Annotated in this window: 106 protein-coding genes, 1 tRNA gene and 1 pseudogene (1 of these 108 only partly in view); 53 read left to right on the top strand and 55 right to left on the bottom strand. The window is 63.8% G+C overall.

Annotated elements, in window-relative coordinates:
- The 3 genes from QCE88_RS36490 to oxlT all read left to right on the top strand — a co-directional run.
- Positions 1-206 carry the 3' portion of an oligopeptide/dipeptide ABC transporter ATP-binding protein gene (locus QCE88_RS36490; protein ID WP_309910455.1) on the top strand. 778 nt of this gene lie to the left of the window's left edge, so the window shows 206 of its 984 coding nt (coding positions 779-984); its start codon lies beyond the left edge, outside the window; the stop codon is at positions 204-206.
- A 228-nt stretch (positions 207-434) separates the two neighbouring features.
- Positions 435-1,835: an OprD family outer membrane porin gene (locus QCE88_RS36485; protein ID WP_309910454.1), complete on the top strand. Its 1,401-nt coding sequence runs from the start codon at positions 435-437 to the stop codon at positions 1,833-1,835.
- 355 nt (positions 1,836-2,190) lie between these two features.
- Complete coding sequence (gene oxlT / locus QCE88_RS36480; RefSeq protein WP_309910453.1) at positions 2,191-3,507, top strand: oxalate/formate MFS antiporter; 1,317 nt, start codon at positions 2,191-2,193, stop codon at positions 3,505-3,507.
- A 150-nt stretch (positions 3,508-3,657) separates the two neighbouring features.
- Here oxlT and QCE88_RS36475 read toward each other — a convergent pair whose 3' ends face one another.
- From QCE88_RS36475 to hmpA, 4 genes are all read right to left on the bottom strand, one after another.
- Entirely contained in the window at positions 3,658-3,792 is a 135-nt protein-coding gene (locus QCE88_RS36475; protein WP_309910452.1) for a hypothetical protein, read from the bottom strand.
- A gap of 128 nt (positions 3,793-3,920) precedes the next feature.
- Positions 3,921-4,061 carry a hypothetical protein gene (locus QCE88_RS36470; RefSeq protein WP_309839394.1) on the bottom strand — a complete coding sequence of 47 codons (141 nt, stop codon included), beginning with the start codon at positions 4,059-4,061 and terminating at the stop codon, positions 3,921-3,923.
- Between the two features lie 90 nt (positions 4,062-4,151).
- Positions 4,152-4,589, bottom strand: coding sequence for a carboxymuconolactone decarboxylase family protein (locus tag QCE88_RS36465; RefSeq protein WP_309910451.1), 438 nt, complete (start codon positions 4,587-4,589; stop codon positions 4,152-4,154).
- Positions 4,590-4,759: 170 nt separating this feature from the next.
- Complete coding sequence (hmpA, locus tag QCE88_RS36460; RefSeq protein WP_309910450.1) at positions 4,760-5,941, bottom strand: NO-inducible flavohemoprotein; 1,182 nt, start codon at positions 5,939-5,941, stop codon at positions 4,760-4,762.
- Between the two features lie 112 nt (positions 5,942-6,053).
- On the opposite strand from hmpA, the gene norR reads away from it, so the two are divergent.
- From norR to QCE88_RS36425, 7 genes are all read left to right on the top strand, one after another.
- Positions 6,054-7,646 (top strand): nitric oxide reductase transcriptional regulator NorR, encoded by a 1,593-nt coding sequence (gene norR / locus QCE88_RS36455; protein WP_309910448.1) that lies wholly within the window; start codon positions 6,054-6,056, stop codon positions 7,644-7,646.
- A gap of 409 nt (positions 7,647-8,055) precedes the next feature.
- Positions 8,056-8,667 (top strand): c-type cytochrome, encoded by a 612-nt coding sequence (locus tag QCE88_RS36450; protein ID WP_309911034.1) that lies wholly within the window; start codon positions 8,056-8,058, stop codon positions 8,665-8,667.
- Between the two features lie 13 nt (positions 8,668-8,680).
- On the top strand, positions 8,681-9,952 hold the full coding sequence (locus tag QCE88_RS36445; protein ID WP_309910447.1) for a cytochrome c: 1,272 nt from the start codon (positions 8,681-8,683) through the stop codon (positions 9,950-9,952).
- A gap of 13 nt (positions 9,953-9,965) precedes the next feature.
- The gene (locus tag QCE88_RS36440; RefSeq protein WP_309910446.1) at positions 9,966-10,130 is read left to right on the top strand and encodes a hypothetical protein; all 165 of its coding nucleotides are present in this window, start codon (positions 9,966-9,968) and stop codon (positions 10,128-10,130) included.
- An 18-nt stretch (positions 10,131-10,148) separates the two neighbouring features.
- The gene (locus QCE88_RS36435) at positions 10,149-10,715 is read left to right on the top strand and encodes a cytochrome C oxidase subunit II (RefSeq protein ID WP_309910445.1); all 567 of its coding nucleotides are present in this window, start codon (positions 10,149-10,151) and stop codon (positions 10,713-10,715) included.
- Positions 10,705-12,330, top strand: a complete 1,626-nt coding sequence (locus QCE88_RS36430) for a b(o/a)3-type cytochrome-c oxidase subunit 1 (protein ID WP_309910444.1) — start codon at positions 10,705-10,707, stop codon at positions 12,328-12,330. The genes QCE88_RS36435 and QCE88_RS36430 overlap by 11 nt, the downstream gene beginning before the upstream one ends.
- Positions 12,327-13,145: a c-type cytochrome gene (locus QCE88_RS36425; protein ID WP_309910442.1), complete on the top strand. Its 819-nt coding sequence runs from the start codon at positions 12,327-12,329 to the stop codon at positions 13,143-13,145. Before QCE88_RS36430 ends, QCE88_RS36425 begins: the two co-directional genes overlap by 4 nt.
- On the opposite strand, the gene QCE88_RS36420 is transcribed toward QCE88_RS36425, so the two are convergent.
- Positions 13,129-14,910, bottom strand: coding sequence for a ShlB/FhaC/HecB family hemolysin secretion/activation protein (locus QCE88_RS36420; RefSeq protein ID WP_309910440.1), 1,782 nt, complete (start codon positions 14,908-14,910; stop codon positions 13,129-13,131). The two genes, QCE88_RS36425 and QCE88_RS36420, sit on opposite strands and share 17 nt — an antisense overlap.
- Positions 14,911-15,096: 186 nt before the next feature.
- On the opposite strand from QCE88_RS36420, the pseudogene QCE88_RS36415 reads away from it, so the two are divergent.
- Positions 15,097-15,308 (top strand): annotated as a pseudogene (locus QCE88_RS36415) (IS256 family transposase); the annotation flags it as partial.
- A 510-nt stretch (positions 15,309-15,818) separates the two neighbouring features.
- Here QCE88_RS36415 and QCE88_RS36410 read toward each other — a convergent pair.
- The 3 genes from QCE88_RS36410 to QCE88_RS36400 all read right to left on the bottom strand — a co-directional run bounded on the left by QCE88_RS36410 (position 15,819) and on the right by QCE88_RS36400 (position 25,377).
- Positions 15,819-16,172: a hypothetical protein gene (locus tag QCE88_RS36410; protein WP_309910439.1), complete on the bottom strand. Its 354-nt coding sequence runs from the start codon at positions 16,170-16,172 to the stop codon at positions 15,819-15,821.
- Positions 16,173-16,493: 321 nt separating this feature from the next.
- A complete protein-coding gene (locus QCE88_RS36405; RefSeq protein WP_309910437.1) occupies positions 16,494-16,889 on the bottom strand; it encodes a hypothetical protein in 396 nt (131 codons plus the stop codon).
- A 19-nt stretch (positions 16,890-16,908) separates the two neighbouring features.
- Entirely contained in the window at positions 16,909-25,377 is an 8,469-nt protein-coding gene (locus tag QCE88_RS36400; protein ID WP_309910435.1) for a hemagglutinin repeat-containing protein, read from the bottom strand.
- Positions 25,378-25,643: 266 nt separating this feature from the next.
- Here QCE88_RS36400 and QCE88_RS36395 point away from each other — a divergent pair, with 266 nt between their 5' ends.
- Both QCE88_RS36395 and QCE88_RS36390 read left to right on the top strand, forming a co-directional pair.
- The gene (locus QCE88_RS36395; protein ID WP_309910433.1) at positions 25,644-26,699 is read left to right on the top strand and encodes an NAD(P)/FAD-dependent oxidoreductase; all 1,056 of its coding nucleotides are present in this window, start codon (positions 25,644-25,646) and stop codon (positions 26,697-26,699) included.
- A 7-nt stretch (positions 26,700-26,706) separates the two neighbouring features.
- Entirely contained in the window at positions 26,707-27,417 is a 711-nt protein-coding gene (locus tag QCE88_RS36390) for an extensin family protein (protein ID WP_309910431.1), read from the top strand.
- A 9-nt stretch (positions 27,418-27,426) separates the two neighbouring features.
- Here the strand turns inward: QCE88_RS36390 and QCE88_RS36385 are convergent, their stop codons facing one another.
- Positions 27,427-28,116 (bottom strand): HD domain-containing protein, encoded by a 690-nt coding sequence (locus QCE88_RS36385; RefSeq protein WP_309910429.1) that lies wholly within the window; start codon positions 28,114-28,116, stop codon positions 27,427-27,429.
- 231 nt (positions 28,117-28,347) lie between these two features.
- Between QCE88_RS36385 and QCE88_RS36380 the strand changes: the two genes are divergently transcribed.
- Positions 28,348-29,316: a DJ-1/PfpI family protein gene (locus QCE88_RS36380; protein WP_309910427.1), complete on the top strand. Its 969-nt coding sequence runs from the start codon at positions 28,348-28,350 to the stop codon at positions 29,314-29,316.
- 130 nt (positions 29,317-29,446) lie between these two features.
- Positions 29,447-29,929, top strand: a complete 483-nt coding sequence (locus tag QCE88_RS36375; protein WP_309910425.1) for a hypothetical protein — start codon at positions 29,447-29,449, stop codon at positions 29,927-29,929.
- A 21-nt stretch (positions 29,930-29,950) separates the two neighbouring features.
- On the opposite strand, the gene QCE88_RS36370 is transcribed toward QCE88_RS36375, so the two are convergent.
- The gene (locus QCE88_RS36370) at positions 29,951-30,232 is read right to left on the bottom strand and encodes a hypothetical protein (RefSeq protein ID WP_309910423.1); all 282 of its coding nucleotides are present in this window, start codon (positions 30,230-30,232) and stop codon (positions 29,951-29,953) included.
- A gap of 263 nt (positions 30,233-30,495) precedes the next feature.
- Here QCE88_RS36370 and QCE88_RS36365 point away from each other — a divergent pair, with 263 nt between their 5' ends.
- Positions 30,496-31,089, top strand: coding sequence for an OmpW family outer membrane protein (locus tag QCE88_RS36365; RefSeq protein WP_309911032.1), 594 nt, complete (start codon positions 30,496-30,498; stop codon positions 31,087-31,089).
- Positions 31,090-31,311: 222 nt separating this feature from the next.
- Positions 31,312-31,872, top strand: a complete 561-nt coding sequence (locus QCE88_RS36360) for a hypothetical protein (protein ID WP_309910421.1) — start codon at positions 31,312-31,314, stop codon at positions 31,870-31,872.
- Positions 31,873-32,504: 632 nt separating this feature from the next.
- Here QCE88_RS36360 and QCE88_RS36355 read toward each other — a convergent pair.
- Entirely contained in the window at positions 32,505-34,256 is a 1,752-nt protein-coding gene (locus QCE88_RS36355) for a pyrrolo-quinoline quinone (protein ID WP_409018306.1), read from the bottom strand.
- A gap of 375 nt (positions 34,257-34,631) precedes the next feature.
- Between QCE88_RS36355 and QCE88_RS36350 the strand changes: the two genes are divergently transcribed.
- Positions 34,632-36,014: a hypothetical protein gene (locus QCE88_RS36350; RefSeq protein WP_309910419.1), complete on the top strand. Its 1,383-nt coding sequence runs from the start codon at positions 34,632-34,634 to the stop codon at positions 36,012-36,014.
- 183 nt (positions 36,015-36,197) lie between these two features.
- Here the strand turns inward: QCE88_RS36350 and QCE88_RS36345 are convergent, their stop codons facing one another.
- Positions 36,198-37,208 carry a zinc-binding alcohol dehydrogenase family protein gene (locus QCE88_RS36345; protein WP_309910417.1) on the bottom strand — a complete coding sequence of 337 codons (1,011 nt, stop codon included), beginning with the start codon at positions 37,206-37,208 and terminating at the stop codon, positions 36,198-36,200.
- 145 nt (positions 37,209-37,353) lie between these two features.
- On the opposite strand from QCE88_RS36345, the gene QCE88_RS36340 reads away from it, so the two are divergent.
- Positions 37,354-38,223, top strand: coding sequence for an NAD-dependent protein deacetylase (locus tag QCE88_RS36340; protein WP_409018305.1), 870 nt, complete (start codon positions 37,354-37,356; stop codon positions 38,221-38,223).
- Between the two features lie 476 nt (positions 38,224-38,699).
- On the opposite strand, the gene QCE88_RS36335 is transcribed toward QCE88_RS36340, so the two are convergent.
- On the bottom strand, positions 38,700-39,953 hold the full coding sequence (locus QCE88_RS36335) for an aminotransferase class V-fold PLP-dependent enzyme (RefSeq protein WP_309910412.1): 1,254 nt from the start codon (positions 39,951-39,953) through the stop codon (positions 38,700-38,702).
- A 253-nt stretch (positions 39,954-40,206) separates the two neighbouring features.
- Here QCE88_RS36335 and QCE88_RS36330 point away from each other — a divergent pair, with 253 nt between their 5' ends.
- Positions 40,207-41,904 (top strand): methyl-accepting chemotaxis protein, encoded by a 1,698-nt coding sequence (locus tag QCE88_RS36330; RefSeq protein WP_309910409.1) that lies wholly within the window; start codon positions 40,207-40,209, stop codon positions 41,902-41,904.
- 199 nt (positions 41,905-42,103) lie between these two features.
- On the opposite strand, the gene QCE88_RS36325 is transcribed toward QCE88_RS36330, so the two are convergent.
- The 9 genes from QCE88_RS36325 to QCE88_RS36285 all read right to left on the bottom strand — a co-directional run bounded on the left by QCE88_RS36325 (position 42,104) and on the right by QCE88_RS36285 (position 49,500).
- Positions 42,104-42,484, bottom strand: coding sequence for a hypothetical protein (locus QCE88_RS36325; RefSeq protein WP_309910408.1), 381 nt, complete (start codon positions 42,482-42,484; stop codon positions 42,104-42,106).
- A gap of 25 nt (positions 42,485-42,509) precedes the next feature.
- Positions 42,510-43,502 carry an MDR family oxidoreductase gene (locus tag QCE88_RS36320; protein WP_309910406.1) on the bottom strand — a complete coding sequence of 331 codons (993 nt, stop codon included), beginning with the start codon at positions 43,500-43,502 and terminating at the stop codon, positions 42,510-42,512.
- Positions 43,503-43,569: 67 nt separating this feature from the next.
- Positions 43,570-44,007 (bottom strand): PRC-barrel domain-containing protein, encoded by a 438-nt coding sequence (locus QCE88_RS36315; RefSeq protein ID WP_309820298.1) that lies wholly within the window; start codon positions 44,005-44,007, stop codon positions 43,570-43,572.
- Between the two features lie 168 nt (positions 44,008-44,175).
- Positions 44,176-44,391 carry a DUF2945 domain-containing protein gene (locus QCE88_RS36310; protein WP_309910404.1) on the bottom strand — a complete coding sequence of 72 codons (216 nt, stop codon included), beginning with the start codon at positions 44,389-44,391 and terminating at the stop codon, positions 44,176-44,178.
- Positions 44,392-44,458: 67 nt separating this feature from the next.
- Positions 44,459-44,878, bottom strand: coding sequence for a DUF1810 domain-containing protein (locus tag QCE88_RS36305; protein ID WP_309910402.1), 420 nt, complete (start codon positions 44,876-44,878; stop codon positions 44,459-44,461).
- 10 nt (positions 44,879-44,888) lie between these two features.
- Positions 44,889-45,800, bottom strand: coding sequence for an aldo/keto reductase (locus QCE88_RS36300; RefSeq protein WP_309910400.1), 912 nt, complete (start codon positions 45,798-45,800; stop codon positions 44,889-44,891).
- Between the two features lie 298 nt (positions 45,801-46,098).
- Positions 46,099-47,880, bottom strand: a complete 1,782-nt coding sequence (locus QCE88_RS36295; RefSeq protein ID WP_309910398.1) for a chloride channel protein — start codon at positions 47,878-47,880, stop codon at positions 46,099-46,101.
- Positions 47,881-47,907: 27 nt separating this feature from the next.
- A complete protein-coding gene (locus QCE88_RS36290) occupies positions 47,908-48,318 on the bottom strand; it encodes a MarR family transcriptional regulator (RefSeq protein ID WP_309910396.1) in 411 nt (136 codons plus the stop codon).
- 27 nt (positions 48,319-48,345) lie between these two features.
- Positions 48,346-49,500 carry an HPP family protein gene (locus tag QCE88_RS36285; protein WP_309910395.1) on the bottom strand — a complete coding sequence of 385 codons (1,155 nt, stop codon included), beginning with the start codon at positions 49,498-49,500 and terminating at the stop codon, positions 48,346-48,348.
- Between the two features lie 166 nt (positions 49,501-49,666).
- Here QCE88_RS36285 and QCE88_RS36280 point away from each other — a divergent pair, with 166 nt between their 5' ends.
- Positions 49,667-50,116 carry a hypothetical protein gene (locus QCE88_RS36280; RefSeq protein ID WP_309910394.1) on the top strand — a complete coding sequence of 150 codons (450 nt, stop codon included), beginning with the start codon at positions 49,667-49,669 and terminating at the stop codon, positions 50,114-50,116.
- Positions 50,117-50,209: 93 nt separating this feature from the next.
- Here the strand turns inward: QCE88_RS36280 and QCE88_RS36275 are convergent, their stop codons facing one another.
- On the bottom strand, positions 50,210-52,162 hold the full coding sequence (locus QCE88_RS36275; RefSeq protein WP_409018278.1) for an SUMF1/EgtB/PvdO family nonheme iron enzyme: 1,953 nt from the start codon (positions 52,160-52,162) through the stop codon (positions 50,210-50,212).
- A 373-nt stretch (positions 52,163-52,535) separates the two neighbouring features.
- Between QCE88_RS36275 and QCE88_RS36270 the strand changes: the two genes are divergently transcribed.
- The 11 genes from QCE88_RS36270 (at position 52,536) to QCE88_RS36220 (ending at position 65,801) form a co-directional block, all read left to right on the top strand.
- Positions 52,536-52,976 carry a DUF4399 domain-containing protein gene (locus QCE88_RS36270; protein ID WP_309820281.1) on the top strand — a complete coding sequence of 147 codons (441 nt, stop codon included), beginning with the start codon at positions 52,536-52,538 and terminating at the stop codon, positions 52,974-52,976.
- A 21-nt stretch (positions 52,977-52,997) separates the two neighbouring features.
- Complete coding sequence (locus QCE88_RS36265; protein ID WP_309910390.1) at positions 52,998-53,459, top strand: DUF4399 domain-containing protein; 462 nt, start codon at positions 52,998-53,000, stop codon at positions 53,457-53,459.
- A gap of 315 nt (positions 53,460-53,774) precedes the next feature.
- Positions 53,775-54,077 (top strand): hypothetical protein, encoded by a 303-nt coding sequence (locus QCE88_RS36260; RefSeq protein ID WP_309910389.1) that lies wholly within the window; start codon positions 53,775-53,777, stop codon positions 54,075-54,077.
- Positions 54,078-54,365: 288 nt separating this feature from the next.
- Positions 54,366-55,814 (top strand): efflux transporter outer membrane subunit, encoded by a 1,449-nt coding sequence (locus tag QCE88_RS36255; protein WP_309910388.1) that lies wholly within the window; start codon positions 54,366-54,368, stop codon positions 55,812-55,814.
- A gap of 255 nt (positions 55,815-56,069) precedes the next feature.
- Entirely contained in the window at positions 56,070-58,631 is a 2,562-nt protein-coding gene (locus tag QCE88_RS36250; protein WP_309911029.1) for an FHA domain-containing protein, read from the top strand.
- On the top strand, positions 58,609-59,982 hold the full coding sequence (locus QCE88_RS36245; protein ID WP_309910387.1) for an HlyD family efflux transporter periplasmic adaptor subunit: 1,374 nt from the start codon (positions 58,609-58,611) through the stop codon (positions 59,980-59,982). The genes QCE88_RS36250 and QCE88_RS36245 overlap by 23 nt, the downstream gene beginning before the upstream one ends.
- Before the next feature lie 52 nt (positions 59,983-60,034).
- Positions 60,035-60,787, top strand: a complete 753-nt coding sequence (locus QCE88_RS36240; RefSeq protein WP_309910386.1) for a peptidylprolyl isomerase — start codon at positions 60,035-60,037, stop codon at positions 60,785-60,787.
- Positions 60,788-60,831: 44 nt separating this feature from the next.
- The gene (locus tag QCE88_RS36235) at positions 60,832-63,891 is read left to right on the top strand and encodes a peptidase domain-containing ABC transporter (protein ID WP_309910384.1); all 3,060 of its coding nucleotides are present in this window, start codon (positions 60,832-60,834) and stop codon (positions 63,889-63,891) included.
- On the top strand, positions 63,888-65,198 hold the full coding sequence (locus QCE88_RS36230; RefSeq protein WP_309910383.1) for a sigma-54 dependent transcriptional regulator: 1,311 nt from the start codon (positions 63,888-63,890) through the stop codon (positions 65,196-65,198). The genes QCE88_RS36235 and QCE88_RS36230 overlap by 4 nt, the downstream gene beginning before the upstream one ends.
- An 89-nt stretch (positions 65,199-65,287) precedes the next feature.
- On the top strand, positions 65,288-65,566 hold the full coding sequence (locus tag QCE88_RS36225) for a BrnT family toxin (protein WP_309910382.1): 279 nt from the start codon (positions 65,288-65,290) through the stop codon (positions 65,564-65,566).
- The gene (locus tag QCE88_RS36220; protein ID WP_309820262.1) at positions 65,544-65,801 is read left to right on the top strand and encodes a BrnA antitoxin family protein; all 258 of its coding nucleotides are present in this window, start codon (positions 65,544-65,546) and stop codon (positions 65,799-65,801) included. The genes QCE88_RS36225 and QCE88_RS36220 overlap by 23 nt, the downstream gene beginning before the upstream one ends.
- Positions 65,802-65,807: 6 nt before the next feature.
- Here the strand turns inward: QCE88_RS36220 and QCE88_RS36215 are convergent, their stop codons facing one another.
- Together QCE88_RS36215 and QCE88_RS36210 are read right to left on the bottom strand one after the other, a co-directional pair.
- Positions 65,808-66,578 (bottom strand): protein phosphatase 2C domain-containing protein, encoded by a 771-nt coding sequence (locus QCE88_RS36215; RefSeq protein WP_309910380.1) that lies wholly within the window; start codon positions 66,576-66,578, stop codon positions 65,808-65,810.
- Positions 66,579-66,680: 102 nt separating this feature from the next.
- Positions 66,681-67,019, bottom strand: a complete 339-nt coding sequence (locus QCE88_RS36210; RefSeq protein ID WP_309910379.1) for a hypothetical protein — start codon at positions 67,017-67,019, stop codon at positions 66,681-66,683.
- A gap of 461 nt (positions 67,020-67,480) precedes the next feature.
- Between QCE88_RS36210 and QCE88_RS36205 the strand changes: the two genes are divergently transcribed.
- From QCE88_RS36205 to QCE88_RS36195, 3 genes are all read left to right on the top strand, one after another.
- Positions 67,481-67,972, top strand: a complete 492-nt coding sequence (locus tag QCE88_RS36205) for a lecithin retinol acyltransferase family protein (RefSeq protein WP_309910377.1) — start codon at positions 67,481-67,483, stop codon at positions 67,970-67,972.
- 57 nt (positions 67,973-68,029) lie between these two features.
- Complete coding sequence (locus tag QCE88_RS36200; RefSeq protein WP_309910376.1) at positions 68,030-68,278, top strand: hypothetical protein; 249 nt, start codon at positions 68,030-68,032, stop codon at positions 68,276-68,278.
- A gap of 204 nt (positions 68,279-68,482) precedes the next feature.
- Positions 68,483-69,577, top strand: a complete 1,095-nt coding sequence (locus QCE88_RS36195; protein ID WP_309910374.1) for a VOC family protein — start codon at positions 68,483-68,485, stop codon at positions 69,575-69,577.
- Positions 69,578-69,601: 24 nt separating this feature from the next.
- On the opposite strand, the gene QCE88_RS36190 is transcribed toward QCE88_RS36195, so the two are convergent.
- Together QCE88_RS36190 and QCE88_RS36185 are read right to left on the bottom strand one after the other, a co-directional pair.
- Positions 69,602-70,048 carry a cupredoxin family copper-binding protein gene (locus QCE88_RS36190; RefSeq protein WP_309910373.1) on the bottom strand — a complete coding sequence of 149 codons (447 nt, stop codon included), beginning with the start codon at positions 70,046-70,048 and terminating at the stop codon, positions 69,602-69,604.
- Positions 70,045-71,031, bottom strand: a complete 987-nt coding sequence (locus tag QCE88_RS36185) for a metallophosphoesterase (RefSeq protein WP_309910372.1) — start codon at positions 71,029-71,031, stop codon at positions 70,045-70,047. The genes QCE88_RS36190 and QCE88_RS36185 overlap by 4 nt, the downstream gene beginning before the upstream one ends.
- A gap of 321 nt (positions 71,032-71,352) precedes the next feature.
- On the opposite strand from QCE88_RS36185, the gene QCE88_RS36180 reads away from it, so the two are divergent.
- From QCE88_RS36180 to QCE88_RS36165, 4 genes are all read left to right on the top strand, one after another.
- Complete coding sequence (locus QCE88_RS36180; RefSeq protein ID WP_309838080.1) at positions 71,353-72,033, top strand: RNA polymerase sigma factor; 681 nt, start codon at positions 71,353-71,355, stop codon at positions 72,031-72,033.
- Positions 72,023-72,766, top strand: a complete 744-nt coding sequence (locus QCE88_RS36175; protein ID WP_309910371.1) for an anti-sigma factor — start codon at positions 72,023-72,025, stop codon at positions 72,764-72,766. The genes QCE88_RS36180 and QCE88_RS36175 overlap by 11 nt, the downstream gene beginning before the upstream one ends.
- Before the next feature lie 401 nt (positions 72,767-73,167).
- On the top strand, positions 73,168-75,540 hold the full coding sequence (locus QCE88_RS36170) for a filamentous hemagglutinin N-terminal domain-containing protein (RefSeq protein ID WP_309910370.1): 2,373 nt from the start codon (positions 73,168-73,170) through the stop codon (positions 75,538-75,540).
- A gap of 428 nt (positions 75,541-75,968) precedes the next feature.
- Positions 75,969-76,925: a LysR family transcriptional regulator gene (locus QCE88_RS36165; protein WP_309910368.1), complete on the top strand. Its 957-nt coding sequence runs from the start codon at positions 75,969-75,971 to the stop codon at positions 76,923-76,925.
- A gap of 132 nt (positions 76,926-77,057) precedes the next feature.
- Here QCE88_RS36165 and QCE88_RS36160 read toward each other — a convergent pair whose 3' ends face one another.
- The 5 genes from QCE88_RS36160 to QCE88_RS36140 all read right to left on the bottom strand — a co-directional run bounded on the left by QCE88_RS36160 (position 77,058) and on the right by QCE88_RS36140 (position 81,441).
- A complete protein-coding gene (locus tag QCE88_RS36160) occupies positions 77,058-78,227 on the bottom strand; it encodes an FAD-dependent oxidoreductase (RefSeq protein WP_309910367.1) in 1,170 nt (389 codons plus the stop codon).
- Positions 78,224-78,394, bottom strand: a complete 171-nt coding sequence (locus tag QCE88_RS36155) for a rubredoxin (RefSeq protein WP_309910365.1) — start codon at positions 78,392-78,394, stop codon at positions 78,224-78,226. The genes QCE88_RS36160 and QCE88_RS36155 overlap by 4 nt, the downstream gene beginning before the upstream one ends.
- Positions 78,395-78,415: 21 nt before the next feature.
- A complete protein-coding gene (locus tag QCE88_RS36150; RefSeq protein WP_309910364.1) occupies positions 78,416-79,471 on the bottom strand; it encodes an aromatic ring-hydroxylating dioxygenase subunit alpha in 1,056 nt (351 codons plus the stop codon).
- Positions 79,472-79,663: 192 nt separating this feature from the next.
- Positions 79,664-80,488 carry an amidohydrolase family protein gene (locus QCE88_RS36145; protein WP_309910362.1) on the bottom strand — a complete coding sequence of 275 codons (825 nt, stop codon included), beginning with the start codon at positions 80,486-80,488 and terminating at the stop codon, positions 79,664-79,666.
- 47 nt (positions 80,489-80,535) lie between these two features.
- Complete coding sequence (locus QCE88_RS36140) at positions 80,536-81,441, bottom strand: LysR family transcriptional regulator (RefSeq protein WP_309911027.1); 906 nt, start codon at positions 81,439-81,441, stop codon at positions 80,536-80,538.
- A gap of 137 nt (positions 81,442-81,578) precedes the next feature.
- On the opposite strand from QCE88_RS36140, the gene QCE88_RS36135 reads away from it, so the two are divergent.
- Entirely contained in the window at positions 81,579-82,412 is an 834-nt protein-coding gene (locus tag QCE88_RS36135; protein WP_309910360.1) for a ThiF family adenylyltransferase, read from the top strand.
- 23 nt (positions 82,413-82,435) lie between these two features.
- Positions 82,436-83,215 carry a sugar phosphate isomerase/epimerase family protein gene (locus tag QCE88_RS36130; RefSeq protein ID WP_309910358.1) on the top strand — a complete coding sequence of 260 codons (780 nt, stop codon included), beginning with the start codon at positions 82,436-82,438 and terminating at the stop codon, positions 83,213-83,215.
- A 76-nt stretch (positions 83,216-83,291) separates the two neighbouring features.
- Here the strand turns inward: QCE88_RS36130 and aroQ are convergent, their stop codons facing one another.
- The 8 genes from aroQ to QCE88_RS36090 all read right to left on the bottom strand — a co-directional run bounded on the left by aroQ (position 83,292) and on the right by QCE88_RS36090 (position 89,933).
- The gene (gene aroQ, locus QCE88_RS36125; protein WP_309911026.1) at positions 83,292-83,729 is read right to left on the bottom strand and encodes a type II 3-dehydroquinate dehydratase; all 438 of its coding nucleotides are present in this window, start codon (positions 83,727-83,729) and stop codon (positions 83,292-83,294) included.
- Between the two features lie 153 nt (positions 83,730-83,882).
- Positions 83,883-85,208 carry an MFS transporter gene (locus QCE88_RS36120; RefSeq protein ID WP_309910357.1) on the bottom strand — a complete coding sequence of 442 codons (1,326 nt, stop codon included), beginning with the start codon at positions 85,206-85,208 and terminating at the stop codon, positions 83,883-83,885.
- A 56-nt stretch (positions 85,209-85,264) separates the two neighbouring features.
- On the bottom strand, positions 85,265-86,053 hold the full coding sequence (locus tag QCE88_RS36115) for an enoyl-CoA hydratase-related protein (RefSeq protein ID WP_309910355.1): 789 nt from the start codon (positions 86,051-86,053) through the stop codon (positions 85,265-85,267).
- Between the two features lie 20 nt (positions 86,054-86,073).
- Positions 86,074-86,907, bottom strand: a complete 834-nt coding sequence (gene aroE, locus QCE88_RS36110) for a shikimate dehydrogenase (RefSeq protein WP_309910354.1) — start codon at positions 86,905-86,907, stop codon at positions 86,074-86,076.
- Entirely contained in the window at positions 86,907-88,127 is a 1,221-nt protein-coding gene (locus tag QCE88_RS36105) for a CoA transferase (protein ID WP_309910353.1), read from the bottom strand. The genes aroE and QCE88_RS36105 overlap by 1 nt, the downstream gene beginning before the upstream one ends.
- Entirely contained in the window at positions 88,127-88,591 is a 465-nt protein-coding gene (locus QCE88_RS36100; RefSeq protein WP_309910351.1) for a MaoC family dehydratase, read from the bottom strand. The genes QCE88_RS36105 and QCE88_RS36100 overlap by 1 nt, the downstream gene beginning before the upstream one ends.
- A gap of 2 nt (positions 88,592-88,593) precedes the next feature.
- Complete coding sequence (locus tag QCE88_RS36095) at positions 88,594-88,986, bottom strand: VOC family protein (protein ID WP_309910349.1); 393 nt, start codon at positions 88,984-88,986, stop codon at positions 88,594-88,596.
- A complete protein-coding gene (locus QCE88_RS36090) occupies positions 88,983-89,933 on the bottom strand; it encodes a ketopantoate reductase family protein (RefSeq protein WP_309910348.1) in 951 nt (316 codons plus the stop codon). The genes QCE88_RS36095 and QCE88_RS36090 overlap by 4 nt, the downstream gene beginning before the upstream one ends.
- Positions 89,934-90,178: 245 nt before the next feature.
- Here QCE88_RS36090 and QCE88_RS36085 point away from each other — a divergent pair.
- A tRNA-Val gene (locus QCE88_RS36085) sits at positions 90,179-90,255 on the top strand.
- 93 nt (positions 90,256-90,348) lie between these two features.
- On the opposite strand, the gene QCE88_RS36080 is transcribed toward QCE88_RS36085, so the two are convergent.
- From QCE88_RS36080 to QCE88_RS36065, 4 genes are all read right to left on the bottom strand, one after another.
- The gene (locus QCE88_RS36080) at positions 90,349-90,564 is read right to left on the bottom strand and encodes a hypothetical protein (RefSeq protein WP_309910346.1); all 216 of its coding nucleotides are present in this window, start codon (positions 90,562-90,564) and stop codon (positions 90,349-90,351) included.
- A gap of 93 nt (positions 90,565-90,657) precedes the next feature.
- On the bottom strand, positions 90,658-91,998 hold the full coding sequence (locus QCE88_RS36075; protein ID WP_309910343.1) for a DUF3100 domain-containing protein: 1,341 nt from the start codon (positions 91,996-91,998) through the stop codon (positions 90,658-90,660).
- 67 nt (positions 91,999-92,065) lie between these two features.
- A complete protein-coding gene (locus QCE88_RS36070) occupies positions 92,066-93,577 on the bottom strand; it encodes an aldehyde dehydrogenase family protein (protein WP_309910341.1) in 1,512 nt (503 codons plus the stop codon).
- 15 nt (positions 93,578-93,592) lie between these two features.
- A complete protein-coding gene (locus tag QCE88_RS36065) occupies positions 93,593-94,576 on the bottom strand; it encodes an NAD(P)-dependent oxidoreductase (protein WP_309910340.1) in 984 nt (327 codons plus the stop codon).
- Positions 94,577-94,647: 71 nt separating this feature from the next.
- On the opposite strand from QCE88_RS36065, the gene QCE88_RS36060 reads away from it, so the two are divergent.
- Together QCE88_RS36060 and QCE88_RS36055 are read left to right on the top strand one after the other, a co-directional pair.
- Entirely contained in the window at positions 94,648-95,556 is a 909-nt protein-coding gene (locus QCE88_RS36060; RefSeq protein ID WP_309910338.1) for a LysR family transcriptional regulator, read from the top strand.
- A gap of 31 nt (positions 95,557-95,587) precedes the next feature.
- Positions 95,588-96,079 carry a nucleoside deaminase gene (locus tag QCE88_RS36055; protein WP_309910337.1) on the top strand — a complete coding sequence of 164 codons (492 nt, stop codon included), beginning with the start codon at positions 95,588-95,590 and terminating at the stop codon, positions 96,077-96,079.
- Here QCE88_RS36055 and QCE88_RS36050 read toward each other — a convergent pair.
- The gene (locus QCE88_RS36050) at positions 96,070-96,792 is read right to left on the bottom strand and encodes a DUF429 domain-containing protein (protein ID WP_309910335.1); all 723 of its coding nucleotides are present in this window, start codon (positions 96,790-96,792) and stop codon (positions 96,070-96,072) included. The genes QCE88_RS36055 and QCE88_RS36050 overlap by 10 nt on opposite strands.
- Positions 96,793-96,906: 114 nt before the next feature.
- Here QCE88_RS36050 and hpaC point away from each other — a divergent pair, with 114 nt between their 5' ends.
- Positions 96,907-97,446, top strand: a complete 540-nt coding sequence (gene hpaC / locus QCE88_RS36045; protein WP_309910334.1) for a 4-hydroxyphenylacetate 3-monooxygenase, reductase component — start codon at positions 96,907-96,909, stop codon at positions 97,444-97,446.
- A 612-nt stretch (positions 97,447-98,058) separates the two neighbouring features.
- Positions 98,059-98,565, top strand: a complete 507-nt coding sequence (locus QCE88_RS36040) for an H-NS family nucleoid-associated regulatory protein (protein ID WP_309910333.1) — start codon at positions 98,059-98,061, stop codon at positions 98,563-98,565.
- Between the two features lie 141 nt (positions 98,566-98,706).
- On the opposite strand, the gene QCE88_RS36035 is transcribed toward QCE88_RS36040, so the two are convergent.
- The 6 genes from QCE88_RS36035 to QCE88_RS36010 form a co-directional block, all read right to left on the bottom strand.
- The gene (locus tag QCE88_RS36035; protein ID WP_309910331.1) at positions 98,707-99,144 is read right to left on the bottom strand and encodes a VOC family protein; all 438 of its coding nucleotides are present in this window, start codon (positions 99,142-99,144) and stop codon (positions 98,707-98,709) included.
- A gap of 117 nt (positions 99,145-99,261) precedes the next feature.
- The gene (locus QCE88_RS36030) at positions 99,262-99,687 is read right to left on the bottom strand and encodes an organic hydroperoxide resistance protein (RefSeq protein ID WP_309911025.1); all 426 of its coding nucleotides are present in this window, start codon (positions 99,685-99,687) and stop codon (positions 99,262-99,264) included.
- A gap of 198 nt (positions 99,688-99,885) precedes the next feature.
- Entirely contained in the window at positions 99,886-101,697 is a 1,812-nt protein-coding gene (locus tag QCE88_RS36025; RefSeq protein ID WP_309910330.1) for an alpha/beta fold hydrolase, read from the bottom strand.
- 660 nt (positions 101,698-102,357) lie between these two features.
- Positions 102,358-102,978, bottom strand: a complete 621-nt coding sequence (locus QCE88_RS36020; RefSeq protein WP_309910328.1) for a hypothetical protein — start codon at positions 102,976-102,978, stop codon at positions 102,358-102,360.
- A 628-nt stretch (positions 102,979-103,606) separates the two neighbouring features.
- A complete protein-coding gene (locus QCE88_RS36015; protein ID WP_309910326.1) occupies positions 103,607-105,124 on the bottom strand; it encodes a HAMP domain-containing sensor histidine kinase in 1,518 nt (505 codons plus the stop codon).
- Positions 105,121-105,852, bottom strand: coding sequence for a response regulator transcription factor (locus QCE88_RS36010; protein WP_309910325.1), 732 nt, complete (start codon positions 105,850-105,852; stop codon positions 105,121-105,123). The genes QCE88_RS36015 and QCE88_RS36010 overlap by 4 nt, the downstream gene beginning before the upstream one ends.
- Positions 105,853-106,030: 178 nt before the next feature.
- On the opposite strand from QCE88_RS36010, the gene msrB reads away from it, so the two are divergent.
- Genes msrB through msrA form a run of 3 tightly spaced genes read left to right on the top strand, consistent with a single transcriptional unit; the run spans position 106,031 to position 109,182 of the window.
- Positions 106,031-106,555 (top strand): peptide-methionine (R)-S-oxide reductase MsrB, encoded by a 525-nt coding sequence (gene msrB, locus QCE88_RS36005; protein WP_309910324.1) that lies wholly within the window; start codon positions 106,031-106,033, stop codon positions 106,553-106,555.
- A gap of 37 nt (positions 106,556-106,592) precedes the next feature.
- Positions 106,593-108,428 (top strand): cytochrome c biogenesis protein DipZ, encoded by a 1,836-nt coding sequence (locus tag QCE88_RS36000; protein ID WP_309910323.1) that lies wholly within the window; start codon positions 106,593-106,595, stop codon positions 108,426-108,428.
- A 43-nt stretch (positions 108,429-108,471) separates the two neighbouring features.
- The gene (gene msrA, locus QCE88_RS35995; RefSeq protein WP_309910322.1) at positions 108,472-109,182 is read left to right on the top strand and encodes a peptide-methionine (S)-S-oxide reductase MsrA; all 711 of its coding nucleotides are present in this window, start codon (positions 108,472-108,474) and stop codon (positions 109,180-109,182) included.
- Here the strand turns inward: msrA and QCE88_RS35990 are convergent.
- A complete protein-coding gene (locus QCE88_RS35990) occupies positions 109,146-110,273 on the bottom strand; it encodes an aminotransferase class I/II-fold pyridoxal phosphate-dependent enzyme (protein WP_309910321.1) in 1,128 nt (375 codons plus the stop codon). The two genes, msrA and QCE88_RS35990, sit on opposite strands and share 37 nt — an antisense overlap.
- A 96-nt stretch (positions 110,274-110,369) precedes the next feature.
- On the opposite strand from QCE88_RS35990, the gene QCE88_RS35985 reads away from it, so the two are divergent.
- On the top strand, positions 110,370-111,263 hold the full coding sequence (locus QCE88_RS35985; protein WP_309910320.1) for a LysR family transcriptional regulator ArgP: 894 nt from the start codon (positions 110,370-110,372) through the stop codon (positions 111,261-111,263).
- An 18-nt stretch (positions 111,264-111,281) separates the two neighbouring features.
- On the opposite strand, the gene QCE88_RS35980 is transcribed toward QCE88_RS35985, so the two are convergent.
- The 3 genes from QCE88_RS35980 to QCE88_RS35970 form a co-directional block, all read right to left on the bottom strand.
- Complete coding sequence (locus tag QCE88_RS35980; protein ID WP_309910318.1) at positions 111,282-111,659, bottom strand: DUF427 domain-containing protein; 378 nt, start codon at positions 111,657-111,659, stop codon at positions 111,282-111,284.
- A 146-nt stretch (positions 111,660-111,805) separates the two neighbouring features.
- Positions 111,806-112,141: a DUF4148 domain-containing protein gene (locus QCE88_RS35975; RefSeq protein ID WP_309910317.1), complete on the bottom strand. Its 336-nt coding sequence runs from the start codon at positions 112,139-112,141 to the stop codon at positions 111,806-111,808.
- A 91-nt stretch (positions 112,142-112,232) separates the two neighbouring features.
- Positions 112,233-113,126, bottom strand: a complete 894-nt coding sequence (locus QCE88_RS35970; RefSeq protein WP_309910316.1) for a ketopantoate reductase family protein — start codon at positions 113,124-113,126, stop codon at positions 112,233-112,235.
- Positions 113,127-113,307: 181 nt separating this feature from the next.
- Here QCE88_RS35970 and QCE88_RS35965 point away from each other — a divergent pair, with 181 nt between their 5' ends.
- The 3 genes from QCE88_RS35965 (at position 113,308) to QCE88_RS35955 (ending at position 115,016) form a co-directional block, all read left to right on the top strand.
- Positions 113,308-113,571: a hypothetical protein gene (locus tag QCE88_RS35965; RefSeq protein WP_309910315.1), complete on the top strand. Its 264-nt coding sequence runs from the start codon at positions 113,308-113,310 to the stop codon at positions 113,569-113,571.
- A gap of 30 nt (positions 113,572-113,601) precedes the next feature.
- Entirely contained in the window at positions 113,602-114,312 is a 711-nt protein-coding gene (locus QCE88_RS35960) for an FCD domain-containing protein (RefSeq protein ID WP_309910314.1), read from the top strand.
- A 230-nt stretch (positions 114,313-114,542) separates the two neighbouring features.
- Positions 114,543-115,016 carry a ferritin-like domain-containing protein gene (locus tag QCE88_RS35955; RefSeq protein ID WP_309910313.1) on the top strand — a complete coding sequence of 158 codons (474 nt, stop codon included), beginning with the start codon at positions 114,543-114,545 and terminating at the stop codon, positions 115,014-115,016.
- Positions 115,017-115,048 lie beyond the last annotated feature (32 nt).

Genomic DNA, 115,048 nt, shown 5'->3' with positions numbered 1-115,048 from the left:
TCTCCGCCGTGCCGGTGCCCGATCCGGCGATCCAGCGCGCCCGGACCGTGGAGATCCTGCCGGGCGATATCCCCAGTCCCATCGATCCGCCTTCAGGCTGCGTGTTCCGTACGCGCTGTCCGGTGGCGCAGGCGCGCTGCGCGCACGAGGTGCCCGCGCTGCGCCCGCTCGGCGGCGATGTCTCGGCGGCGTGTCTCTTCGCATGATGGCCGTGCGCTTCCCCTGCAACCCTTCGATAGCGAGGACGCGTCCGCCCGCATGAGTCGCCCGATCCCCGCCCGTTAGCGAAGGGCCGGCGTAGTCCATCTGGCCGGCCCGCCACATTCGACCCTGTCCGTACGCCCAGACCTTGCCGGTCTGCGGGCGGGGTCTTTTGCATCCTGATTTTTCTGTGCGCGCAGTCGAGCGTTGCATCAATCCGTGGAGATCTTTCTATGAAAAAACAAAAGCGATCAATCGCGCTGTCGATTCTGCTGTTCAGCGGCTTCATGGCCACCGCCGCCGCCTCCCATGCCGATGAAGCCGATGCCGACGCCTCGACGCGTCACACCGAGGCGCCGCCCGCATCGCCGCCGCATACGGAAGCCGATGCGCCGGTGAGCAGCCAGGCGAAGTCGAACGGCTTGATCGAGGACTCGCATTTCAACCTGCTGCTGCGGTCCTACACCGAACACGACGACTTGAAGGGCAGCGGCAAGAAGGATGCATCGGTGCTGGGCGCGCAGGCCGTGTTCGAGTCGGGCTATACGAAGGGGCTGATCGGACTGGGCGGCGACGTGTCGCTGTTCGGCGCATTCAAGCTCAACGGCGGGGAGGGCGCGGGCAACCGCGTGCACCTCGGCACGGACGGCGGCGGGTCGGGGCAACTGGCGTGGGCCTATCCGGGCGTGTGGGACGTGAAGGCGCGCATCTCGAACACGGTGGTCAAGTACGGTCAGCAACTCTTCGACAACCCGTTCCTCGTGCCGCACGACAATCGCTCATTGCCGCCGACGTATCGCGGCTTCTCGCTCGCGAGCGACGAGATCAAGGGCCTCACGCTCAAGGCCGGCACGGTGGACGCCGTGCTCGCGCGCGGCATGACGAGCGTCACCGGACTCACGACCGAATACGGCGGCACGCATATCTCGCGCTTCATCTACTTCGGCGGCGACTGGACCCACGACGCCGACACGGCCGTCTCGCTCTGGGGCGGCATTGCCAACGACGTGTGGCAGCAGTACTACCTGAGCGCGACGCAGAGTATCGGCGACCCCGCTTCGATACGCTGGACGGGCGCGCTGAACTACTACTACACGAGTTCGATCGGCGACCAGCGGCAGGGCGCGATCACCAACAATGCCTACTCGCTGGCGCTGTCGGGCACGCACGGCGCGCATACGGTGCAGGTGGCGTATCAGCAGATCGTCAGCGATCAGACCTTCGACTACATGGGACAATCGGCAGGCGATTACCTGTCGAACTCGCTGGATGTCGACTACAACCAGCCGCATGAAAAGTCCCTGAGCCTGACCTACACGCTCGACATGAAGCGCTACGGCGTGCCGGGTTTCAAGGTCTCGCTGTGGGGCGCGTATGGCTGGGATGCCGACGGCAGCGCGATGGCCAACGGCAACAGCGCACAGGCTGCGGCGTACCGCATCAACGGTCAGCCGATCCAGGGCACGCACTACCAAGTGGGCGTGATCCCGAGCTACACGGTGCCGGGCGGCAAGCTGAAGAACACGTCGATCAAGTTCTACTACATGCACCATCACAGCAACAGCCCGTACTATCCGGACGGCACCAGCGACGTTTATCGACTGATGGTGAATCTGCCGGTGAACGTGTTCTGACGGATGGGAAGATTGCCAAAGAGCAGCGCAGCGCGTAAACCCTACAACTATTTCCGTTTACATTACGTTTAACTTTCAATATAAAGAGAGGGCGTGCTGCGGATTGCCATGTCTCGCCACGCTCATCGCCCGGCAGGCCTGTCTCTGCCGGGCTTTTTTTTGCCTCCTGTTCCAGCTCCCCAAAAGCTTTCAAGCGCTTACGATGCCCGGTTTTCTCCGTGAAAACCCCGTCAATGCTTTCGCTTGACTTACTTGATATATCAAATACTGTGTATATGCGGCGACGCTGGACGTGGCCGCGAGAGGCGTCGTTCGACGCACGCATACACAAGGCATGATTGCCAAGGAGACAGGCATGGGAACGGACCAGATGGACCGCGAAGGCAGGGCCTCGCGTCTCGCTTCGCCGTGGGTGCAATTGGTTTTCGGCGTGATCTGCATGGCGATGATCGCCAACATGCAATACGGCTGGACGCTCTTCGTCAATCCGATCGATGAAAAGTATCACTGGGGCCGCGCCGCCATTCAGGTGGCGTTCACGATCTTCGTCGTGACCGAAACCTGGCTGGTTCCGGTGGAAGGCTATCTGGTCGACAAGTACGGTCCACGTCCGGTCGTCGTGGCCGGCGGTCTGCTCTGCGCGATTGCGTGGGCGATCAACTCGGTGGCGTCATCGCTGCCGCTGCTTTATATCGCGGCGGCCGTCGGCGGGGTGGGCGCGGGCGCGGTGTACGGCACCTGCGTCGGCAATGCGCTGAAGTGGTTTCCGGCGCGGCGCGGGCTGGCGGCGGGCATCACGGCGGCGGGCTTCGGCATGGGATCGGCGGCGACTGTGGTGCCCATCGCGCACATGATCAAGTCGAGCGGGTATGAAGCCACTTTCCTGTGGTTCGGGCTGGGGCAGGGGCTCGTGGTGTTTCTGCTCGGCATGGCACTCTACGCACCGCCGGCGCAACTGCTTGCCTCCATGAAAAGCGCGGTCAAGGCGGCCGTCTACAACGCAAGCCCGAAGCAGGTGCTGGCCTCGCCGATCTTCTGGGTCATGTACCTGATGTTCGTCATGATGGCGGCGGGCGGCCTGATGGCGACCGCGCAACTCGGTCCCATCGCGAAGGACTTCGGCCTGCATGACTCGCCCGTGTCGCTGCTCGGCCTGACGCTGCCCGCGCTCACGTTCGCGCTGACCATCGACCGCGTGCTCAACGGCCTCACGCGGCCGTTCTTCGGCTGGGTATCGGACCGTATCGGGCGCGAAAACACGATGTTCATCGCGTTCGCCATCGAGGCGGTGGGGATCGTCGCGCTGTCGCGCTATGGGCAGAATCCGGTGGCCTTCGTGGTGCTGACCGGCATCGTGTTCTTCGCCTGGGGCGAGATCTACAGCCTGTTCCCGGCGACCTGCGGCGACACCTTCGGTCCGAAGTTCGCGGCGACCAATGCAGGACTGCTCTATACGGCGAAGGGCACGGCCGCGCTGCTGGTGCCGTTTTCGAGCGTCATCACGTCGATGACCGGAAGCTGGCACGCGGTGTTCATGCTCGCGGCGGGGATGGCGGCGCTTTCGGCGCTGCTTGCGCTCTTCGTGCTGAAACCGATGCGTCAGGCGCATACGGTGCGGCATGCGCGGGCGGCGGGATTGGACCTGCCTTATACGCCTGCCATGAAAGACTGAAGGCGTGACCAGGACGGGCGACCCGGCGTGTCGCCCGTTTTATTGTTATCGAGCTCGCGCGTTTCGCGGCTTGCGACTGACGAAGCGGCCCGCAGGCCGATTGCGATTGCGCGTGATGTGTAGCCGCCGGCGGATGGTCTCCTCGCTCTCTTATCTCGTGGACCGGACGGTGGCCGTGATGCGCTGTGGCGCGCGCCGTTCGATCATGGCGATCCACGCCGGAAGGCTCAGTGCCGATGCCATTGAAGCGCAGGCGAAGAGTGCGAGTGCGAGGTGGGCGTCCATGACCTTCTCCAAACGGGTGGTTGGAGACAGTGTCGGCGGGAACGGCTTGCCGTAAAACCCCGCTCCCGTAGGGAGGACGCGCCGCGTCGAGGGGCGGGCGCAGACCCCGCCAAATGAGGGAGAAAAAATCAGAAGCGCGTACCGACGCTGCAACCGCCGAAGCCGCCGCCGTTGGTGGCCACGCCGCCGCAGCCGAACAGCCCGCAGCCGCTGAGCGCGAGTGACACGGTTACGGCAAGGATGGCGAAGCGAAGATAACGAAGATTCACGATGAGATAGCCCGGGCGCCACGTTCATGGAAGCTGACCGCCATCATAGTTACTTTGCGTCGCCCGGATTGTCAAAGTGGGCCGGGCGCGTCAGGCGGGCAGCTTGCGGAAGCTGATGGCAAAGCGGTTCCATGCGTTGATCGCCGACACGAGCAGCGTCAGGTCGACGATTTCCTCGTCGCTGAAATGCGGCTTCACGGCCTGCCAGACGGCATCGGGCACGTGATCGTGCGAGACCAGCGTCAGTGCTTCGGTCCATTCCAGCGCGGCGCGTTCGCGATCCGTGAAGAACGGCGTCTCACGCCACACCACGACGGTCGCGAGACGACGATCGGTTTCGCCGCCCTTGCGGGCATCGGTGGTGTGCATGTCGACGCAGAACGCGCAGCCGTTGATCTGCGAGGCGCGCAGGCGCACCAGATGGGTCAGGGACGTTTCGAGCGCGGACTTGCCGATGCGCTCTTCCACGCCGACGAGCGCCTTGATGGCGGCAGGGTTGGCCTTGTAGAAGTCGAGACGAGGTTCCATGGCGATGCTCCTTGCGGTGGGTTTGGACAGGTTCAGAATAGGCCTGAAGGTGGCCTATTCAAATAGCCGATTTTGTGAAATACGAGGTAACCAGTGGAAGGGTCATGCGCCGGACGCAAAAAAACCGCGGCAAGCTGCGTCGCGGTTTCGAACACCATGCGTCAACGCGTTCAGTCGAGCGCCGCAGCCGGGCCGAAGAACTCGTATCGGCTTTGCGATTCAGGCACGCCAAGCGCCTTCAGATGCTTCTTCACGGCCTTCATGAAGGGCTTGGGGCCGAGAAAATAGGCATCGAGGTCGCGGTCTGCGGGCAACCACTTACTGAGCAAGGCTTCGTCGACGAAACCGATGCCGTCCGCCGGATGATCGCCGTCGCGTGCGTGCTCGTAGCAGTAGAAGCGCTTCAACTGCGGATGGCGCGCCGCCAGCGCCTCGATGGTCTCGCGGAACGCATGCACGCCGCCGTGCCGCGCCGAGTGAATGAACGTGACCGGACGCTGCGTTGCGAGCGCGCCATGCAGCATGGCGAGCGTCGGCGTGATACCCACGCCGCCGCTGATCAGCACGACCGGCTTGTCGCCGGGTTCGAGCGCGAAGTGGCCGGCGGGCGGATAGAGTTCGAGCACATCGCCCGCGTGCTTGTGCTGGTGCAGGAAGCCGGACACCTTGCCGTTCGCCTCGCGCTTCACGCTGATGCGGTATTCACGGCCGTTCGGCGCGGCCGACAACGAATAGTTGCGACGCACTTCCTCGCCGTCGATCACCACGCGCAAGCCGATGTACTGGCCCGGACGGAAATCGAGCAGCGCGCCGCCGTCTTCGGGCGTCAGGTAGAACGACGTGATCTCGTCGCTTTCCTTTTCCTTGCGGGCAATGACGAAGCGCCGCGTGCCGCGCCAGCCGCCGGGCGCCTGTTCGCGTTCGCTGTAGATGCCTTCCTCGAGCCCGATCAGCAGGTCGGCGAGTTGCCCGTAAGCGGCGGCCCAGGCGTCGATGACGGCGTCGGTGGCGATTTCTGCGCCGAGCACGTCGCGGATCGATGCGAGCAGGCAGCGCCCGACGATCGGATAATGCTCGGGCTGGATATTCAGCGCGACGTGCTTGTTGATGATCTGGCCAACGAGTCCGCCAAGCTTCTCCAGTTCGTCGATATGGCGCGCGTACATCAGCACGCCATTCGCAAGCGCGCGCTGTTGTGCGCCGCTCGCCTGATGCGCCTGATTGAACATCGGCCGGACTTCGGGGTAGTCGGCAAGCAGCCGGGCGTAGAAATGCGTGGTAAGCGCTTCGCCGCCGCTTTCGAGCAGGGGAACGGTCGCCTTGACGATGGCACGGTGTTCGGCTGACAGCATGGTTCTTTCCTCGTGGGTGAAGATGCGTCTCGCATCGGAAGTCTATGCAAATTCCAATACACGTTCCGTGCCACGGTAGAATCGTCGCTAAATCAACGGTTTGAAGATTTATATGGTCGATTCGACTCTGGTCAAAAAGACTGCCGACGTAGTCGCAATGACTTCGCGCGTGCTGCTCGACGCACTGGTTCCGCTCATCGAGGATCTGTCGAGCGAGATGCCGGACACCGAGCGCTACCGGCGTCTGCTGCATACGTCCCGCGCCCTTTTCCCGAGCGACGCCACCGCGCTGCTGCGCCTCGACGGCGACACGCTCGTACCGCTCGCCATCGATGGGCTGTCGGGCGATACGCTAGGGCGACGCTTCCGGGTCAGCGAGCATCCGCGCTTCGCCCGCATCCTCGCCCACGAGGCGCCGACGCGCTTCTCCGCCAGCTCCGACCTGCCGGACCCTTATGACGGTCTCGTCAAGGGCGTCAGCGGCCATCTGGAGGTGCACGATTGCCTGGGGTGCCCGCTGTGGATCGATGGCCGCGCGTGGGGCCTGCTGACCCTCGACGCGCTCGATCCCGCCCGTTTCGACGGCATCGACATGGCCTCGCTGCAAGCGTTTCTGAGTCTCGCGGCGGCGACGGTGAGCGTCGCCGGGCGCATCGACAGGCTGGCGCGTTCGCGGGAGGCGGAGCGTCATCGCGCGGAGGCTTACCGGCAGGCCAGCGGCCCGAAGCGGCGCGAGATGATCGGCGGCAGCGACCGGCATCGGCGGATGCTGGAAGAGATCGCGATCGTCGCATCTAGTGATCTCACCGTGCTCGTGACAGGGGAAACCGGCGTCGGCAAGGAACTCGTCGCGAGCGAGATTCACGCGCTGTCGCCGCGCGCCGACAAGCCGCTCGTCAGCCTCAACTGCGCCGCGCTGCCGGATACGCTCGTCGAAAGCGAACTCTTCGGGCACGTGCGAGGGGCGTTTTCCGGGGCGTCGTCGGACCGGCGCGGCAAGTTCGAACTCGCCGACGGCGGCACGCTCTTTCTCGACGAAGTCGGCGAACTGCCGCTGCCCGTGCAGGCGAAACTGCTGCGGGTATTGCAGAACGGGCAGTTGCAGCGCATCGGCTCGGACAGCGAGCACAAGGTGGATGTGCGGCTGATTGCGGCGACCAATCGCGATCTCGCCGAGGAAGTGCGCGAAGGGCGGTTTCGCGCGGACCTGTATCACCGGCTGTCGGTGTATCCGCTCGTGGTGCCGGCGCTGCACGAGCGCGGCCGCGACGTGCTGCTGCTGGCCGGCTTCTTCCTCGAGGAAAACCGTTCGCGCCTCGGCCTGCTGAGCCTGCGCCTCGCCGCCGACGCCCAGGCCGCGCTGCTGGCCTATCGCTGGCCGGGGAACGTGCGTGAACTGGAGCATCTGATCGGCCGGAGCGCGTTGAAGGCGCTGGCTTCGCACCGCGAGCGTCCGCGCATCCTGACGCTCAGCGCCGCCGATCTCGCGCTCAACGGCGATGCCGCCCCGGCCCAGGCGTCCGCCGTGCCGCCGCCGCTAACGGCAAGCGGCGCGGATTTCCGCGCGGCGGTGAGCGCCTACGAACGCTCGCTGATCCTCGACACGCTCAGGCGTCATGAGCAGAACTGGGCGTCCGCGGCCCGCGAGCTGGGTCTGGACCGGGCCAATCTGAATCGCCTCGCGAAGCGCCTCGGGCTCAAGTAAGCGCGGCCGGCTTCGAAGCCCTCCATCGTTGCCTGTCTCGAAAATATTCAATTGATTGTTGAATATCAAGAAACGCGCTGGCGCCCGTCACGCGGCGCGCCCGCGCATTGAGACAATTCCGGTGCTGGGAAAAGCGGGCGCTGTCTTCTAGTATCAGAACAGCCTGACGCAACCCATCGACAGCATGTTCACCGCAGTGCCTTGAAGCAGCGTGCCGGATGCGGGCCTGTCCCGCACGGCGTATTGAGAACGGCATTTCGAACACGGCATTTCGACAACCGGGGGTTACGTGCAGAACGTGACAGACGTGGCGAAGCTCAGCACGTTCATCTTGTGCGCACTCTTGCTGTGTTTCGGCAGCGGGGCGTTCGCCGCGGACGCGCCGACCACGGAGCGTGCGCCGGACACCATGCAGGCCCGCGTGATGGGATGCGCCGCCTGCCACGGCGCGCACGGCGAGGGCACCGACAACGACTATTTCCCGCGCCTGGCCGGCAAGCCTGCCGGCTATCTGTACAACCAGTTGCTCGCGTTCCGCGACGGCCGGCGTAAATATCCGCCGATGAATTACCTGCTCGCCTATCTTCCGGATGCCTATCTGAAGGAGATTGCTGCGTATTTCGCGGGCGAGCGTCCGCCATTTCCGCCGCCGGGGCCCGTCAGTGTCGATGCAAAAACGCTCGACCGGGGCAAGTCGCTGGTCACGAAGGGCGATCCGGCGCGCAGCGTGCCCGCCTGCATCAGTTGCCATGGCGCGGCGATGACCGGCATGGAGCCCGCCATTCCGGGCCTGCTGGGCCTGCACGCCGATTATCTGAGCGCGCAACTGGGCGCATGGCGCTACGGCACCCGCACGACGGCAGCGCCCGATTGCATGGGCCAGATCGCGAAGCTGCTGTCCGACCGCGACATCACCGGGATTGCCACTTACTTGGCCTCGCTGCCTGCGCCGGCGGATCCGGCGCCGGTGGCGGCCGGCTCGCTCAAGATGCCGCTCGCTTGCGGCAGCGTTCCCCACTGACGAGGACCCCGACGTGCGCCGATTTCGACCCTCCGGAGCGCTGGCCGTCACGATTCTTCTGGCGGCCTGGGCGGTCTTGCTGCTGGCGCCGTCGACGCCGGTTCATGCGCAGGACCGCGCGGAGACGATCAAGCGTGGCGAGTATCTGGCGCGCGCGGGCGATTGCATCGCGTGCCATACGCTGCCTGCGGGCCGGACCTTTGGCGGCGGACGGCCGATGGACACGCCGTTCGGCACGCTCTTCACGCCCAACATTTCGTCGGACCGGGAGACGGGCATCGGTGGCTGGAGCGCCGACGAGTTCTACACGATGATGCACGACGGCAAGTCGCGCGACGGCTCGCTGCTCTATCCGGCGATGCCGTACACGTCCTACACGAAAGTCACGCGCGCCGACTCCGACGCGATCTATGCGTTCCTGATGTCGACGCCGCCCGTGCATCAGCCGAACCGGCCGCACGAACTGCGCTTTCCGTTCAACAAGCGGCAACTGCTGTTTGGCTGGCGCTCGCTGTTCTTCAGGGAGGGCGAGTATCGGCCGGACCCGAAGCAATCGGCGGAATGGAATCGCGGCGCGTATCTGGTCGAAGGACTCGGACACTGCTCGATGTGTCACACCGCGATCAACGCACTGGGCGGCAACGTGAGCTCGAAGGCGTTCGAGGGCGGACTGATCCCGATCCAGAACTGGTACGCGCCCTCGCTGACCTCGAACCGGGAGGCCGGTCTCGGCGAATGGAGCATGGACGACATCGTCGGTTTGCTGCATGCGGGCGTCAGTCATCGCGGCGCGGTGTACGGACCGATGGCCGAAGTGGTCTACGACAGCCTTCAGTATCTGAGCGAGGACGACGTGCGCGCGATGGCCGTCTACCTGAAGGCGCTGCCTGCGCGTTCCGGCGACAAGCCCGAGCCGCCCGGACAGGCGGTGAGGGAACAGCAGACGAGTCTCGCGCCGCTCGGCAAAAAAATCTACGACGCGCAATGTGCCGAGTGCCATGCCGCGCGGGGCGAGGGCAAGCCGCCGGATTTTCCGCCGCTCGCGAACAATCAGTCGATCGTGATGAACTCGGCCGTGAACCCGATCCGCATGGTGCTGAACGGCGGCTATCCGCCCGGCACGTTCAAGAACCCGAAGCCGTATGGCATGCCGCCGTTCGCGCAATCCCTGTCCGATGTGGAAGTCGCGGCCGTGGTGACCTATATCCGCACCGCATGGGGCAACCACGGCGCGCCGGTGACGGTGAAGGACGTGAACGAACTGCGCTCGGCGCCGCTTTACTAGAGATCCGACGACCATGAACGAAGACCCGAACGCGGACGAAGACGCCAGGCTCGACGAGATCGTGAAGCGCGGCCCGAGTGGCGCGATTGTGCTGGCCGGCATCTCGACTGCGCTCGTGATCGGCATGTGGTTCGTCTTTTACTTCGCCGTGTTCCTGCCGCGCGGCGTGATCCGGTGATTCATCCAGACTTCGCATATGGCCATCGATCCCAGCTCGCATGACATTGCCGAACGCGTGGAACGGCGCTGGGCGATCCTCGTCCTCGCGATTGCCGTGCTGCTGGTCGGGATGGTCGTCTACACCGGCCTGCACTGGGCGATGATGCCGCCGTCGCGCGTCGAGACCGTGCGGCCGGAGACGGTGGGCGTGTCGGGCGAATTCGTCGAGAGCAATCTGGGCAGCGCGCCGGAAGCGGATGGTTCGGTGACGGTGCGGATCGTCGCGCAGCAGTACTCGTTCACGCCGCAATGCCTGGTGGTGCCGGCGGGCGTGCCGGTGACGTTCCGTGCAACAGCGGCGGACGTCGTGCATGGATTCCTGATCACGGGAACCAACATCAATTCGATGCTCGCGCCGGGCTATGTCTCGACCTTCAAGACGACATTCGAGACGACCGGCGATCATCTGATGCCCTGCCACGAGTATTGCGGCACCGGGCATCAGAACATGTGGGCGCACGTGAAAGTGATCGATCGCGCCGAGTTCATGGAGAGGGCCGCCAGGCTGCCGGCCCGTTCGCGGAGAGTGTCCTGTGTTCAATAGCAAGCGGCTCGTCCTCGCGCATTTCTGGCTGGCATTCGGCGCCTTCGGCATCGCGCTCGTGCTCGGCGCATGGCAGATGCTCGTGCGCAGTCCGCTGCATCCGTGGCTGCAGAATCCGGAGCTGTACTACCGCTCGGTGACGGAGCACGGCACTGTGATGGGCTACGCCTTTCCGACGCTCGTGGCGATGGGCTTCGGCTATGCCGTCAGCGAACTGGCGCTGAAGCGACCGCTCGCGGGAATGCGCTGGGCGTGGCTGGGCTTCTGGATGGTTGCGGCGGGCGCGGTCACGGCGACCATACCGGTGGCCATGGGCCTCGCCTCGGTGCTCTACACCTTCTATCCGCCGATGATCGGCAACGTCTTCTATTACCTCGGCGTGGTGCTGGTCGTGGTGGGCTCGTGGGTGTGGGTCGCGCTGATGTCGGTGAACCTGGCCGTGTGGAAGCGCGAGAACCGCGGCAAGCCGGTGCCGCTCGCGATGTTCGCGACCGTCGCAGGCGCGTATCTGTGGGGCTGGACCGCGGTGGGCGCGGCGATCGAAGTGCTGTTCCTGATTCTGCCAGTGGCCTTTGGCTGGAAGACCACGATCGACGCCGGCCTCGCGCGCATCTTCTTCTCGTGGACTCTGCATGCCATCGTCTATTTCTGGCTGGTGCCGGCCTACGTGGCGTACTACACGATCATCCCGCGCGCGATCGGCGGCCGTCTGTACAGCGATGCGATGGCGCGCATCTCGTTCATTCTGTTCCTCGTGGTGTCGATGCCGATCGGGATCCATCACCTGTTCGCCGATCCGCAAGTGGGCTCGGGCTTCAAGTTCATGCATTCGGTGTTCACCGCGCTCGTCGCCGTGCCGACGCTGCTGACCGTGTTCACGATCTGCGCGTCGGTGGAGATCGCGGCGCGGCTGCGCGGCGGACGCGGCCCGCTGGGCTGGCTGAAGGCGCTGCCCTGGGACAATCCGATGATGCTCGCTGTCGCGTTCTCCTTCGTGATGCTCGGTTTTGGAGGCGCGGGCGGCCTCATCAACATGAGCTACCAGCTCGATTCGACGATCCACAACACGCAGTGGGTGACGGGGCATTTTCACCTGATCTTTGGCGGTGCGATCGTCATCATGTACTTCGTGATTGCCTACGATCTCTGGCCGCATCTGACCGGGCGGCCGCTGCTGCATCCGAAGCTGATGCGCTGGCAACTGTGGCTGTGGTTCATCGGCATGATCGTGCTGACGTTCCCGTGGCATTTTGTCGGCCTGCTGGGCATGCCGCGACGCATGGCCTTCTATGACTACAGCGACCCGGAGATCGCGGCGCAGGCGCTGTCCGTGGTGATATCGGTGGTGGGTGCGTTGATTTTGCTGGTGTCGGCGGTGCTGTTCTTCATCGTGCTGGTGAGGGCGCATCGCACGCCGCGCGCGGCTATCGAGCCGTTCCGCTTCAGCCGCGCCGTGCATGAGCCGCACAGCATTCCGGTGGCGCTGAACAGTTTTGCACTGTGGCTTGCACTGATGATCGGGCTCACGCTGATCAACTACGGCTATCCGATCGCGCAACTGCTCGCGCGCTCCGACACGGAAGTCCCCGCGGTGCCCATCGGAGCCGCGCGATGAGCGACGAACGCCTCTTCACCTTCCGCAATCGCTGGTTCACGGTCAGTGTACTGGGGACGATTGGAATTGCGATCGTTGCGGCGCTGATCGGCTTCGTATGGCTGCCTTCGGTGCAGCGCGATGCACAGTTCAGCGGCATCTGGAACGCCATCTGCAGCGCGGCGGGCGTGCCGCGAAGCTGGTACGCGGGAGGTGGCGTGGTGGTCGAGCCGGAGGTGAGGTTGTCGAGCGTCGAGATGACGCCGCAACTGCTGGCGAACGTGAGCGCGAATTCCATCGGGCGCGGCGCGACGCTGGCCTTGCGCTGCACGATGTGTCATGGCGATCGCGGCATGAGCGACGCGAACTCGCCGAATCTGGCGGGTCAGTATGCGGCGGTGATCTACAAGCAATTGATCGATTTTCAGAAGGGCGCGCGCAGCAACGCGGTGATGTCGCCGATGGCGATGAACCTGAGCGATCAGGACATGCGCGATCTCGCGGCGTATTACGCGAGCCTGCCGCGCCCGCCGGCGCAACGCAAAGTGAGCGATGCGCGCGCGCCGGCGATCGTCGCGCACGGTGCGCCGATGCGGAATGTGGTGCCCTGCGCGGTGTGTCATGGCGGCATAGACAGCAAGGCGGGGAGTCCCTGGCTCGATGGTTTGCCAGCGGCTTATACGAAGTCGCAGTTGCTTGCGTTCGCGAGCGGGACGCGGACCAACGACATCGATGGCGTCATGCGGAACGTGGCGCGCAACATGACCGCGGAGGAAATCGATGCGGCGTCGATGTATTACGCGCGGGAGCTGGAGAAGGTCAGAGCTGGGCGGTGAGCTGGAAGCCGATCGTCACGCGCGCGGTAGCGAGCGAGGCCGGCTTGATGAGCGGGGTGCCTGCGAACAGGTCGTACTTCAGGGCAGCGAGTGGGAGGGGAACGCCGCCTCGGATGCTGAGGACCGCGCCCAGTAACTGGGTGCCTGCGAGGAAGGCCGTGTTCGGGCCGAACACGCGCCCGTAGTCGATGCCTACGTAGATCGACTGACGCCACTGCCCGAGCGGCGCTTGCACCTCGTTGCGCCAGTAGAAACCGCTTTCGGCCGCCAGCATCTGCTCGCCGTCGAAGCCACGCACCGTGTAGCGGCTGCCGATTGTGAAATCGTCGACATAGAACAACCGATCCGGCGAATGCTGGCCGCGAAAGGTGGTCACGTAGCGAAGCGGCTGGTGCGCGAGGGCGAAAGGCACCGAGAGGTTGAAGTCTAGCGTGCCCATCCGGTAGCGGTAGGTCGGCCTGGCTTGCGATGTTGAAGAGCGCGTTTGGTCGGATGTTGGGCCTGGCGTTGAACCGAATCCGCCAATGCCTTGCCGGAACGCCAGCGCGGCATCGAGCTGCGAGTTGCCGATGTAGTGTCGGTCCGTCAAACCGGTTTCCAGGAACGTGTTGTTGCGATGCTGGATGTCGATTTCGGTGTCGTTGATGAAGCTCGCGTTGAAGCGGCGCGAGAGCTGGATGTAGGCGGCGAACACATCGTTTTGAGAGCGTCGCAACACGCGGGCAAGCTTGACGCCTGCTGTCTGCGACTCGCCGCTCGATGTGAAGGTCTGATTCGCGCCCGCGATTTGCTGACGGTAGCTGTTCGTGTAGCCGAAGAGCGTTGCGGTCCAGTATCCCCATGGGACCGAATACGTGCCGTTGAAGCCGTGCGAACCCATTGTCTTGTTGTCGAGTTTCAGGTCCTGGGTGGCGCCGAGCGTCAATACGTCGTTCAGGCCGAGCGGATTGTCGAGACCGAGGCCGAGGTTGCCCTGCGGCTTGCCTGTTGCGCGGGTGCCTGAGTTGTCGATCGAGGTGACGATGGACCATGATTTGGAACGCTTCAACGTCAGCAGGATATCGCTTTCGCCTGGTTGGTCGGTGGGCTCGATTTTCATGTCGAGGTCCTGGCTCGGGACGCGCTTCATCTGTTCGATACCTTGCTCGAGTGCGCGTACGTCAAGGAGGTCGTGCGGTCTTGCGGGGAAGGCAGAGCGCCATGAGGACCACGTTACAGGTTGGTCGAAGCGAATCTCGTGGATCACGCCAGGAATGAGCACGAATTGAAGCGTACCGTTTGTGAGGTCCTGCTCGGGGACCAGAACGCGGGTGGTGAGGTAACCGCGACTCAGGAGGTCTTGCTGAAGGGCCTTTGTGAGGATAGTGAGGCCGTCACGCCCGATGCAGCGCCCGCGATAGTGAGCCAGCCATTCGCGCGCGAAGAAGAATGGGTCAAGGGGAAGGGTAGAGGCGCCTTGTGTGCGTTGGGGTTCGGGTAGCGTGGTGGGGACGTTGAGAGTGAAGGATTCGATGCGGAAGCAAGGATGCTCTTCTTTCAGCTCGGGATAGGTCGCGATGTTTGGATCCGAGGAGCGTACAGATCGCGCGCTGATGGCGGTCTCGCGCTGTCGTGCTTCTTGTTGCTGTTGCACTTGCTGGGTTTGTTCAGCGTTGGCGCGGGCGGCTGCGGCTTGTTCTCTGAATGCGGGGACTTCTTGGGCATGGGCCGCAAGGGACAGTATTGCCGTAAGGGGCAGGGCTTTCAGGCGGGTGTTCAACTTCATAAGGCTTGCTCGGAGGACGGAAGCCTTACGCGAGGTCAGGCGGGGGGCCGAGGTTTCGTGATCCTCGGAACGCTTGACGACTAATCTAGCGAAATGAGGTTGCGCGGAGAACTAGCGAAGTCTGAAAATGGGGTTGTCGGATTGAGGCTGGACCGGGCCTGTCAGCCATTTCGTGTCGACGCATAACAGTCTGGCATTGGTCCAATGACGGTTGAAGCGATCAATTGCAACGCTGGCGCTGAAGAGGGCTCTGAGCGAGCGCGCTCTGGCGGCGAGATGAATCACCATCTGGGCTACCCGCCGGGTGAGGCCAAGACAACCAACGTCACGAATCAGCGAAACAGTCGGGGTGCCGGACGGTTCTTACTGAAGACGGCCCGATCCGGAGGGCAGCGCCGAACCCATTCTATGCAGCCAAGTCAAACGGTCGATGTGACGCCATCGCTGCAGCGTCGGCGTTCATCTGCCCGGAGATCTGATTGCCCCAATGGCCAAACGTGCCTGGAACGTCATCGAACGTCCACTTCACGCGATCGATCACGCTGCCAAGAACTCGGTGCCCATGCTGCCCCTGCCGTCAGCATTGCTCGAACTGCGATTGTAGAGGTCCGCGTTCGATGCCGTGGCCGCGCCTGCGCCACCGCCCACGAATGCGCCACCAACACCCGCCAACGCGTTTGCGGCCACATTGCCCGCGAGCATGGAACCGGTCTGTTCTCCGATTCCGTCCTCCAGTTGGTTTAGTTTGCCCCCGAACGCCGATGCGATACCTGCGCCCGCCGCACCGCCCGAAGCAGTAGCAATGCTGCCACCACCAAAGCCACGAATCAGACCGCCACCGATGATATGAAGCGCGACACGGTTGGAGCCGCCTTCATCCCAATGCGATACTAAAAGTGCGGTACGCCTTATCCTCGATGCGCCTCAAGCTGAATTTTTTTCAGTAGTCCGGTCTTCTCGTCAAAATAGAAATTGGCTGCCTTGTGTATGCCTATTGGCACGGAGGCAAATACAAAAACTACGTACGCACTCGATTTATACGAGTATGTCCAGACTTCCATCGACCCAGCGGTAATTTTTTTATCCGGCGGACCAAATTGGCCAACCACGTCATCTCGGGTGGTGACCTCTGGTTTGAACTGATCGATCAGTGACTCTTGTGTCGCGTCCTCAAGCTTCATATTCCCCGTTCTTTGAGCAGAATTGAAAGCGCAACCAGTCATTCCCGTAGCCAATACAGCGATTATAATAATTTTCTTCATAATATCATCCAATTAAAGAAATTAATCTGGATTAACCAAAAATCAATACGGCCGAAAATCCTAACTAATCCAGACCATTCCACCTGCGACAACTCACCAAAGACTGAAATGCCAACGAAAAATAATCGCCGCGCGTGATCAACCGGAACACTCTCTTACTCTTAGGCGGTCGTTTTCTTGATCTATCTACCAAATTCAGTAATTGCCGTGCCGATGAGAGGATTGCTGTTCAATCTGTTGCTTGGTGTACTTTCCGCCGCTCGTATCTGCAACGCCCTTCGCAAACTTCTTCTCCTGCGGATGCACTGCCGGTTGTAGAGATCAGAAGGGTCCTATATCAACTATTCGGATTTCGTTGCCGATGCGGCCTCTCTGGATGGCAACGTCAATTTGGTCGCCTTCGCTTATGCGGTCATATTTCCACGAAACCGGTAGGAATTGAAAAAAGCGATTTTCCACTTCTATTTCGAGCGCGTTCTGTGCGAGCACAGTGACAGATGCTTTACCTTGCCATTTTCGATGCTCGGGAACCACGTATTTCCGAATCACCCGGCCCGAAATTTTCACTTCTTTTTTTCCTGAGAAAATGATGAGGCGTCGAATCACCAGAGCAAACAAAAAAAATATCAAGCACTCTGCGGCGAGAATAATGGCGCCCGAAACTGCAGCAGCTCCTCCGTGACTAATCAGTTCCAGGGGGGTAGATAAGATGCTCATTGCATTGCCCCAAGGTTAGTCACTTCTTGCCTGCGTTCTCGATTGCCGTTTGAGTAGGACCCGAGAAAGTTTGAATGATATGGTTCGCGATATTTCCAGCCCATCCCTGCATGAGCGTTTGGGCGATCGTTCCAGCGCCATAAGATGTCGCTCCGGTTGCGGCATTCGCCGACGGATCGCCCGCAGGAATTGCGATTGCATTCCCCCCGAACGCAGCCGTCCCGCTTAAGACGCCGTTGTACGACCCGACAGCCACTTTGGCACCGAATCCGCTTCCGAGAGTATCGAGTGGCAAAAAGGCAGGACCCGCCAAGCCTGCAACAAAACCAACGGTGAGTGACTTCGATGTGTTCGGTGCGTCCCTGCTCAAACCCGATGCATACGCGAACGTGTCGCCGCCATAGTCATAAAGCGTGTTGACCGCCCAACCCGTCGCAACCGCTGGCGCGATTGTCCCAAGTGCCACCATAGCGAGCGCTCCGCCTGCGGCTATTCCGACCTGTAGATGAGCTTCGTGGCCCGGAAGGGCCTGTTGCTCCGGCGACAGCGAATGGTCAGCATTGCTATAGAGAAACGGACTGTTGTACTCAGTTGGCGTTGCGCGGAACATGCTCTCACCATTCTGGCTGATGAACGCCGTCGCGTACTTGTTTCCGTCCGGCGCCGGTCCAGCACTCGCTGTCGCATCCACCAACCGATAGCCGCTTGCCAGCAACATCTGCTGCGCCTGGTCGGCGGTTAGTGTTTGTCCGGTCTGATCCTTGAAGAACTGCGCGAACTTGCTTGCGTTGTCGTTCGCCCACTGGCGTTCATTCGGGTGAAGCTGTCGATTGTAGAGGTCAACGCTGGTTCCAGTTGCAACGCCCGTCGTGCCGCCAACCAGCGCACCACCCGCAGCCGCCGCAACGTTCGCGGCAAGGTTGCCCAGAAGGGTCGAGCTCGTCTCCGATGCGACGCCCTTTGAAAGGCTGTACAGTTGGTTCGCCATTTTGGAGGCAAGGCCCGCGCCCGCTGCGCCTCCCACCGCCGTAGAGACGCTACCGCCACCCAGCCCGCCAATAAGTGCGCCGCCCGCTGCCTGAAGGAGCGCGCGCGAGTGGCCCCCTTCATCCCAAGCATCCGCTGCCGCCTGATCATGATTGGCCTCGGCCATGTTGTGCTGCACATCCGCATACGCGCCAATACCTTGAGCCACCACTTGCCCCGCCGCCTGCGCCGCCTGCATCGTATCAGCCTGCTGGTTCAGGATCGCGTTCAGGTCGGGCGTGTTCGCTACTGTTCCGTTCGTGTTCGTCGTGTCGCGACTCAGGCTCGCGATGTCTTGCGCCTGAGGATCGCCGGCGGTGAGCGTGATCGTGCCCGGGCTGATCGCGCTACGTGTCGTCGTGTTCTGGTCGCTGTTCTCATGCTGGCCGATCATCGGCAGCAGTCCGCCCGAGCCCGGCACTGAAGCAGGACCGACCGCCTTGTCGGAGCTCGGACCCGGCGACAGGCCCACGGATCCGCCGATGCTGCTCGCCGAGTAATGCGAGTGGTTACCGACGTCTGCAAACGTCAGCGTACCCGTCGAGAGGTCGTTCTTCGCTGCGTCATCCGCCCCGGCAATGACCGCGCCTTTTAGCCCCGTATTGCCCTTGACCGACACATCGAAGCCGCCGTCCCCCGCAACCAGCCCCGCCTGTTCCTTGACCTGTGCATAGTTCCCGTCCGCATGGCCATTCTGTGCGCTGAAACTCGCACCGCCGCCGCCCTGACTGATCGTGAAGCCGCCGCCGTCGCTGCTCTGATGCGCCGCGCTGACGGTCGTATCCTGCACGCTCGCGATGTTCAGATTGCCGCCGACGTCCGCCGCGATCCGTCTTCCGGCGATCCGCGAGCCGATCACGTTCGTATCGCCGCCTGAGACGATCGCGACGCTATTCGCGCCCGTAACGTGCGAAGCGTTCTGAATTGCCGCGTCGCTGTTGGCATCGCCGTGCGCGTTCGCCATCGCCGCCGACATGCCGAAGCCGTTCGTGCCGACCGACACGCCGACGCTCGCGCTCTTGCTGCTGTTGGAGCTGCGCGTCGACGCCGTGTCGGTCGTGTTGATGACGTTCACCTGATTCTTTGCGGCGAGCAGCACGTCGCTTGCGCTGACGTTCGAGCCGGCGATGTTCAGGTTTTCCTCGGTCGCTCCGAACGCCGCCGCGCCGCCTGCGTTCACGGATGCGCCGCGATGGATGGTCTGCGTTTCGCTCGAATCGCTGCGGCTGCTGTTCGACCCGACGCTCGATTGAACGGCAATGCTCGGGTTCGGCATCAACGCGCCACCGATCGCGCCGGCGACGCCCATCGCCGCATTCCCCGCGGCCGCGATCGCGTGCAGCGTCGCCGCGCGATCGTTGCCCGTGCTCGCCGAGTGACTCGCGGCGTGGCTCTGCGTATAGGCGTTATTGATTGCATCGCCCACTGAACCCGACAGCCCGAGCGCCAGCCCGCTCGAATGCGAGGTTTCCGTCCGCGAGCGTTGCGCCGTATCCTTGGCCGCGTCGAGGGTGACGTTCGCGCCCATGCCGACGAGGTCTTTCGCCGCAATTAGATCACTGCCGGTCACATGCAGGGTATTGCCGGCCTGAATCGAGAGATTGCCCGCCAGCGAGCCGACCGTGCTCGCGTTGTTTGTGACACCCGAAGCGTGATCGGTCGTCGCGTGATTGTTGCTGCCATAGGTCACGGTGAGGCCGCTGGTACCGAGGCCGGAACGCTTCTCCTGACGGCTACTCGACGACGTCATCTTGTCCTGCGACGTGCCGATAGTCACGTCATGCGCCGCGCTCAATGCCACGTCGTTCGTGGCGACGATCGTACTGCCTTTGACGTTGATATCGCGGCCGCTGGCGATGGTCACAGCGTCCGCGGAAACCATGCTGCCTTGTGCAAGCGTCGCCGTGCTCCTGCGCGAACTGGCGACGTCCTTGCCGCTGACCGCATTCCTATGGCTGTGCTGCTCCTGCGTGTTCTCGACGTGCGTCTCCGTCGCAGCGGCAAGGTTGACGTTTCCGGTCGCCGCAAGCGCGGCTGTGCCATGGTCCAGATTGATCGCGCTACCGCTGACGATGATGTCCTTTCCCGATGCTACGACAAGCGAATTACCCGCGTTGAGCACGGTGGCCGTGAGCGTATCGTCGGAGCGGTGCAGCGATTCCGAGTAAGAGCCGTGACCATCGGCGCCTGAGCTGTTGCTGTCGACCGTCGAGGTCGCGCGCGCGGCTTGCAGGGTGACATTGCCATTCGCCGCGAGCACGCCGCCGCCGCTCAGGTCCATCAAGGCACCGGTCGCAGTGAGATCTCCGCCGACGCCGATCTGCGTCGCGCCGCCCACCTTGAGCGCGCTGCCGGTTGTCTGGCTGAGGTTGGTATTCGACAGCCCATTGGCGCGCTCGACCACCTTGTGTTCGCCGGTCTGCACCGCCCCGAGCTCATAGTTCCCGCCAATGAGCATCGCGAAATTGCCGCCGACGTCCAGCGTGCCGGCGTTCTGCTGAAGGTCGCCACCGGTCACGATTGCCGCGTCGCCTGCGACGTTCACGGTGGCGAGCGGCCCGAGCGTGCTCACGGTGCGCGTCGCGCCCGTCGCGCTGACCTGGTGGAGTGTATTGACGGCGGTACTGAGGAGAAGATCGCCGCCGGCGTTCACCGCCAGGCTGCCTGCATTGACCGTTGCGGATGTCAGATCGACGTCGCCTTGCGTCGTGAGGGACATCAGGCCGCCGCTACGAAGCGCGCCGAAGGCGTTGTCGATCTGCTTGCCTTGAATCGAAAGCGTGTTGCCCGCCTGTATCGTGCCGCTGTTGCTGAAGGTCTGTGCGTCCTTCAGATCGATATCGGTCGCGGCGATCAATGGCCCGTTCGTGTTCTGCTGGCTCGCCTTCGCAAGGTACACGACGGGCACGAGCACGGCCTGACCGTCGATGACGACCGTCTGCATGATGACGACGTTGCTCGTCAGCGCCGCAACCTGTTCCGGCGACAGACTCATGCCGAGCGGCAGATCGAGCGACTTCACGAGCCACGCGCCCGCGGTCAACAGCGCCTCATACATGGCTTGCGTGTCGGTGTACGGACCGAGCACGGCGCGTCCGGTCAACGTCGTGACCTGATTGCGCACGAGCTGTTGCTCGTACAGACCATCGCCCAGGCGTTTCTGTACCTTCTGCGGATCGAGGTCGAGCTGCCGCAAGAAGTAGTCGCTTGAAATGAAGCTCTTCTGGTTCGTGAAAGCCGGATTGCTCACGATGAGATACGTCGCATCCGGCGCGCTCGCGTGACTGAACAGACCGCCTGGCGGCACCGTGAGGTTCTGCAACACACTTTGCGCCGTCGCGCCCGCGATCACCGAATCGATCGTTCGCGAACCGGATCGCGCACCGAGGTCGCTGATAACGACGCCTGAGCGCGCCTGAGCCGGCGCAAGTCCGATGGACGGCAAGCCCGCGTTGGCCGCCGTGTTGTCGATGCTCACGCCCGAGCCCGAGAGCGAGCGTCCTGCGACGAAGCTCGATTCGTAGGCGGGCAGCGCGTAGGTGCGGATATCGGCGGGCGCAACCTGCGCATAACCACCCGGACGGCCGCCGACAAACGGCGCATCGCCGAACGGCAGCATCCAGTTGTGTTCCGAGTCGTCGTAATTGTTGTAGTGGTAGTAGCCCGAGTACGTCACTTGCACGACGGGTGCGCTTTGTCCGCGCCAGCTGTTCTGATCGAGGATCGACGGCGCCGCGATGTCGCTGGCCGCTGCGACCGCGCTCCAGAAGTTCTGCAACAGGCCGACATGCGACGCGTCGAGACTGCCGCCGGCGATGATCTGCGCCTTCGGGCTGATAGACGCGATCAGGTTGGCGAGCGCGACGCCCGTATAGGTCGTGTACTGATAGCCACTGTTCCACTGGCCGCCGTGCGGCGGTTCAACGTAAGCGCCGCCGATGGCGTTCGGATCCGGCGGCGAACCCCACGGCACGTTTTGCCCCGAGCAAGCCGCGGCGTAATAGGCGGTACAGCCCGACATGCTGATGCCGAGCTGCTCCATCAAGGCGGGATCGAGCGGCTGATTGAGGCCAGTCGTGGTCATCGAAGTGCGCGTGTTCGTCACCAGCGCCGCATAGAGCGCCATGTCGCCCGCCGACTCGATCAGTGCCGACTGATTGCGGATCAGGTGCGCGTTCGTATACTCGCCGTTGGCGTCCTTGCCGCCGGCGAGCACGACCTTGCCCAAGCCGTAGATCGCGGTGCTGGCCTGCGTAACGGTCGCGGTCATATCGTCGCGATTCTCGATATCGGCGGCGAGCGGTTCGAGTGTGCCGTTGGCATCGGTCGCGCCGATGAGCGCGGTCGGCCCGAGATTGCGGAGCGCGCCATTCGCATTGAGCAAGACACTGCCGCCGACGATCGCCCCGGTGTTGGTCAGCGTATTTGAGTGCGTGCTGAGCGTGCCGCCCGCCATCATCGTGCCGCTGTTGCGGACGTCGGCCGCGTTGACGTCGAGGTTGTTCGCCGCCTGGAGCAGCACGCCGTTGGTGAACGTGCCGGGCAGCGTAAAGGCCAGGTCGTGACCGCTGCTGAACCGGAAATCAGTGGTCGGCGCGAAGTCGCCCTGGACGATCACGGCCACGTCATGCGCCGCGCTGTAAGCGCCGCCGCCTGTGAGCGTCGCCGCGTTGATCGTAAGGTCATGGGTTGCGCCGATCTGGCCGTCCGTGTTCGTGATCGAACCGGAGGTCGTGATCGCCACGTCGCCATTCGAGCCGGCCACGCTGCCGATCCCGCCGCCGCTGTTGTCGACGGTGTCGGCCCGCACCGTAACATTGGCGCCGCTCAACTGCGCGCTTTGCGTATTGACGAGCGCGGCACTCTCGACCGCAATGCGGCCGTTGGCCGTCATCGTGCCGCCGCCGTTGACGATCCCGTTGCCGCCTTGCACGACCGCATCCCCCGTGCCGAGATTGCTGACGAGGCCGCCTGTGTTGTCGACGCTCGCCGCCTGAAGTTCGAGCGTACTCAGATCGACGTCTGCGCCCGTGCCGGCTTGAATCTGCCCGTTCGTGTTCGTCAGGCGGCCGCTGCTGGCGAGCGACAGTGATCCGAGCGCGCGAATCGCGCCCTGTGTGTTGTCGACGTCGCCGGCGAAGCGCGCCGAGAGTGCGCTTTGTGCGGCAAGCACGCCATTCGCGTTGTTCAGCCCCGAAGCCTGCACCGTGAACGTGCCCGCCGCGATGATCCGGCCGCCGACGTTCGAGAAATAGCCGGCGCCGTTGCCGGGCGCAATCGTCAGCGTGCCCGTGCCGGCATCGATGATCGAGCCGCCGTCGTTGATGATCGTGCCGGGAGCGAACGTCAGATCCGCGCTGTTGGTCTGAAAGATGCCGCCTTGGGAATTGTCGAACGTGCCGCTGACATGAAATCCCGTCGCCGATGCGCCGTATTGCGTGATCCGGCCTGCGCGATTGATGAGATCGGTCGCGCTGAAGTCGAGCGCGTTCGCCTCGATTCCGCCGCCACTGTTGTCAATTGTGCTGGTACTCGTCAACGTGAGAGTCGGCGCGACGATCGAGCCGCCGCTATTGGTCAGCCGCCCAGTCTGGATCGTCTCATTAGCGCCAGCACCAATCCTCCCGCGGTCGTTGTTCAATGCACCGCTAACGAGGTTCACGTCCGTGTTCGACAACAGTTTGCCGTCGGCATTGTCGAGCGCGCCGTCGGCCGTCACCGCAAGGCTGTCACGGGCCGTTATGGAGCCTGACGCGTTCACGACCGCACCGGCCGCTACAGCCACGCGCCCGTTGCTGGCGATCGAGCCGCCGCGGTTATCGAGCGTATTCGTTACGGCGAGCGCGGCCGTGCCGGTGCCCGTCTGTGCAATCGCGCCGCCGCGGTTCGTCACATAAGCCGCAGCCAGCGCGATCTGGCTTCCCGTGATCGAGCCTTTGCCGTTATCGATGCTGCCAGCGCGCACAAGCGCCGCGCCCGCGGCCTGCATCGTGCCGCCCTGATTCTGCAAATCACCTCGAACATCACCCGTCAATGCATCACTCGAAACGATCTTCCCATTGCGATTCGAGAGCGACGCCGCGTCCAACTGGATATCTGTCGCGCTGAGTTCACCATGGTCGTTGACGAGCGCATTCGCGGCGCTCGCCTTGACGCTGCCGCCCGCCGTGATGGTTGCGCCTGAGAAATCGGCATCGCCGCTGCGTGCGGTCAGTACCAATGCGCGATGAGCTGACAACGTGCTGCCGCCGAGATCGAGCGCGCTGCCGCTCAGGGCCGCACTGCCGCCGGCAAGATTGCGACCGGTCACCGTCACCGCACCGGCGGCGCTCACGTCGAGGTCACCCGAATGCGCCAACGAACCGTCGCCATTCACGCCCGCCGCCAGCGTGCCCGTCGAGGCAATGCTGTCCGCGCGCAGCCTTGTGTGACGCTGCGCCGCAAGCACTCCGCTATTCGCCAGCAGGCCGCCTGTCGCGACGACGAGATCTCCTTGCGCGTACGTCGTGCCGCGATTGTCGATGCCGTCGCGCGCGGAAATGTTGAGTGTGCCGCTGGCGTTGGATTGTCCCGCGAGCACAAGCTTGCCGTTCGACGTGAGCGTGAGGTCACCCGCCTGAGCGGCCAGCACGCCGCGCGTCGAGACGCCGACGCCAAACTCGTTGGACGCGAGAAAGATCCGATTGGCATACATGCCGCCGAGCGCGCTCACGTCGAGCGCGACGGCGGGCGCTGGACCGTTGCCCGCGACCGGCGTCGCGGCGAGCGTGTCGTGCTCGATGCCGTTCGCGCCGGTAATCGCAGTAAGCTGGTTCGCGTAGATGGCCGCGTTCACCTGAATCGCGCGTGCGAGCAGATCGACCTGATCGACGTTCGCGGCATTCAGGCCCGCGCCCTGCACGACGATGTTGCCGCCGTTGACGGTGAAACCCGAAAGCGACCCGTTCGGCTCGAAGTTCGGTGTGCCGGTGGTCAGAATGGCACGGCTCGTGTTGATGAAACCACCCCCGTCGACTATCAAACCGTTTGGATTGGCCACAACGACTTCGGCGCGCGGCCCGCCGACTTCGACGAACCCTCGAATCGCGGAGGGCGCATTGCTCACGACCTGATTGACGATCACACGCGCGGCGCCGCCCGGCGCAAGGTTGGCGTTGCCGTTGATCCAGCCGGCCTGCTGCGTCTGCGTGATCGCGGGCGAGTTATTGAGAATCGCGCCTTGCTTCGGAACGTCGAATTGCGAGTAGTGATTGAGCGACACACCCGCACCCGAGGGCTTGGCAATATTCACCTGTGCGAGCCCGTTTTGCGTCTGCACGACCTGCGCGCCGGCACCCGGAATAGCGATGATCTGCCCACTCGACGGTTCCGTCCCGGCGAGCGTGCCGACGCACAGCTTCGCTGCACCGACGAGCGTATGCCAGACGCGTTTGAACCTTGACCTGTAAAGACGCTTATTCATGCTCTCATCGGGAACGAGGCGGCTTGATCGTCCCGCGAGGCGTCGCGAAGGCAAGCAACTCAGGGAAGATTGTCAGCGCTCGCCATGGCCTGGCGTAAGGAGAAAGCTCCGAAAAGCGCGAGACGCCCGAGTCCTGCACATGCAGCAGTCCGCCCAATCGCCGCTCCGCGACAAGGGCCTTCATTGCTCCATCAGCGTGCTTTCTGTATCGTGGCCTGAACCCTGCTGCACCGGAACACGCAGCCGAAACAGGAACTCCCCGAAAAATGACCCCAAGCAGCGCAACCATCACCACCGACGTATTGATCATCGGCGCCGGCCCCGTCGGCCTGTTCGCCGCCTTCGAGGCCGGGGTGATCGGCCTGACATGCCAGATCGTCGATACGCTCGGTCGCATCGGCGGGCAATGCATCGAGCTCTATCCCGACAAGCCGATCTACGACATTCCCGCCATCCCGTCCTGCACCGCGCGCGAACTCGTGGACCGCCTGCTCGAGCAGATCCGCCCGTTCGATGTACCCATTCATCTCGACCAGCGCGTGCAGTCCGTCACCCAGCGCGACGCCGATCATCGCTGGACCGTGACCACCGAGAACGGCATGCGCTTCGATTGCGCGGCGATCCTGATCGCCGCGGGCAACGGCGCCTTCGTCCCGCAGCGCCTCCAGGTGCCCGAAGCGGCGGCGCTCGAAGGCACGGACGTGCATTACAGCGTGTCGCGCGCGGCGGACTTTGCGGACAAGAATGTCGTGATCGCCGGCGGCGGCGATTCGGCGCTCGACTGGGCGCTCGCACTGAAGGACATCGCCCAGTCGCTGACGCTGGTGCATCGGCGCAACGGCTTTTCGGCGGCAGCGAATTCGGTCGCGGCGATGAAACGCGCGGTCGAAGCCGGCGAGATGAGCTTCGTGGTCGGCATGATCGACTCGCTCGATGCCCCGCAAGGCCAGCTCGAGCACGTGCGCGTCAAGCAAATCGAAGGCGCGACCGAACTCGCGGCGGACAAGCTCGTGGCGCTGTATGGCCTCGTGTCGGAGCTCGGTCCTATCGCGACCTGGAATCTCGACGTGCGCGGCGGCCGCATCGAAGTGGATACGTCGAACTATGAATCGTCGCGGCCGGGCATCTTCGCGGTGGGCGATATCGCCAACTATCCGAACAAGCAGAAGCTCATTCTGTCCGGCTTCCACGAGGCCTCGCTGGCATTGCGCAAGGCCTACGCATACGCTTATCCCGAGAAGAAGCGCATGCACGTGCATTCGAGCTATGACGCGAAGCTCGCGGAACGCGTGAGCGCGGCGCACGCGGCCGATCATTCCTGAGCGACGCGTGGTGAGCCGGATCATCGGCTGGCTGCTGCTGGCGATGCTGGCCGGTGCGCTGGCGTTCGGCTATGGCGTGTATTCACGGCGCATCGCGCTGCCCGAACGCTACGATCCATTCGCGCCGCTCGACGTGCGCGCGCCGCCCGAACCGTTCACGCGTTTCAAGCTGTGGCGCGCGATGCACGACCCGCAGCGTTGTGACGCCGCGCTCGCGCAATCGGGGCTTGTCTATCGACGCATGGCGGACGCAACGGGGCAGGGCGGCTGTCCGCTGAAAGACGTGGTGCGCGTCACACAGGCAGAAGACGTTCGTTTCAGCGCGCCGTTTCTCGCGACCTGTCCGCTGGCGCTCGGCCTCGCGTATTTCGAGCATCAGTACTTGCAACCCGCCGCGCGCGAAACCTTCGGTGAAGGCGTGACGCGTATCGAGCACGTGGGCAGCTATGCGTGCCGCAATGTCAATCATCAGCAGGACACGGCGCTGAGCCAGCATGCGAGCGCGAACGCCATCGACCTGACCGGCTTCGTGCTCGACGATGGCCGCCGCATTACACTCGCCCGCTGGGATGATGCTGCTTCACCCGACGCGCTCTTCCTGCGCCGGGTTCACGCGGGCGCGTGCCGTTCGTTCGACACGACGCTCGGCCCCGACTACAACGCGCTCCACAAGACGCACTTTCACGTGGACATGGGGCCGTACAGCTTCTGCCGATGAAGCACCCACTCAACCGTGCGCGTGCGCCGGGTTGCGGCAGCTTGCGTGATCGTGCGGCTGATCGTTCCAGGCGGAGCCGAGAATGATGCTGCAGAAGTTCAGCCGCCGGTAGTTCGGGTCCTTGAGCGCGAGCACATCGGCCTTGACGTTGCCGAAGGTCGATTCCGGCTTGTTGATCGTGCCCTGCGTGAATGCGTCGATGATGCCTTCCTTGAAGTTCACCTCGCGCGGATGAGCGGCCACCACGAGGCGCCGCTGATCGTCGGTGAACTGGTCGTAGGCAAGACCGAGCACGTCCATTTCGACGCCCGCCGTGACCAGCGCCACCACCGGCTTCTTGTGCTGCGGAATGCCCGGCGTGGTGTGCAGCGCGATCGCGTCCCACACCTGCTCGATATCGCTTTCGCCGATGCCGTGCTGATGCAGGAACGTGCGCGCCGCATTCGCGCCATCGACTTCGAAGCGGTCATGCGGGCTGCTGTAGGCCGGCGTGAGGCCCATGTCGTGGAACATCGCGCCGATGTAGAGCAACTCGGCGTCGTACTTGAGCTGCTTGCGTTCGCCGGCCAATGCGCCGAACAGGAACACGCGGCGCGAGTGGTGATAGAGCAGGTCGGGCTCGGTGTCGCGCACGAGTTGCGTGGCTTCGCGCGCGAGGCGGCTATCGGGGATCTTGATGCCTGCGATGATTTCGTTCATGACAGAGACTCCTTGAAAGTGGACCCGGCGGCGTATTCGAAACAGGCGAAGCGTGAGGAACATGCAGCCTTGCATTGCTAGAATCGCAGCAGTCGCCGCCGGGCTGGATCAGTGCGTTGCGACAGTCATCAGTCTCGGCAAAACGCGCGTCGGTCTCAATCGAAACGATGCGCCGATGCCTGCCAAGCGCACGCTGTCTTCTGCCACGCGCGTCTCACGGACTCTTAGCCGATGCATACCGTTGCGATAGCAATCTTCCCAGGCGTGCAGGCGCTCGATGTAGCCGGTCCGCTCGATGTCTTCGCCGAAGCCAACGGCTTCGTGCCCGCCGCGGAGGGCTACGCGATCACGCTGGTGGGTCCGGAGGAGGGCGTGGTGCGGGCATCGAACGGTACGCGTCTGCTGGCCGATGTCGCCTTCGACGCCGCCGGCCAGCGTTACGGCACCGCGCTCGTCGCGGGCGGTCCTGAACTGCCGACGCAGCCGCCCATTCCCGCGCTGACACGCTGGCTGACCGAAGTCGCCGTACAAGGCGATCGCTTTGGCTCCATCTGCACCGGCGCGTTCGCGCTGGGTCATGCGGGCCTGCTCGACGAACACGACGTCACCACGCACTGGCAGGACGCACGCCGGCTCGCGGCTGCGTTTCCGCGGGCGCGCGTCGAGCTGGACCGGATCTACATGCGCGACGGCCGGCTCGTCACGTCGGCGGGCGTGACGGCGGGCATCGACGTGGCGCTCGCGCTGGTCGCGGAGGATCACGGCCCGCAGGTGGCGCTCGCGGTGGCCAAACGCCTCGTGGTGTTTGCACAGCGGCGCGGCGGGCAGTCGCAGTTCAGCCCGTATCTCAGCGCACCCGCCGACGACGCTTCGCCCGTTGCGAAGGTGCAGGCGTATGTGATGGAGCACATTGGCGCACGGCTTTCGGTGGCGCAACTCGCGAGCGTGGCCGGCATGAGTGAGCGCAACTTCGCGCGCGCCTTCGTGCAGCTCGCGCAGATGACGCCGCATGAGTTCGTCGAACGCGCGCGGGTCGATGCCGCGCGCAATGCGCTCGAAAGCAGCGACACGCCGCTCAAGACGGTCGCATATGAATGCGGCTTCGGCACGGCGGATCGAATGCGGCTCGTGTTCGCGCGGCGGCTGGGTGTGTCGCCGAACGACTATCGGGCGAGCTTTCGGGCACGCTTCGCGAAATGATCCGCACGGCTCGCCGACGCGTCACGAAGGGTTCGCTAGAATTCAGGTGAATGCGGCGCGGTCGAAAAAGGCGGGCACGGCACGTGCAGCGCAGGCCGCGACATCCACCCTCGACATATCGGAACAGCGAATGACGAAACATGAAACCGCCACGCAGGATCCCTACGAACGTCGCGCGTTGCTGCTGCATCTGGGCGACGTGCTGGAGGCGGTGTTCTGCGTGAGCCAATGCGCCGACGAATACGCCAGCATCGGCGATGCGCTCAAAGGCAATGACGCGCTGCCCGGCTTCACGCTGCTCGGCTTCATCGATCCTGGCATGGCGCCGCGCGAGTTCATCCGCCGCGCGTCCGGTGCGTTCTTTGTCTGGCCGAAGGCATTGCTCGACGAAACGCTCAATCGGCCGTTGCTCGCGAATACGGTCAAGCACGATCTGTTCGCCGGCCGCACGGAAGGCTGGAATGCCTACGTGGAGGAACGTCGCAAGGACGTGTCATGGTTCGGCGAGGATCTGCCTGACGAGGCGCACAGCGCCGCACCGGCGCACGAGGCCGCAACGGCCACGCCGGACCCGTCGCGCTATGCCACCTGGCCATGGCCTAACGAGTCCTGACGCTGGGGCAGCGCCGCTGTCCTATTGCTTTTTGCCCATGGTGCTGGAGCCGGCATCGAAGCCGAGTCCGTTGGGCCGTTTCGCCGATTCCGCCTTGCCCGCCGACGTCTTGCCGGGCCGCGTCTTCAGCGCATCGCTGGCATTCGCGGCGGCGGCCGCGGGCGGCGTCGTGTTGTGCTCCTGATATGCGGGCGTGCTGTCGTACTGAAGCTTGTTCGGCTGCTGCGCATTTGCGACGACCGCCAGCGTGCCGCCGAGCAGAATCCCCGCCATGCGTCCGAGTGCGTTGAGTGTGGGTTTCATCTGCGCCTCCCTTTGTTCTGCACTTTTCCCAAACGCAGCAAGACGCGGACCCGCCCGCACAACAGGGTTCGTGCCGATTGCTTGTCGATGCGCAAGCATCACGCGCGCAAAGCTCGCGACGCGCCTTCGGCTTGATGGTGGTCAAGGGCGCGGGTCTCATCCCTCGGGAAAATCCTCATTTTCAACGCGGGAAAGCGAAAATGAGAAAGGCATCAGGGGTGGTTGCGGGCGTGATCGCACTGTCGTGCGTCACGCTGTTTTCAATGCCGGCACGCGCAGGCGACGACACACCGGCAAACATGCCGAGCGGCGGGCTCCATGCGGGCGACGTGCTCGTGCGGTTGCGCGCGATCAGCATTCAGCCGGACGTGAAGGCGGGCGGCGCGCTGGGCACGCTCGACGCCGGCGTGAACAACGCGATCGTTCCCGAACTCGACTTCACCTACATGATTCGCGACCAGATCGGCGTGGAGTTGATCCTTGCGACGTCGCGGCATCAGGTGACGTCGAGCGTGGGCGGGCTGGGCGGTGTCGGCGTGCTGCCGCCCACCTTGCTCCTGCAGTATCACTTCAATCACGCGGGCCGCGTGCGTCCGTATGTGGGCGCGGGCGTGAACTACACCTACTTCTACAACGACAAGCTGAAGGCCGGCGCGACGCCCGTGTCGATCAAGCACAGCAGTTTCGGTCCGGCGCTGCAGGTGGGCGTCGACGTGCAGGTCGCGAAGAATCTCTTCGTCAATGCGGATCTGAAGAAGATCTGGATGCGCACGAGCGCGTCGGCGGACGGCGCGGACCTCGGTTCGCTGAAGATCGATCCGTGGGTGCTTGGCGTGGGCGTCGGCATGAAGTTCTGAGGCCTGACACTGCCTGGCGATGTTCGTCGCCGCACGGCTTGTCTGAAAAATGGCGGATGAAGCCGGTGCTTCTGGCGTGGACGGTTTTGCTCGCGCGGTATCCTTGACAGCAGGCCCGGCGCAGACGCGCGCCGTCCGGATGCCGGTGCGTGCGCGCCCGGACCGGCCGGCGGCAAGCCGTCTGCAACGACTAATAACACCGCATCGGGGAACGCAAGCCAAATGAGACTTTCCACTTACGCGGGAATCGCCTTGCTCGCAGCGTCAGGCGCCGCTGCCGCGCAACAACCGCTGGCCTTGCCCGGCCGCAGTCAGAGTTCGTGGCAGCAATCGGTCGATACCGCCGCCTGCTACGCCTACGCCAACCAGAACACCAAGGTGAACATGGCGCGCGAAGCGCAAACGCCGCCGCGCGATGCGCCTCGCGAACCGCGTCCGCTCTCGCCGCCGCGCGCGGTCGAGCCGCCGTTGCCGCCGGTCGCATCGAGCGCGCTGGCGGCCTCCGCTGCGTCGTCGGCGGTGGCGGCTTCGGGTGCGTCCGGTGCGTCCGGTGCGTCCGCTGTCACGGTGGCGGGCGCTTCAGGCGCGCATGCTGCTTCAGCGCCGCAAGGGGCATCGGCGGCGCTGCCGGCATCGGGCATTGCGACCGCGTCCGGCGCATCCGACGCCATCCTCAGCGGCGACATGAAGATGCCGCCCCTTCCTCCGCCCGAGCCGCCGATGGTGCGCTACTGGCGCGCTTATAGCGACTGCATGCAGAACCGCGGGTACTTTGTGCGCTGAGGTTCATGCGTTGAGATTCATGCGCTGCGATTGGCGCGCTGAGGTTCACGCGCTGCGATTCCTGCGCTGCGATTCATGCGCTGAGGTTCCTGTGCTGAGATTCCTGCGCTGCAATTCGTGCGCTGCAATTCGTGCGCTGCGATTCGTGTGCTGAGGTTCGTGTGCTGAGGTTCGTGTGCTGAGGTTCTTGTGCTGAGATTCGAGCGCTGAGGTTCATGTGCCGAGATTCGAGCGCTGAGGTTCATGTGCTGATATTCACGCGCTGCGATTCATGCGTTGAGATTCGTGTGCTGAGATTCGTGTGCTGAGATTCGTGTGCTGAGGTTCATGTACTGAGATTCGAGCGCTGAGGTTCATGCGCTGCGATTCATGCGTTGAGGTTCATGCACTGAGATTCATGCGCTGGGATTCACGCGCTGAGTTAATGCGCTGAGGTTCATGCGCTGAGGTTCTTGTGCTGAGATTCGTGCGCTGCAATTCGAGCGCTGCGATTCATGTGCTGAGATTCGTGCGCTAAGGTTCATGCGCTGATATTCACGCGCTGCGATTCATGCGTTTAGACTCACGCACTGACATTCAAACGCTGAAACTCGTGGGCCTCCATTGCCCGGACGCCCACGATCACAATCCCGCTATTGCAGCAGCCCGAACACCGCAACACCCGTTGTCGTGCCCACGAAGACCTTGCCGTTCGCGATCATCGGCGTGATGAACTTGTTGCCCGCGCCCCATTGATCACGCGCGCCCGCCTGATTGCTGTTGTACAGTTCGCGCCCGAGATTGGCCGCGTCGTACGCGTGCAGCGCACCCACCGCGCCGTTTTCGGCGGCCCACACGATGCCGTTCGCCGAGCCATTCGCCGAGATGGCGGGCGTCGTGCCGGGATAGGGAAAGGCCGTTGCGCTGCGCGATGCCGCATTGGTCGCGAGCATCGCATTGCTGATGGGCAGCGCCTTCAGGCTGTCGTTGAGCCCGCCGTAGTAGACCACGCCGTTGTAGTAAGCCGACGATCCCCAGATCCCCCCCGCAAGCGTGCCGACGAGCGTCTGCCAGTTGCCGTTCGCATTGGGGTTGTACTTGCCCATCGCGTCGCGGTCCACGACATAGATCTTGTTGTCCTTGCCCGCGCCCACCGCGAGGCGCTTCACGGTGCCGTCGTTCATCGTCTGGTCGGGCAGCAGCAGCGGCCCGCCGGAACCAAAGTCCTCGTCGTTGCCTGCCTGCTGCACGTTGTTCATCGTCGCGAAGTAATCGACGACCTTCAGGTCCGGCGCCAGCGACATCTTCATGAACGTGTTGGCCAGATTGCCGTCGACAGGAAAGCCTGCCGCGTTCAGCGTCGGCGTGAACGAGCCGTTGCCGGCGATGAGATACACGTAGCTGCCATCGGACGCCATGCCGGAGCCCGCCATCCAGATGGAACCCTGCGCGCCGTTCGCGGTGATGTTGATGACGCCGGTCTGCGCGAGCGTATCGGCGCTGTAGGCCATGACCCAGCCGGTGTACGGGCCGGACATGCAGTGCGCGGTCCAGCCCATGTAGACATTGCCGTTCACGAGCGTGAGCGCGACCCGTTCGGTGTGCAGCGCGGGATCGAAGGTGATGACGCCATTAACGCTGTTGCTGCCGGTGCCGGGATAGGTCGCCGCGATCTCACGCGGGCCGCCGGACAGTTCGGCGCCGGTCGCGAGGTCGACCGCATGCAGGCGATGATGCGCGCGGCCATTGCCGTCGGAACTCATCGCGACGGCATAGAGTACGCCGTTCGGCCCGCGCGAGCGGTCGATCACGGGTGTCGACGTAATGCCGATCTCCGGCGACAAATCCTGGCAGGCGGTGGTCGTCGGCGTTTCGCCCGCGCCCAGCAAGGAGATGTGCCAGAGCTGCGCGCCTGTGTCGGCGTCGAACGCATACAGGCTGCCGTGCTCCGTTGCCACGTAGACCACGTTGTGCGATGCACCGCCGATCGACAGGCCTGTCACGTGCAGCGGCTGGGCGTCGACGCGGCCGTCGGTGGCCAGCATGCGCAGCTTGCCGAAGGTCGACGCGTTGACGTTGGCGAGCGTGAGCCGGGTTTCCGCGAGCATCTGGCCGCTGCGGGAGAGGTCGTTGTGATGCATGAGGACATCGGTGGGGGACGAGCGGGCCGTGGTGGTTCCACTCCCGGTTCCTGTGTTGCCGCCTGAAGCCATGCCGTTTCCGGAGTTGGTCCCGGTACCCGATGGGGCGCCGCTCCCGGAGCTGCCAGCACTGCCGTTGCCGCTGCTGGTCCCCGACCCCGACCCGCCACTCGATGGCGAGCCGCTGGACGCTGTCGACGAGTCGCCTGAACCGCCTCCGCCTCCGCCGCATGCAGCAATTGTCACCGCGACCAGCACGTGCAGCGACCGCCTGAGCCAGCGAGCGCGGCGTGTGCGTGCCGTGAATGAATCGTGACCGGGCGAACGGGACTCGTCTTTCGGCTGCTGCGCGCGCATACGAACCTCACGTGGACGGTCCCGGGTGATCGTGCCGATCGTGCATTTCGCGCGCCGGGCCAGCGCGATGACGGCCTGCCGCTTGCCGTCGAGCGCCGCCTCGCGGGAAGGTCCGCATGGGGTTTGCAAGCGCCGCTGAACTCATGGTATCGAACGTGCAAGCGAGTCGAAAGACACTTTCAACGCCCAAAGCGCCAGCGGCGCGCGGGGCGTTTGGTCTGTTCATAAGGCGAAATCGAGATCAAACAGGCGCTTGATGGATTATTCCAACGACGAAACGCATTGCCGCGACATCCCGATCCGGGTCATTTTCCTTGTGAATGGCGCCATGCGTTTCGCGCGCGAATTGTTTTGCGCACGCGCTTTTCAAACACCCCTGGCGTCCAGTCGTCCGCAACGCATTTACAATTCGGCCGAATTGGCCGTTCGGAATTCCTTCTCCCCATTCGCTTTTCCTTAGGTCACAATCGACCCGCGCCGGAAACCGTCTTGCACGCGCGTGCGGTATTCAGCCGATTCCTGACTGCGCGACAACTAAAACTCCTTCATCCGTTTCGAAACAACTCTCCATCAGCGATGGAGAAAGGATGCATTGCTGAAACCAACGGCTCATCCACAAATTGCAACAAAATTCCTTACGTCTGCTTTGTAAGGAAGAAATGTCAAATGAAGTCAAAGAGAAAGTCATCCGAATCCAGTTGCCAAATCGACTCTATGATATCCAACCGTTTCGCCAAGCTTGGGCTTTATTGTTTTTTTACATTTCCTCTTTCGATGCTCGCTGCATGCGGCGGTGACAGCGGCGGAATTACGCCAGCAGCGGGTGCGTCTCCGGTGGTATCGTCCAAGGAAAGTCTCGTGGCAACGCCATTCGGTATGCAACCGACATCCAAGGTATTCGCGCTCAAGCCTGGCGAGAACCTCGGCCGTGATGGAGACACGGTCGTCAAGACTGACAAGGATGGCAATATTATCGAACGTATGGGCAGCATCGGCAATTTGCCGGACTCAACCAGTAAAATGGCCGCAGTTCAGAATTCACAGACGAGCATTTCCGGTGACGGATATCTGACTGAGTATGATGTTCCATCAAGCGACGTTATCGCTTCGTTTTCGACAGATTGGGTTGTTCCCAAGGACCCGGCTCAGGCCAACAAGATTCTGTTTCTATGGAACGGTCTGATTTCGTCCGACACAAAAACATTCATGCAGCCTGTCCTCGAATGGAATAATGGTGCCCCTGGCTGGCAAATACGCAACTGGGTCGAGATCAATAACATCTATTATCACGGAAACGCTGAGCCGGTTCAAGCAGGAGATCAGTTGACGGGTATAATGACGCTGCAGTCCGCGACTTCAGCGGGTTACACGTACAAAATATCCTTTGCCGGATATCCCGAACTTGATTATACGGCGACATTCGCTAGTCCGGCCAATCAATTGGCGGAGGAATGGGAAACTCGCACTGACTCTCAGACTGACTTCCCGCCACAGAATTATGCGAGAATGGGAAATATAAAATATCTCAAATATGGAAGCAAGGTAAATCAACCAGTCACCTGGTCAATATATTCCAATGGCGCGTTATCCACGCCCTCCGGTTTGAATACCGTGGTCAACAACAACGGGACAACGAATACCTCGGTGGATTTTTATTTTCAATGAGAAGGCCGAACCCGGACTGAGGAAGGGGAATCAGACGAAAGGAGCAGTAAGACGCCGGTACTGGCGTGCGATCCGCGACAAGGCGCTCGCACGCTTGCGTCATCTGTCGATGCGCGAATACCAGACATCCTGTCTGCAAATCAGTCCGGCCTCACCCTGTGCGCAGTGCTGCGCGACAACCGCTCAGCACTCGACGATCGCCTTCACCACGCCCGCCTGCGGATCGAGCAGCGACGAAAAGCGTTCGGGCACGTCGTGCAGCGCCAGCCGGTGCGTGTTGAGCGCGTCGGTGGGCACGTCGCCGCGGCGCATCGCGGCGATCACGGTTTCGAAGTCTTCCGGCGTAGCGTTGCGGCTCGAGAGCAGCGTCGCCTCGCGTTTGTGAAACTCGGGATCGGCGAACGAGAGCCGGTCCGGCACGATCGACACCAGCACGTACTTGCCGCCATGCGCGATGAACTCGAATCCGCGTTCCATCGCGCGAGGGTTGCCGGTGGCGTCGAACACCACATCGAAGAATTCGCCGCTCGTGAGCGTCGACAATTCGTCCTTGTCGTTCGCGCCGATCTGCACGGTGGCGTCCACTTTCAGCTCGCGCTTGCAGAACGCGAGGCGGTCGGCGCGCGTATCGAGTGCGGTGACATTGGCGCCGCGCAGCCGCGCGAAGGTGAGCGCAGCCATGCCGATCGGCCCCGTGCCGACCACCAGCACGCGCTGGCCCGGCTGGACATCGGCACGGCGCACCGCGTGCGCGCCGATCGCGAGGAATTCGACCATCGCGGCCTGGTCGAGCGTGACGCCTTCGGCCTTGTGGACGAACTGCGCGGGCAGGTTCAGGTATTCGGTGAAGGCGCCGTCGCGATGCACGCCCAGCACCTGGATGTTCACGCAGCAGTTGGTCTTGCCCTGACGGCAGGCAATGCATTTGCCGCAGGAAAGATAGGGCATCACGTAGACGGTGTCGCCGGCAACGAGACCGCTCGCCGGATCCGCTTCCTCGATCACGCCGGACAGTTCGTGGCCCATCACGCGCGGATAGGAGAGATACGGCTGATTGCCGGTGAAGATGTGCAGGTCGGTGCCGCACACGCCGACGCGCTTCACGCGCAGCAGGACTTCGTTGGCGCCGCGTTGCGGCTTGTCGCGCTGTTCGGCCTTGAGGGTTCCGGGCGTTTCGCAGATGACGGTCAGCATGCGGATTGTCTCGATGTGTCGTTGGAGTGGGGTGTCCGACAATCTAGCGACGGCCGCTCATTTGGTCAAGCCAATTTACCAATCGTAAAATTGGTAAGGCCAGCGGCGCGGCGCGTTTGCCCGTATATTTTGACTCTATCGATCGATACGGACGCGTCCCCCACGCGCGTCGAAAGGACGACACGTGCAGCAGCTTCATGAATTCGTCGAACGGCATCCGCGGCTGTTCGTGCTGTCGGGCGCGGGCATCAGCACCGAGTCCGGCATTCCCTGTTATCGCGACCGCGAAGGCCAGCGCACCGGCCGCTCGCCGATCCTGCTCAAGGACTTTCTCGATTCGGATCATGCGCGCCGCCGCTATTGGGCGCGCAGTCTGGTCGGCTGGCCGATGGTCGAGCAGGCCCGTCCCAATGCCGCACATCACGCGGTGCGGGCGCTGGCCGCGCGTTCGCGGGTGCATCGGCTGGTGACGCAGAACGTCGATGGCCTGCACACGCGCGCCGGCAATCCGGACGTGATCGAACTGCATGGCAACATCGGGCGGGTGCGCTGCATGGCCTGCGGCGAGCCGCACACGCGGGCCGCCGTGCAACGGATGCTCGAGGCGTTGAACCCGGCGTTCGTGGGCCATACGGCGCCCGCCGTGCCTGATGGCGATGCGCAGATCGAGGATCTCGACTTTGCCGCCTTCGAGGTGCCCGGTTGCACGCGCTGCGGCGGCGTGCTGAAGCCGGACGTGGTGTTCTTCGGCGAAAGCGTGCCGCGTCCGCTGGTCGAAGACGCGGCGCGTTCGCTCGAAGGCGCCGATGCGATGCTGGTCGTCGGCTCTTCGCTGATGGTCTATTCCGGCTATCGCTTCTGCGAATGGGCGGTGAAGAGCGGCAAGCCGATCGCGGCGATCAATCTCGGCAAGACCCGCGCCGACGCGCTGCTGACGCTGAAAGTGGAAGCGCCGTGTTCGGAGGCACTCGAAGCGCTGATCGAACGGCTGGATGCGCGGCCTGTCGCGGGTTGAAGGCACGGGCGCGTGCGTTAAGCCTCGCGCGCGAGCGTCCGGATACCGTCGAGCAGACGCTCTGCATCCTCCATGCGCGAAACACGGCCGGCGTCAGCCGCGCTCGAAGCGCTGTTCGAAAGTCTGGATGTGCGGCCTGTCGCGGGTTGAAAGCGAGGGCGCGTGCCTCAAGCCTCGCGCGCGAGCGTCGTGAAACCGTCGAGCAGACGCTCTGCATCCTCCATGCGCGAAGACACGGCCGGCGTCACCCGCGCTCGAAGCACTGATCGAAAGTCTGGATGTGCGGCCTGTCGCGGTTTGAAAGCGCGGGCGCATGCCTCAAGGCTCGCGCGCGAGCGTCGTGAAACCGTCGAGCAAATGCTCTGCATTCTCCATGCGCGAAAACACGGCCGGCGTCACGCGCACTCGAAGCGCTGAGCGCTTCTCGAACGGCTGGATGTGCGGCCTGTCGCGGTTTGAAAGCGAGGGCGCGTGCCTCAAGCCCCGCGCGCGAGCGTCCTGATACCGTCGAGCAGACGCTCCGCATCCTCCATGCGCGAAAACACGGCGGGCGTCACCCGCACGACTTCGCCCGCCTCGGGCCCCGGACGCGTCACCGTGAACACGCCGAAACGCTCGCTCAGCGCGGCCACGAGCGCATCGCAGGCCGCCTTGCCGGCATGGCCGCGCAGCCGGAATGCGGTGATGCCCGCGGTCATCGACGGATCGGGGGGCGTCAGGATCTGCACGCCGTCGATCTCCCGCGCCGGTTCTGCCCAGGCATCGCGCAGCGCGCGCACCCGCGCTTCCTTCGCTCGCGCGCCGATACGCTGGTGGAGTTCCAGCGCCGCCGGCACCGTGAACCACGCGGCGAAGTTGGGCGAGCCGGTATGGACGCGCGCGCGGATGTCGTCGGCGGGCCAGCTGCGATCGCCGAGATACGGATCGATCGACGCCACGCGCCCGCGCCGCACATAAATGGCCCCGCAGCCCAGCGGCGCGCCGATCCACTTGTGCAGGTTCAGTGCGGCAAACGGCGCGTCGAGCGCGGGCACGTCGAAGTCCAGCTGGCCCCAGGAATGCGCGGCATCGACGATCACATCCGCCCCCGCGCGTTCCGCCATCGCCGATAGTTCGGCCACCGGCATCACCAGTCCGGTCGCGAAGCATACATGCGAGAGCAGCACGAGGCGCGTGCGCGGATGCGCGCGCAGCGCTTGCGAATACGCGTCCAGAACCGCTTCGCGCGTGGCGGGCTCGGGTATCACGAGACGCACCGGCGTCACGCCGCGCCGCTCGCGCAGCCATTCCATCGCGTCCTTGCCGCAGGGGTAATCGAGATCGCTGTACAGCACGGTGTCGCCGGGCGCGAGGCGGTTATAGCCGCTGATGAGCGCCAGCAGTGCCTCGGTGGCGTTGCGCGTCAGCTCGATCTCTTCAGGCGCGCAGCCCATCGCGGCCGCGACTTGCGCACGCAGACTGTCGAACAGCGGCGTGTAGTGCCGCCGGATCAGCATCGTCGTCTCGCGGTTCACGCGGTCGGTCCAGTGCTCGAACATCTGCCTGACCGGTTCGGCCATGGCGCCCCAGAAGCCGTTCTCTAGGTTTATCAGTTCATCCGATTGCCGGTACAGGCCGCGTACCGCGTGCCAGTAGGACTCGTCGGCGGCGAGGTTCGAGGTCGGCGTCGGCGGAAGCGCGGCGAGCGCTGCTGCGAATTCGGGCGTACGGAAGTCGAGTAAATCGGACATGGATTGTTATTGGTAGTGATCGACGTACAGGCTTGGCCGTTCAGTATCGCCGATTTGCGATGGCCTGAAGGCTTGGACAAAGTTCGGACTTTTTGACTTGTCTGACCTTAAGAGCGATGGCCGCAGGCCGTAATCAGTACCTAGAGCGCCGCGCCCCACATAAGGGCAAACGTTCACCGCGCGTTTCAGACCGCGCGATCCGAACCCCATGACGCCGACAGTCCCCATAACGGACCCTGAGAGAACCCAAACCATGAACCTCAAGAACATCACGATCAAAAACAAGCTGATCGCTGGATTCGGCATCCTGGCCGTGCTGGTCGTACTGGTTGCCGGCATGTCGCTGCGGGCGCTGTCGGTGGCGACCGACGGCTTTTCGCACTACGTGAACGGCATCAACGCCCGCGCCGATGTCGCCGCGCAGATCCGCACCGCCGTCGACCGCCGCGCCATCGCCGCCCGCAATCTGGTGCTCGTCACCAAGCCCGCCGACATCGAGATCGAGAAGGAAGCCGTCACGCGCGCGCACGAAGACGTGCAGGCGCGGCTCAAGCAATTGCGCGACATGATCGCCGGCGCCAGCGACACGAGCGAGCAGGCCCGCAGCCTGGTCGCCGAGATGGCGCGCGTGGAGACCCTGTACGGCCCGGTGGCGACGGATATCGTCGCGCTGGCGCTGGCGGGCAAGCACGAGGACGCGATCGTCAAGATGGACGACCAGTGCCGTCCGCTGCTCGCCCAGCTCGTCAAGGCCACCGACGACTACGCGAGCTACACCATCGCGCGCCGCGAAGAGATCGTGCGCGACTACGACGCCAATTATGTGTTCCAGCGCAATGTGCTGATTGCCCTGTGCGCGGCGGCGTCGCTGTTCGCGGTGATCGCGGGCATCGCCATCATCCGTTCGATCACGCGGCCGATCGGCGCGGCGGTCGACATTGCGCAGACGGTGGCGCGCGGCGACCTGACGAGCCGCATCGTCGCCAACGCGAAGGACGAAACCGGCGACCTGCTGCGCGCGCTCGCCGAGATGAATGCCCGTCTGACCGAGACCGTCAGCCAGGTGCGCGAAAGCAGCGGCGCCGTGGGCAACGCGGCGAAGGAGCTCGCGACGGGCAATACCGACCTGAGCCAGCGCACCGAGGAACAGGCGGCGTCGCTGCAGGAAACCGCGGCCAGCATGGAGCAACTGACGTCGACGGTCCGCCAGAACGCCGACAACGCCCAGCAGGCCAGCTCGCTGGCGTCGAATGCATCGCAGATCGCCAGGAAGGGCAGCGACGTGGTGGGCCGCGTTGTCGCGACGATGAACGGCATCAGCGACAGCTCGGACAAGATCGCGGAAATCACCGGGATCATCGAAGGGATCGCGTTCCAGACCAATATTCTTGCGCTCAACGCGGCGGTCGAAGCGGCGCGCGCTGGCGAGCAGGGCCGCGGCTTCGCGGTCGTGGCGAGCGAAGTGCGCAGCCTCGCGCAGCGTTCGTCGAGTGCGGCGAAGGAGATCAAGGACCTGATCGCCGCTTCCGTCGACAAGGTGCGCAACGGCTCCGAACTCGCGGGTGAAGCCGGCACGACGATGGCCGAAGTCACGCAGGCGGTCGCGCGCGTGACGGACATCATGGAGGAGATCGCGGCGGCGTCGGCGGAACAGGGGCGCGGCATCGAACAGGTCAACCAGGCCATCACCCAGATGGACGAAGTCACGCAGCAGAACGCCGCGCTGGTGGAGGAAGCCGCCGCCGCCGCGACTTCGCTGGAGGAGCAGGGCCGCCGGCTCAACGAAGCAGTGGCGTTCTTCGCGGTGGAAGGCGGCGCGCCGTCGCACGCCGCTCAGGCGGTGCGCGCAACGCAGGCGGTTCGGGCGCCGGCCGTCAAGGCCGTGCGGACCATCGCATCCGTGACAAGCACGCGGCCGGCGGTCAGCGCGGACGGCTGGAGCACGTTCTGAAGCGCCTTTAAGCGGACCTCACGCGTTGACACGTCGATAAGCACGCGCCCGGCGGTTAGCGCGGACGGCTGGAGCGCCTTCCAGCGCATTTCACGCGTTGACACGTCGACGAGCACGCGCCCGGCGGTTAGCGCGGACGGCCGGAGCGCCTTCCAGCGCACTTCACGCTTTGACACGTCGACAAGCACGCGCCCGGCGGTCACGCGGACGGCTGGAGCGCCTTCCAGCGCACTTCACGCTTTGACACGTCGACACGCACGCGCCCGGCAGTCAGCGCGGACGGCTGGAGCGCCTTCCAGCGCACTTCACGCTTTGACACGTCGACAAGCATGCGCCCGGCGGTGAGCGCGGACGGCTGGAGCGCCTTCCAGCGCACTTCACGCTTTGACACGTCGACAAGCACGCGCCCGGCGGTGAGCGCGGACGGCTGGAGCGCCTTCCAGCGCACTTCACGCGCTGACACGTCGACGAGCACGCGCCCAGCGGTCAGCGCGGACGGCTGGAGCGCCTTCCAGCGCGCCTCCCGCGTTGACACGTCGACGAGCTCGCGTCCGGCGGTCAGCGCGGACGGCTGAAGCACCCTTCAAAGCGCCTCCCAGCGCACCTCAAGCGTTGACGTCGACAATCACGCGCCCGGCCACTTCACCACTCAGCAGCCGGCTGGCGCAATCGGGCGCATCAGCCAGTGCGATCGTCGCCGCGACGCTTTCCATGGTCGCCACCGGCACGTCTTCCTCGATGGCCCGCCACGCGGCGACCCGTCGCTCGCGCGGCACATAGACACTGTCCACGCCCAGCAGCGCCACGCCGCGCAGGATGAACGGCGCGACCGACGCCGGCAGATCCATGCCTTGCGCGAGGCCGCACGCCGCCACCGCGCCACCATAGCGCAGGCTCGCGCAGACATTGGCAAGCGTATGGCTGCCGACGCAATCCACCGCCGCCGCCCAGCGCTCCTTTTGCAAGGGTTTGCCCGGCGCGGACAGCGTGTCGCGCTCGACGATGTCCGCCGCGCCCAGTTCACGCAGCCGCGCCGCTTCTTGGGGCCGTCCCGTCGATGCAATCACGCGATAGCCGCGCCGCGCCAGGATCGCGACCGCGAAGCTGCCGACGCCGCCGTTCGCGCCCGTCACCAGCACGTCGCCGTCGGCGGCGCTCACGCCGTGCCGTTCCAGCGCCTGCACGCACAGCATGGCGGTGTAACCCGCGGTGCCGACGGCCATCGCCTGGCGCGTCGTGATGCCGGCGGGCAGGGCGATCAGATGTGCGCCCGGCACGCGGGCTTTTTGCGCGAGCCCGCCCCAGTGGGTTTCCCCGGCGCCCCAACCGTTCATGACGACTGCGTCGCCGGGCTGATAGTCCGGATGCGAACTCGTCTCCACGACGCCCGCGAAGTCGATGCCCGGCACCATCGGCCAGGTGCGCACGACCGGGCCTCGGCCGGTGATCGCGAGCGCGTCCTTGTAATTGAGCGTCGAGTAGTCGATACGCACCAGCACGTCGCCTTCGCCGGATGCGGCGAGCCGGGATTCGTCGATCGATTCGACGGCAGCAAGCGTGCGCTCATCCTGTTTGTCGAGCATGAGGGCGTTGAACATCGCGGGGCTCCGTTGGCTGGAAAAAAGGGCGGCGCAAGGCCGCCCCGTTCATGACGCTGAAGCTGGATCAGTGATGCTCGTATTCGGCGCGCGGCTGGGGCGTGGCCTTCACCTTGTTGTACTGGAACTCGGGAAGCGCCTTGATGGCGTCCTTGGTCGCGCCCGCGAGCACCAGCTTGCCGTCCTTGACGTCCAGTTGATCGACCGGAATGGCGACATCGTGATGCGACACGCCGAGGAACTGATTCGCCGCGATGATGACGAACGACACCGACTTGTCCGGCGCGACGATGATGTCGTGGATCACGCCGACGCGCTGTCCCTGGTCATTGACGACAGGCTTGTTGAGGATGGACTTCTTGACGCTCCAGCCATTGATGATGGCCGTCGAGACCTCGACCGATACGCCGAGCGGCTGGGCGCCGGCGACCTGGGCAAACGATGCCGTGGAAGTCAAGCCGAGTGCCGACGATGCAACGAGCAGTGCCACGAGTTTCGCTTTCATTCTTCTGTTCCTCAAAGGGTTGGGCCAACCGGTTCAATGGGAAATGCGCGATTCAAGCTTGCAGCGCGATGGAAGTTTGAACGTTTCTCGTGACTTTTGCAGAAACGGTGTCAGCCCGCGCCGCGCGCACTGCATTAGTGCGAGCGTGCGGTTGTCGGAAAGGGGGATTCAGCGCGCGATGCGCTTGAGCGCATCGCCCTTGTGAACGGCGCGCTTGCCGCTCTTGTCGCTTTCGACCTCGAAATGCGGATCGTCGGACGAGGCGTTGACGGTATGGCCGTCAAGATGGGTCCGCTCGGTGATGACGCGCACGACGTGCCCCGTCGTTTCGCCCTGCGGGGTGTTCCAGCTGACGTGGTCCTTGACCTTGAAGGCATGGCTCATGAAAAGGGGCTCCATTCGGATGAGGATGCCTGCTTTCGCGCAACGGCTGTGCCTGTCGCCGGGGAGGCTATAGGCGCGCGAGCGTCGCCTCGTCCGCGTGGCCTTCGAAATAGCGACGCAGCGCTTCGTCGAAGACGGCGGGATCGTCGGCGGTGCGGGCGAACAGGGTCATCGACGAATGGAATTTCAGGTCGTCCGGATAGCCGAAGATGGCGTCCACGCCGCGTCCCTGCACGCTGTTCACCAGGCGCGTCAGTTCGACGAGGCGCGACCCCAGCACCGGATGCGCGAGGTACGCGCGGGCTTCGTCGCGCGACGAGAGGGCGTAGCGCTGCGCCATCGCGCTGTGGCCGAGTCCTTCCATCTGTGGAAACACGAACCACATCCAGTGCGTGCGCTTGCGGCCGGCGGCCAGTTCGGCGCGGACGTCTTCAATGACGCTCGACTGGGCATCGACGAAGCGCTGCAGGTCGTAGGGATCGCTCATGATCGGCTCCTTATGCGACGGCAGCAGCGATGCGCTGTCGCATCGCCGCGTCCGGAAAGTGGCCGTTGCCCGCGCGTGCGTTGTCGATCATGTAGTCGCGCTTGCCGGTGCCGGGAATCACGCAGGTCACGGCGGGGTTGCCCAGCACGAATTTGAGCAGAAGCTGTGCCCACGAAGCGCAGCCGAGTTCGCGCGCGAAGTCCGGCAGCGGCCGGCCGCGCAGACTGGCCAGCAGCGAGCCGCCGCCGAACGGCTGGTTCACGATCACCGCGACACCGCGTTCCGCCGCGAGCGGCAGCAGGCGCGCTTCAGCGTCGCGATCATTGGCGGCGTAGTTGATCTGCACGAAGTCCACGCGCTCCGAGCGCAGCACCGCTTCCACCTGCGGAAACGCGCTGGCGGTGTAATGCGTGACGCCCACGTAGCGCACCTTGCCGGCGGCCTTCCATTCGCGCAGCGTCGCGAGCTGGGTGCGCCAGTCGAGCAGATTGTGGATCTGCATCAGATCGATGCGATCCGTCTGCCAATAGCGCAACGACTGCTCCATCTGCGCGATGCCCGCTGCGCGGCCTTCAGTCCAGACCTTGGTCGCGATGAAGGCGCGCTCGCGCGTGTGGGCTTCGGCCAGCAACGCGCCGGCGACCTCTTCGGAGGAGCCGTACATCGGCGAGGAATCGATCACCGAGCCGCCCGCTGCGAACAGCGCGCTCAATACGTCGGCGAGTTCGCGGCGGCGGGCGGCGTCCGTGCCGGCGTCGAAGGTGCGCCAGGTGCCGCAGCCGACGATCGGCAGCGGCTCGCCGGTCGAGGGAATCGGGCGCTTGAGCATGGGTGGCGTCTCGGCGGCTCGAGTGGCGCGCCCGGCTTGCGCAATGAGTGCCGCAGCGGCTGTCCAGTGGAGAAAGGCGCGGCGCGTGGTCATGACGGCAGCACGCGCGTCGGGATCTCGCGTGAGGAAGCAGACGGAAAAGAGTACGAAGAAGCACGCGGCGACGCACACGGTAAAGCGGCCATTTCCTATGCTCCTGCGAAAGCGTGGACGACTGCTTTCGGAAACACGATCCCGCAAGAAAGTTCCGCGCCGGCTCAGTGTTTCCGCAACGCGGGCGCGTGTTGGAAGCCGATGAACCGTTCCCGCCGATGTTCCTCGTCGAAGTGCGCGCGCGCCGCTTTCACGAGATCACCGCGCGCGGCGATCCCGCAAGAAAGTCCACGCCGCCTCAATGTTTCCGCAACGCGGGCGCGCGCCGGAAGCCTCTGAACCGTTCCCGCCGATGTTCCTCATCGAAGTGCGCGCGCGCCGGTTTCACGAGATCGCTGCGCGCGACGATACCCACCAGCCGCAACGAAGCCGCATCCGCGACCACCGGCAGACGTTCCAGTTCATGCACGGCAAGACGCGTGGCCGCGAGACGGCACGGTTCGCCCGGCAGCGCAAAAACCGGCGCCGCATGGCCGGCGCGGCGCAGTGCCTCGCCGACGCTGACGCCCGCGTCCTGCACCGACGACGCGCCGATCAACGTGCCCAGCAGCGCCCGGTCGAGCATGCCGGCGAGCGCGCCGTCGCGCAGCACCGGATACGCCCGGTGCATCTGCTGCGCGCCGAAGTGTTTCGCGAGGACGTCGGCGAGCGGCATGCCGGCGTCGATGGTCTGGGCATCGCGCGTCATCACTTCCTCGACGTGATGCCGCTCGAGCGGGTCCACGCCGTATTCGCGGTAGATGTGATAGCCGCGCCGGGCAATCTTCTCGGTCATGATCGAGCGCTTCATGACGACGGTGGCGAAGCCGTGCGCGACCAGAGTGGCCGCGAGCAGCGGCAAGAGCGCATTGGCGTCGTGCGTGAGGCCGAAGGCGAACACGATGGCGGTCAGCGGCGCGCCCAGCGTGGCGCCGAGCGTCGCGGCCATGCACACCAGCGGCCAGAGCGCCGCGTCGTGTCCGGGCAGGACCGCGCCGAGCGCCGTGCCGAGGCCGGCGCCGAGCATCAGCAGTGGCGCGAGCACGCCGCCCGAGGTGCCTGACGCGAGCGCAACGACCCAGATGATCGCCTTCACCGCGAGGATGGACAACGCCACCTGGACAGCAATGTGCTGATGCAGCAGGTCGCCGATCACGTCATAGCCGACGCCGAGCGCGCGCGGTTCGATATAGCCGCCGATGCCGACGAACACCGCGCCGAGCGCGGGCCACCACATCCAGTGCACGGGGAGCTTGTGGAACAGGTCTTCGAGCTTGTACAGCGACGCCGACAAGCCCGAAGCCAGCGCGCCCGAGAGCAGGCCGGCAACGAGACAGGAGAGCAGCGACATCATCTGCGGCGGCGCGGTCTCCAGCGGAAACAGCGCGCCGGTGCCGAACACCGCGGCGCGCGCGAAACCCGCGACCGCGCACGCGAGCGCGACCGGCAGGAAGCTGCGCGGCCGCCATTCGAACAACAGCAGTTCGACCGCCAGCAGCACGGCCGCGACCGGCGTGCCGAACACGGCGGTCATGCCGGCGGCCGCGCCCGCGACCAGCAGCGTCTTGCGCTCGGCGGCGGTCACGTCAATGCACTGCGCGATCAGCGAGCCCAGCGCGCCGCCGGTCATGATGATCGGGCCTTCGGCGCCGAACGGCCCGCCGCTGCCGATCACGATGCCCGACGACAGCGGCTTGAGGATCGCGACTTTCGGTGACATGCGGCTCTTGCCGAACAGGATCGCCTCGATGGCTTCGGGGATGCCATGGCCACGGATCTTCTCCGAGCCGAAGCGCGCCATCAGCCCGACGATCAGCCCGCCGATCACGGGAATCCCGATGACCCAGGGGCCGAGCGTGTTGAGCGCCGGCGAATGTTCCGCCACCGAGAACGTGCCGAAGAAGAACAGGTTGGTGAAGAGATGTATCAGCCCGAGCAGCACGACCGCCGCGAGGGTGCTGATTCCGCCGATGACAGCGGCCAGTCCGCAGATGGTGAGCAGGCGGTCGTTGACGGAGAAGTCGCGTTTATGCTGGTCCATGACATGTGCTCCCGATGTCCTTGTTAATCAAAGATCGATTTGCGGCACGCGGAACGCGCCCTGCAGCGATTTCAGTTCCGCGCGGTGCAGCGCGGCGAGGCGTGCCAGTACCTCTTCACCGCGCGCCTCCAGATGCACCTGCACCTGGCGACGGTCCGTGTCGCTCGGCGCGCGCCGCACGAGGCCGGCCGCTTCGCAGCGCGTGACCAGGGCGACCACGCCGTGATGGTGCGACTGCAAGCGTTCGGCGAGTTCGCCGACCGTCGCCCAGGCGCGGCCCGGATAACCCTTGATGTGCAGCAGCAGCAGGTACTGCAACGGCGTGATGCCTTCGTCCTGGGCGGCTTGCTCGGAGAAGCGTTCAAAGCGTCGCATCTGATAACGGAATTCGGACAACTGTTCGAAGTCCGGTTTGGCGAGCGTGCGTGGTCGTGTCATGGAAACGGTCTGGGAAAACGGGGGATATCAGGCCTGCTTGCGCTCGGCCGTGAATGACTGCTGGTAGAGACCGGCGATCAGGTCGGCTTCGGTAATCATGCCGGCGAGCCGGTCGTGCGCATCGACCACCGGAATATGGTGATGACCGAAGTGCGCGAACATCGGCACCAGTTCGGCGATGGCAGTGTCCGAGGTCACGGTGCGGACCTCGGTCGTCATCAGGGCGGCGACGCGCGGCGCCTCCGTCGACGATCCGCGTACGGCCCGCGCGAGCGCGCTGCGCACGTCGTGCAGGGTTCCGCCGCGCCGCACGGACGCAAGATCCGCGCGCGTGACGATGCCGCAGACGCGGCGCGCGGTATCGATCACCGGCAGCGCCTTCACGCGATGGCGCCCGAGCAGCGCAAGCGCCTCCAGCGCGCTCGTCTGCGGCGTCACCGAAACGACCGTGCGCGACATGATGTCTGCGCACCGGAACTCGGTGAAACGGCGCGCATAGGCCTGCAGCTGGGTTTCGCGCAGCAGGGTTTCCAGATCGTCCGGATCGACGTCGAGCAGTTCGCTGCGGCGCGCCAGCACGGCTTCCAGATCCGCGCGCGTGAACGATGCGGCGTCCTGCGGCGCGGCTGCGGGTTTTGGCGTGGCATGACCGTGCGGATAGCGATGCCCCGTCAGCGCGTGGAACACGATCGCCGCGCCCAGTAGCGCCGCCGACTGGAGCGCCACCGGCGCGAACACAAAGCCGTAGCCGAGCGCGTGAACCGACGGCCCACCGAGCACAGCTGTCAGCGCGACCGCGCCCGACGGCGGATGCACGCAGCGCAGCGCGAACATCGCGCAGATGGCGAGCGCGACGGCGAGGGCGGCGGCATTGACGGGATCGTGGACCAGCAGCGCGCAACTCACGCCGACCGTCGCCGACACGAGATTGCCGCCGATGATCGACCACGGCTGCGCCAGCGGGCTCGCCGGCACCGCGAACAGCAACACGGCCGAAGCGCCCATCGGTGCAATCAGATACGGAGTGGCGGCGGCGCCGCCCGTCAGCAAATGGCCGATGCCGCCCGTCAGCGCAATGCCGATCAGCGCGCCCAGACCGCCGCGCAGGCGCTCGCTCCAGCGCAGTGTCACGGGAGCGGGAAGGAAACCATGCAGCCAGCGGAGTAAAGCGAATCGCGACACGGGTGAGACGTTCCGGAAAAGTCAGTCAGCGGGTTACACACTGTCTGGCCGGCGGAAGGTGCGAGAGCGAGCGTGCGTCGAATTCGAAAGTATATCTCAACGTGATATAAAACGTCCGTTTCTGGCGAACGGGGAATTCGTCGGATGGCCACGTTCGGACACGGCTTTGTCCTGTACCTTCGAAGCTTTGCACCATGAGCCGATGTCAGACATGGCCCGCTCGATTTTTCTTCTGTTTAGAACCTGTGTGCTCGTCTGGGTCTGTGTCTGTGCCGCGTCGGCGCACGCCGCGCAGACGGACATTCCGTCGACGTTCGTCAGCGACATCGACGAAACCGTGGTCGCAAAAAACGGTTCGCTGACCGGGCACGAAACCAGTGTGCTGCGGACTCATACGCCGGCCGGGATACAGAATGCCGCGCAGAGGAATGTCGGGTACAACCCGGGCATGTCGAACGTGGACAAGCTTGCGGAGTCACGTCCGGAGGGCACGCCGATGTTCGAGGACAAGAAGCCGCGTGTCGTGATGTCGGTCAACGTTGAGCGTGGGATCGACCGCGCATCTGAATTGCAGAAAGGCTCGGGCTGGAGTGTCGACTCCCGGCGCAGTCATTGACTTCACCGTTCCGGGGCGGCGGCTTGCTCCGCAAGATCGAGCGGCCTGCGCAGCAGCGCATCATCGTCAAAATGGCGGCCCGGTGAACGCCGCTCATTCCATCTCACGCGCGACCCGGAAACCGTTCTGCGATTGCCGCACGCTCGCGCTGTACTTGAAGCGCGTCGCGGACTGCATGTAGCTCGCGCCTTCCCGCCAGGATCCGCCGCGGATCACGCGCACCGAGCAGGAGGGCTCGTCCCACGCGCGGCCATCGGCGGGGGCGTTCTTGTAGGAGCTGTGCCAGCAATCGGCCACCCACTCCCAGACGCTGCCGTTCATGTCATGCAGCCCGTAGGGGTTCGCCGCGAACGATCCGACCGGCGTCGGCGCATCGGCGCGGTACGGCTCGCCGCAGTCCTTGCAGTCGGCGTTGCCCTTCTTCATCTGGTCGCCCCACCAGTAGACCGTCTGCGTGCCACCGCGCGCGGCGTATTCCCATTCGGCCTCGGTCGGCAGGCGATACGGTTTGCCGCCCACCTTGCTCAGCCATTTGACATACACCTGCGCATCGTCCCAACTGACGTTGCGCATCGGCGTATTGGCGCCCGTCTCGCCATCCGGTGCGATGCGCGTGCAGGCGCCGGCATCGGCACAGGCGTTCCATTGCTCGACCGTCACTTCGTTCTTGCCGATGGCGTACGCATGCCCGATCGATACCTTGTGCGGTGGCTTCTCGGCGGGATCGTCGTTGTTGCTGCCCATCGTGAAGCTGCCGGGCGTGATCGCGATCAGAGCGGGGCAGGCCGGACAGTCCTTGATTTCGCCGCTCGCAGTCTTGGCGGCGGGACGAGCTGACGCGGCAGCAGCGGCGGCCGTCGCGGCGGGCGCGGGGGATGGGGCAGGCGCAGCCGTGGATGCACTCTGACGCGGCTTCTCAGGGGCTGCGGCGGCAGCGGAAGGCGCGGGTTTGGGCGCGGGCGCGGCGGGCGTGGCGGTGGCCGCGGACGGTGCAGTGGGTTGTGCCGTGGGCGGTGCAGCAGGCGCCGATGCGGCTGGCTTCGCGCTTCCGGCCGCGTGCAGCCGTTCGATGCGCGCTTTCGCCAGCGCCGCGAAACGACCGTTCGGATAGGCCTTCAGGTAGGCCTCGTAATCGCTCGGGAAGGTGCTGTCCTTGATCGAATCCCAGAACGCCAGTTCGTATTGCTCGTTGCTGTCCTTGGGAAGAATGCCGCGCGTGCGGACGGTTTGGTCCGTGGCGGAATCGGCGGCATAAGTGGCGGTTGAAGCGGCAACACGCATGCTGTCCGATACCGCTTCAATCGCGAAGCCCTGTTCCAGCGAAGACGCAATCCATGGCTGCTGCGCCTGATGCGACAGCTTCGCGACCTGCGCGGCGGCCGTATTGAACGTAGCGGCGGATACCACGCCCCGCTCGCCGAACGCGTGCAGCAACGCCGCCGTATAACGGCCATTGCGCGCTCCCTCGCCGGCCTCTTCGCCGGGCGCGGCAGCGTAGGCGACCAGCGTGCGCGGCGGCAGGTTCCAGACTGCCGGCGCCGTTTTTTCGAACGGCTCGGAGAGGCACATGTCCAGCACCACGAGATTCGCGCCGCCGGGTCGCGCGCGCGCCATGCGTTCGACGATCTCCCGCGCGGCCACGCCCTTGTCGACGAGTTGCGCGGGCGCGTTCGCAGGCGCATCGAGCGGCAGGAGCAGCGCATCGCCGCCCACCTGAATACCGTGCCCCGCGAAATACACGAGCGCCGTGTCGCGTGGACCGAGCCGGCTGGCGAAATCGTCGATGGCGCGTCGCAAGGCGCCGGCGTCCAGATCAACGCGGCGCGTGACGTCGAAGCCGAGTGAAGCGAGTGCCGTGCCGATGTCGTTCGCATCGCGCGTGGCGCCTGGCAGCGGACGCCCGTCATAGTCCGCATTGCCGATGACGAGCGCGGCGCGTTGCGGCGCGAGCAGTGCCGCGGATGCGCTGGACGACGCCGCGCGTGCGGGCGCGAATGTGGCGCCGATCGTTACGAACATGCTTGCGATGAGAAGAGTTCGCCACATATTCACACCCTGTGCGTCCGGCTTCGAGTTGTAGGGCGCAGCGCCGCTGGCGCGCTTCTGCGCAAAGACTGCACGGGCGAGGTCCGCGCCCGGGACCGGTCACGTGAAGCGCAGCGCGTTTCCGTGCCAGTGCAGCAACAACAACGATAGCACTTAGTCATACGATGCTTCATCCCCTTGAAGGAGGGCTCCGCAATGAGGCATTCGGGGCCCTGCGTGCGTACGTATCTTTTTTAAACGTTAGGGCCTAATCTAAAAAAAACGCAGACGATGTCGAGCGCTTCAAGCCTGTGCGTACCGGTGCGTACGCTCGTGCAGGAAGCGATTCCCTGGCTGACCGCCATGCCCTTTCCACCCGAGAGGCGTGCATAACATGCTGAGAAGAACCGTGCTGGGCGCCCTGGCTTCCCTTGCTGCACTCGTCGCCGATTCGTCGTTTCCCGCCGCGCGTGCCCGCACGCCCGCGCCGCCCAACGCCGAGGCCTACATCATCTGGCCGCCCGACGGCGCCGTGATCAGTGGCGGCAAGCTGTGGGTGCGGATGGGCTTGCGCAACATGGGCGTGTGTCCGAAGGGTATCGACATGCCGAACGTCGGCCATCATCACTTGCTGGTCGATACCGACCTGCCGCCGCTCGACCAGGAGATTCCGTCGGACCGCAACCATCTGCACTACGGTGCCGGCGAAACCGATGCGCGTCTCGAGCTTCCGCCCGGCAAGCACACGCTGCAACTTCTGATGGGCGACTACAACCACGTTCCGCACGACCCGCCCGTGTACTCGAAGAAGATCACCATCACCGTGAAGGCGTGACACTTGCCGAGGGCATACGACATGAAGAAACGATCCGCTCGCGCGCCCGCTCTCTTGCTGGCAGCCACGCTTGTCACCGCGACCACGGCCGCGCTCGTCGCGTCCACGGACACACACGCCGGGCCGACGCCCGCACCGGCCAATGCGTACGCGTACATCGGCTATCCGAACGACGGCCAGACCGTGCCGGCGGGCAAGCCGTTCAAGGTCTGGTTCGGCCTGCGCTTCATGGGCGTCGCGCCGCGCGGCGTCAAGTTTCCGAACACGGGACATCATCATTTGTTGATCGACGTGGATCTGCCGCCGATGGATCAGGAGATTCCATCTGACCGCAATCATCTGCACTACGGCGCCGGAGAAACCGAAACCCTGATCGAGCTTCCACCGGGCAAGCACACGCTCCAGCTCCTGATGGGCGACGACAAGCACATACCGCATAACCCGCCGGTTTATTCCAGAAAGATCACGATCTACGTCAAGTGAACCCGGCGCCGCCGAGCGCGGCGCCATTCCCGTCCCTGGCCGATGAAGCGGCGCACGTTCCGGTGCGGCGGGAGCGGTTTGTCTTGTCGATGGTGAAGCATGTTGTTGAACGACCAACAGCCGGAGTCCGAAGTGTTGGCCTCTGACCAGCAGAAGAGGGTGGAACGCAGCGCGGGCCGTATCGATACAAGTCATACGGCACAAGGCCCAGCGACGAAACGAAGATGCGTTGACGCGACTGGCATGACCCATGCATTTAACCGGTACGAGCCGACACCACGCTCGAACCTGCCACCCACCCCAAGGGGAACCGACATGACGAAGCTCACCATCAAGGATCTTCCCGTCAGCGAAGAACTGGATCGCCGTGCGATGAACGCCGTACGCGGCGGCAATGCCTCGCTCGCTTCGGGCTTCTTCCCGGGCCTGGACCTCTCGGCGTTCGCGATGTCGCTCACGCCGCAGCAGTTCATCAGCCAGAGCCAGACGACGCTCAACGAGAACGGCAGCAACATCGCGTTCGCCCAGGGCCTCGCCGCAAAATCGAACGTCGCGCCCAAGCAGGATGCGAAGAACATCGCCAACTTCAATTTCGGCGTGCCGGGCGACGTCGCCTGAGCGTTTCGGGGAATGAAACAGCAGTCGCAGCAGTAATGCACCAATGCACCAATGCATCAATGCAGGAAAGGCGGGGCACGGGGAGCTCTGCCGTAACACCGCCCGCAAGCGGGCGTCATGGCCGCGCGTCGTGTCGCAGAACACGCGCGCGCCATGTGACATAACCCGTATGGAGTCGCGGTGCGCCGTGTGATCTACTTGATTGACTGAATGACGTCACTCGCGGTCGGCGCCGCGCTTCTCACCTGTTCATCCGACCGTCGGTGCGCGTTCACCGGGAGTGAGATCGTGCAAGCCTTGTTGCCATCGTTGCGCGTGCGCTCGGTTCGTCGCTTGTCGACGGCCGCCGGGCTGTGCGCCGCCGCGCTCCTGTCCGGTTGCATCGACGTGAAAGTGCCGACCTATCAGCGCCCCGACACACCCGAGAAAACCGCGTTCAGCAAGATCGACGCACCGGCCGTCGCCGCGTCCGACACCATCCAGCCCGACTGGTGGAAGCAGTTCCAGGATCCGTATCTCGATTCGCTGGTGGAGAAGGCCATCAATGGCAACATCGACATCAAGGTGCTCGCGGCGCGCATTCAGGTAGCGGGCGCGCAGATCGGCGAAGCGCGCGCGGGCGCCTTGCCTTCGATGGACCTCGGCGCGGGCGCGGCCTTCGAAAAGACCACCGGCCAGAAGTTCTCGAAGACCTACAACGTCGCCACGCAGGTGAACTGGGATATCGACATCTGGGGCGCGGTGGAAAAGGGCGTGCAGGCGCAGAAGGCGGAATTCCGCGCCACCGAGGCCGACTGGCGCGCAGGCTATCTCGAACTGGTCTCCTCCGTTTCGACCACCTACTTCCAGATCCTCCAGTTCGACGACCAGATCGATCAGCAGAAGAAAACCATCGGGACCAATCAGCAGATCCTGACGATCTTCGAAGGCATGGAGAAGAACGGCCTCGTGCCGCATACGCAGGTCTTGACGCAGCGTGCCGAACTCAACCGGCTGACACGCGATCTGCTGGAAATCAAACGCTCGCGCGATCTCGGCGACAACGCGCTCGCCACATTGATCGGCGTGCCGGCGGGCAATTTCAAGGTGCCCGAAGGCCAGCTCCAGAAACGCGTCAAGGCGCCGCCGGTGCCGTCGGGGCTGCCGTCGCAGCTGCTGTCGCGGCGTCCCGATCTGATCGCAGCCGAATACCGCGTGCTGGAAGCGTACGACCTCGTCGGCCAGGCGAAACTCGCGCAACTGCCGACCATCAGTCTGACGGGACGTGGCGGCACGGCGAGCTTCGCGCTCACCGATCTGCTCAAGACCTTCACCTTCAGCTTTTTGCCGAGCATCAACATCCCGTTGCTGGACCCGAGCGTGCGTGCCCACGTGAAGACCACCGAAGCGCAGAGCACGGTGTTCGAACAACAGTATCGAAGCACGGTGATGGGCGCGTTCGAGGAAGTGGAGAACGCGCTCGTCAATCTCGATTCGCACATGAAGCAGCGTGGCGAACTTCAGCAGGAAGTGGATCAGTTGACGATCGTGGCCGCGCAGATCGACGCACAGCTGAAGGAAGGCGTCATCTCGCAGCTGCAGGTGTTCGAGACCGAACGTACGTTGCTGGCCGCGCAGCTGGCCTTGCTGGCGAATCATCAGCAGATCCTGTCGGATACGGTGACGCTCTACAAGGCGCTGGGCGGCGGCTGGCCGACGGTCGATGTGCAGAGTGCCAGCAAGGACGCGATGAAGTAAGCATCCCTCCGGGCTTCATGCCCTTGGCGACATTTCATATGAAGTAATCCATGCAGGATTGCTCACGACCGCTCATGATCAATTACACCGGTGCCGCACGATTGACTACGACGATGCGTGACTTACACTTTCAACAGCCGCCGGAACCCGCTGTCATGGCGTCCGGTGCGGCCCAACTTGTCCATGTACCCGGCGTCGACGGGCGTTCCCATAACGCGTCGGCCGCAGCGGCTGGACGCAGCGTGTGACATGGACATGGCTCAAGGCTATCCCGTCGCGGAAGCGCCGCCGAATGTCGGCGAGGCGTTCGATGTCATCCTGAAACCGCTGCCGAATCCGGAGCTCGGCAGCGACGCCGATCATCTGACGGAAATCCGCATCGACGAAAACCTGTTCCCGATCGGACGCGCCGAAGCGCCGTTCGACGCGAGCCCGCCTGAAGCCGTCGCACAGTTGTCGCGGCGTCACGCGCGCATTTTCATCGAACACGGATTCGTTTATATCGCCGATCTCGACAGCAAGAACGGCACCGCCGTCAACGGCACGCCCGTGCGCGAAACGCCCGCGCGAGTACACAGCGGCGACGTCGTTTCATTCGGCAGCCGGTTGTCGTATCGCGTGCAGTTCGCGCCGCGCGCACGAGGGGCGGGCCTGGCGAAACCGGTCGGCGTCACGCTCGTGCCGCAGCGCGACGACCTCGGTTTGCAGATCATCGAACTGGTGCAGTTTCCGTTTCTTGTCAGCAAGACAGACGACAACTTCGCGCGTTTTCGCGAGCGCTATCCGCATCAGGTGAACTATGTGTCGCGGCGGCACGCACATGTATTCATCAAGAGCGGCGCGCCGTTCGTCGAGGATCTTGGCAGCACCAACGGCACCTTCGTCAACGGTGAGCGGCTCGGCGCGTCGGCGCTCGAACTGAAGGACGGCGACAGTGTCGCGTTCGGCGGCTCCCACTTCGCCTACACGGTGCGCCTGCATGGCGACGAAGGCGAATCGACCCTGACGGAAATCGTCCTGCCGAAGCGCCCACAGGCACAGGCAGCCCCGGAAGAAGCGTTCGACAGCGACAAGACGACCTTCGTCGGCTCGGCGCATTCGTTTCTCGACATCTTCTGCGTGGACCAGGCAGCCGCCCGTGAAGACGAGATCAACGAGGACGCGCAGCCCGGCGTCGCTGAAGAGAAGCGCCCGGACACACATCAGGCGAAACGGAGCAAGGCTGCGCTGTTTGTCGGGGAACTGCGCCGGACGCTTGCCAGCGATGACGGTCCCACGTCGCGGCGCACGCGCATGGTGGCGGCAGGCGTACTGGCGGTGCTGGTCGCGGGCGGCGCGGCGTTGTTCTATAGCGGCTCGTCCGAGCGGCACGTCAGGTCGCTGATGGCGGACGGCGACTATGGCGCCGCGGCCGGCGCAACGGACACGTATCTGAAGAGCCATCCACAGGACCAGCATGTCGCGGCGATCAACACGGAGGCCGTGCTCAAGTCGAACGTGCCGCGCTGGCTCGCCGCGCTGAAGCAAGGCGATTTCAAAGGCGCGGACGCGCTCATCGCGCAGATGGGGACGCTCGGCGAACACAATGCGGACGTGCGTTCGCTGCTCGACGAACTGGCCTGGATCGGCCGGCTCGAAGCGTTCGTGATGGGCCGCGGCGGCGCCGATGCGCCCATCCGCATCTATGCCGACGAACCGCGCATCGACGCGATCCTGAAGCACTGGGATGCCGATGCAACCGGACATCAGCGCGACCTGGACCGCATCGCGGGCTATGTGCCGGAGTTCCGCGATCCGTATGGACTGGCGCTCAGTCACTTGCGCAAGCTGCAAAGCGACGACTCCGTGTATCTCTCGGCCATCGACCGGCTGGACGCGAGCATCGTGAAGAGTCTCGGCCAGGACGATCTCGATGCCATCGACGCGACGCTCAAGGACTATGCGGAGAAGTATCCGCGCCTTGCGGGCCTCGATCGCGTGCGCGCCGATCTCGATGCCTTTGGCGCCGTGCGTCGCGGCCTGAACGGCGCGAGTCTCGCGCCGCTCGCGGCCGCGTTGACGAAGGCGAAGTTCTCGACGCCGCCGTTTCAGGACAAGTTGCGTCAGATGAGCGCGAGTCAGTTGCCGCCACAGGCGGTGTTGACGCAGTACGCCGGCGTCGCGGACGCATGGAACGAGGGCAGGAGCGCCCAGGCAATCGACGCGCTGCAACAGTTGCCGCAGGGCGCGTGGTCCGCGACCGTGCAGAAGGAACTGGCGCACAAGAAGTCCGTGGCCGCGCAGTTCGCCGATGTACAGAAGGCGCGTGGCACGAAGAACTATGAAGAGGCGTTGCTCTCGTTCTACGAAACCCTCGACTTCGACAGCGACGCGTACTACGTGAAGACCGTCGCGCCGGAAGTGGCCTCGCTCAAGGATCGCGCGACGGCCCGCGCACAGTCGCTGATGGCGCAGGCACAGACGTCGTGGCAGCAGTATCGGACGAACGGCGGCATTGGCGGATCGCAGCGGCTGGAAGCAAGTGTGTCCGACACGTTCCGCGCACAGGCGAAGCTGCTGTCCGATGCGGAAGACGCCGCCACACGCGGCATGCGCATCTTCAGGCAGGTCAAGGCCGACGGCGCGAGCGCGAAGTGGACCTCGCTGGCACGGGAGATCGACACCGAAGCGAACTTGCAGCGCCGCTCGTTGCAGGATCTGCGCATGGTGCTCGAACCCGGGCTGCTGAATACCAAGCTTGGACTGATCGGCGCCACACAAGGTGCCACGGCGAACCCCAGCGGAGGCGCAACCAGTGAAGCGAGACGCACACCTTAAGCCCTTGTCTGAAGCGCTCGGCGATCACGGCGTGGAAGGCATCTCGATCCTCACCGCGGAGCCGCTCAGGTTCACCCAGGCGCTGGTCTTCGCGATGGTCGCGCTGATCGGCTCCGGGCTGATCTGGTCCTTCGTCGGCCATGCGGACGTGATGGTGTCGGCGCAGGGCACGCTCGCGCCGGAATCGGAGGTGCGGCGCTTCTACGCGCCCATCGACGGCGAACTCGCCGATCTGTACATCGCGGAAGGCCAGCCGGTGCGCAAGGACGACGTGATCGCACGGCTCAATGCCCGGGGCGCGATCGAGGCGGCCTCCAACGCGCTCGAAGCACAACTGAAGCTCGACGATGCCGAGCGCGAGTGGAAGCAGTTCCCGGAAAAGAAGCTGCTGATGGAGCGGCGGATCGCCGCGCTCAAGGATCAGATGGACGTCGAGGAACATCAGCATCAGCAGCGGGTGTCCGAAGGCACGAGCAAGCTCGCGGAAGGCCAGAAGGCGCAGTTGCAGGAAGCGCGCAGCACGCTGGAGAACGCGCGCCGCGCCCGCGATGCGGCCAAGGTCGAGCTCGACCGCTTCCAGCGTCTGTTCGCGCTGCCGGGCGGCGGCGGCATCGCGCAGACGCAGGTGGACCAGAAGCGCAATGCGTATCTCGAAGCGGACGGCGCGTATCGCGTCGAGCAATCGCGGCTCGCGGAACTCGACTTTCGTCTGAGCCACGACTTCACCCAGGCCAAGCGGCAACTGGAAACCAGCGGTCAGGAAGCGACCAGCCTGCGGCTTCAGTATGAGGCGGCGATGCGCGAGGTCGCGAGCACCGAAGACAAGTTGCGTCTGCAACTACAGACCGCGCGTCTGGTGGCGGACGCCGCCGCGCGCATCAAGTTCGAGAACATCGACAAGGACAATTTCCTGTTGATTCTTGCGCCGGTGTCGGGCGTCATCACCGATGTTACGTCCACCCAGCCCGGCGACAAGATCCAGGCGAACACGCCGATAGGCGGCATTGCGCCCGCGAATGCCAAGCCGGTGCTGAAGATCGAGATCGCGGAACACGACCGGGCCTTCCTGCGTGAAGGACAGCGCGTGAAGCTCAAGTTCAATGCGTTTCCGTACCAGCGTTACGGGGTGATCGACGGGACGCTCGCGTTCATCTCGCCCGCGACCAAGCCGAGTCCGACGACCAAGCAGCCGGTCTACGAAGGACGCGTGACGCTCGATCGCGATTATTACCAGGTGGCGGATACGCGTTATCCGCTGCGCTATGGCATGACAGCGAGCGCGGAGATTGTCGTGCGCGAGCGGCGTCTGATCGACCTCGGGCTCGATCCGTTCCGCAACGTGGCGGGGTAGGTGCAGGGGCAGGCTCATCACCAGATCGACACACATCCAGACGGAGAAGAACATGACGGCGATTGTGCGTATCGACGACGAAGTGGTCGATGTCGGCGAGTTTCTCAGGTCATTGAAGCTGAGCGGCCAGTTCGACGGCCTCATCGAGCAACTCGTGCGCGACAAGCTGACGGTGCGCGCCGCGCGCAAGACCGGCGTGGAAGTCAGCGACGAAGAAATCCAGAACCGCGCCGACCAGTTCCGCCGCATTCGCGGACTGCATCGCGCGGCGGACATGAACAATTATCTCGATGCGCTGCACGTGAGCCTCGACGAGTTCGAGGTGTTCATCACGGACTCGCTGTATCAGGAAAAGATGCTGGACCGCGTGGGCACCGAGCGTGAGGTCGAGGAGTATTTTCAGCTGAACTCGCCGCGCTTCGACAGCATCGAAGTGAGTCACATCCTGCTGGATACCGAAGGCAGCGCGAAGGAAATGATTTCCTATCTCAACGACGACCCCGACAGCTTCGCCGAAATGGCGCGCGAGCATTCGCTGGCCGATACGCGCGACGAAGGCGGACGCGTCGGCCGGGTGATGCGCGGACAGTTGAAGCCGGAAATCGAGGCGAAGGTGTTCAACGCCGAAGTCGGCGATCTCCTTGGACCGTTCGTTTCCGCGGACGGCACGTCATATGAAATCTTCGCGGTGACAGCCAAATATTCCGCGCAGCTCGACGACGACGTGACCGCTGAAATCCGCCGCATGCTGCGCGAGGAATGGATGTCGCTGCGGGCGCAGGAACATGTGATCGAAGCGCGCTGAAGCCCACTGAAGCTCACCCAAGCCCACCGAGCAAGCGACACGACATGGACGCGCCATCGAGCCTCGATTCACCCGCCGAGTTCCTCTCGTCGGTGGAGATACTCTCGCCCTTTTCTCGTGAAGAGATCGACGAACTCGCCGCCCAGGCGGTCTCGCGCCGCTTCGGCTTTGGCGAGACCGTGTGCAACGCCGGCGATGCCGCCAACGGCCTCTATATCGTCAAGGCGGGCTCGGTGCGCATCTTTACCGAGGAGCATGGCAAGGAAATCAGCATGGGGGTCAGGAAGGAGCGCGAGACCTTCGCCGATATCGCGATGCTGCGCGACTACCGCCATGAATCGTCGGTGCGCTCGTCGGGCAAGACCGAGTTGCTGTTCATTCCGCGCGCGGCGATCGAAGTCGTCATCGCAAGGAATCCGGCCGCGCTGGCCTTCGTCACGAGCTATGTCGCGATCAATTCGGCGGGCGGGTTCGTCGCCAAGCTCTTCGATCTGCGCACCAAGCTCAACAAGGCCGAGCTGGAGGAATGCGTGCGCAGTGTCGGCGTGAAGCGCGTGGCCGAAGGCAAGGAAATCCTCAAGCAGGATTCGCGCGACGACCGTCGGCTCTATGTGGTGCGGCAAGGCGAAGTGCGCATCGTGCGCGAAGAAGGCGGCCAGCAGCATGTGCTCGCTACGCTCGGTCCCGGCGAGATCTTCGGCGAGAAAGCCTGCGTGATGCGCCAGGAGCAGATGGCTTCGGCCATTGCGAGCACGGATACCCGACTGCTCGTGATTCCCGAGAAGACCGTGCATTTCATCATCGAGCGCAATGTGAAGCTGCGCGAGGTGCTGGAGGAACGCATCCGCTTCACCGAACGCGAAATGCAGCGGCAGAAGAAGATGGCCGAGCGCCGCCGTCTGCCCGCGATGCTCGACCTGCACACGCGGCCCGAAATGGGCGAACGCGTGCTCAAGCGCTTCGCGTGGGTGGAACAGGCCGAGGAGATGGATTGCGGCGCGGCGTGCCTCGCGATGATCTGCCGTCACTACGGCATCAACATGACGCTCGGCAAGCTGCGCGAACTCGCCAACGTGACGACCTCCGGCGCGACGCTCGATTCGCTCGCGCGCGCCGGGGAATCGCTCGGCTTCACCGCGCGCGGCGTGCAATGCACGTTCGAGTCGCTGCGCGGCTTCGAGATGCCGTTCATCGCGCACTGGGAGGGTTATCACTACATCATCATCTACGGAGTCTCGAAGGACAACGTGTGGGTCGCGGACCCGGCGCTCGGCTTCAGGAAGATGACCGTCGGCGAGTTCGAGCGCGGCTGGAGCGGCACCTGCCTGCTCTTCACGCCGGGACAGGATCTCGCGCAGAAAGCCGTGTCGCGTTCGCCGTGGCTGCGCTTCGTCGGCTATCTGAAGCCCTACAAGAAGATCCTGCTGCACCTGTTTCTCGCGACCTTCGTAATCCAGGTGCTGGGCGTGATCCCGCCGCTCATCATTCAGAACATCCTCGACGGCGTGATCGTGCATCAGAACGTCGGGCTGCTGCATGTGCTGGTTGCCGGGCTCATCATCTCCAGTCTGTTCACGCAACTGATGTCCACCATCCGCGCCTATCTCGCGAACTTCATGGTGCGCAACATGGACTTCGCGATGATGTCGCAGTTCTTCAAGCACACGTTCTCGCTGCCCTTCGGTTTCTTCGCCAAGCGCAAGACCGGCGACGTGTTCGCGCGCTTCCAGGAGAACCTGACCATCCGCGCGTTCCTCACGGAATCCACGGTCACGACCGTGCTGAACCTGCTGATGATCTTCATCTACTTCACGATCATGTTCCTCTACAACGTGAAGCTGACCCTGTTGCTGATCGCCTTCGTGATCCCGATGACGGCGCTGACCGTGCTGGCCACGCCGCGCATCAAGCAGAACGCGCGCGAGAGCTTCTCGGCGGGCACGGACGCGCGTTCCTATCTGATGGAAGCGCTCGGCGGCGTCGAGACCGTGAAGGGCATGGGCATCGAGCGCGCGGTGCGGCTCAAGTGGGAGAAAAAGTACGCAAAATCGCTGGAAGTGCAGTACAAGTCGCAGCGTTTCAATATCGCGGTGGGCCTGTGCAGCCAGTTGCTGAACGCGGCGACGACCATCGGCGTGCTGTGGGTGGGCGCGAATCTGGTGCTGGCGCGGGAGCTGACCATCGGCCAGTTGATCGCGTTCAACGCGTACATGGGCAGCGTGCTCGCGCCGCTGATGGGCCTCATCAACCTGTGGAGCCTGCTCAACGACGCAGGCGTCGCCATGGAGCGGCTGGGCGATGTGCTCGACATCGAACCGGAGCAGAAACCGGAGGACATGCAGCAGCGCGTGATGCTGCCCGATCTTCAGGGCGACATCAGCTTCAAGGGCGTGTACTTCCGTTATGGCGACGGCGAAACGCCCTACGTGCTCGAGAACATCAGCTTCGACATCAAGCCGGGCGAACTGATTGCGGTCGTCGGGCGCAGCGGCTCGGGCAAGACCACGCTCGCGAAACTGCTGGTCGGTTTCTACGGGCCGAGCGAAGGCAAGATGACCGTGGACGGCTACGACATCACCGTCGTCGACAAGGGTTTCTATCGGGCGCAGATCGGCTATGTGATGCAGAGCAACCTGCTGTTCTCGGGAACGATTGCCGACAACATCGCGAGCGGCGATGAAGCGCCGGACCGCCGGCGCATCGAGGAAGTCGCGAAGATGGCCGATGCCCATGCGTTCATCGTGAAGATGCCGCTCGGCTACGAGCAGGTGGTGGGCGAGCGCGGCGTCGGGCTTTCGGGCGGACAGATTCAACGGCTGTGCATCGCGCGGGCGCTGTATCACGACCCGCGCCTGCTGGTGTTCGATGAAGCGACCTCCGCGCTCGACACGCAATCGGAGAGCAACATTCTCGGCAACATGCAGGAGATATTGAAAGGGCGCACGGCGGTCATCATCGCGCACCGGCTGTCCACCATCATGCGTGCCGACAAGATTCTCGTGCTGTACGAAGGCGGCATCGTCGAGCAGGGCAGGCACGACGAACTCGTCGCGAGAAAAGGCATGTACTACCAACTCGTGCAGAAGCAACTGAGCGCAGCATGAAAATACTCGACCAACCGGAAAGCGAAGCCAGCGCGCCGACCTCGGCGATCTCGTATGCGGGACTGATCGAGAAGATCGAGATCCTGCGCTCGACATTGCGCTGGACCTCGCGTCTCGAACGCCCCGAAATCGAAAAGCTGCTGCGGCAGGCGAGCGCCCTGCGCGACGAAGTCATGCAGATGTCGCACAAGGAGCGCTTCGTGCAGGCCGCGGCGGCGGAGCCGAAGCGGGATCTTTCGCCGGGTGCGCGGCGGCGGGCGTTGCTGGAACGCAGCTTCATCTTCGAAGGGACGTTTGGCGACAATCCCAAACTGCTCGAAGCGCTGGAGATCGCCGAAAAGGCCGCGCCCACGGATCTGCCGGTCCTGATCGACGGCGAGAGCGGCACCGGCAAGGAACTGATGGCGAAGGTCATCCACGCGAACGGCGGGCGCGCCGACAAGCCCTATATCTCGGTCAACTGCGGCGCGATTCCAGAAAATCTGCTGGAGTCGGAACTGTTCGGGCATCGCAAGGGGGCGTTCACCGGCGCGACCAACGATCGCAAGGGCAAGTTCGAGAGCGCCCATACCGGCACCATCTTTCTCGATGAGATCGGCGAGTTGCCGCTGACGGGGCAGGTCAAGCTGCTGCGCGTGCTGGAGGCACATGAAATCCAGCGCGTGGGATCGGACGAACCCATTGCGGTGGATACGCGCATCGTCGCGGCGACCAATCGCAACCTGCGACAGTTCTGCGACGAAGGGCGTTTTCGCGAAGACCTGTTCTACCGTCTCAGTGTGATTCACCTGACCTTGCCCGCGTTGCGCGAACGGCGCGACGAGATTGCCCTGCTGTTGCAGTACTTCGGCGATGAAGCGGCGGCCACGCTCAAGCGCCGGCCGGTGCGCATGTCTCCACGGCTGCGCGATTTCCTGCGCAACTACGATTACCCCGGCAACATCCGCGAGCTGCGCAACGTGGTGTATCGGCTGACGTGCCTGGCCACGGACCTGGCGGACCTCGAGCATCTGCCGGTGGATATCCGGCCGAAGTCGTCGCTCTCGCTGGCCATGAACGATGCCTCGGCGAACGGCAACGGCATCGTGACGGCAAGCTCGCTCGCGGAGGCGAAACGCGTGGCAAGCGATGAAGCCGAGCGCGCGTTTCTCGAACGCGGTCTCAAGGAGACCGGCGGGACGGTGGCGGAACTGGCGCGGCGCTATGAGATGAACCGCTCGCACCTGCAGATGCTGTTGAAGAAGCATGGGCTGCATTCGAAGGAGTTTCGGCTGGCGGCGCAGAAGAGCCGGGAGGCGGAGGGGTGAAGGACGCGCATGATGTGCTCTCAGCTTGCGTGTTGACTTCGTCCCACAGCCGGGCAAAATGTACATACAAACGTAAGTACAGGTGGCGTGTGCATTTCGAATGGGATAACGCAAAAAATCAAATCGACATTCGAAAGCACGGAATCGATTTTCGAGATGCCGTTGATGTATTCAATCACCCGGTCCTGACCAGGCTCGACAAACGGGAAGCATACGGAGAGGAGCGCTGGATCGCGGTGGGCTGGATCAAGCAATTGGTGGGCGTTGTGGTGTATGTCGAGAGATACGCGGATGTGATCCGCATCATCTCGGCGCGCCGGGCAGATAAACACGAGGCAAAACGATATGAGCAAGAAGTCGGGAACTGACTGGAAGCGCCTGGCCCGGATGACCGATGCCGACATCGATTATTCGGACATCCCGAAACTTGACGATGCGTTCTTCGAGCAGGCGGAACTGCACGTTCCACCCAAGCAGGCGGTCACGATGAGGCTTGATGCGGATGTGCTCGAATGGTTTCGCCAGCAGGGAAAGGGTTATCAGACACGCATCAATCGGCTGCTGCGCGCCTACATGCTGACCCAGCAGAATCGCCATACCTGACCCGCGTCAAACCCCCGGATTCACCTGCGTCTTGTCCGACGCCATCAGATCCTCGGCATGCGCGACCACGACCGAAATGTTGTCGCGCCCGCCGCGTGACAACGCGATTTCGAGCAGTCTTTGCGCCGCCGTATCGCAATCGCCGGAAGCAAGTTCGTTCGCCATCTCCGCTTCGCTCACCTCGTTCGACAGACCATCGCTGCATAGCAGGAAGGTGTCACCGTCGCGCAGTTCCAGCGTGTTCTCGTCGAGCTCCAGCACGTCCAGCGCGCCCACCGCGCGCGTGATCAGATGCTGCGCCGGATGGTGCAGCGCTTCCTCGGCCGTCAACTGCCCGCGTGCCTTCAGTTCTTCCACATGGCTGTGGTCGCGCGTCAGTTGCACGAGGTTGCCCCGTCGCAGCAGATAGATCCGGCTGTCGCCGGCCCACAGGTAGCCGCACGCGCGATCGCGTGTGATCAGCAAGACCACCGTGCTGCCGATGCGCGAGACCTGTCGCCGCGCCGCCTCCGCCCGCAGTTGTTCGTTCACGCGCAGGAGCCGCGCGCGCGCATCGGCCAGGACGTTCGTCAGGCCGCTTGCGCCTTTTACCTTCGTGAGACTCTCGATGACCATGCGGCTCGCGAGATCGCCGACCGCATGCCCGCCCATGCCGTCGGCGACGGCCCACACACCGCGCGTGGGGGCATCGAGCAGAGCGTCCTCGTTGATCTGCCGCACGCAGCCGGTGTCGCTGCGGGCGGCGGAAGTCCATCGAAACTCGCTGGGGAAGGTCATGGAAACCTCCGGGACTCGGGGTGACGCGGCGGGCGGAGACTGCGGACGATCGCGGTCATTGTCTCCCAACATGCGCCGCAGCGAACGGCGAATGTGCACCACTCAGCCCGCGCGATTCCCGGCGGCCGAGGCGGGATTGACCGTCAGCGTCGCACCGTTGCCCGTGTTGGTGACGCTGGTGCTCTGGAACTGATTGACCATCTGGCCGACGTTCGTCGTGTTGTTGGTGACGTTGTTCGTCACCTCGTAAATGTTGTTCGTGACATCGAAGACATTCACGGTTGCGCCGCCCACGCCGCCGCCGCCGCCCGATCCCCGATCCACGAAGGGCGTGATCCAGCCGTAGACCCAGGGTGCACCGCCGCCGCCGCTGATGGCCGACATCGCCGCCTGGTCGAGTTCGTGGTCGTAGGCGAGATCGGTAATGGTGAGGATGCCCATGGCGGTTCTCCGGAATGGCCTGAAGGGACGCGCGTTATCAATGCAAGGGACGTGCCGGAATGCGCGCACCAGTGGATCTAAAAATGGGTCGCCATAGAGGACGGGCGTGAGCGGCGGGCACCCGGACCGCCTCGTCTTCACGACGGCAGGCGAACAGTCGGCACGGCCCCGACACCGTGCGCCGGCTCGAATGCCTATCACCAACACCTTGTCCGGCGCGCGCGCAACGCGCTTTGAAGCGCCTCATGGAGTGTGCGAGAGAGTGATGCAAAAACCCCGACAGACACGCCGGAAAACTGTTGGCCACGCTCCTACAGCCAAGCCGTCCGGTACGACATGAATCCATCACTAATTTATAAAAATCAATGACATAGTAACCCTGGCAAGGAAGATGCAAAAGAGCTGGCAACCCGGCGCCACACAAACACATGACGCCAAGCCGAACCGCCTCGGAGCCAGCCATGTCAACCCAAGAACAAATCGAAGTGAACCCGTCGCAAGCCTTTGCGCCGGAAGACGAACCCGCTCTCGGCACCGAACTCGTCACGCGCCGTTCGGGCTACGACCACCACGGCATCTATGCCGGCAACGGCATGGTCATTCACTACGCCGGTTTCGCGAAGTCGCTTCATCGCGGACCGGTCGAGGAAGTGACCGTCGAACAGTTCGCAGCCGGCCATGAAGTCACGATCCGCCAGAACCCGGCCGCCACGTTCGTCGGCATGGAAGCGGTGCGCCGCGCGCGCAGCCGTATCGGCGAAGACCGTTATCAGCTGCTGACCAACAACTGCGAACACTTCGTCACCTGGTGCCTCGACGGCCGCGCGCGCAGTCGCCAAGTGCAGGCCTGCCTGGCGCATCCGCGTGCTGCGGTCCGCGCCGTGAGCGGACTGTGCCGTGCCTATATCGCCGCCCGACGTATCCGCCGCATGAATGCGGCGCTCGCCGCCTGATCGGCGCCCGACGCGCCTGAACACTGCACGCTGAACCTTGAACCCGAGGAGACCGTCATGCAAACCGCCGCCAACTCGCTGCACTGGGCCGTCGACAAGTGGCTCGCGCCGACGTCCGCGCATCCGGCACGGGTCGTGCGCCTGTGCCGTTCGCAGACGACCGGCGCGCGCTATGTCTGCATCGAGGCACAGCACCCGGGCGGCCCGCTGGCGATCATCTTCTTCCGTCACGACGACGGCACCTGGAACGTCTTCCCGCCGCAGACCCGGCGCCCGTCGATGAGCGCGCAGCGTCTCGCCGCCTGAAGACAACGGACAGCGACGAGAACGGACAGCCGGGCAGGGCCGGAGCGCATCGGGCGGCTCCGGCTTTGACACGGCGAACCCGCTGCCGCTACTCTAGGCGCAAGCATTCCGGCCCTGCGACGACATCGCCGGGTCGCGCGGAGGCAGCCGGTCGTGGTAGCTTTGCGTCCGTGAACCAGATCGACCAATTTTGAGGCATTGCCGATGACACAGCCCGACTCCGTTCGTCCCGCCCGCGCGACGTCCGATTCCCATCCGGACGACAATCCGCTCGGCATTGCGGGGCTGGAGTTCGTCGAGTTTTCGAGCCCTGATCCGGAGGGGCTCGCCGCGCTGTTCGGCCGGCTCGGCTTCGTGCCCGTGGCGCGGCATGTCAGCAAGGCGGTGACGCTGTTTCGCCAGGGCAGCATGCACTTCCTGCTGAACGCCGAACCGGATTCGTTCGCCTCGCGCTTCGCGGAGTCGCACGGTGTGGGCATCGCCGCCATCGGTATTCGCGTGCTGGACGCGCAGGTCGCGCACGAACGCGCGCTGGAATACGGCGCGTGGGACTTCGAGGGCGAGAAAATCGGCCCGAACGAACTGGCGATTCCGGCTATCCAGGGCATCGGCGACTCGCATATCTACTTCGTGGACCACTGGCCGGGCAAGAACAGCGGCGAGACGTCCATTTACGACATCGACTTCCGGCCGATTCCTGACGCAAGCCCCGCCGCGGACAGCACCGGCCTGCTCGACGTGGATCATTTCACGCAGACGGTGGGTGCCGGGCGCATTCAGGAATGGCTCGACTTCTATCGCGAAGTGCTGCACTTCTCGGAGATCCATCAGGTACATCCGGACTGGCACGTCTCGCAGGACTCGGCCGTGATCGTGTCGCCGTGCGGCTCGATCCGCATTCCGGTGTACGAGGAAGGCACCTATCGCACGGACCTGATGCAGCAGTACCTGCCGGATCACGAAGGCGAGGGCGTGCAGCATATTGCGCTGGCGTCGGAGGACATCTTCGCTTCCGTCGATAACCTGCTCGCCCGCGGCGTGCGTTTCCTCCAGCCGCCGCCGCGCTATTACGACGAGATCGACGAACGTCTGCCCGGCCATGGTCTCGACATCGAGGCCTTGCGTTCGCGCGGCATTCTCGTCGATGGCGAGATCCTCGCCGACGGCACGCCGCAGCTGTTCCTGCAGACCTTCGTCGAACGCCGGCCCGGCGACATGTTCTTCGAGATCGTCGAGCGGCGCGGCCATCACGGCTTCGGCGAGGGCAACCTGAGCGCGATCGCGAAGGCGCGCGGCTGAACGGGCACGCCTTCGCATACACGCTCATTGCACGACGACCGTCCCCGTCATGTGCGGATGCAGCGAGCAGAAGTACTTGTAGATACCCGGCTTGTCGAACACGTGCGAGAAGTGCTCGCCGCTGTCGAGCGGGTCCGACTTGAAGGTCTTGCCCTCGTCCGCGACGGTATGCAGCATGTCGTCGTGATTTACCCAGGTGACCGTGGTCCCGACGGGCACCGTGATGGTCGGCTGATTGAACGCGAAGTTGTCGATGGAAATGGTCGGCGCGGCCGCCATCGCGACTTGTTGCGCGGCCGCTTGCGCCGGCTTCTGCGCGGGTTCTGCGGCACATGCAGTCGGCACCATGCCGATCACGCCCTTCACGACCAGCGCGAAGGCCGCCTTGCGCAGGAACTTGCCGGCGAGCGGCCGGAGCGTGGCCGGCGAAACATAGGGCGAAACATAGTTCGCGAGCGTCGTGGCGATCATGACTGCACCCCCGCGAGCGACGTATCCGTAACCGCGAGCTGGGTTCGTCCGGCGACGTGAGTGACTTCACGCAGTCCGAGCATGCTGCGCAACTGATCCGATGGCACCTTCATCGGACCGGGTCCGGACGGCGCGCCGGGCGCGGGTTGCGGGAAGGCGGTCGACATCGCCGAATAGAAACGCATCTCTCCCTCCACTTTCTGCGCGACCTGATGCACGTGGCCGTTCAGCACGGTCACCGAGCCGAAGCGCTTGAGCAGCGCGAGCGCCTGCGCGCTGTCGTCGGTGCCCCAGCCCCATTCCGGATAGAGCGCCCACAGCGGAATGTGCGCGAACACGACGATGGGCGTGCTGCTCGACTTGCCCTGCAAATCGGCCTTGAGCCAGGCGAGTTGCGCATCGCCGAGAAAGCCGAGGCCGCCGCCCTTCAGGTCGATCACGTTGGTCAGTCCGATGAAGTGCACGCCGCCCTGGTCGAAGCTGTACCAGTGACGGTTGCTGCCACGGCCGTATTGCGCCGAGAAGCGGTCGAAGAACGGATTGCCGTCTTCGACCAGCACGTCGTGTTCGCCCGGCACGTAGTGCACGTCCATGCCGGCGGCGCCGATGATCTGCGTCGCCGTATCGAACTGCGCCGGCTTCGACAGGTGCGTGATGTCGCCGGTATGGATCATGAAGGCAGGGCGCTTCTTCATCGCGCTCACGCGCTTCACGGCTTCTTCGAGCGTGCTGGTCGGCTCGGTGTTCGGATCCTTGTTGAAGCCGATATGGCTGTCGCTGATCTGCACGAAACTAAAGCCGCTGGTCGTCTCGGCGGCTTGCGCGGACGAGATCAGACGCGAGACCGGCACGCCGCCGCTCACGGTCCAGATCACGCCGGCGCCCGCCCATGCCATGCACGACAGGGCGGTGCGGCGGCGCTTGCCGTGATCGTCGAGTTCTTCGTGTTGTTGCTGTTGCTGAGTGAGGGTATCCGTTTTCATGGCGGGTTCCTTGGTGTCGATGTGGGTCGTGGTTCCTGGGGTCGGGTGCGCTTCCCTTCGTGGGGATCGCGTGCCCCTGGCGGCCCGGTGCAGGGGACGAGGCCTGAGCGTGGCGCCCGGTGTGCGGACGTTGCTGTGGCATCCGTCCATCGAACCGGTGAGGAAGGCCTGTTATTCCCGCTTTATTTTTTTGGCAACCGGGATGAAGACGGGAATAAAACCCGGGCGGCATGCGTAACGGTGAGGGAGGGCGCGGGAAGCAGTCGTACCGCGCTGCCTGGGGCAGTTTCCCGAACGTGGCAGGCGAAAGGAGACCGCGCGATGTGGCAAGGCAGGTCGAGACAGGACAAGGCCGGACGCGGCGAGCACGCGGACCCGCAGGCTGCGGTGGCGATGCGCGCGCGTTTCGAGGCGACGGTGATGCCGCATCTGGATGCGGCCTATAACCTCGCGCGCTGGTTATCCGGCAATGCGAGCGACGCCGACGACGTGGTACAGGAAGCGTATCTCCGCGCCTTCCGCTTCTTCGGCGGATTCGATGGCGGCGCCGAGGCGAACGCACGTGCGTGGCTGCTGGCGATCGTGCGCAATACCTGGTTCACGGAGTGGCGTCGACGGGTGCAGACGGCGGACGCGACGCCTTACGACGAAGAACTGGGTGGCGACGAAGCGTTGCCGGGATGGTCGGAGGAAGGGGGCGCCGATCCCGAGACGCTGGCCGTGCGTCGTGACGAGATTCATCTGGTGCACCGCGCGCTGGAGGTGCTGCCGGTGGCCTTTCGCGAAGTGCTGGTGTTACGAGAACTGGAAGACATGAGTTACAAGGAAGTCGCATCCGTCACGGGCGTGCCGATCGGCACGGTGATGTCGCGGCTCGCGCGCGGCCGCAAGATGCTGGCGGGGGCGGTACGCGCGGCCCAGGGTGGGCAAGACCGGCCGAGCGTGCGGCTCGTGCGCCGTACCGGACCAGGTCAATCTGAGGAGTCGGGAAATGGAAAATAACGATACCGCCTCGTTGGATACGAGGCTTGCCGACGGTTCGCTCTATCAGCGCGCACCGGTGCATTTGCGAACGCAGGTGCTGGCGCGGGTGCGGGAAGCGGCGTGGGAGGACGAGCGTGAGCGCGCGCCTGTGCATCGGGCGAGCCGGGGCTGGTTCGGCAACGCGTTCACCGCGCCCTGGCCGTTTTTTGGTGGCGCGTTCGCCGGCGCGACGCTCTCGGCGCTCGTGCTCGGCGCGATGCTCTGGTTCCAGGCGCTGCCGCTGGTGACGGGCGTGGCGACCGGATCGCCGATGGCGCAGGAGATCGTATCGAGCCATGTGCGCGCATTGATGTCGGACCGTCCCATCGACGTGCTTTCCAGCGACAAGCACACCGTGAAACCGTGGTTCAACGGACGCATCGACTACGCGCCGCCGGTGATCGATCCGGCCGGACCGGGATTCGCGCTGGTCGGCGGCAGGCTGGATTACATCGATCATCGTCCGGTGGCGGTGGTGGTGTACCGGTATCTGAAGCATCCGATCGACGTGTATGTGTTCCCGGAGCACAAGGGCGATGGCAAGAGCAAAACAGCCGACAAGGACTTCACGCCGGTCGTCACGCAATCCGACGATGGTTATGCGCTGGCACGCTGGAATCACGACGGGATGACGTTCTGGGCAGTGACGGATGCGTCGGGCGGGGTGTTGAGGCAGTTTGTCCACGCGATTGAAACGGGCGCGCCGCGTTGAGTAAAGGCGGCGATGGCTTCACAAGGGTGCAAGGTTGCGCGCGGTGTTCTTCGGGATGCCGCGCGTTTTTTTATGGGCGCGGGTGGATGCGAGGCTGACTGCTTCATGGATCGGCGACCGCGCTAGTCGCTGAGCGTTTTGTTCCGCTCGTTTTGCGACTGAGCGTGGCGGGTTGATCGGCCAGACGTTCGCGGTCATGCGGACGTACATGCCGGAAAACGACCGTGCTTTCTGCACACCGGTCTATGTGCGGAACCCCACACATCTGATTTAAGCGACCAGATAACATCTGCGCGCATGCTCGAACGTCGATGATCCCGCTCTGACTGTTTCGACGCGGATGCTCTCCACCGTCAGCAGCACCGCTGCAACGCAAACGATTCACATCGCCTGGAGGGCATATGCAACGCAGTTCCAGCCTCAACGCCGTGCAGATTCACGGCCGTTCGAGATGTTTCCCGCTCAAACCGCTTGCCCTGCTTGTGCCGCTGGTGGCCGGGCTCGCCTGCGCCGGCGCGCACGCCGGCCCGATGTTGCCGGCCGGCGGGCATTTCGTGGCAGGCAGCGGATCGATCGATAGCGGCGGCAAGTCCCTGACCATCGATCAGACGTCGACGCGCGGGGTGATCGACTGGAAGAGCTTCTCCATCGGCAGCGGCGGGAAGGTGACGATCGACAACGGCACGGGCGCGACGCTCAACCGCGTCACCGGCCGCGATCCTTCGCTCATCCTCGGTCAGCTCAACGCGACCGGCAGCGTGTATGTCATCAACCCGCAGGGCGTGGTGGTTGGCCCGGGCGGCGTCGTCTCGACGGGCGGGCGCTTCGTGGCATCGGCGCTGGACGTGAGCGACAGCGCGTTCATGAGCGGCGGCCCGCTGAGTTTTGCCGGCGGCGGCAATGGCGCGGTCATCAATCTGGGACGCATCGGCTCGACGGGCGGCGATGTCGTGCTGGTCTCGCGCTCGGTGGTGCTCAACGGCGGCAGGATCGACGCGCCGAACGGCACGGTGGAACTCGCGGCGGGCAAGGACGTGCTGTTGCAGGACGCGAGCAGCAGCCAGCAGGTAATCGTGCAGACCGGCAGCAAGGGCGTCGTCACGAATGCGGGCGCGATCCGCGCGGCGCAGGTGAGCCTGCAAGCCGCCGACGGCAACATCTTCGCGCTGGCGGGCAATAGCGCGGCGATCCGCGCGACCGGCACCGCGCAGCGCGACGGACATGTCTGGCTGGTCGCGGAGCAGGGGACGGTGCATGCGAACGGCACACTTGTCGCGAGCAATGCGGACAAGTCGGGCGGCACGGTCGAGACGCTAGGCAAGAGCCTGGACGTGAGCAACGCGAACGTCCAGGCGGGTCAATGGAAACTGGGCGCGGATGCGTTGACGGTGGACGGCAAGACTGCGGGCGCGATCGAACGAAGTCTCGGCAACGGCACCTCGGTTGAAGCACAGGCGACCGGCGCGAACAGCGACCTCACTGTGCGCAGCGATATCGAATGGAAGGGCGATGCAGCGCTTGAGCTCGATGCGGGTCATGGCGTGACCATCAACCGCGGCATGACGATCGCGAATCGAAGCGGTTCGGGCGACCTGACCTTGCGCGCCGATGTGAACGGCGTCGATAACGGCGGCGGCGTGACCAACGCGGGCAGGATCGACTGGTCGAAGAGCGAGGGCAGGGTCAGCGCGCTGTACGACATGAACGGCAGTTACACGCCGGGCACCTTGCTATCGAATACGCAATGGACCCCGCCGCTCTATAGCGGCGATGTCACGCAGATCACGGCGTACAAGCTCGTGAACAACACGGCGGACTTGCAGAAGATATCGAGCGATCTGTCAGGTAACTATGCGCTCGGAAAAGACGTCTCGGCTGGCACGATCAATCCGATCGCCTCCGATCAGACGCCGTTTACGGGGCAGTTCGACGGCTTTGGTCATTCGGTGAGTGTCGATGCTGTGAGCACGGTTATCTCGCCTGTCTGTCAGTGCGTGTTTGGCGGGCTGTTCGCGGTGATCGGCACGAATGGCGTGGTCCGGAACATCAATGTGTCGGGCTCATCCACCAATGCAACCGCAACCGACGCTGCCCTTGGCATGCTCGCCGGTGAAAATTTCGGCACGATCGCTTACGCAACGTCGAGCGGTCACGTCGGCGGAAGCAGTTACAACGAGAACGGCGGCCTGGTGGGCGTCAATCTCGGTCTGATCGAACGCTCGTCAAGTAGTGCCGATGTGGGAGATGCCGGTAACTCGGGCGGTCTTGCGGTGTCGAACTACGGCACCATCGTGCAATCGTTTTCTACTGGCACCGTGACGGGCTACAGCGCTGGCGGCCTCGTCCAATACAACGGCGGTGTGATCCTCCAGTCGTATTCCACTGCGGCCGTCAACGGCGCTTCCGGCGGCGTCAACGCTCCCAGCGCGGGGAGTCTGGTGAACGACAATGGTCCGAGCGGCGTCATCAGCGAGTCCTTTGCGACCGGCTCAGTGATTCCCGCCGGGACGGTGGGCGCACGGACTGCCGGGATCGCGGCTTCCAACGAGGGCGAGATTTCAGCGAGCGTGTATTGGGACGCGCAAAAGACACAGCAAGCGAATGGCGTGTTCACGAACACAGGCACGCCGGTGTCGAATGCCAATGGCCTGACCACGGCGCAGATGAGTCAACCAAGCAGCCTCAGCGGGTATGACTTCAGTTCGGGCGGCGCGTGGGCGTTGCCGGTTGGCGTCACGCATCCGGTCCTTGACTGGCAAGCGACCAGGCAGTGACCAGCGCATGGTGAACAGCGAAATGGCGGCGACGCCGTCGTTTCGCTGTTTCAGGATCAACAAGCGCGGGGATCGACCGTGGCGTGATTCATGAGAGGACGACATTTCTACTTTGCCACGGCATCAAAATTTCCTCTAATTTGTGTTATGTCAACTTGCACGTAACCTGATCTCGGTGCCCGACGATCCGTCGAATGCAGACCGTCCGATATACCGCCACTACCATTTTCGGTATAGGACAGTCCCCATGACTTAGCCGCGACAAGGGTTCGGCGGACTCGCTAGTTTCCCCCGCGTTGACCAGCGTTATAGCCGAACGTATATTTCGAGCGCCAAGGGCCATCAGAACAATCGAATTCCAAAAACATCGCCCGCCAGCGTCGCAGCAACGTGACGCCGTTCCCCCAAGTCAAAGGTCAGATTGCGCGATGTCCAAGGAAAGTATCGATTCCCACATGATTCGCGTGCTGCATACTCTGCTCACGGAGTCGAGCGTCTCGGGTGCGGCCCGGTTGCTCGGACAATCGCAACCGACAGTAAGCATCGCCTTGCGTCGGCTGCGCGAGATCACGGGCGACCCGCTGCTCGTGCGGAGCGGCAGCCGTATGGTGCCCACGAGCCACGCGCTCACGTTGATCGAACCCGCCGCGCAAGCGCTCGCGAGTATCGATGCGATCCTGCATCCCAATACCGCTTTCGATCCTGCGTCGAGCACGTGCACGTTTCGAATCGGCTCGCCGGATTATCTCGACGTGTTCTTCGTGCCCGCCATCATCGATGCATTTCGTCAGGCCGCGCCTCATGCCAAGCTCGAATTCAAGCATCTGATGATGATCGAAGGCGGCTACGAAAGCGGCCTCGAAACAGGACTGCTCGATCTCGTGATCGGCAACTGGAGAACGCCGCCTGCGCATCTGCATCTGCAACCGCTGTGTCAGGACGAACTCGTTTGTCTGATGCGCGACAAGCACCCGATCCCGCCCGGTGCACTGACGCGCGAGGCCTATGAAAAGGCCGAGCATCTGGCCGTCACGACCTACAACACAACGGCTTGGGGCACCATCGACATCGAACTCGCGCGCAACGGACTCACACGAGCTGTCACGACGACGCTGCCCTACTTCGGCATGGCCCCGTACGTGCTCGTGCGCTCGGATCTGCTGTTCACCACGACGCGAGCGCTCGCATCGCACTACGCGCGCGTTCTGCCTTTGCGCATCGAACCCGTCCCTGGCGAGACGCCGGCGCTCACCTACTACCAACTCTGGCACGACAGGATGCATCGCAGCACCGCTACGCGCTGGCTTCGCCGGCTCGTGACGCAGGTCGCGCGCACGCTCTCGGACGCGCCGCAGGACGCCGCGGACACAGCACGCGCCGCATAAAAAAGCGCCACGAGACACATCTCGTGGCGCTGAAGCGCTTTCCGGACGGACATCGAGGAGACAGGTTCCGTATGCCGCCGGGCAACGCGGAGCGGGTCGGTCAGATATAAGCAGCTGCGCCGTTATCGATATTCAGAAGGCGCCCGTCGTCATCGCCTTGATGAGTTCCGCGTTGCCTTGCGTCGCCGTGCCGAGCAGCGCGAAGCCAAGCGCGCGTTTGTCGACGGCGTGCTCGCACAGCGCGGAGAGCCCATCCCGCGGATCGGCGCTCGCCGGGGCGAAGCGCCATTCGCCGGCCTCCCCGGGCGGCAGGATGACCGTCGGTGAAGCGGGCGATTTCACCGTGATCGGCATGAACGGAAATTCGACGCGCGTCGGCTCCCCGGAAAGCGTGCGCGCGAGTGCGCGGGCAGCGTGCATGATCGGCAGGACATACGGCTGCACCTTGCCTTCGATCGCCGCGCAGTCACCGAGTGCGTAGATGTCGGCAGCGCTCGTGCGGCACCACGCATCGGTGCGAATGCCGATGTCCACATCAATGCCCGACTGCGCCGCCAAGGCCACACGCGGCGCAAGACCGATCGCTGACAGCACCACATCCGCCGCGATCACGTCGCCATTGCCCAGTGTCACGGCATAGCCTGACGCGCCTCTATCCACGGACGCAACCGACTGACCGAGTCGCAGACGAATACCCTGTCGGTCGAGCGCGCGTGCGTACGCGTCGCCCGCCAGTTCGGGCAGCAGGCGCGAGAGCGGCGTGGCGGCCGGATCGATCAGCGTGACGTCGTAGCCGCCCAGCGCGAGATCGTTGGCGAACTCGCAGCCGATCAGGCCCGCGCCGAGCAGCGCGACCGATTTCGCGCCGTCGAGCCGTGCCCGGAAGCGCGCGTAATCGTCGAGCGAATTGACGGAGAGCACGTCGGCCGCCGCATCGCCCGCGAGCGGAACGCGGCGTGCGTCCGCTCCCAACGCGAGCACGAGTTTCCCGTAGCGCAGCGGCGCGCCGTTGACGATCACTTCATGGGCATCGACGGCAATGCGCTCGACCTTCCGGTGCGCGATGATGCCCGCGTTCAACTGCGTGCGCATCGCGCCGGCGTCGAAGGTGATGAGGTTCTGCGGTGTCTTGTTCATCGCGAGCGCGTTGGAGAGTGTCGGCTTCGAATAGAAGTCGCCGGCATCCTCGCTGATGAGCACAATGGGCACCTGCTTCTCGAGCTTGCGCAATTCGCGCGCGACGGTGTAACCCGCGATGCCCGTGCCGACGATGATCACGCGCTTGTCGTTATCCGTATTCATGCGGTCACCACCTGCATTTCAAAATCGTGCTTGCCCGTGCCGCAATCAGGGCAGAGCCAGTCGTCCGGTACGTCCTCCCAGCGCGTGCCCGCCGCGATACCGGCTTCGGGCAAGCCCTGGGTTTCGTCGTAGCGAAAGCCGCAGATCACGCATTCCCAGATCTTCATGATGTCGCTCCTTGAGTGCGTTCAACGGACATAGGCCTGACCGAGGCCGATCTCGGCCAATGCCCGCCGATACGCGCCCGACGAACGATCGGCGAGAATCGGCGCCTCGGCCGCGCGGTCGATCGGCAAATCTTCCGGGCACTGTAATTCGACGATCGCGCGGTCTTCCTCGAAGACCTGACGGTTGAACGCGTAGACATCGTCGAGCGGAAGGTCCTTGTCGAAGTTGCGCACGATCGGCACGAACAGACGCGTCAGGCGCGCGGACACCGGACTGGCGGCATTGAGAATCGCGAGACGCCCGCCTTCCGGAAAATGAACGGTGAGGCGCGCGAAAAACGGCACGTCGACATCGAAGACGCGTCGCCACAGGAAGCCGTCGGGCGCACGATGCTGCATCGACTTCGGGAAATTGCTGACCGAGCTGACGTACTCCGCACGCATGCCGCTGCCGCGACGTTCGACGGTGTAGCTCGGCACGACGGGATTGCGCCGGTCCGCGAAGCTGTGGTGATGAATCCACGCGAAATGCGCGACGTCGATGAAGCCTTCGGTCTGGCGCCCCGCCGACGCCTTGCTATCGATGGAGGGCGGAAGGATCTGCTGAAAGTCTGCGTTATTCCACGCCGGAAACTCCGGTAGCGGCTGTTCGCCGCCGCCGAGCGACACCCACACCAGCCCGTAGGCTTCCTGCACGGCATACGTCGTGAGCCGCAGACGCTCGGGAATCGGTCCGCCTTCCTGTGACGGAATGTGGATGCACTTGCCATCGACACCATACGTCAGACCGTGATACGGACACACGAGGTTGCCGCCTTCCACCCAACCTTCACTCAAGGGCGCGCCCCGATGCGGGCAGACATCGCGTGCGGCAATGAGCATGCCGTTCGAGCGATAGACGACGAGCCTTTCGTCGAGCAGTTTCGTGCTGAAGGGCTTGTCGTCGATCTCTGCTGCGAACGCAACGGGATGCCAGTACTGACTCAGGATCTGCCAGTCGTGTGGATCGAAGGTGCAGTCACGAGGAAGATTGGGCGCGCGCTGGAAGGTCAGCGGCGCGACAGTGGGGGTTGCCATCTTGGTGTCTCCAGTGGTCTGATTTGCGGGTGGCCGTTACAACGTCGACCGCCTGGAGACAACAATAGCGACGAGGGGCACCGCGCCCAATCGTCGGAGCGACATTGAGTCCATGTTGCAGATGGAATAGCCGCAATCGGCTCAGATCCGGCCCCAGCAGAGTGTCTACTGCAGCCTTCTTCCCGCCGAGCCTCAGAACCCGAAAATCCGCCGAGGCGTTTCCCACTGAACCTGTCGCCGGATCTGCGCATCCGGAATCATTCGTTCGAACAGCGTCAACAACGGACCATAGTCAAGCCGCTCAGGCGCTCTCAGGAACGGCCAGTCCGAACCCCACACACAGTGCTGCGGTCCAAAGACCCGAAGCAATGCATGCACGTATCGCCAGGTGTCCTCGTACGGATAGGCATCGCACGAAAACTTCTGCCAGCCGGAAAGCTTGACCGTCGTGCGCCCATTGTCTGCAAGACGCAGAAGCGCATCGAATCCAGCTTGCTCGACGCCCGCCTCGGCGCGCGGCCGCCCGCAGTGATCGATCGCGAGCGTGGTTTCCTGCTCGTCGAGCCAAGGCTGAAGCGCGACCATTTGATCCTCGGCGACCTGGACCTGAGCGACCATCCCGAGATCCGCAAGCATGCGAAAGAGCGCGCCGGCACCCAGCACCGCATCGACGCCTTCCATCGCCGGATTGAACGCGACGCCCACCACACCCGCACGATTCAGGGAAACGAGCGCGTCCCGCGTAATGTCGTTATCGACGACCGCGATGCCGCGAAAGCGGCCTTCATACCGCGCGATTGCATCGAGAAGACAGCGATTGTCCGTGCGATATCCGCTGGTCGGTCCCACCAGCAATGCATGCCCGACGCCATAGGCATCCAGCACCTGCACGAACTGCGCTGCCGTGCCGATTTCCTGGCCTTCCGGACGGTAGACGGTGTCGTCGCGATAGGGAAAGCGCAGCGGATCGAATATGTGGCAATGACAATCGATCTTGTCGTCTTCGAAAACGCTCATTCAGATGCTCCATGGAAGGTCGTCAGTTGCCGGGCGCCGGACAGCGGCTAGCTCCTGCTCAGGAACAGCTCGGCTACGACCGAGCGAAGCCAGCGGTTGCCCGCTTCGTGATGATATTTCGCGTGCCAGTGTTGCCGTACCGGGAACTTGTCCACCGGAAAGGGACATGCATGGACCGCAATGTCGTTCACTCTCGCTAGCGTCTCGCCGATATTTCGCGGCAACGTCGCGATGAGATCCGTCGACTTGACGATCGATCCAAGTCCGAGCATGCCTGGCAACTCCAGCACGACGTCACGCTCGATGGCCTCGCGCAACAGGGCTTGTTCCAGCAATTGCGCGCCCGTCCCGGCCGCGATGATCACATGCCCTTCGTTGCAATATTGCTTGAGCGTCAGTCTGGCGCGCACGCGCGGATGGTTCGGGTTCGCGAGGCATACCCAATCCTGCATATAGAGCTGTTGCTGGTACATGCCGCCGCCAAGCCATGGCACGTGTCCTATTGCAAGGTCGGCTTCACCGGACTCGAGCGCACGTTCCGTATTCCCGTCGATCCTTGCCGCTTCCAGCCGGATGTCCGGAGCCTGTGAACGGACATGCGCGAGCAGACGTGGAAGCAGCGTGATGTGGCTGGCGTCCGTCATGCAGATCCGAAAGCGCCGCTTGGCCGTGGCGGGATCGAAGGAAATCTCCCAGGCTGCAAAGCGGCGCAGCGACTCCAGGATTTCCCTGCACGGTCCGATCAAGGCATCGGCCTGAGGCGTCGGCGTCATGCCGCCCGGCGTGCGGACGAACAGCGGGTCCTGCAAATGCTCACGTAGACGCCCCAGCCAGATGCTCACCGTGGGCTGGCTCTGGCCGAGCTGTTCTGCGGCCCGCGTGACGCTTCGCACGTCATAAAGCAGGTCGAAGAGCTGCAGCAGTTTGAGGTCAGGAAGTTCGGAAAGGCTCATCGCTCTATTGCCTGTCGCAATGCCCTCATTGTAACCATTGCATTGCGCGTGTGGGTCCAAACTCTTATCTTGAACCCACGCGTTCCCTATCCTCTCCCCATTCATTCCTTACGCTTCAGCAGCGCCCGGAGGCACGCATGATCACCGGCAATACAGCCATCATCGCCCACATCGGATTTCCAACGCATAGCTTCAAGGCGCCGATGATCTACAACCCCTGGTTCGATCACGCCGGCATAAACGCTGTCGTCGTTCCGATGGGTTGCAGGCCCGAGCCCTTCCCTGCCTTCCTGAAATCGGTGTTCACGCTCGATAACATCCGTGGCGCGCTGATCACGATGCCGCACAAGATCACCACCGCCGGCCTTCTCGACGAAGTCACGCCTGCCGTGAAAATCGCCGGATCGTGCAATGCCGTGCGCCGCGCCGCAGATGGGCGGCTGATCGGAGACATGTTCGATGGCGAAGGCTTCGTACGCGGCGTCCGACGCAAAGGCTGCAAGCTCGAAGGCGCACGGGTTCTGGTGGTCGGCGCCGGCGGCGTGGGCTCGGCGATTGCCGCTTCGCTGGCCGCAGCCGGCATCGCATCGCTTGCGCTTTACGATGCCCGTCCGGAGTCCGCCCAAGGATTGAGCGACCGGCTGGCCGCGCACTATCCGCGACTCGAACTGAGTACGGGCAGCAACGATCCGTCCGGCTACGATCTCGTCGTCAATGCCACGCCGATGGGCATGAACGACGGCGATCCGCTTCCCGTGGATGTTGCGCGAATCTCTCCCGATACTTTCGTCGGTGAAGTCGTCATGAAGACCGAGATGACGGCCTTTCTCAAAGCGGTTCAGGCACGCGGCTGCCGCTTCCAGATAGGCTCGGGCATGTTGTTCGAGCAGATCCCCGCTTACCTTGAATTCTTCGGTTTTCCGAGTACGACGGCGGACGTCCTGCGTTCACTCGCGAAGCTCAAATACTGATTGCGTACCCCGAGGAGTCAATGATGAACACGCCACCATTCGGATGGTGCGGACCATGGCATCATGCGTCGCTGATGCAGCAAGCCGGACTCGATTACATCGAAGCCCAGTTGGTGCCGCTCAATATCGAGGACGATGCCTCGTTTGCGCGGGCGATGTCGCTGATCCAGGACCTGCCCTTGCCAGCGCTCGCATTCAGCTACCTGTTTCCCCACGACTTCCGGCTCGTGGGTCCGGACAAGGACGAGTCGCGCAACCGCGCCTATTTCGACCGCGCTGTGCAGCTGCTCGCGCTGGCGAAAGCCCGGATTATTGTGTTGGGCAGCGGCTGGACGCGCAACATTCCCGAGGGCTGGACGAAGCACGATGCCGAGGATGATTTCCTGCGCGCGCTGGAATGGTGCGCCGATGCGTTACGAGGCTGCGGCACGACGCTGGTCATCGAGCCGCTCAACCGGAAGGAGTCCACGCTCGTCAACAGCGTCGCCGACGCCGCCCGGCTTGTGAACGCTCTGAATCGGCCGGAAGTGCGTGCGCTCGCGGATTTCTATCACATGGACGAAGAAGCGGAGCCGCTCGGGCAAGTTCGCGAACATGGTGCGTCGCTGGCGCATATTCACCTCGCGGATACGGGACGGCTCAATCCGGGAACGGGAACATACGACTACCCGACGTTCTTCGGCCACCTCAAGGCGGCTGGCTATAACGGCCTGGTCAGCAGCGAGTGCGGCATCAAGGGCGATCCCGTCGCATCGATGCGGGAAAGCACGGCGTTTCTTCGCCGCGCCTGGACTGACGCGTGATACGCGTGAAGCCGGCATAGCCTGCCGGCTTCACGCTTGATAACCGATTTGACCGTGAGCATGCATCGCATGCTTATCAAGCAACTGCCGACACGGCTGCGCGAAGTCCAAGCGAATAGCTTTCGACACCGAAGCCGCAAATCTGCCCCTTCACCACCTCGGCAAAAACCGACTGGTGCCTGAATGCTTCGCGCGCGTGGATATTCGACATGTGAATCTCGATCACGGGCACGGTCAGGATGGCAAGCGCGTCCCGGATGCCATAACTGTAATGCGTCCACGCGCCGGCGTTGATGAGTACGCCATCGACGTTATCGACGAAAGCCTGATGGATTCGCTGGCACATGTCGCCTTCGCTGTTCGTCTGATAACTCTCGACCGAAACGCCCAGCTCCTTGCCGAGCGCATGCAGTTGCGCATCGATATCCTCGAGCGTCGCCGTTCCGTATTGAACGGGATCCCGCTTGCCGAACATGTTGTGGTTGATGCCGTGCAGCATGAGAAAGGTTTTCATCATTCTATCCAGCCTGGTGTTGAAGTGGGTGAAGTTTGCTATTGATGACGGACCGCGCTTTGCGCGGCCTTCAAGATCGCATCGGCGACGCGCGTTCTTTCCACGTCGATCGCCATTGAAACGCATGGTCAAGGCGTCAATGGACAGGACGCGTCAGGCATGCTTCTGCCAGCCTTCCGGGCCGGCGTGAATGGCCCACATCGAAACAAGATTGAAGACGATGCCGACCGCGACAATCGGCCATGTCGCGCCGCCGGTCTCGGCCTGGATCAAGGTTGCGGCGAACGGAGCACTACTGCCGATCACCACGGCAAGGTTATAGGCTACGGCCGATCCGCGGTAGCGAAACTCGGTCGGAAAGGCTTCGGCGAAATAAGCGGGCTGGACGCCCGCATGAAACTGTGCCGCACACAGAAGAAACACGATGGCCACGCCCATCAGGAGAGTGTGTCCGCTCAGGATCAGCGGAAAGAAAACGATGAACGCAGCCAGCATCGAACGCGATCCGACCAACATGGCGCGACGGCGTCCGAGGCGATCGCACAGGACGCCGCCGAGGCCCATCGCGAACATCGAGCAGAGATGCGCGACGATCAGAATGGCGAAAGCCGTCTGCTTCGATACGCCGAGCTTCGTCGTGGCATACGAAAGGATGAACACGGTCGCAATGAAGTAGGCAATGGAGACGGCCGCCCAGACAAACGTGAGGCGCAGGATCGTCCCGCTGTGCTTCGCGAAGCCGCTTGCCGGTTGCGAGTGGCCCGAACGCTTCTTCTTCATCTCCGCCTGGAACGCGGGCGTTTCGGAGATGCGCATCCGGATGAACAAGCCGATGGCCACGAGCAGAAAGCTGAACAGGAACGGAATACGCCAGCCGAATTGCAGGAACTGTTCATTCGTGACGAGCGCGGCGACACCGAACAACACGGCGTTGGCCAGCACTTGCGCAAGCGGCGATCCCATGGCGATGAAGGAACTGTAGAAGCCGCGCCGGTTCTTGGGTGCATGCTCCATCGTGAGCAACTGGCTGCCCGTGACCTCGCCGCCGAGCGCGAAACCTTGCATGAAGCGCAGCGTGACAAGCGCGACCGGTGCGAGCATGCCAATGGATGCATAAGTGGGCAGTATGCCGATCAGGAACGAGCAGATGCCCATCAGGAGAAACGTGAAGACCAGCATGTTCTTCCGGCCGACGCGATCACCGAAGTAGCCGCAGGTCAGCCCGCCGAGCGGACGTGCGATAAAACCCACGGAAAATGTCGCGAACGCTGCGAGCGTAGCGGTCGTCGGATCGGTCTTCGAGAAGAATAGTTGCGGCAACACGGTGGCGGCAATGGCCCCGTAAGCCGCAAAATCCAGCCATTCCAGCGCGGATCCGGCGATGCTGCTGAGCGCCGCCCGGTTCGCCATCTGCTTTTCGTCGGCGTGCTCTACGTGAACAGCGCGGTCGCTGTTCATTGCGTGTTCTTGCGGTGTCAAGTTCGTCTCCTGGATAAAAGCATCAACCCGCTTCTCCGAGCGGTTCGATGGAAAGGTCAGTGCCCGGTCCAGATCGGCGGGCGCTTCTCCGCGAACGCCTTCGGACCTTCGCGTGCGTCGTCGCTGGCGAGCATGCGCTGTGCGAGCGGATAGTCCTCGTGCATCGTCGAGGCGAGACTGGCCTCTGCGAGGCTCATCAACATGACTTGCTTCGATGCCTGGATAGCGAGCGGCGCGCACTTGAGAATGTCTTCAGCGAGCGCCCGCGCCCGATCCATCAACTCCGCTGCGGGCACGACCTCGTTGATCAGTCCGACGCGCCTGGCTTCGTCGGCGGGTATGCGTTTGCCGGTCAGGACCAGTGCCATGGCGTCCTTCATGCCGATCTGCCTCGGCAAGCGCTGGAGCAGGCCGCCGCCCAGCGCCGCGAGACCGACGCGCGGTTCCGGCAAACCGAATTGCGCATGATCGGATGCGACGGCGATATCGCATGCCGCAAGCATCTCCATGCCGCCGCCAAGGCAAAGGCCATTCACCGCGGCAATCAGCGGCTTCCACAAGTCGAAGCGATGGGTGATGCCTGCGAATCCTGTCGACGGCTTCGTGTGGTCTCCAGTGGCATCGAGCGCTTTCAGATCGGTGCCGACGCAAAACGCCCGTTCGCCCGCGCCGGTCACGATCGCCACGCGTAGGGATGGATCAGCGGCGTAGCGGTCGAAGGCATCGCCGAGTTCGCGGTGAGCATCGGGATGCAGCGCATTGAGCACCTCGGGCCGGTCGATGGTCACCGTCAGCAACGGCCCTTCCACTTCGTAGCGGCAGTAACGGTATGTCTCGGCTTGCATTCGAAGCTTCCTCGCACGCGTCAGTTGAGCGGAACGGTGAGTCGGTCGATCACCGCCCGTGTCTGCGGACGAACCCCGCGCCACCACGCGAAGGCTTCAGCCGCCTGCTCGACCAGCATGCCGACGCCATCCGCGATGCCTTGCACACCCGCATCGCGTGCGAGCCGTAGGAAAGGCGTGAGGCCTTTGCCGTAGGCGAGTTCATAGGCGGTTGCGTGCGGGCTGAAGACGCACGGAGGAACAGGCGGCAACTGTCCGGTCAAGCTTGCGGACGTTGCGTTCACGATGAGATCGAACGGTTCCATCGACTCCAGTTCCGCATAGCCACATGCGCTGAGCGACCCGTTCAAGGCAAGCTGTTCGACGAGCGCCTTCGCTTTGTCCACATGTCGGTTGGCGATAACGAGTTGCGCCGGCCGCGCCGCCAAGAACGGCAGCAGCGCGCCGCGCACCGCGCCGCCTGCGCCGAGCACCAGTACGCGCTTGCCTGCCATAGGCTGGTTCAGATTGACTTCGATGTCGCGCACGAGTCCGACGCCATCGAAGTTCTCGGCGATGACGCGTCCGTTCTCGAACTTCATCGCGTTGACCGCGCCGGCGAGCGCCGCGCGTTCGCTGCGTTCGTCGGCCATGGCGAATGCGTGCAGCTTGAAGGGCGCGGTAACGTTCATGCCCTTGCCGCCCGCTGCAATGAAGTCCTTGACCGTATCGGCAAAGGCCTGCGCCGGTTCAAGCGGACCTTCGATCGCAACGTAGCGCATGTCCTGCCCGGTCTCCTGGGCGAAGAGTCCATGAATCAGCGGTGACTTCGTGTGCCCGATCGGATTGCCGATGACCGCGTATGAGTCGCTCATCACGCAGTTCCTTTTGAAAACAGCACGCCATCGGTCTGCATTGCGTCGATCTCGGCGGCGCTGAAGCCCAGCGATTGCGCAACTTCGGCATTGTGCTGACCGAGGTCGGGCCCGACTTCGCGAATGGACGTATCGCAGTCGGAGAAGCGGAACGGAAGGTTCGGCAGACGCAGCTTGCCCAGGCGCGGATGCTCCTGCTCGATCACCATCCCACGCGCGACGATCTGTGGATCGGCCACGACTTCGTCGATGCGCTGCACCTTCGCGCAAGGCACGTCCACGCTGTCGAGCAGCGCCAGCACCTCCGCGACGGAGCGTGCGGCGACCCACTGCTTCACCACCGAAAGCACCGCCTCACGGTTTGCGTTGCGTCCGTTCAGGCTATGAAACCGTGTGTCGGCCGCGAAGCCCGCGGGGCCGCCGTGCTGCTCGACGATCGTGGCAAAGCGCTTCCAGGAATCATCGACTTGTGCAGCGATGACGAGATCGCCGTCGGCCGCGCGGAACACGCCGTAAAGCGTCGATGTCGGCATGTCGTGGCCGGTCTGCTCCGGCACGATGCCCTGCATGGTGTAGCACTGCACCGCGTACTCGTGCATCGAAAACAGCGTGTCGTACAACGCCATGTCGATATGCTGACCGCGCCCGCTCTTCACGCGGCCCAGCAGCGCGGCGTTGATGGCGGCAACCGCGTGAATGCCGGTGTACATGTCGCCGAGCGAGATGCGCATGAGTGGCGGCGGTTCGCCGGGATTGCCGATCATCTGCATGATGCCGCTCTTGGCTTCTGCGATCAGGCCGAAGCCCGCACGATGCGCATCCGGCCCGGTGTGTCCGTATGCCGAGATCGAGCAGTACACGAGCCCCGGATTGCGCCCGGACAACGCGGCGTAACCCAGGCCAAGCTTGTCCAGCGCGCCGGGCCGATAGTTCTCGATGAACACATCCGCCGAATCGCAGAGACGCTCCATGAACGCCTTGCCGCGCGGGTCCTTCATGTTGACGCTCACGCCGCGCTTGCCCATGTTGAGCTGCAGGAAGTAAGCGCTTTGCTGGTCATCGAGAATGGTGGCGTGCTGGCGTCCTGCGTCACCGCTGCCGGGACGTTCGACCTTGATGACTTCCGCGCCCAGTGCCGCGAGACAGCGGCCGACATACGGACCCGCAAGAAAATGGCTGTAATCGACGACGCGAATACCTTCGAGAGGACGGGCTTGCATCAGTTGGCTCCCGGACGACGCGGAATCATCAGGCGATGTTCGCCGCGTTGAACGACATCGCCGTTCTGATTGATCAGATCGGATGGCAGGACGACGATGCCCCACTCCGGCTTGCTCTTGCTGGCCCGCATGGAGCCGACGCGGAACTTCACATGCAGCACGTCGTTGACCTTGATCGGCAGCAGGAAGTCCCAGGTCCAGCCGAGCGACATGCCGGGCAGGAAGCGATAGTCGCTTTGCGTCTTGAGTCCATCGGCTATCGACAGGCCGAACAGGCCGTGCGCCACGATCGAACCGAAATGGCTCGCGTTGGCGTAGTCCTCGTCCACATGCACCGGCGTGTGGTCGCCGGTGAGATCGGCATAGGCCAGGATGCGTGCCTTGGTGACCGTATAGGTCGGACTCACGCATTCGTCGCCTTCCTGCGCGTCGTCCCAATACTTCTCGATGATGGTAGTGCTCATGCTCACGCCTCCGCGCGGGGATTGATTGCCAGCGCCTGAGCGACGCACGTAGCAGGTTTCGCCTGAATGAGTTCGACGGCGAGGCCATCGGGCAGACGCAGCCAGTTGCGTCCTTGCGGCATTTCCGTGACGCCGAACTCCTGCGCGGCCGCAAGCGCCGCTTCCAGGTCTTCGCACATCACGCCGAGATGCCCGAGCCGGCCTTCAGGCCCTTCGAAACGCGGCTCGTTGATGAACTGCAGGCCGCCCAGTGTCCAGTACTGCCGCGGCGCTTCACGTGTGCCGTCGACCTCGCGCATGGTCATCCCGAGGACTTCCTCGAAGAAGCGGATATGCCAGTGGATGTCCTTGACCCAGATGGCAACGTGTTCGAGATAGGCTTTCGGAACGCTCATGCCGCGGCTCCTTCTTTCTGGCGATCTGTCATCGCGCGCTCAATACCCTTGATGCAGGCGACAAGGGTCGAATTGACCGGCGTCGGCACGCCGAGGCGTTCGCCCCAACGCACGACCGCGCCGTTGATGAAGTCGATTTCGGTGACCGAGGACTTCTCGAGGCTTTGCAGCATCGATGTCTTGAACGCCGGCGAGAGTCCGTCGGCGGCCATGTTCCAGGCGTCTTCAGCCTGCGCGATGGACAGCTTGACGCCTGCGGCCTGTGCCGCCGCCATCGCTTCTTCGATGGCGGCAAGCGAGGTCGCCTTCAGAACGGGCTCGTCGTAGAGCTGCCCGTAGGTGAGACGGGTAATGCCCGTGATCGCGCCGGTCGCTACGTTGATCAGCAGCTTGTCCCACATCGTGCCGAGAATGTTGTCGCTGACCGTGGTCGTCAGGCCCGCGCTGTTGAACGCTTCCGCGATCGCCTTCGCACGGCTCGTGATTTGACCATCGAGCTCGCCGATGATCGTGAGCTTCCCCGTCACGCCCGACTGGATATGTCCGGGCCCACGCAGCACGCCACCCACATAGGTCTTCCCGGCAAGCACACGCTCGCGTCCCACAATCTCGCTGAGCACGTCTTCGTGACCCAGTCCGTTCTGCAGGGACAGCACGACCGTTTCCGGACCCACGAGGTCGAGCGCGCCGCGCATCGCCGCATCGGTGTGAAAGGACTTGACCAGCACGATCACGACATCGACCGGGCCGACTTCCGCCGGATTCATCGTTGCGCGAACCTTGACGCGGCGCGTGCCGCGCTCGTCGTCGACCTGAAGGCCGTCGCGGGACATGGCCTCGACGTGCGCGGCGAAGCGGTCGACGAGCCAGGTCTCATGGCCACCTTCGGTCAGCGCCGAGCCGATCGCGCAACCCAGTGCGCCTGCTCCCAGAAATGCAATCTTCATGAACGTCTCCTTGAATGGAGACGACAATACGGCCGGGCAGACATGCTGACAATGCAATGGATTTAATATCGACATTGCGTGAGGCAATAATGGGTCGGGAAGTCGAGCCGCTGCGCGGAATGCGCCTCAGATGAAAGAGCGGGTCAAGCGCGCCGGTCCGCTACCCTGCCGCGTGTTTCTGGAAAATATTTTCTCGCGGCTCTTCCCACAACGGGAAAGCTTCCTCTATAATTCGCGCCTTCTGTAGGCTCGTAGCTCAGTTGGTTAGAGCACCACCTTGACATGGTGGGGGTCGTTGGTTCGAATCCAATCGAGCCTACCAGCGACATTTCATGAAAAAAGCACCGCCACGATCTTCATCGTTGCGGTGCTTTTTTATTGTCGCGTAGTCGATGCGCGCGACGTCAAGCGCTCATCAGTCCCAGCAGTTCCGGAACGCCACCGCGACGATCACCGGCACGGTGAGCACCAGCGGAATGGCAAAGTACTGGACTTCGAGATCGACGATCCACGTGTAGATCAGCCATGTCACGCCCAGCGCGAGCGTGGCCAGGCCGACAAGCGCCGTGAGCACGTTGAGCATGCGGTGCGAGATCTTGCGGGTGCTTTCCTTGCCCGAGTGAGAGTCCATGGCAGCGGGCGCATTGAGGCGCGATAAGAGACGCATCGATTTTAACCCGCCCTGCCCGCTGCCGTATCCGTTGCTGCTGTTCTCGCTCGCTGCTCAGATATGAAAGAGTTGGGCCACGAGCGCCGCGCCGAGAAACGTCCCCGCATTCGCCACGAACGACACCAGCACGATGCGCCAGCCAAGCCTTCTGAAGGCCGGAATGTCCTTGGCGATCGACAGGCCCGCGAAAGTCAGCATGGGCGTGGTCACGCCGAGGAAATCGTTCTGCGCGCTGAGCGTCGCGATCTGCGCGCCCCACGGGCACCACGGCGAAGTCAGGAACATCGCGACGATCGACACCCAGCACACCGCGGGAATCTTGCGGCCCGTGACCTGCGCGACGGCGTCGCCGACGATCGTCGCCAAGACCATGATCGCCATCCCGGGCAGGGCTTGCAGCGGGGTCGTGCCGTGCGTGATCCAGTCGGCGACGAGCGCCATCACCGCGGTCACGCCCCACGCGAGCAGCTTGCCGCCATAGCCGAGTTCGGGCGCGCTGGTCTTCACTTCGCCCAGCTGCGGCGCTGCCGTGACTGCCTCGCTTGCGTCGGAGGCCTTTGTCTTGCGGCCGATCAGCGGTTCGAGCAGGCGGTAGCCAAAGATCGCCATCGGCAGCGAGATGAAGAGCGTGAAATAGGTGCCGATGGTCGTCGTAATCAGATTGCTGGCCGCCGCGAAGGTCAGCACCGACTTGGCCGTTTCCGGATCCTGTTGCGCGGCGATCGCACCGGATGCGGCGGCCATCATGCTGCCCGACCCGACGCCCGACCCCATGGCGAGCGCGAGCGGATGAAAGATATGCAAGCTGGCGACGAAGCCCGCGAAGATCGCGATGAACACCGCGCCGAACACCGTGCCGGTCAGGTATTCGGCGAGCACGCCGCGTCCTTCTGCGGAATCCATACCGTACTTTTCGCCGATGATCGCGAGGCTCGGCTCGCGTCCCACCGAGAAGGTCGCGCCGATCGCCTCGCGCTTGATGCCGAGCAGCAGCGCGAGCGGCAAACCCAGCAGGATCGTGCCGACGAAGTGCCCGAGTTCCTGGAACGCCAGCGCCCAGCCGGCCGCGGCGAGCTTCGGCAACGCGCTGCCCACCATGAGACCGAGCTTCGCGACGAACAGCAACAGCGCCGGCTGGAGAATTGCCGCCGCGTAGAACTGGCTGCGCACGTCGAGACGCGCCTCGCTGTTCCAGCGTTCGGAGACGAGTCCGAGCGCGGCGCCGAGGAGAAGCGCCCAGATCATCGGCAGCAGGATGACCTTGCCCGGACCGATCTTGAATGTGAACGAACCAATGAACTCGGCGATCAGCAGAATCACCGCCGCATAGAAAAACAGCTTCGCGGTTCTCAGGCCACTGCCGTGTGCGCTTTCCGCGCTCATTGTGCTTTGCATGCGCTTCTCCCGTGTGCGTCGTTCGTTCATAGTGGCCCGCGCCGTTTGCACGGCGCGGGCGGCAAGGTCACAGATAGCCGAAGGTCGTGGCCGGTTCTTTTGCGGTTTCCACCCATACGCTCTTGGTCTGCGTGTATTCGTAGAGCGCTTCGACGCCGCTCGATCGACCATACCCCGAGAGCCCATAGCCGCCAAACGGCGACGCCACGTTGATGGTCTTGTAGCCGTTGACCCAGAAGGTGCCGGCATCGACCTGTCCCGCCACGCGATGCGCGCGCCCGACGTCGCTCGTCCATACCGCACCCGCCAGGCCGAACTCGGTGTCGTTGGCGATCGCGACGGCTTCCTCCTCCGTATCGAACGGAATGGCCGCGACCACCGGCCCGAAGATTTCCATGCGCGCGACGTCCATGTCGTTCGTGACGCCGGCCAGCACCGTCGGCGGCACGAAATAGCCCGCCTCCGAACGTTCGATCGTGCCTGCCGCGAGCGTCGCGCCCGCGCTGACGCCCTTGTCGATCATCGACATCACGTGATCGTACTGCTTGCGGTTGTTGATGGGACCGACTTCGGTGGCATCGTCGAGCGGTGCGCCGACCTTGATTTTCTTCGCGCCCGCCGCGACCATCGCGACGAACTCGTCATACACGGAGCGCTGCACCAGCAGCCGCGAGCCCGCCACGCAGCTCTGCCCCGCGCCTGCGAAAATCGCGGCCTGTGCGGTCAGCGCGGCGCGCTTGAGATCGGCGTCCGCGAAAATGATGTTGGCCGATTTGCCGCCCAGTTCCAGCACGCACGGCAGCACGCGTTTCGCCGCGGCTTCCGCGATGCGCGCGCCCGTCGCCGGCGAGCCGACGAACACGACCTTCTTCACCACCTTGTGGGCAATCGCCGCCTGCGCCACCGTGTGACCAAGCCCCGCGAGCACGTTGATCAGCCCCTTCGGCGCGCCGCCGCGCTCCGCCAGCAGGCCCACCACGAGCGAAGTGAACGGCGTCAGTTCGGAAGGCTTCAGCAGCACCGCATTGCCCATCGAGATGGCGGGCGCGACCTGCCAGCCGCAAGTGAACACCGGCGCATTCCAGGGCGTGATCTGCAGCACCGTGCCGGCGGGCTCGCGACGCGTGTAGTTGAGATGCGAGGTCGGCACCGGAATGACGTCGCCATAGAACTTGTCGGCCCAGCCGCCGTAGTACTCGAACATCTCGGCGACCTTCGCCACTTCGCCGCGGCAATCGCGGATCGGCTTGCCCGAGCCCAGCGATTCGAGCCGCGCGATAGCCTCGGCTTCCTTCCGGACCTCGCGTGCGATCTCGAACATCACCCGGCCGCGCGCGGCGTGTGTGAGCGCCCACCATTGTTTCTGCGCGCGCGCGGCTGCCGCTGCGGCCTGTTCGACCACGGCCGCGCCGCCATCGCGATACGCGAGGCTCGGCTTGCCGGTGGCGGCATCGTGAAGCTGGATGCTTTCGCCCGAGCCTTCGATGAGTTCGCCGCCCACATAGGAGCCGATGGTCTTCGCGTTCGGGAAGAAATGCGCGAAGGCCGCGAGAAGTTGTTCTGCTGCGTTGTGTTCCATGTCCGTCAAGTCCCCTTACTTCGATTCGATGAACTGCACGATGCGGTTGAAGTCCTCCGCGTCGCCGATGCTCGCCTCACTGGCCGCCCACAGCCGCCCCGCTTCCTTCGCGATGGGTGCGTCCTCATGAACGTTGTCCAGCAGCGCCATGGCGAGGCGCACGTCCTTGCGCATGAGCTTCATCGTGAAGCCGGAGTCGAACTTGCCGTTGAAGATCCAGGTGGGATAGTTGGTGAGCGTCGCGCTGTTGCGTCCCGAGCCGCCGTTGAGCGCCTCCACCAGCTTCTCCGGATCGACGCCCGCGCCCTGCGCCGCGCGCACGGCCTCGCTGGCGGCGAGCAGATGCACGCCTGTCAGCATGTTGTTGATGATCTTGGTCACGTGGCCGGCGCCGACCGGGCCGACATGCACGCGCTTCGCGCTGATGACGGCGAGGATCGGTTCGACCGCCGCGACGTCCGCGTCCGAGCCGCCCAACACCATGGTCATCGTCGCGGTCGCGGCGCCTTTCGGGCCGCCGCTCACGGGTGCATCGACGAAACCGATGCGGCATTCCGCGAGCGCCGCCGCCACCTTGCGGGTGCTGTCCGGATCGGCGGTGGTCGTATCCACGACGATCAGGCCGGCCTTGCCGCTGGACGCGACGCCGCCCTTCCCGAGCACGACCTCTTCCACGATCGCGGAGGTCGGCAGCGAGAGGATCAGCACGTCGGCCTCGCCCGCAATGGCCGCGATCGAGTCACGCGCCTCCACGCCATCCGCTTCCAGTGCCGCGGCCGCGCCGGGCGCCGCGTCGAAACCGAGCACGCGGTACCCGCCGCGCGCCGCCGAGCGCGCCATGCCGCGCCCCATGTTGCCGAGTCCGATCACACCTACCGTCTTCATCCGCGAAAACCCTCCGTCCGATGCGCGGCGCCTGGCGAGGCAGCCCTCTGCCCGCCGCTCCGCGCGTTGTGCATGGATGCCATGATCCGCCCGGCAAGCCGTATAACCAATCAACGCCAATATTGGATGTGTTCTAATTTTTAGAACGTTACTTGCGGCGGAAGCACGCTGAAGCCCTGGATGCCATGACAGACAATCTCACCGACAGCCGCATCGTCTATTTCTTCGAAGCCGTCCGCTGCGGCACGATCCGCGCGGCGGCCGATTACCTCAACGTCGCGCCATCGGCGGTAAGCCGCCAGATCGGCCTGCTGGAAAAGGAACTGGACGCGGCGCTGGTCGAACGCCATGCACGCGGCGTGAAGCCGACCGAGGCCGGCCAGTGCGTGATCGAATATTTCCGGGAACAACTCGCGCACCGCGACGATTTGCTCTCGCGACTCCAGGAATTGCGCGGCCTGCGCACGGGGCATGTGAACATCGTGCTTGGCGAGGGCTTCGTCTCGGACTTGCTGTCGGGGCCGATGCCGCGCTTTTGCAAGCAACATCCCGGCATTAACGTGAATCTCGATCTCGGCGGCACCAACGACGTGATCCGCAAAATCTCCGAGGACGAAGGCGAGATCGGGCTCGTCTACAATCCGCCGCAGGAACCGAAGCTGGTATCACGCGCGATCAAGCGGCAGCCGATGATGGCGATTGTCGGCGCCCGCTTTCCACGGCGCGAGCGCAAGTCGCTGAGCGTGCAGGAACTCGCGCAATTTCCGCTTGCCGTCACGCATGCGTCCTACGGCACGCGGCAGATGTTGCAGGCGGTCGAATATGCGGAGAAGCTCCGCCTCGATCCGGTGGTGACCACGAACTCGATCGCCATTCTCAAGCAGTTCGTGAAGTCGGGACTCGGCATTACCGTGCTGCCCGCCTTTGCCGTGACGAGCGAGATGGAAGCGGGTGAATTGTTCGCCATCGACCTTCCTCATCCCATCCTCGCCGATGCGGAAGCGCATCTCGTCACGCGCACCGGACGCAGGCTTTCGGTGGCGTCCAACAAGATGCTGCAACTCATGACGGCGCATATGCGCGCGTTTCGCTAGCCTTGCACTCTTTAATGACAGGAGAACTCGCATGATCGACGATACCGACAAGCGCCATTTGCTTCGCTGCATTGATCTGGCGCAGGAAGCGCTCGACGCAGGCGACGAACCGTTTGGCTCGATGCTCGTGGCAGCCGATGGCCGCATCCTGTTCGAGGACCGCAATCGTGTGAGCGGCGGCGATCACACGCGTCATCCGGAGTTCGCCATAGCCCGCTGGGCTGCGGAGAACCTGCCGGAAGCGCAGCGTCGCGAAGCCGTGGTGTACACCTCCGGCGAACATTGCCCGATGTGTTCGGCAGCGCATGCGTGGGTCGGCCTGGGGCGCATCGTCTATGCGGCGTCAGCCGAACAGTTCACGCACTGGCGCGCCGAACTCGGTGCGACGCCCGGCCGTGTGCGTCCCTTGGCGATCCAGGACGTGATCGGCGACACCGCCGTCGATGGACCCGTTGAAGCCTTCGCCGAGCGTGTGAAGGCATTGCACGTGGCGAGCTATCGAAGGAGCACGGGTCAGCAGTAGATCGCCATGGGGATGCCGGATGTATCGGCGTCAGGCGGGTCGGGAAAGCGCAGCGCCCGTCCCGCCGCGATACGGCGCGCGCTCCACAAGACGGCGAAGGCGTCGAGCACATCGTCCCGCGATGCCTGCGCCGGCCGTCTTGCGGCCAACGCCGCATCCACCGCACTACCGAAGCATTGGACCAGCAATGCATGACGCAGCGCGAATCCCGTCGCGTGCGCCTTGCTTTCGCGCAAACCGTGTTCAGGGCCGCCCTGCTCCATCGCCAGATGCATGAAGCTCAACTCGGGATGAACTTCGAAGATGCGCGAGCGCGCGGCGGCATGGCGATGCAAGAGCGCATCGACTTCAGCGATCTTCTTGCCGATATGAAAGGCCTGAATCGAAATCCGCTTGCCGGACTCGGTCTGATTGATCGCGCAGGCCTCTTCGTAAGTTCGTCCTGACAGTGCCGCGCGTGTCGGCGGTGCGAATACCGAACTGGCACGCGGACGTCCGAGCAGCGCGCGCGCATGCCTGTCACAAGCGCGCACGCCGTTGCCCGACAACCCGACGGGGATATCTATAGCGACAATCGCGTGCTCGTGTTCCCAGTCGAGAAGCAGGTCGAGGCGGTCGACTACACAGGTCGAGACAGCGCCGGTTCCCGCGTGCTGTCGGGCGACCCACCATCCCGCCTTGCAGCCGTCGATGCCGAAGAGATCGATAGTCATGCCGTGATCGTAGCAAGTGCGGATCTTCCTGCGCATCTGTGCGGCTCAGCGCGGACGCCCCGGACGCCGCTTGCTATACATGCACAGCAAAGACAAAAGAACAGGAGAGGCGTCATGTCTGCTCAGCCCGGCCGCACGGCACGCGATGAAATCGACCCGGTCCGCAAGCAATTCCGCCAGGCCATGGCGCATCTCGGCGCGGCCGTGAACGTCATCACCACGGCCGGCACGCATGGACGCTGCGGTATTACGGCAAGCGCCGTGTGTTCCGTCACCGATGCACCGCCCACCCTGCTGGTCTGCATCAACCGGTCGAGTTCGATGCATGCGGCCTTTGCGGGCAATCGACACGTGTGCGTGAATGTATTGCCCGGTCACTTCGAGGAAATGGCCCGGCACTTTGCCGGCCTCACCCGGCTCTCGATGGAAGAACGCTTCTCGCTGCCCGTGTGGGATGAAGGCGAAAACGGTGTACCCGTATTGCGCGATGCACTTGCGAGCCTGCAAGGCAGGATTGTCGAGGCCAAGGAAGTCGGTTCCCATTCGGTGATGTTCGTCGAAACGACGACCATACGCGTGCGCGGCGACGGCGATAGCCTGATTTATTTCGATCGCAATTTTCATCGCGTGCCGCGTGGATGCACTGCGCTGTGAATGATTGCCGGCATGCTTCTTCCAATTAAATGATTACCGTATTTGCTTTGTTTTCTTTCCGTTTTCGCTTCTCCCGGGTGTTAAACACCGTAACGATGCGTAATGAATTGTGAGGTATCCCGGACGCCTCCGGGTGAAGCGGTGCAACACGGTCGGGGCGCGAGGCGCGAATTGGCTTGCAAACGTAATCGGGTCTGGATTGTTGCTGAATTCCGCAAAGAGAAACAAAGTACAGTCGGTGGAGACGTCATGGCAAGGGCTTGGCAGCATGGCGCCGGGACCGGCATCCGATAACTTTTGAAGCGCCGGAGCGTCATGCCGGCCTTGCGCTGCCGACCTTTCGTCAAGCACGTGCTTGCTCTTTGAAAGCCGACGACTAGCGCCTTGCCGCCTCTTATACTCGCTTCACGCGCCTTGAGCCATGCACGATCGGATAGCCGCGAAGTACGGAATGCAAAAAAAGATGCAGCGAGTCGGCCTGCCAAAAGGTTTAACAAGCCCGCTTCTTATATCTTTAAATGATTCTTTTCATGCGATGGAAGTCTATTGCCTCTAGCGTATGCTGCATGCGCATGGCATAGTTCGAAAATACAAATCGATAGAGGAAAGTCCATGCCAACGCTCGAAAACATTCAGGCACGTATCGAGGCGCTGCAGGCGAAGGCCGAATCGCTACTTGCCACGCAATCGGAAAGCGCGCTGCAAAAGATTCATGATCTGATGGCGCGCCATAATCTGACAATTTCGGACATCGAGAAATTCACGGGTTCGCGCAAGAAATCAGGACGCGCCGCTTCGTCCCGCAAAGCCTCGGTCGTCGCTTATCAAGACCCGAAGACGGGTGCTACCTGGAGCGGGCGAGGCCGTGCGCCGGCATGGATTGCCAAGGCGCGGGACCGCAGCAAGTTTGCAGTAGGAAGCGCTGCGTCGGGCGCGACCAAGACCAAAAAGCGCGCGGCCACGAAGACGAAGGGCAGCGCCAATGGCAAGGGGCAACCGCGCGGCCCGCAACCGGCTCTTTATCGCGATCCGCAAAGCGGCGCCACATGGAGCGGCCGCGGCCGTGCGCCCGCATGGCTGGCATCCGCCGAAGACCGCACGCCGTTTCTTATCGCCTGAGCTTATTGCCTCAGCTTGTTGGCTGAGAAAGCACCGCAGCGGCATGGTTTTGGAGACGGCGAATTTCAATCGCGAAGTTCGGTTGATTATTTGGCCGTCTCTTTTCTCAAGTGGCCCACTCTCGAGTGGCCAGTCAGTACGCTACTGCTTCCCCGCTCCTTGAATGCGCGGATCGAAGTCGAATTCCACCCGTATGCCGCCAGGCTCATAAATCATCATGTGCCGTTTCGGTCCGGCGCCGAGCAGTTCAGGCGGAAATTCCACGATGACACCCGGCCACGTCGAGACGCGTTCGAGAATCTCGTTGAATGCCGTTTCATTCGCAGCCCGCAATGCAATGTGGTGAAGTCCCACGTTCTTGCGGCGATCGAAGTCGGCCGGCGGCTCTTCCTTGGCTTGCCATAAGGTCACCAGCAGGCTGCCATCCGAGACGAATACTGCCGGGTAATCCGGCTTCTCGCCTACGACGTTCCAGCCAAGACATTTAACGAAAAAATCGCGCGTCGCCTCGAGATGGCGCGCGGTCAGTCCAATGTGATCAAGCCCGATTGTCAGCGTCTGCGTCTGCGTTTGCGTCATCGCGTCCTCCGGATGATCGGGGTGAGGCCAGCGTCTCGCTCATGAGCGCCTTGCCTCATTGCCCGGATAGACCTGTGAGTCAATCAAGTGAAGACTATCAAGTGACCCGGCCGAGGCTCAGGCCAGCGTCAAGGTGACGTCGATGTTATTGCGCGTCGCATTGGAATAAGGACACACGATATGCGCCTTGTCGATCAACGCCTGAGCAGCGCCGCGATCCATGCCGGGCAGCGAGATCTTCAGTTCCACTTCAATGCCGAAGCCATTCGGAATCTGACCGATGCCGACGTTTCCGTCGACAGCCAGGTCCTTCGGCAAATCAATCTTGTCGCGCGCCGCGACGAACTTCATCGCGCCGATAAAGCATGCGCTGTAGCCGGCGGCAAACAACTGTTCGGGATTGGTGCCGTCTCCACCGCCGCCGCCGAGTTCCTTCGGCGTCGTCAGGCGCAGATCCAGATTGTTTTCAGGGATGTTGGCGCGTCCATCGCGGCCGCCGGTGACATGAGCATGGGCGCGGTATAAAACCTTTTCGATCGACATCATCAGACTCCTGGGTTGGGAAGCGAATCGAGCCTCGCGCACAATGCAAGCGCACGGGCTTCGCTGAGAGGGATCTCGATGGAACAGGAACACCGCCGCGTGCGGCGGGTTCTGCTATGGAAGGATACGCAAGACGCGCGAAGCTCGCTTAAGCTTCGCGCGGGAAAGGAAGTCGCAGGAGGAAAGAACGATCAGGAATCAGAGCACGACGGGCTCTCGCCCGGGAAACATCGCATCCGCGACGGTCGCCCTCGTTTCCTTGACCACGCTCTCGCACAGCGTCACCACCTGGCTCGAACCGCTCGGCATGAAGAGAGAGTGATCCGCGTCGGAGAACACGGCCATGCGCACCGACGGAAAGCGCGACAGACGTGCGCCGCCCTTGCCGAAGTTCGCGGCAATCAGGTCCATGCCCGCATCGTAGGCGCCGTAGATGAGCACCGTCTTGACATGCCTGGCATCCAGCGCGCGAATCATCGGGCCGGGCTCGGTCGCGAGTTCGGGCGGCGTTTGGGTGAGGCGGTCGAGCCGCAATACGTCGACGACCCGTGAGCGTACGCGCGTCATCATATAGCCCGACACGAAACGCAGTACCCGCTTCAGATCTTTTTCACCGCGCAGGATCGCTTTCCATTTCTGCGGATCGAGCATCGAAAACGCATAACCTGCCATCGAGTTGCGCGTCGACTGGCGCAGGGCATCGGGCGCGATATCGGCGGGCTTCTTGAAGGTCGGCAGATTCACCGTGACCACGCCGGTGATCGAGTCTTCGATCAACGCGGCTTTCAACGCGTGATAGGCGCCCGAGCACACGCCGAACGAGAAGATCGACTTGTATCCCTGGCGCGAAAGCCAGCGCGCGGCGGTGGCGGTGTCGTCGGTCGCCACCGAGTTATAGATGCGGCCAAACGCCGTATCCGATTGCACGATGCCCGAGGCTGCCGGACTATCGCCGCGGCCGCGTGCGTCGAAGCGCAACGAGGCCACGCCGCGGCGCGCGAGTTCGCGTGCAATGCGTACGGAAAGCCTGCTGTCGCCCACCCGCGAGCTGGCCGACGTATTGGCGATCAGGAACACCGAGCCGCGCGAAAGGCCGGTGCGCGGCTCGCACAGCACCCCGAAAAGCCCTTCCTCGCCGATGCAAACCGGCCGCTCGATCGCTTCCGATGTTTCGATCGTCAGGTCAGGCCACGCTTCCTGCGGCTTCACGGCTTCAGGCGGCGTGCCCTGCTCCGGCGCGGCGTCGCGGGTCATCCATTGCACCGCTTCTTCGAAGGCCGCGCGTGGCAGCGCATTGAAGGCCGTTTCCTGGATGAAGCCGAGCAGATCCTCGAACGGCGTCACGTCCGCTTCGACGCCGCGTTCCGCGAGCGCATCGCGCAGCGGATCCTTGCCGCCCGCCCGCACGTTCATGATGAGCGTCCGCCGCGCAGGTGCGGCGGCAACGCGCTTCACGCTTGCGACGAGATCGATCTGTTCGAGCGAGCGCTTGAACTCGTCGCTATAGACCTGACCCAGCACGTTGAGCGGTTCGGCGGACTGCTGCATCTCGCGCAGCGGAGGCGCAAGCTGGTCCAGCCAGGTCTTGCGCACGATGTTGAGCTCGCGCATATAGATGCGCCCGCTCGACACCGGCGCGAGCAACACCAGTTCGTCCACTGGCCTGCGCAGGGCAGCCTCGAGCGCGAATGCCGCGCCCACGCGAAAGCCGCACAAGGTCAGGTGGTCGATGCCCGTGGTCTCTTTAAACCAGTCGATGGCCGCTTCGACGTCGTCGACGGACGAAGCGAACTGGTCGGGCGCGCCGTCGGCTCCTGCCGAGTCGCCCGTTCCCCGATAGTCGAAGCGCAGCACCCACAGGCCGCGCGCGGACAAGGCGTCGGCGAGATGCCGCATGCCGCTGTATGTCCATACGTATTCGTGGCCGTATGTATTGCAAAGCAGCACGCCGCGCGTGCCCGTCCCTGCATGCAGCCATCCGAAGCGATTCCCGAATACAACCGGTCTCATTAGATCTTTTCCTCGTCTCTGGTGGCGCGCAATTCGGCGTGTCATGTCTGCTGCCGGCAAGTCTCGCCTTGACATGTCAGGCCGTCAACGTCGCTGCGCACACAACCGTGGAGGTATTAGTGCGCAATCAACGTTCCCGGATGCGAAAATGGCCCGCTGTCTGTCAAGCCGGACTACAGGCAATCCAGGAGTGCCATCTCATGGATTCCATCCGGCTTTACCTGTCGCGGGTTCGCGAGGTATTGAGGCGATTATATGAATCGCTCCCGCCATCACGACATTCGGTCCGCAAATTGTGCCCAAAGAAGCTATCAAATGGCGCTTAACGCGGGGGCTTGTGTTTGGCAGCGCTCATTCACGCATGAAGGACAGTAAGCCTTTCGATGCCTGGCTTTCGAATGGGTTTCATTGCCCGGTTATCCATCGCGAAAGGCATGCGGGAATCGCTAGCGTCATCATGACATCCGCTTGCGGAGTCATGGTAAACACTGAATGGAACTGAAGGTCCGGTAAGGGTATCAGCGGATGCCGCAACAGGATGAAGGACTGCGTCACCGCTTGCGTCGCGCAAGCGGCGTAAGGGCGCCTTGATCAACGGGCTGTCAAGCGCGATCTGCGTCGAAGCATCACGCCTGGCGCCAAGCAAAGGTCACTCTCAGCTCAGGCCGCTTGCCGCCCCCGCTCTTCGCCGATGAGGCGTGCATGCGCATACACCCGGTCTCGTTCACCGGCGACGAGTGTGCGCTTGTGCGCGAGCGTTTGCCGGTGATATTTCGGGTCGCCCATCAACTGCACATATTCGCTGTGACGATGACGCAGGTAGCGCTGAAAGAACTCCGCGCCGGGCAGGCCGCTGTCCAACGCCATCAAAACGCCATAGTCGATCTCGCGCACGTCGCCCAGGGTCTTGATGGCCGATTCGAGCGCCGCATAGCGTTGCGCCAGCGGAATGCTTCGTTCGCAGAGCGCATGAAAGCGCTGATAGGGCAACACGTGCCCGTGGGATGCACAACGCCATAAAGCTTTCGCGAGCCGTTGACTGAGTTCCGTTTCCACGTTTCCTCCCGCTGGTTGAGCGGATCGTATGCGTGCGACAACTCCACCTTCATCCGGATCTGCAATGACGATGACCGATTGCCTGGAAATCACCTGCAACGTCAGGAGATACGCGCGACATTCGACATCCAAGCGAGCCCTGCTTTGCGCATATCGCCAAGAAGCCGTGCTGATGTGTAGCGTGTTGTGTAATGCCGGTGATGTTTGAACGTAAGCGTCGTCCACTATGCGGCCCGTGATGCGCCGATAAGATGTGCGCCGCTTTTTGCCACCGCGCTTTTACCACCGGTTTTCCAAGCCAAAACAGTTACAGCGAATGATCGACGATGCGAAACATGCTTTGCGCAGAGCGACGCTGCGCGCTGGAACCCAGCCTGGGATAGAGAACTTCAGGGACGCTGTTGTTTGACCGCTGTTATTTGACGTGCGGGGCGCGGTCCGCATCCTGCAACTCGCTTACATGCTAGCAAACATACAGCGGGAAACCAAGGAGAGTTTTCCGCATGGAGACGCACGTTTCTTTTATTACTTCATCGTCAAGACCGCGATGCCACCTCGATTGCCATTCACGATTGTCCACTACATCACCGCCTTTAAAAGGGTAAGCCGGAGCATGCAATGCGCCGTCCATGCATTTCTTAAGACTGGTTTAAGGCGAGAAGACTAAAACGTCTCTTGTGGCGCAAGCAAGCAGTCGTCTCGGTTCATCGAGAGAAGCAAGCCGCGCAACACATCCGATCTTCACGTCCACGCGGATGGTCCGACCGGGCACCGCTTCATGCGCATCCCAACGGCGCTAGAGGCGAGGTGACGACCATCCCATTCAGCCCGGCAGTCATATGCCGGGTTTTTTTTATGCCGGCCGCGCCGGCGCCGCGTCTTCCCGCATGCGCGCGCTGGCCGCAGGCAGATCAAAGCGGAACGTGGTCCCGTGTGCGCCGGTGTCGATCAGCCGGATCTGGCTGTCATTGAGCTGCAGCATGCGTTGCACGATGAGCAGGCCGAGGCCGCCCCGATGCGTCCCGCCAGACGTGAATGGCCGCTGGAACAGTGCATCGCGCATGTCGGGAGGAATGCCCGGTCCGGTGTCGCTGACCGTGATGCACACGCGTCCGCCCTCTTCGTCCACGTGGCCGAGCGTGACGTCCACGGCGCCTTGCGGCGGCGTATGACGGATCGCGTTGTCGAGCAGATTGGTGAGCACCCGTTCGATCATGCCGAGATCGCCCAGTACGCTGGGAAGGCGCTGCGCAAGGTGCGCGTTCAACTGCACGCCGCGCGACTGAGCGGGCAACTCGAACTTTTCGAACACATCCTGCAGGAGATCCGGCAGCGAAAAGGCTTCACGTTCGAGCGCGACCATGCCGTGTTCGAGCCGCGCCAGTTCGAACAGCGACTGCGCGAGATGACCGACCTTCGTGCTTTGCGCCAGTGCGATGGACAAATAGCGGCGGCGCTCGGCGGCGGCAAGCGACTCCGACTTGAGCGTCAGCGTTTCCAGATAGCCATGCAGCGACGCGAGCGGCGTGCGCAGGTCATGCGAGATATTCGCAACCATCTCGCGGCGTTCGCGATCCTGCCGTCCCAACTCGCGCCATTGCTCGCCGATGCGCGCCGCCATTTGTGCGAAGGCGCTTTCCAGCACCACAATTTCGTCGCGTTCGTCTGCCGCTACCGCCGCCGGCAACGTGGCGAGCGGCGGCTCGCCGGGCGCCGCGCTCGCGTCGAAGCGGCGCATCGCTTCGGTCAGGCGCCGCAACGGCCGGGTGACGAGCCCGAACGCCACCACGCCGGCCACCAGCCCGAGCAGCGTCACGAGTCCCATCGACGCAAGCGTAGTACGCAGCACCGCACTCGCCGACGCCTTCGCGGCCAGCGCATCGTGCTGTTCGCCGAGCAGCACCACATACACATAACCGAACGGCGGCTGGCCCGCCACGCCCAGCGGCGCCGCACTGAAGACCTTGCGCTTGTCGGCGCTGCGCGGATCGTCGCCGAGAATGGGCAAGGCATCGCCTTTCAGGAAGCGTTCGATCGGCGCGAGATCGACACGTTCGCGTCTCAGATGCCCCGGCGGCGCATCGTCGGCGCGGATACGGCCGGTGTTGTCCAGCAGATAGACCTCGACGCTCGGGTTCACCACCATCAACTGGCTGAACAGACGGCGCACCGCGGGCGCGTCGATATCCTTCGCGTCCGCCAGTGCGCCGTCGTGTGCAACGTGTGTCGCGAGGCCGCGCGACAGGCTCTGGATGACTTCCTTCTCGCGCAGGTCGCTCGCCCGGATCTGCAGCCACGCCGATGCGCCGCAGCACGCCAGCAGCAGCACGCAGAACACCGCGAAGAGCCGTTGCGACAGCGTCAGCTTCACGATGCGGCCCCCGGCTCGCCGGCGCTCTGTGCCGCAAGCTTGTAACCGTGGCCCCACACGGTGAGGATGCGCTGGGGATCGGCCGCGTCGCGCTCGACTTTTGCGCGCAGCCGGTTGATGTGCGTGTTGACCGTATGCTCATAACCTTCATGCCGATAACCCCATACGGCATTGAGCAGATCCATGCGCGAAAACACCTTGCCCGGATGGCGCACGAAATGATGCAGCAAATCGAATTCGCGCGGCGTGAGTTCGATGCGCGCGCCATCGACCCAGGCTTCGCGCGCGAGCGGATCCATCGCGATGCCGGCGGCCTCGATGCGCCCTGTTTCGAGCCGCGAGTCTTTCGCGACGGCATCGACGCGGCGCAGCAGCGCCTTCACGCGCGCCACCAGTTCCAGCACGGAAAAAGGCTTGGCGAGATAGTCGTCCGCGCCGAGTTCGAGTCCCAGGATGCGATGCACTTCGCTCGACCGTGCGCTGGTGATGATGATCGGCGTATAGCGTGTCATGGCGCGCGCACGCCGGCAGATTTCGAGGCCATCGACGCCCGGCAGCATCAGGTCCAGGATCAGCGCGTCCCATCCGCCCTGCTCGAGCAGCCGCAGGCCTTCGGCGCCGTCGGCGGAATGCACGACTTCATAGCGTTCGTCGCGCAGGTTGAGACTCAGCACGTCGGCGATGTGCATGTCGTCTTCGACGATCAGAATGCGTTTCGGTTGGTCCATGGGCGAAGGTGCGTGGCGGCAGAAAGGCGATGCGGCATGACGATGAGGCGCGCCCTGCCGTCATTGTGCAGAAATGCGCGCGGCCAAGTTATCACATTTAATTTAACTTTCGGTGAGGACTCGGGGATGCACGCGCGTCTAGGATGAGGCCATTCCAGTCCACGACCAGGATCACGCCATGCCGACTCGCCGCCGCTTTCTTCTGACCGGCACCGCGGCCGCCGCCTCAGTGCTCGCGCTGTCGGGCCGCTTCCGCGCCCTCGCGGGCACGCCGCCGCAGCGTGCAATGCAGGCTTTGCCGCCGGAGCGCTTCGAGATCGTCCACAGCGACGACGAATGGCGCCGCGTGCTGCACCCCGCACAATTCGACGTGCTGCGCCGCGAGGGCACCGAGCGCCCCTACACCAGCCCGCTGAACGACGAACATCGCGCGGGCACCTTCAGTTGCGCGGGATGCAGGCTCGCGGCGTTTTCGTCGCGGACCAAGTTCGAGAGCCACACCGGCTGGCCGAGCTTCTGGGCGCCGCTCGACCACGCGGTCGCCACGCGTCAGGACGGCTCGTTCGGCGTGTTGCGCACCGAGGTGCATTGCCGGCGCTGCGGGGGCCATCTCGGCCACGTATTCGACGACGGCCCGAAGCCCACCGGTCTGCGCTATTGCATGAACGGCGTGGCGATGACATTCACTCCCGGCGCCGCCTGACGCGCTGCTACCCGAAACCTTTCTACGCGAGCTCATCATGTTGCTGATCGTGTTGGCCTATCTCGGCGGCGCGCTGACGATTCTCAGCCCGTGCATCCTGCCGGTCCTTCCCTTCGTGTTCGCGCGGGCGGATCAGTCCTTCGTGCGTAGCGGGCTGCCCCTGCTCGCCGGCATGGGCCTGACATTCGCGGGCGTCGCGACACTCGCCGCCGTGGGCGGCGGCTGGGTGACGCAGGCGAACCAGTATGGCCGCTGGGCCGCGATCGCGCTGCTTGCCGTGTTCGGCCTGACGCTGCTGCTGCCGCGCCTCGCCGACCGTGTGATGCATCCGCTGGTCACGCTGGGCAACCGTCTGACGGCGTACGCCGAGCATGGCGACGGCAAGCCTGGCATCGGCGGCTCGGTGCTGCTCGGCATCGCGACGGGCCTGCTGTGGGCGCCCTGTGCCGGCCCGATCCTCGGCCTCGTGCTGACCGGTGCTGCGCTGCATGGCGCAAGCGTAGGCACGACCCTGCTGCTGCTCGCCTATGCGGCCGGCGCGGCGACTTCGCTGGCGGTGGCGCTGCTGATCGGCGGAAGGGTGTTTGCGGCCATGAAGCGCTCGCTCGGCGCCGGCGAATGGGTGCGGCGCGGGCTCGGCGCAGCGATGCTGCTCGGCGTGGTCGCGATCGGGCTCGGCCTCGACACGGGCGCGCTCGCCCGCGTCTCGACCGTGGCCACCGCAGGCATCGAACAGCAGCTCGTCGACAAGCTCTCGAAGGGCAATGGCGCCATGATGATGTCGGCGCAAAAACCTGCTCCCGTCCAGAAACAGGACGCCGGCGAAGCCCCGCAGGCGATGATGCGCGCCAGCACTGGCATGCAAAAAACCGCGGCATCGGCCCTGCCGGTAGAAGGCACGCTGCCGCCGCTGGATGGCGCGGTGCAGTGGCTCAATTCGCCGCCGCTGACGCGTGAAGCGCTGCGCGGCAAGGTGGTGCTGGTCGATGTCTGGACCTATTCGTGCATCAACTGCCTGCGCACGCTGCCGTATCTGAAGACGTGGGCGCAGAAGTATCGCGACCAGGGACTCGTGGTGATCGGCGTGCACGCACCGGAGTTCGCTTTCGAGCGCAACATCGACAACGTGAAGAAGGCGACGCACGATCTCGGCATCGACTATCCGGTGGCGATCGACAACAACTACGCCATCTGGCGTGCGCTGGACAATCAATACTGGCCGGCTCATTACTTCGTCGATGCCAACGGCAAGATCCGCTATCACCATTTCGGCGAAGGCGACTACGCGGAGTCCGAGCATGTCATTCAGGAGCTGCTCGCCGAAGCAGGACATGGCGCGCCGCCGTCCGCTGCCATGACCGCGGCCCCGCAGCACGACGCCGCCATCGGCCAGGGCGCGATGATGCAGGCCGACAACGCCGACATGCGCTCGCCGGAAACCTATATCGGCTACGAACGGGCCGCGCAGTTCATGTCGCCCGGCGGACAGACGCCGGACCGCCTGCACGACTACGCCGCGCCCAAGGCACTCGATGTCAACGACTGGGGCCTCGGCGGCGCGTGGAAAGTGGGTGCGGAGCATGCCACATTGGAAGGCGCGTCGGGGCGCATCGTCTACCGGTTCCATGCGCGCGACCTGCATCTCGTGCTCGGGCCGTCGAAGGATGGCAAGCCGGTGCGCTTCCGCGTGAGTATCGACGGCGCAGCGCCAGGCGCGGCGCACGGCAGCGACATCCAGGCAGACGGCAGTGGTACCGTGAAGGAACAACGCCTGTACCAGCTCGTGCGGCAGACCGGTCCGGTTGCGGATCGCACGTTCACCATCGAATTTCTCGATCCGGGCGTCGAGGCTTACGCGTTCACGTTCGGTTGATTCCCGCATCAGCGGATGCAGCGTGTGTCATCAGGAGCAGTCCATGTTGAAAACCAGCAAGTCTTTCAAGGCCGCGAGCGTGGCGGTGCTGTTCGCCGGCGCGTTTGCGTTGCAGCGCGTCGCGCATTCGAGCGAGGAAGCGGTGAAGATCCCGCCGCCCGCTCACGACGAGACCGCCGGCGCGGTACATAACGAAACCGCCGTGTTCGCCGGCGGTTGTTTCTGGGGCGTGCAGGGCGTCTTCCAGCACGTCCGCGGCGTCAAGGAAGTGATGTCGGGTTATGCCGGCGGCGCGGCGAACACGGCACAATACGAGCGCGTGAGCGAAGGCGATACGGGTCACGCGGAATCCGTGCGCATCACGTATGACCCGGCGCAGGTCAGCTACGGCAAGCTGCTGCAGATCTTCTTTTCGGTCGCGCACAATCCGACTGAACTCGACTATCAAGGCCCCGACCACGGCACGCAATACCGCTCGGCAGTGTTCCCGACGAATGCGGCGCAGCGCGAGATTGCCACCGCGTATATCGCGCAGCTCGACCGCGCGCATGCTTATGGCGGCAAGATCGTGACGCGAGTCGAGGACTACAAGGGCTTCTATCCCGCCGAGGGCTATCACCAGAACTATTTGACGGAGCACCCGGAAAGCCCGTATATCGCGATCAACGATCTGCCCAAGGTAGGCAACCTCAAGCAGATGTTCCCGGGTGTCTGGCGTCAGGACGCGGTGCTGGTGACGGTCGCGTCCAGGTAGGCGTCGAGGATGGCGAGCGCCTCGGGCAGGTTGCGACGACCGAAGCCGAGGCGCACGTGCGCATCGCCGTGATCGATGAGCGTGGACGGCAGCAGCAGCACGCCGGTCTGTTCGAGCAGTTCGGAGCAGAAGCGCGCGGCATCGCCCTGCTTCAGACGCACGAAGCCGATCGTCCCCGCGCGCGGGCGATGCCATTCGACACGTTGCGCATGACGCGGGAAGAAGTCGTCGAGCAGCCGGAGATTGCCGCGCACGATCTCCAGGTTGCGTGTCAGCAGCGCGTCGCTGTGGCGCACGGCAAGCGTGGCCAGATATTCGCTCGGCGCGCTGTTGCTGATGGTGAGATAGTCCTTGAACGTGCTCATGCGTTCGAGCACCTCGGCGCTGCGCGTCGCGATCCAGCCAGCGCGGAGGCCCGCCAGTCCGTGCGTCTTCGAAAGCGCGCCGAGCGATACGGCGCGTTCATAAACGTCACAGGCGGCGGGCAGGCGATCGGCGGAATCGTGCTCCAGCCCGCGATACACCTCGTCGCTGAAAAGCCATAGCCCGCGCCGCCGGGCGAAATCGACGATCTGTTCGAATGCTTCGCGCGACGGCAGATAGCCCGTCGGATTGTGCGGCGCGCAGATCACGAGCGCGCGCGTAGCGGGCGTGACGAGCGTCTCCAGTGCGTCGATATCGGGCGCCCAGCCATGCGTCTCGCTCGCCATCCACGCCGACACTTGCACGCCTGATGCCTCCGCCACCGAATAATGCGATTGATAGCCCGGCATCTGGACGATCACGTGGTCGCCCGGCGCGAGCATCGACTTCATGAACGAATAGATGGCTTCCTGCGCGCCCGTATGCACGATGATCTGGTCCGCACTCACGCTCTCATACAGCGTTGCCAGTTCACGGCGCAATGCCGGCGCGCCGGGATACTCGGTATAGCCGAGCCAGGTGTCGCGGAGTCCGTCGAGTGCGTCCGGTTCGAAGTCGAGCAGTTCGCCGACCGACATCGATTCCGGATCTGAACTGCACAGCAAATGGCGCGCGGTGAACTCGTGTTGCGCGAAGTAGCGTTCCAGCTTGAATGGCGTCGGTTGCATGATGCGTGGCTTGATCAGGTTTGAATAAAGCCGTAGTCTGCGCGTTCGACGCACCTTCACAAAGCTAATGTTTCTAATCCCGATCAAGGAACGCTAATGCTCGACTATGCCCTTCTGAATGCGCTGCTGGCCGTTGTCCGCACAGGTTCGTTCGAACGTGCCGCGCGCGAGCTGAGTGTCACCCCCTCGGCGGTATCGCAACGGGTGAAGCTCCTCGAAGAGCGCGTCGGCAGTCTGCTGGTACGGCGCGGACAGCCCTGCGAGGCTACCGCGTCCGGTGCCTTGCTATGCCGTCACACGGAACGCGTCCAGTTGCTCGAGGCGGAACTCGGCGGACGCATGCCGGCCCTGCCCGGTGTGTCGGGCGAGCGACGTGCGCGGCTGCGCATCGCCGTGAACGACGACAGCATGAGCACATGGTTCCTCGCGGCGGCTGCGGAGTTTTGCGTCGAGCGGGAGGTGCTGCTAGATCTCGTCGTCGACGATCAGGATCACACGGCGCAACGCATCCGTGACGGCGATGTACAAGGCGCGGTCACCACGCTGGCCGAGCCCGTGCCCGGCTGGCGTTCGATCAAACTCGGACGCATGCGCTATAGCGCGGTCTGCGCGCCCGCCTATTTCGCGCGGCATTTTGCGCACGGTCTTACACGCGATGCCTTGCGTCAGGCCCCGTGCGTGAATTTCAACGACAAGGATGAATTACAGCGGCGTTTCATCCGGCGCGTGACGCGCGCGGACATCCATCCACCCGCTCACGTCGTGCCGCACGGCGCGGGCTTCGTGAGCGCGTGTACCGCGGGCATGGCCTGGGGCATGTGCCCGCGACGGCTTATTGCCCGCGAACTGGAAAGCGGCGAGCTGGTGGAGATGTCGCCGGGCGTGCGCTTCGATGTCGATCTGCACTGGCAAAGCTGGCGCCTGGCGGTCGGCTGGCTGGACGACTTCAGCGCGATGCTGAAGCGCCATGCCAGGCTGTTGCTCGACTGAGAGGCGCTTGCGAGACGCTCAGCGCTCCAGCGTGTCAAAGGAATCCACGCGATCCTTGTAGAAAGCGAGATGGTCTTTGATCGTCGCGACCGCTTCATAGGGTGTCTCGTAGGTCCACACCGCATTGGCTGACTTCTGTCCACCCGCAGTGATGCTGTAATAGCTGCACTCGCCTTTGTAAGGGCAATAGGTGGTGTGCGCGGTGCGTTCGAGTTGCGCCATGTCCACGTCCTTGCGCGGCACATAGAGCACTTCGGGATAGGTACTCTCACGCAACGAGAGCGCTTCGGTTGTGTCCGCAATCACGCGGCCGCCAGCCTTCACCACCACGCGCGAAGGACTGCGTTCGATAGTGATCGGATGATCAGGTCCAGGAATCTTTACGGCTTTGTCCATGAGTCTCGGCCTCTCGACGCGCGCCCAATGCGCGCAAACGAATCGATGGTAGCGCCCTCGCGCGATGCTTGCACAAACGACGAAAGCGCAGCCGCGTTTCCGCGATTGCGCTTTGCTTGCCAGCCCCGCTGAGGGGCTATAAAGGATCAGCGGCCGAAATAGACCGGCTTGGTGCCGTCGTTGTCCATCGGGGGCATCGAGCGCATGCCGGCCGCTGACGTGCCCGCCCGCGCGCCGCCGTATGCGTTCGTGTCGGCGTTATAGGCGTTGCCGTTCTGGCGCTGCACACGGCCCTCCGCGGCCTGGATATCCTGCGGATATGAAGTCTGATCCGACTTCGACGGATCGTAGCCCGCAGCTTCCACCTGTCGCAGGTCCTGCTTCACCTGGGCGCGCGTCACGGTCGAATCGGACTGTGCGAATGAAAGGGCCGGCGCCACCACAACGGCGGCTACGGCCACGGCCTTGATCAAGGATTTCATGGTGATCCTCCGGTATGTAGACATCGCGCAGAGATTTTTCTGCGCGTGCTTCATACTCAGCATCGGCCGTGCCAGACCGCCAGGGAAACCCCTAGGCCCTCTTGCTTTCAATCAGCCTGACAAGCGTATGCAGTACGCGATTGGCCGGGGTCGGCACACCGTGCGCCTCGCCGCGCCGCACGATCAGACCATTCAGATGGTCGATCTCGCTGAGCTTGCCGCGCGCGAGATCCTGCGCCGTGGACGAGAACTGGTTCGGCATGGTGTCCGCGATGCGGCTCACCGCGGCATCCACGTCGCCCGGAATGATGACGCCTTCAGCCTTTGCAACGGCCAGACATTCATCCACCACGTCGCGCATCGTGCGCGTGACGCCCTCGCCCTGAACCAGCTTTCCATAAGGCAGTTGCGTGATGGCCGAGAGCGCGTTGTAAGCGCAGTTCAGCACGAGCTTGGCCCAGAGCGCGCCGCGTACGTTGTCGGAGATTTCAGTGGGCACACCCGCTTCGATGAATGCGCGTGCCACGTCCTCGCTTCGCGTCGATGGCTCGATCACGAGTTCACCACGGCCGTGATGCCGGATATGTCCGGGACCGGCCATTTCGGACGCGACGTACACCACGGCGGCCGCCGCTTCCTGCGGCAGTATCTCGCGCAGACGCGCTGCATTCTCGACGCCGTTCTGCAGCGAGAGCAACAGCGCGTCGCGTTCGAGATGCGGAGCAAGTGCGCGAGCGGCGCTCTCGGTATCAGTGGACTTCACGCAGAAGAGCACGAGATGCGCGCCCTTCACCGCGCTCGCCTGCGTGCTGGCCGAGACGTGCACGCGCTCGTCGAACTGCTGCGTATCGAGCCGCAGTCCTTCACGTTCGATCGCCTCCACATGGTGTGGCCGCGCGATCAGCACGACCTCGTGACCCGCGCGCGCCAGCATGCCGCCGTAATAACAGCCGACCGCGCCCGCGCCCATCACTGCGACTTTCATATCGCCTTCTCCTGATTGCATGGCGTTGTAGTGGCTCGCCACGGTAACACAGCGAAGCGTCCGTCCCTTGCGTCACGAGAGCGAAGATGCGCAAACGCTTGCGCCTGTCGAAGCAAATCGCGTCATGTTGGCTATCGCCGCAATTTTGTGTGCGGACGCACCATAGTCAGTCGAATTCGCGGTGAACCATATTGTTAAATCAGGCCATACGGATATACGCTTCTTTCAGTGGATTAACGATGCCGTCCGCACCGGAGCCGAGCGCCAGAATCTGGACGCATTCGGAAGCGCATCGTCGACAGTGATCCCGGGGATCAATACACGGCAGGCCGCAGGGCAGGCACGTCGCGGGCGCATGGAAGCGCATGAAGGCGCGAGGTGCACGCTGCCGGAATTCGAAAAGGCGCGGAACAACCGTTCGGGGATGAGCGGCCGGAAGCCTTGAAGCGTGGGCGATTTCACGAGAACAAAAAACATGAATCATGGTTATGAAGCATCGCTCGTCAAGCGCGTGGTGAATCAACTCGTCGCAAGCATCGTGAACGGTGAATATCAGGACCATGTCCTGCCGCCGCAAGTGCTGCTTTCGAAGAAGCACGGCGTGAGCCGCACCATCATGCGCGAAGCGCTGAGCGTGCTGATCTCGCGTCGCATGCTCGATGTGCGGCCGAAGACCGGCACGCGCATCAAGCCGGTCAGCGAGTGGCTCGTGATGGATGCCGAGGTCGCCGAATGGCGTCTGCGCGTCCAGCCCGATCCGGACTTCGTGCGCCGCCTGATGGAGTTCCGCACGCTGGTGGATCCACCCGCGGCAGCGCTGGCCTCGACCCGTGCAAACCGCCATCAGCGCATTGCCATCAACGGGGCGTTTCAGAAGCTCCTGCACACGAGCCCGACCGAGCCGCTGCAGTCCACGGCGGAGGATGCGTTGCAGGCGGCCATCGTCGACGCGAGCGGCGACGAGTTGCTGCGGCAGATGGGTTGTGTCGTGCGCATCGGCATCAAGACGATGAAGGCGACGCTGCGCACGCAGCCGCATGCGCTGCCGCGCGTCTCTGAGAGTCAGCTCGGCGAATATGGCCGCCTCGTGCGCGCGATCGAACTCAACGACAGCGATGCCGCACGCGAAGCGATGACCCAGGTGCTCGCGCGCAGTGCTTCGCTGTGGACGGAAGAGCTGGTCTGACGTCCTGCTTCAAGCTGCTTTCTTCTGCACTGCCGCAAAGCTGCTCCTGCAAGCCGGGAGCGCATCTTGCGCGCCTCCGTGCGTCACGGGCGGCGCTTTCGCCTCGCATGCGCCGTTCGCGTGACTACAATGAGTGAAGCCCCAGGTGACGCCCCGCGTGCGAGCATGCATGCGCGTCCGTCCTGCGGCGCGCTCGTGCGTTGACCTACGTTCAAGACACGGAGGCAGGAATGGCAGAGCTCGACAAGGAACAGGTCGTCGGCGTCCTGAACCGGATTCTCGAATCCGAACTCGCAGGCGTCGTGCGCTACACCCACTACTCGTTTCTGGTGTTCGGCTTCGGCCGTATTCCCATTGTGTCGTGGTTGCGCGCGCAAGCCGACGAGTCGCTGATGCATGCGCATCAGGCCGGCGAATGGATCACCACGCTGGGCGCGTATCCGTCGCTGACGATTGGACCGCTGCTCGATACCCACACATTCGATATCACGACGATCCTGCGCGAATCGCTCCAGTCCGAGCAGGTGGCGCTGGGTCACTATCGCGAATTGCTTCGGATCGTGGAAGACCGGTCGGTCGCACTGGAAGAGTATGCGCGACAGATGATCCAGGTCGAAGAGCTGCATGCGGGCGAAGTCGACAAGATGCTGCGTCGGCCCGGCGAAGTCGATACCGCGCCCGAACGCCGCACCGGTCACAACTGATCGCCACGCTGCACAAGCAAAAAGCGCCGGCG

The organism is Caballeronia sp. LZ035, assembly GCF_031451175.1.
GTDB lineage: Bacteria > Pseudomonadota > Gammaproteobacteria > Burkholderiales > Burkholderiaceae > Caballeronia.
Note: the sequence above shows the minus strand (reverse complement) of the source record. Positions and strands in the feature narration are given on the sequence as shown.

Coding starts and splice junctions, on each gene's coding strand:
- QCE88_RS36485 (WP_309910454.1), top strand. CDS start 435: ATGAAAAAACAAAAGCGATCAATCGCGCTGTCGATTCTGCTGTTCAGC.
- oxlT (WP_309910453.1), top strand. CDS start 2,191: ATGGGAACGGACCAGATGGACCGCGAAGGCAGGGCCTCGCGTCTCGCT.
- QCE88_RS36475 (WP_309910452.1), bottom strand. CDS start 3,792: ATGGACGCCCACCTCGCACTCGCACTCTTCGCCTGCGCTTCAATGGCA.
- QCE88_RS36465 (WP_309910451.1), bottom strand. CDS start 4,589: ATGGAACCTCGTCTCGACTTCTACAAGGCCAACCCTGCCGCCATCAAG.
- hmpA (WP_309910450.1), bottom strand. CDS start 5,941: ATGCTGTCAGCCGAACACCGTGCCATCGTCAAGGCGACCGTTCCCCTG.
- norR (WP_309910448.1), top strand. CDS start 6,054: ATGGTCGATTCGACTCTGGTCAAAAAGACTGCCGACGTAGTCGCAATG.
- QCE88_RS36450 (WP_309911034.1), top strand. CDS start 8,056: ATGCAGGCCCGCGTGATGGGATGCGCCGCCTGCCACGGCGCGCACGGC.
- QCE88_RS36440 (WP_309910446.1), top strand. CDS start 9,966: ATGAACGAAGACCCGAACGCGGACGAAGACGCCAGGCTCGACGAGATC.
- QCE88_RS36435 (WP_309910445.1), top strand. CDS start 10,149: ATGGCCATCGATCCCAGCTCGCATGACATTGCCGAACGCGTGGAACGG.
- QCE88_RS36425 (WP_309910442.1), top strand. CDS start 12,327: ATGAGCGACGAACGCCTCTTCACCTTCCGCAATCGCTGGTTCACGGTC.
- QCE88_RS36420 (WP_309910440.1), bottom strand. CDS start 14,910: ATGAAGTTGAACACCCGCCTGAAAGCCCTGCCCCTTACGGCAATACTG.
- QCE88_RS36410 (WP_309910439.1), bottom strand. CDS start 16,172: ATGAAGAAAATTATTATAATCGCTGTATTGGCTACGGGAATGACTGGT.
- QCE88_RS36405 (WP_309910437.1), bottom strand. CDS start 16,889: ATGAGCATCTTATCTACCCCCCTGGAACTGATTAGTCACGGAGGAGCT.
- QCE88_RS36400 (WP_309910435.1), bottom strand. CDS start 25,377: ATGAATAAGCGTCTTTACAGGTCAAGGTTCAAACGCGTCTGGCATACG.
- QCE88_RS36395 (WP_309910433.1), top strand. CDS start 25,644: ATGACCCCAAGCAGCGCAACCATCACCACCGACGTATTGATCATCGGC.
- QCE88_RS36385 (WP_309910429.1), bottom strand. CDS start 28,116: ATGAACGAAATCATCGCAGGCATCAAGATCCCCGATAGCCGCCTCGCG.
- QCE88_RS36380 (WP_309910427.1), top strand. CDS start 28,348: ATGCATACCGTTGCGATAGCAATCTTCCCAGGCGTGCAGGCGCTCGAT.
- QCE88_RS36375 (WP_309910425.1), top strand. CDS start 29,447: ATGACGAAACATGAAACCGCCACGCAGGATCCCTACGAACGTCGCGCG.
- QCE88_RS36370 (WP_309910423.1), bottom strand. CDS start 30,232: ATGAAACCCACACTCAACGCACTCGGACGCATGGCGGGGATTCTGCTC.
- QCE88_RS36365 (WP_309911032.1), top strand. CDS start 30,496: ATGCCGGCACGCGCAGGCGACGACACACCGGCAAACATGCCGAGCGGC.
- QCE88_RS36360 (WP_309910421.1), top strand. CDS start 31,312: ATGAGACTTTCCACTTACGCGGGAATCGCCTTGCTCGCAGCGTCAGGC.
- QCE88_RS36345 (WP_309910417.1), bottom strand. CDS start 37,208: ATGCTGACCGTCATCTGCGAAACGCCCGGAACCCTCAAGGCCGAACAG.
- QCE88_RS36335 (WP_309910412.1), bottom strand. CDS start 39,953: ATGTCCGATTTACTCGACTTCCGTACGCCCGAATTCGCAGCAGCGCTC.
- QCE88_RS36330 (WP_309910409.1), top strand. CDS start 40,207: ATGAACCTCAAGAACATCACGATCAAAAACAAGCTGATCGCTGGATTC.
- QCE88_RS36320 (WP_309910406.1), bottom strand. CDS start 43,502: ATGTTCAACGCCCTCATGCTCGACAAACAGGATGAGCGCACGCTTGCT.
- QCE88_RS36315 (WP_309820298.1), bottom strand. CDS start 44,007: ATGAAAGCGAAACTCGTGGCACTGCTCGTTGCATCGTCGGCACTCGGC.
- QCE88_RS36310 (WP_309910404.1), bottom strand. CDS start 44,391: ATGAGCCATGCCTTCAAGGTCAAGGACCACGTCAGCTGGAACACCCCG.
- QCE88_RS36305 (WP_309910402.1), bottom strand. CDS start 44,878: ATGAGCGATCCCTACGACCTGCAGCGCTTCGTCGATGCCCAGTCGAGC.
- QCE88_RS36300 (WP_309910400.1), bottom strand. CDS start 45,800: ATGACCACGCGCCGCGCCTTTCTCCACTGGACAGCCGCTGCGGCACTC.
- QCE88_RS36295 (WP_309910398.1), bottom strand. CDS start 47,880: ATGGACCAGCATAAACGCGACTTCTCCGTCAACGACCGCCTGCTCACC.
- QCE88_RS36290 (WP_309910396.1), bottom strand. CDS start 48,318: ATGACACGACCACGCACGCTCGCCAAACCGGACTTCGAACAGTTGTCC.
- QCE88_RS36275 (WP_409018278.1), bottom strand. CDS start 52,162: ATGTGGCGAACTCTTCTCATCGCAAGCATGTTCGTAACGATCGGCGCC.
- QCE88_RS36270 (WP_309820281.1), top strand. CDS start 52,536: ATGCTGAGAAGAACCGTGCTGGGCGCCCTGGCTTCCCTTGCTGCACTC.
- QCE88_RS36265 (WP_309910390.1), top strand. CDS start 52,998: ATGAAGAAACGATCCGCTCGCGCGCCCGCTCTCTTGCTGGCAGCCACG.
- QCE88_RS36260 (WP_309910389.1), top strand. CDS start 53,775: ATGACGAAGCTCACCATCAAGGATCTTCCCGTCAGCGAAGAACTGGAT.
- QCE88_RS36250 (WP_309911029.1), top strand. CDS start 56,070: ATGGCTCAAGGCTATCCCGTCGCGGAAGCGCCGCCGAATGTCGGCGAG.
- QCE88_RS36240 (WP_309910386.1), top strand. CDS start 60,035: ATGACGGCGATTGTGCGTATCGACGACGAAGTGGTCGATGTCGGCGAG.
- QCE88_RS36235 (WP_309910384.1), top strand. CDS start 60,832: ATGGACGCGCCATCGAGCCTCGATTCACCCGCCGAGTTCCTCTCGTCG.
- QCE88_RS36230 (WP_309910383.1), top strand. CDS start 63,888: ATGAAAATACTCGACCAACCGGAAAGCGAAGCCAGCGCGCCGACCTCG.
- QCE88_RS36220 (WP_309820262.1), top strand. CDS start 65,544: ATGAGCAAGAAGTCGGGAACTGACTGGAAGCGCCTGGCCCGGATGACC.
- QCE88_RS36215 (WP_309910380.1), bottom strand. CDS start 66,578: ATGACCTTCCCCAGCGAGTTTCGATGGACTTCCGCCGCCCGCAGCGAC.
- QCE88_RS36210 (WP_309910379.1), bottom strand. CDS start 67,019: ATGGGCATCCTCACCATTACCGATCTCGCCTACGACCACGAACTCGAC.
- QCE88_RS36205 (WP_309910377.1), top strand. CDS start 67,481: ATGTCAACCCAAGAACAAATCGAAGTGAACCCGTCGCAAGCCTTTGCG.
- QCE88_RS36200 (WP_309910376.1), top strand. CDS start 68,030: ATGCAAACCGCCGCCAACTCGCTGCACTGGGCCGTCGACAAGTGGCTC.
- QCE88_RS36195 (WP_309910374.1), top strand. CDS start 68,483: ATGACACAGCCCGACTCCGTTCGTCCCGCCCGCGCGACGTCCGATTCC.
- QCE88_RS36190 (WP_309910373.1), bottom strand. CDS start 70,048: ATGATCGCCACGACGCTCGCGAACTATGTTTCGCCCTATGTTTCGCCG.
- QCE88_RS36185 (WP_309910372.1), bottom strand. CDS start 71,031: ATGAAAACGGATACCCTCACTCAGCAACAGCAACAACACGAAGAACTC.
- QCE88_RS36180 (WP_309838080.1), top strand. CDS start 71,353: ATGTGGCAAGGCAGGTCGAGACAGGACAAGGCCGGACGCGGCGAGCAC.
- QCE88_RS36175 (WP_309910371.1), top strand. CDS start 72,023: ATGGAAAATAACGATACCGCCTCGTTGGATACGAGGCTTGCCGACGGT.
- QCE88_RS36170 (WP_309910370.1), top strand. CDS start 73,168: ATGCAACGCAGTTCCAGCCTCAACGCCGTGCAGATTCACGGCCGTTCG.
- QCE88_RS36165 (WP_309910368.1), top strand. CDS start 75,969: ATGTCCAAGGAAAGTATCGATTCCCACATGATTCGCGTGCTGCATACT.
- QCE88_RS36160 (WP_309910367.1), bottom strand. CDS start 78,227: ATGAATACGGATAACGACAAGCGCGTGATCATCGTCGGCACGGGCATC.
- QCE88_RS36155 (WP_309910365.1), bottom strand. CDS start 78,394: ATGAAGATCTGGGAATGCGTGATCTGCGGCTTTCGCTACGACGAAACC.
- QCE88_RS36150 (WP_309910364.1), bottom strand. CDS start 79,471: ATGGCAACCCCCACTGTCGCGCCGCTGACCTTCCAGCGCGCGCCCAAT.
- QCE88_RS36145 (WP_309910362.1), bottom strand. CDS start 80,488: ATGAGCGTTTTCGAAGACGACAAGATCGATTGTCATTGCCACATATTC.
- QCE88_RS36140 (WP_309911027.1), bottom strand. CDS start 81,441: ATGAGCCTTTCCGAACTTCCTGACCTCAAACTGCTGCAGCTCTTCGAC.
- QCE88_RS36135 (WP_309910360.1), top strand. CDS start 81,579: ATGATCACCGGCAATACAGCCATCATCGCCCACATCGGATTTCCAACG.
- QCE88_RS36130 (WP_309910358.1), top strand. CDS start 82,436: ATGAACACGCCACCATTCGGATGGTGCGGACCATGGCATCATGCGTCG.
- aroQ (WP_309911026.1), bottom strand. CDS start 83,729: ATGAAAACCTTTCTCATGCTGCACGGCATCAACCACAACATGTTCGGC.
- QCE88_RS36115 (WP_309910355.1), bottom strand. CDS start 86,053: ATGCAAGCCGAGACATACCGTTACTGCCGCTACGAAGTGGAAGGGCCG.
- aroE (WP_309910354.1), bottom strand. CDS start 86,907: ATGAGCGACTCATACGCGGTCATCGGCAATCCGATCGGGCACACGAAG.
- QCE88_RS36105 (WP_309910353.1), bottom strand. CDS start 88,127: ATGCAAGCCCGTCCTCTCGAAGGTATTCGCGTCGTCGATTACAGCCAT.
- QCE88_RS36100 (WP_309910351.1), bottom strand. CDS start 88,591: ATGAGCACTACCATCATCGAGAAGTATTGGGACGACGCGCAGGAAGGC.
- QCE88_RS36095 (WP_309910349.1), bottom strand. CDS start 88,986: ATGAGCGTTCCGAAAGCCTATCTCGAACACGTTGCCATCTGGGTCAAG.
- QCE88_RS36090 (WP_309910348.1), bottom strand. CDS start 89,933: ATGAAGATTGCATTTCTGGGAGCAGGCGCACTGGGTTGCGCGATCGGC.
- QCE88_RS36080 (WP_309910346.1), bottom strand. CDS start 90,564: ATGGACTCTCACTCGGGCAAGGAAAGCACCCGCAAGATCTCGCACCGC.
- QCE88_RS36075 (WP_309910343.1), bottom strand. CDS start 91,998: ATGCAAAGCACAATGAGCGCGGAAAGCGCACACGGCAGTGGCCTGAGA.
- QCE88_RS36070 (WP_309910341.1), bottom strand. CDS start 93,577: ATGGAACACAACGCAGCAGAACAACTTCTCGCGGCCTTCGCGCATTTC.
- QCE88_RS36060 (WP_309910338.1), top strand. CDS start 94,648: ATGACAGACAATCTCACCGACAGCCGCATCGTCTATTTCTTCGAAGCC.
- QCE88_RS36055 (WP_309910337.1), top strand. CDS start 95,588: ATGATCGACGATACCGACAAGCGCCATTTGCTTCGCTGCATTGATCTG.
- QCE88_RS36050 (WP_309910335.1), bottom strand. CDS start 96,792: ATGACTATCGATCTCTTCGGCATCGACGGCTGCAAGGCGGGATGGTGG.
- hpaC (WP_309910334.1), top strand. CDS start 96,907: ATGTCTGCTCAGCCCGGCCGCACGGCACGCGATGAAATCGACCCGGTC.
- QCE88_RS36040 (WP_309910333.1), top strand. CDS start 98,059: ATGCCAACGCTCGAAAACATTCAGGCACGTATCGAGGCGCTGCAGGCG.
- QCE88_RS36035 (WP_309910331.1), bottom strand. CDS start 99,144: ATGACGCAAACGCAGACGCAGACGCTGACAATCGGGCTTGATCACATT.
- QCE88_RS36030 (WP_309911025.1), bottom strand. CDS start 99,687: ATGTCGATCGAAAAGGTTTTATACCGCGCCCATGCTCATGTCACCGGC.
- QCE88_RS36025 (WP_309910330.1), bottom strand. CDS start 101,697: ATGAGACCGGTTGTATTCGGGAATCGCTTCGGATGGCTGCATGCAGGG.
- QCE88_RS36010 (WP_309910325.1), bottom strand. CDS start 105,852: ATGGACCAACCGAAACGCATTCTGATCGTCGAAGACGACATGCACATC.
- msrB (WP_309910324.1), top strand. CDS start 106,031: ATGCCGACTCGCCGCCGCTTTCTTCTGACCGGCACCGCGGCCGCCGCC.
- QCE88_RS36000 (WP_309910323.1), top strand. CDS start 106,593: ATGTTGCTGATCGTGTTGGCCTATCTCGGCGGCGCGCTGACGATTCTC.
- msrA (WP_309910322.1), top strand. CDS start 108,472: ATGTTGAAAACCAGCAAGTCTTTCAAGGCCGCGAGCGTGGCGGTGCTG.
- QCE88_RS35990 (WP_309910321.1), bottom strand. CDS start 110,273: ATGCAACCGACGCCATTCAAGCTGGAACGCTACTTCGCGCAACACGAG.
- QCE88_RS35985 (WP_309910320.1), top strand. CDS start 110,370: ATGCTCGACTATGCCCTTCTGAATGCGCTGCTGGCCGTTGTCCGCACA.
- QCE88_RS35980 (WP_309910318.1), bottom strand. CDS start 111,659: ATGGACAAAGCCGTAAAGATTCCTGGACCTGATCATCCGATCACTATC.
- QCE88_RS35975 (WP_309910317.1), bottom strand. CDS start 112,141: ATGAAATCCTTGATCAAGGCCGTGGCCGTAGCCGCCGTTGTGGTGGCG.
- QCE88_RS35970 (WP_309910316.1), bottom strand. CDS start 113,126: ATGAAAGTCGCAGTGATGGGCGCGGGCGCGGTCGGCTGTTATTACGGC.
- QCE88_RS35960 (WP_309910314.1), top strand. CDS start 113,602: ATGAATCATGGTTATGAAGCATCGCTCGTCAAGCGCGTGGTGAATCAA.
- QCE88_RS35955 (WP_309910313.1), top strand. CDS start 114,543: ATGGCAGAGCTCGACAAGGAACAGGTCGTCGGCGTCCTGAACCGGATT.